The following is a 90,728-nucleotide window of genomic DNA, read 5'->3' on the forward strand; positions in this document are numbered from 1 at the left end:
TTTTACGGGCGGGGGGGCGCCCCAACCGGCGCGGGTGGTCGGGTTCCGCCCGGGGGGGGGGGGGCCGCCCCCCCCCCCGCGCCCGAGGACGGTCAGTCGAAGACCGGGCCCTGCGTCCGGGTCCGCTTGATCTCGTAGAAGCCCGGGATCGACGCGACCAGGAGCGTGCCGTCCCACAGCTTCGCCGCGTCCTCGCCCTTCGGGGCGGGGGTGACGACCGGACCGAAGAAGGCGATCTGCTCGCCGTCCGCGCCGGGCACCGCGATGACCGGGGTGCCGACGTCCTGGCCGACCTTGTCGATGCCCTCCTGGTGGGAGGCGCGCAGCTCGGTGTCGTACGCGTCGGAGTCGGCGTACTCCGCGAGCTCGACCGGCAGGTCGACGTCCTTCAGCGCGCCCACGATCGCCTCGCGGGTGGGGCCCTCGCCCTGGTTGTGGAAACGGGTGCCGAGCGCGGTGTAGAGCGGGCCGACGATGTCGTCGCCGTGCTTCTGCTGGGCGGCGATCACCACACGGACCGGGCCCCAGGCCTTGTGCTCCAGCATGTCGCGGTACTCGTCGGGAAGCTCGTCCAGCCGGTTCTCGTTGAGCACGGCCAGGCTCATCACGTGCCAGCGGACCTCGACGTCGCGGACCTTCTCCACCTCCAGCATCCAGCGGGAGGTCATCCAGGCCCAGGGGCAGAGCGGGTCGAACCAGAAATCGGCGGGGGTCTTGCCGGTCACCGTGCTGTTGTCAGACATCTCTCTCCTCATGAGGGCCGATCGCATGCTGTGACCGAGAACACCGACGGGCGCCCCCGCCATTCCCGAACGCGTGGCCGGAAGGCGGCATGGGAGGATCAAAATATTCGAAGGTGACACAAAGGAGTGTGCTCGTGCCCGGTGAGAACCTGTCCCGCGACGAGGCCCGTGAGCGGGCCGAGCTGCTGACCGTCGACGGTTACGACGTCGTGCTCGACGTCCGTTCCGCGATCGGTGGGCCCGACGGGGAGGGTGAGCAGACCTCCGGTCCGCGGACCTTCCGCTCGGTGACGACCATCCGGTTCCGCTCGGCGCGTGCCGGTGCGACGACGTTCGCCGACCTGATCGCCCCGTCCGTGAACGCGGTGACCCTGGACGGCACCGCGCTGGACCCGGCGGCCGTCTTCGACGGCGTGCGGGTGACCCTGGCGGACCTGCCGGAGGGCGAACACGTCCTGGTGGTCGACGCGCAGTGCGCGTACAGCAGGACCGGCGAGGGCATGCACCGCTTCGTCGACCCCGAGGACGGCGAGGTCTACCTCTACACGCAGTACGAGCCGGCGGACTCGCGGCGCGTCTTCGCCAACTTCGAGCAGCCCGACCTCAAGGCACCCTTCCGCTTCCAGGTGACGGCCCCCGCCAAGTGGACGGTCTGGAGCAACGGCGCCGAGGAGTCCCGCGAGGGCGGGGTGTGGCGGTTCGCCGAGACGAAGCCGATCTCGACGTACATCACGGCGGTCGTCGCCGGTCCGTACCACTACGTGACCGACTCCTACAGCCGTACGTTCGACGACGGCACGACGCTGGACATCCCGCTCGGCGCGATGTGCCGCAAGGGGCTCGCCCGGCACTTCGACGCCGACGACGTCTTCCTGATCACCAAGCAGGGCCTGGACTTCTTCCACGACAACTTCGACTACCCGTACCCGTTCGGCAAGTACGACCAGGCGTTCGTGCCCGAGTACAACCTCGGCGCGATGGAGAACCCTGGCTGTGTCACGTTCCGCGAGGAATACATCTTCCGCGGCAAGGTGACGCGGGCGGCGTACGAGAGCCGGGCCAACGTCATCCTGCACGAGATGGCGCACATGTGGTTCGGCGACCTCGTCACCATGCAGTGGTGGGACGACCTGTGGCTCAAGGAGTCCTTCGCCGACTTCATGGGCGTCTTCGCCATGGTGGAGTCCACGCGGTTCCAGGACGGCTGGATCACCTTCGCCAACAACCGCAAGTCCTGGGCCTACCGCGCCGACCAGCTGCCGTCCACCCACCCGATCACGGCCGACATCCGTGACCTGGAGGACGCCAAGCTGAACTTCGACGGCATCACGTACGCCAAGGGCGCCTCGGTGCTGAAGCAGCTGGTGGCGTACGTGGGACGGGACGCGTTCCTGGAGGGCGCACGGCGCTACTTCAAGAAGCACGCGTACGGCAACACACAGCTGGGCGACCTGCTGTCGGTGCTGGCCGAGACGTCCGGGCGGGACATGACCTCGTGGTCGCGCTCCTGGCTGCAGACCGCCGGTGTCAACTCGCTGACCCCGGTGGCGACCTACGACGCCGCGGACCGGATCACCGAACTGGCGGTCCTCCAGGAGGCCGCCGAGTCCCACCCGGAGCTGCGCCCGCACCGGGTCGCGGTCGGCCTGTACCGGCGCACGCCCGACGGCGCCCTGGTGCGTTACGCCCGGGCCGAGGCGGACGTGGCGGGGCCGCGCACCGTGATCACGGAGCTGGCCGGGGCCGAGCGGCCCGAGCTGGTCCTCGTCAACGACGACGACCTGACGTACTGCAAGGTCCGCTTCGACGAGGTGTCGCTGGCCACGCTCCGGACGCACCTGGGCGACATCACGGACCCGCTCGCGCGGGCGCTGTGCTGGTCCGCGCTGTGGAACCTCACCCGGGACGGACTGATGCCGGCCCGCGACTTCGTCTCGCTGGTCCTGGCCTTCTCCGGCCGGGAGACGGACATCGGTGTGCTCCAGATGCTGCACGCCTGGACCAGGACCGCGCTGGTGCACTACGCGGCGCCCGCGTGGCGCGAGGAGGGCGGCCGGGCACTGGCCGAGGGCGCGCTGCGCGAGCTGCGGCTCGCCGCGCCGGGCAGCGAGCACCAGCTGGCCTGGGCCCGCTTCTTCGCGGCGGTCGCCGCCTCGGACACGGACCTCCAGCTGCTGTCCGGGCTGCTCGCCGGCACGGCCCGGATCGACGGGCTCGACGTCGACCAGGAGCTGCGCTGGGCGTTCCTGGAGCCGCTGGCCTCGCACAGCGCGGCCGACGAGGCGGCCATCGGCGCCGAACTGGCCCGGGACGACACCGCGTCCGGCAAGCGCCACCAGGTCCGGTGCCTGGCCTCGCGGCCGTCGGCAGCGGTCAAGGCACAGGCCTGGGCGGGCGTCGTGGAGTCGGACGCGCTGTCCAACGCGCTGGTGGAGGCGACGATCGCGGGGTTCGAGCAGTCCTCGCAGCGGGAGTTGCTGGCGCCGTACGCGAGCACGTACTTCGAGGTGATCGAGCGGGTGTGGGCGGAGCGGTCCATCCAGATCGGGATGGCCGTGGTGAAGGGCCTGTTCCCGGCCCTTCAGGACGATCCCGCCACGCTGGAGGCGACGGACACGTGGCTGACGGCGCACGCGGACGCGGCGCCCGCGCTGCGGCGGCTGGTGCTGGAGGCCCGGGACGACCTGGCCCGGGGGCTGCGCGCCCAGGCGTGTGACGGCGGAGCCGTCCGAGGGTGATCCGGGCCGTCCGGTGTGACGCCCTCGCCGGGGTGCCGTTTCCTCGGCGAGGGTCGCGTCCTCGAATGCCGGACGGGCCGGATGCCGACGGACGGGCCGGGTCGGAGCCCCCGCGGGGCGTGCGCCTCAGGCGCTCGGCGGGGGTGGCGCGCCCCCCTGCGAGCCGCCCGTAATCCCTGGCGTGTCGGGCCTTTTCGGCTGTCGAACGTCCGTACTTCAGGACGGTGTTGTCCTGGAATGTCGACGAGCCTGTAACAGGGGTCGAGGCCCCGGCCGCCGGCGGGATACACCGGAGCATGACCCAGAACACCCCGCTCTCGCCCTGCCACCTCCGCATCACCTCCGACGTCCGGCAACGCGTCCTGTCCGCCGCCCAGTTGAAGGCCCGCGGGGTCTCCCCCGCGCAGGCCGGCGAGCAGTGCCGGACCGGCGGGCCCTGGCAGCAGCCGCTGCCCGGAGTCTTCGTGCTGCACCCGGGGCCGCTCAGCGGCCGGGAGCGGCTGCGATCGGCCCTGCTGTACGCGGGACGGGCCCCGTCCTCCGGGCGCCGGAGCGGGCCCGCGCGGGCCGGCGGTACGGATGACGGGTACGGCGAGGCGATGGTCACCGGCCTGGCCGCGCTCTCGCTGTACGGCTTCGCCGCCGCCCCGCCCGCCGTTTCCACGGACCGCGTCGACGTGCTGGTGCCTCGCGCCCGCCGGCTGCGGTCGGTCCGGTACGTCCGTCTGGTGCGGACGTCCGAACCGCCGCGGCCCGAGCAGCTGGACGGGATGCCGGTGGCTCCGGTGGCCCGGGCCCTGGCGGACGCCGTCGCGGGCCTCACTGACGGCCATGCCGTACGTCGGCTGCTCACCGAGGCGGTCCGCGGGGGCCACTGCGAACCCGCGGTCCTGGTCGGAGAGTTGAACCGCGCCAAGGTGCTCGGCCGGCCCCAGGTGGTGAACGCCGTGGACTCCCTGCTCGCCGAGGGCCGGGCGCTGGCGGAGGAGCGGCTGTACGACATGGTGCGCACCCACGGGCTCCCGGAGCCGCTGTGGAACGTGGACCTGCGGCTGCCCGGCGGCCCGCACCTGGGTGCCGTCGACGCCTACTGGCCCGAGGAGGCGGTCGCCGTCGAGCTCGACACCAGGGCCCCGCGCCACAGCCGGCTCGACGACGCCCGCCGCCGGCAGGAGCACGAGGCCGAGTGGTCCGCGTACGCCACCCGGCGCGAGCACCTGGAACGGCTCGGCGTCACCGTCGTCAACCTCACGCCGAAGAGGCTTCGTGACGCGAGGGAGCAGCAGGCGGCCGTCGTCCGGACGGCGCTGACGGCGGCGGCCGACCGTGATCCGGCCGCGTACGTGATGATCCTGCCCAGGTGAGGCCCCCGAGCGCCGGGTATGAGCTATTTCGTCCCACGTGACGCTTCGGCCCCAGTGGCGGATTTCCGCCATGCCCACAACTCGCCCCTCACAACTCTCCACAAACCCCTGTCATTTACGAAAGGGTGAGCGGTCATCCGGTACCGATTTCCGGACTCTCTCTTTCACATACAGGGATGCTGATGACCTCCGAATCCCCCAGTTCCATACCCGGGGCGAGACGCGTGGCCCGCGTCGCGGCCGCCGCCGGACTGGTGGCCGCCCTGGCCGCCACCGGCGCCGTTCCCGTCTTCGCGGCCGACGACCCGGCCACCGCCCCCGTCAAGGCTGCCGCCGGCAACGCCTCGGCGGACAAGCTCGGCACGGCCGACGCCGATGTTCTCGCCAAGGCCAAGGCCAAGGGCGAGAAGAACATCACGATGATGGTCGCCACCGCCCCCGGCGCGACCGAGCAGGTCACCAAGCAGCTGGACGCCGTCAAGGGCTCCGTGCTGGGCCGTGCGTACGACAAGCTCGGCTATGTCCGGGCCACCGTGCCCACCGCGGCCGCCGAGGCCACCATCAAGGCGGCCTCGAAGCTGACCTCCGTCCACGGCATCGATCTCAAGCAGGAGATCGTGCTGGACGACCCGACCCCCGCGGCCGACCGGGCGACCGGCAGCCGGACCGCGGTGAAGTCGACCGGGACGTACCCGGCGCCGGACAGGAAGACCCCGGCGAAGAACCCGTACAACCCGTCCTTCGAGACGGGTGCGGTCGACTTCGTCAAGCAGCACCCGAAGGCCGACGGCCGCGGCGTGACCATCGGCATCCTCGACTCGGGTGTCGACCTCGGCCACCCCGCGCTGCAGAAGACCACCACCGGTGAGCGCAAGATCACCGACTGGGTGACGGCCACCGACCCGGTCAGTGACGACGACGGCACCTGGCTGCAGATGACGGACGCCGTGTCCGGCCCGACGTTCACCTACGACGGCCGTACCTACTCGGCCCCGGCGGGCTCGTACAAGATCAGCGTGTTCGAGGAGGCCGCCACCAAGGGTGGCGACATGGCGGGCGACCTCAACCGCGACGGTGACACCACCGACGCGTGGGCCGTCCTGTACGACCCGGTCACCGGCACCACCCGGGTGGACCTGAACAACAACGCGGACTTCTCCGACGACGCCGTCCTGAAGCCGTACAAGGAGAAGCACCAGGTCTCCTACTTCGGTACGGACGACCCGCGGACCGACGTCGTCGAGCGCATCCCGTTCGTCGTGGAGACCCGCAAGGACGTCGTGTACGACGCCGCGGGCAACACCTCCGACTACGTCAGCATCGGTGTCATCGAGTCCGAGCACGGCACGCACGTCGCGGGCATCACCGCGGCGAACGGCCTGTTCGGCGGCAAGATGAACGGTGCCGCGCCCGGCGCGAAGATCGTCTCCTCGCGTGCCTGCACCTGGTCCGGCGGCTGCACCAACATCGCGCTCACCGAGGGCATGATCGACCTCGTGGTGAACCGCGGCGTCGACGTCGTCAACATGTCGATCGGCGGACTGCCGCCGCTCAACGACGGCAACAACGCCCGCTCGGAGCTGTACAAGCGCCTCATCGACATCTACGGCGTCCAGCTGGTCATCTCGGCCGGCAACGACGGCCCCGGTGTCAACACCATCGGTGACCCCGGCCTCGCCGACCACGTCATCTCGGTGGGCGCGTCCATCTCCAAGGAGACCTGGGCCGCGAACTACGGCTCCGGCGTCACCAAGAAGTACGACATGCTGCCCTTCTCCTCGCGCGGTCCGCGTGAGGACGGCGGCTTCACGCCGACCCTGACGGCCCCCGGCGCGTCGATCAACTCGACGCAGACCTGGCTGCCCGGCGGTCCGGTCAAGGAGGCGGGTTACTCCCTCCCGGCCGGCTACTCCATGCTCCAGGGCACGTCGATGGCCTCCCCGCAGGCCGCCGGCGCGACCGCGCTGCTGCTGTCCGCCGCGAAGCAGAAGCACATCGAGCTGCCCCCGGCCGATCTGCGCACCGCGCTGACCAGCACCGCCACCCAGATCAAGGGAGTGCCCGCGCACGCCCAGGGTGCCGGTCTGATCAACATCGTCGGCGCCTGGAAGCAGATCGAGAAGAAGGGCGCCCCGGCGCACGAGTACACGGTGAAGGCCCCGGTCGACACCGCGATCGACTTCGCGCTGAAGACCCCGGGCTTCGGCACCGGCCTGTACGACCGCGAGGGCGGCCTCAAGGCCGGCCAGAAGAAGTCGTACGACGTCACGGTCACCCGCACCACGGGCCCGGACAAGGACGTCAGGCACAAGCTCTCCTGGAAGTACAACGACGGCACCTTCAAGCTGACCGGCCCGAGCACCGTCTCGCTGCCGCTCGGCAAGCCGGTGACGGTCAAGGTCCAGGCGAAGCCGGGCAGCGCGGGCGTGCACAGCGCGATCCTGCAGCTCGACGACGCGAAGACCTCCGGCGTGGACCAGCAGATCCTGACGACGGTCGTCGTCGCCAAGGACCTGGTGAAGCCGGGTTACGCGTACACGGCGTCCGGCTCGGTGCAGCGCAACGGCACCACGTCGTACTTCGTCAACGTGCCGGAGGGCTCCAAGACCCTCGAGGTCGCCATGAGCGCCCTTCGCTCGGGCAGCCAGACCCGCTTCATCTCCATCCACCCGTACGGGGTCGCGGTGGAGGACAGCGGGACGCCGTTCTGCTACCCGAACTACGAGAACCCGGCCAACACCTGCCGCCCCGACGTGCGCTCGTACGCCGACCCGCAGGCCGGCGTCTGGGAGATCGAGGTCGAGGCCCGGCGCACGTCGCCGCTGCTGGACAACCCGTACAAGCTGGATGTCTCGCTGCTCGGCGCGACCTTCGACCCGGCGGTGCAGACCATCGCCGAGGCGAAGATCGGCACCCCGGCCGCGGTGAACTGGACGGTCACCAACAACGCGGGTGACCTGGCGGGCAAGCTCAAGGGCGGCTCGCTGGGCTCGGCCGACGTCGAGCGTCCGTCGATCTCCACGGGCGGCGAGTACGTCAAGCAGGTCACCATCGGTGCGGGTGTCGAGAAGCTCGACGTCGCCATCGGCGGCACCTCGGACGCCAACGCCGACCTGGACCTGTACGTCTTCAAGGGCGCGGCCCAGGTGGGTGCCTCCACCACGGCCGGCTCCGAGGAGACCGTCAGCCTGGTGAAGCCCGCCGCGGGCACGTACACGGTCATCATCGACGGGTACGACGTTCCGGCCGGAACCACCGAGTACGACTACCGCGACGTGTACTACTCGCCGTCGCTCGGCGCGATCAACGTCGACGAGTCGAAGGCCGTCGACCTGGCCTCCGGCGCGTCGGCCCAGGTCGGTGCCGAGGTCGCGGTCGCCGGGGCGGCCCCCGAGGGCCGGCAGTTCTTCGGCGAGGTCCAGCTGGTGAACGCACGCGGCACCGCCGCGGGCACCGGCAGCGTCGTGATCGAGAAGGTCGCACCGTAGCCGCATCGCGGTGACCATGTGATCCGTACGACAGTGGGGCGGGCGCTCAACGGGCGCCCGCCCCACTGCGCTGTCCGCACCCCGTCCGCATCCCGTCCGCAGGTCGGACAATGGATTGGACAAGGAAGCCGTGGACATACGCATCATGGAGCGGCAACCGTGCCCGTTCGTCCGTTTGAAGGAGTCCCCGTGAAGGTCGGAATCGTCGGCGCCACCGGTCAGGTCGGCACAGTCATGCGCAGCATCCTGGCCGAGCGGAAGTTCCCCGTCGCCGAACTGCGGCTCTTCGCCTCCGCACGCTCCGCGGGCTCCACGATCGCCTACGAGGGCACCGACATCACCGTCGAGGACGCCTCCACGGCCGACTACAGCGGCCTGGACATCGTGCTGTTCTCGGCCGGCGGCTCGACGTCGAAGGCGCTCGCCGAGAAGGTCGCCGCTCAGGGCGCCGTCGTGATCGACAACTCCTCCGCCTGGCGCAAGGACCCCGAGGTCCCGCTGGTCGTCTCCGAGGTCAACCCGCACGCGATCGCGAACCGCCCCAAGGGCATCATCGCCAACCCGAACTGCACCACGATGGCCGCCATGCCCGTGCTGCGCCCGCTGCACGACGAGGCCGGCCTGAAGACGCTGACCGTCGCCACGTACCAGGCGGTGTCCGGCTCCGGAGTGGCCGGCGTCGTCGAGCTGCACGGCCAGGCGTCCAAGGTCGTCGCCGACGCCGACAAGCTGACCCACGACGGCGGAGCCGTCGACTTCCCCGAGCCGGCCGTCTACAAGCGCCCCATCGCCTTCAACGTGCTGCCGCTGGCCGGTGCCATCGTCGACGACGGGTCCTTCGAGACGGACGAGGAGCAGAAGCTCCGCAACGAGTCCCGCAAGATCCTGGAGATCCCGGAGCTGAAGGTGTCCGGCACCTGCGTCCGGGTCCCGGTCTTCTCCGGCCACTCCCTCCAGGTCAACGCCCGTTTCGCGCGTCCGATCAGCGTGGAGCGCGCGTACGAGCTGCTGAAGGACGCGCCGGGCGTCGAGCTCTCGGAGATCCCCACCCCGCTCCAGGCGGCCGGCCAGGACGCGTCCTTCGTCGGGCGCATCCGCGTCGACGAGACCGTGGAGCACGGTCTCGCGCTGTTCGTCTCCAACGACAACCTGCGCAAGGGCGCCGCGCTGAACGCGGTGCAGATCGCGGAGCTGGTAGCGGCGGAGCTGAAGGGCTGACCCGCGCCTCAAACCCCTCCGGCGGCTGAGGAGCGGGGCCGGGGCGGAGCCCCGGGGTCAGGCTCGGCGCACCTCGAAGTGCCAGCAGCCGTACTCCACGGCCCTGACGTGCACGAGCGCCACCTCCGGATCGGCGAAGGCCTCCGCGATGGCCTCGTCGTACCCCCGCTCCTCGTCGGCCGGGATCTCCATCAGGCGGCCGCCCACGATCTGCCCGTCCGCGTTGTAGCGGCGGACGGTGCGCAGCGCGCCCGCCCGCGAGAACGGGTAGCCGTGGCGGCCGGCCCCGGGCCCGTCGCATTCCCCGGCGTGGATGAAGACCGGGCCCTGCTCGTCGTACGCCCCCGGGTGGGCCCCGGTCGCCGCCGCCCAGCGCCGCAGCGGCGCGTACGAGACGAGGGCGATCTCCTCCCCCACCTCGTTGCCCCGCAGACAGCAGCGCAGCGGGCTGCCCGCGTCCGTGGCGGTGTACGGGACGCAGGGGCGTCCCGCGTCGTCGGTGTCCCGGAGTTCCTTCAGCGCGGCCGGGTCGATCGCGCGTGCCTCGTAACTGGTCATACGACGAGAATGGCCCGCCCGGCCTTCGAGGTCCGGCGGAAAACGGACATCGCTCTGACAGGGGTCACGTGGAAGGATGGCGGGAAACATCGCATAGCAAGGAGATGACCGCGTGCCTGGCACGAATCTGACCCGCGAAGAGGCACAGGAGCGGGCGCGCCTGCTGACCGTGGACGCGTACGAGATCGATCTCGACCTCTCCGGAGCGCAGGAGGGCGGGACCTACCGGTCCGTCACCGTCGTGCGCTTCGACTCCGCCGAAGCCGGTGCGGAGACCTTCATCGACCTGGTCGCCCCCGCGGTGCACGAGGTCGAGCTGAACGGCAAGGCCCTGGACGTCGCGGCCGTGTTCCGCGATTCGCGCATCACGCTGCCGCACCTGGCGGCGGGTTCCAACGAGCTGAAGGTCGTCGCCGACTGCTCGTACACCAACACGGGTGAGGGTCTGCACCGGTTCGTCGACCCGGTCGACGAGCAGGCCTACCTGTACACCCAGTTCGAGGTCCCGGACGCGCGCCGCGTCTTCGCGAGCTTCGAGCAGCCGGACCTGAAGGCGACCTTCCGGTTCACCGTGAAGGCCCCGACCGGCTGGACCGTGATCTCCAACTCGCCGACGCCGGAGCCCAAGGACGACGTCTGGTCCTTCGAGCCGACGCCGCGCATCTCCTCGTACATCACGGCGCTGATCGTGGGCCCGTACCACTCGGTGCACAGCAGCTACGAGAAGGACGGCCAGTCCGTCCCGCTCGGCATCTACTGCCGTCCGTCGCTCGCCGAGTACCTCGACGCGGACGCGATCTTCGACGTGACGCGGCTGGGCTTCGACTGGTTCCAGGAGAAGTTCGACTACGCGTACCCCTTCGCCAAGTACGACCAGCTCTTCGTCCCCGAGTTCAACGCGGGCGCGATGGAGAACGCGGGCGCGGTCACCATCCGCGACCAGTACGTCTTCCGCTCCAAGGTGACGGACGCGGCGTACGAGACGCGGGCCGAGACGATCCTGCACGAGCTGGCCCACATGTGGTTCGGCGACCTCGTCACCATGGAGTGGTGGAACGACCTGTGGCTGAACGAGTCGTTCGCCACCTACACCTCGATCGCGTGCCTGGCGTACGCCGAGGGCTCGCAGTGGCCTCACTCCTGGACCACGTTCGCCAACTCCATGAAGACGTGGGCGTACCGCCAGGACCAGCTGCCCTCGACGCACCCGATCATGGCGGACATCCGTGACCTGGACGACGTCCTGGTCAACTTCGACGGCATCACGTACGCCAAGGGCGCCTCGGTCCTGAAACAGCTGGTGGCGTACGTCGGCATGGACGCGTTCTTCAAGGGCGTCCAGGCGTACTTCAAGGCGCACGCCTTCGGCAACACCCGGCTCTCCGACCTGCTGGGCGCGCTGGAGGAGACCTCCGGCCGCGATCTGAAGACCTGGTCGAAGGCGTGGCTGGAGACCGCGGGCATCAACATCCTGCGCCCGGAGATCGAGACGGACGAAGACGGTCACGTCACCTCGTTCACCGTCCTCCAGGAGGCACCGGCACTGCCCGCGGGCGCGAAGGGCGAGCCGACGCTGCGGCCCCACCGGATCGCCATCGGCTGCTACAACCTGAACGAGGCGGGCAAGCTGGTCCGTACGGACCGGATCGAGCTGGACGTCGACGGCGAGCGCACCACGGTGCCGTTCCCGGCCGGCACCGCGCGCCCGGCCGTCATCCTCCTCAACGACGACGACCTCTCGTACGCGAAGGTCCGCCTCGACGAGGAGTCGCTGCGGGTCGTCACCGAGCACCTGGGCGACTTCACCGAGTCGCTGCCGCGGGCCCTGTGCTGGGCGTCCGCCTGGGACATGACCCGCGACAGCGAACTGGCCACGCGCGACTACCTCTCGCTCGTCCTGTCCGGGGTCGGCAAGGAGTCGGACATCGGCGTCGTCCAGTCGCTGCACCGTCAGGTGAAGACGGCGCTGGACCTGTACGCGGCGCCGGACTGGCGCGAGGCGGGTCTGACCCAGTGGACCGAGGCGACGCTCGCGCACCTGCGCGCGGCGGAGCCGGGCAGCGACCACCAGCTGGCCTGGGCCCGCGCCTTCGCGGCCACGGCCCGCAACCCGCAGCAGCTCGACCTGCTGCAGGCGCTGCTCGACGGAACCGAGGTGATCGAGGGCCTGGCCGTCGACACCGAGCTGCGCTGGGCGTTCGTGGAGCGGCTTGCCGCCACCGGACTGCTCGACGACGAGGAGATCGACGCCGAGTACGCGCGCGACCGGACGGCGGCGGGTGAGCGCCACGCGGCGGCCGCCCGTGCGGCGCGTCCCTCCGAGGAGGCGAAGGCCGAGGCGTGGGCGTCGGTCGTCGAGTCCGACAAGCTGCCGAACTCCCTCCAGGAGGCGGTCATCGAGGGGTTCGTCCAGACCGACCAGCGCGAACTGCTGGCCCCGTACACGGAGAAGTTCTTCGCCACGGTGAAGGACGTCTGGGACTCGCGGAGCCATGAGATGGCACAGCAGGTCGCCATCGGTCTCTACCCGGCGCTCCATGTCTCGCAGGAGACCCTGGACGCCACGGACGCCTGGCTGGCCTCGGCCGAGCCGGGCGCCGCGCTGCGCCGGCTGATGTCGGAGTCCCGGTCGGGTGTGGAGCGTGCGCTGAAGGCCCGTTCGGCGGACGCGGCGGCGGCGACCGCGTAAGCGCCGCACCACCGCACACGTGAGGGGCGCCTCCTTCGGGGGCGCCCCTTCGCGTTCGAGCCGTGGGTGTGGGCGGCTACCGCATCACTCCGGCTGCGGCGCCAGGATGAGCGGCCGGTCCTCGCCCGACCTGGCCTGCGCCACGACCTGTTCGGCGGGCGTCCCGGCGGGTGCCGTGAGTACGGCGGTGATGTCCGTGGCCCGTGCGTACGTACCGGGGCTGACCTGTGCGCTCACCCGCAGGAGCCGCAACGCCTCCGGGTCGGCCGCCGACCGTTCGGGGAACCGGTCCGCGGCGGCCTCGATGCCCTTGAGGACGGCGGGGTACGCGACGATGTCCACGGTCAGCAGCTCGCCGTCCAGCCGGCGCTCGGCCCAGCCGTCCGTCTGCACGAAGCAGAGGCAGCCGTCGCCCTCGTATCCGTACGTTCCGAGCCCCGCGACGGCGTCCTCGTCCGCGGCCCCTCCCTCGGAGACGATCACGACGGGCATCACGGAGTCCGGTTCGTCCGGGTCCAGTCCGGTGCACAGCACGAGCTCTGCCATCTGTCATCCTCACGGGAGCGAAGCAACGGAACCGACCGTGGGCAGGGTAGTCCGTCCGTCGGGGCCGCTTTCCCGGGTGTCCCCCGGGGCGTGGAGACCGCCCGGCGGGCAGGCGCCGCGGCGCAGCCGTCCGCCGGGCGGGAGCAGGGATTGCGGTACCGCTCTCAGGCGCCCGACTCCTCGTGGCGGCGGGCCAGTTCGGCCGCGCCCGACTCCGTGAGCGAGCCGTGCAGGCGCATCCGGGCCACTCCGCCGTCGGGGAAGGCGTCGAGGCGTACGTGGGTGACGACGGCCTGGGCGCGGAGCGGGAAGCGGTGCGGGGTGTCGGGCTGGAGCCTCGTGCGCGGGATGATCTCGAACCACTCGCCCGTCTCGCCGTTACGGCCCTGGAGGGCGATCCAGCCGGCCGCGTTGCCCTTGAGGCAGGCCGTGTCGATCTCGACCGCGCGGACCGCGCCCTGGGCGGGCAGCCGGAAGCGTACCCAGTCGTTGGTGTCGCGGACGCGGCGGCGGCGGTTCTCCCAGCCGTCGTCCATCCTGCGGGAGGTGCCGGGCAGGATGATCTGGGTCGGCGAGGAGTAGAAGCGGTCGGAGGCGTCCTCGTAACTGCCGCCGTTCAGGACCGAGATCAGGTCGAAGGTGCCGAGCGTGGCGAGCCAGGACGGGTCGGGGAGCACCTCGCCGTGCACGCGGAGCCGGGCGATGCCGCCGTCGGGGTGCTGGCAGAGGCGGAGGTGGGTGTAGCGGCGTCCGCCGGTGATCTCGAAGCCGTTGGCGGCGTGGCCGCGTACGGGGGCCGGCGGGATGATCTCCTCCCACTTCACGTCGTCGGCGAGGAGTTCGGCGGGGCCGGGCGAGCCGTCGACGGACGTCGCCCGGACCGACACGCGCTGCGGGTAGTTGCCGCGGAAGTGGGCCGTGTCGACGACGATCCCGCGGATGATGCCGGGGGCGCCGAGGCGGATCAGGGCCCAGTCGTGCTCGTCCGGGGCGGGGAACGGGTGTGCGGCGTCCGCGCCGCGCCTGCGGCGGGTCTCCCAGCCGTCCATGATCTTGCCCTTGTGGCCGAAGCGCTCGGGGTCGAAGACCGCGCGCTCCCGGACCAGGAGGTTCTCGCGCTGGGCGAAGAACTCGTCGTTGGCGGCGATCACGCCCGCGCCGAGGCGGCGGTCGGCGAGGTCGACGAGGTCGGTGAAGGGGAGGTCGGTGGTGCGGTAGTCGGCGTACGGGTCACCGCCGTCGTACGGGGCGGCGTCGTTGGCGTGGGGGTCGTCGTGGCGGTTCTCATTCTGTTCGAAGGTCATGCGTTCACTGTCGTACGACGGAAGCCATCAGGTCCATCGAAAGTTTTCGCATGAATCGTTAAGGCCGACTGAACGGTTTCGCGGCCTCGCGCAACGCCGTGAGCACCCGGGACACGGCCGGACCCTGCTCGGCGCCCTGCCGGACCGCGGCCACCACATGGCGGCGCGGCCGGTCCTCGTCGAGGATCCGCAGCACCACACCGTCCCGGCCCTGCCGCTCCGCCGACGCCATGCGCGGGATCAGCGCCACCCCCATGTCCGCCTCGACCATGGCGAGGATCGCCGTCCAGCCGGAGGCGCTGTGCGCCTGTTCCGGGACGAAGCCCGCGGCCTCGCACGCGGCCGTGGTGATCTCGGACCAGGGTCCCGATCCGCCGAAGATCCACGGCTCGGCGGACAGGTCCGCCAGCCGCAGCCCGGGCACGGCGGCCAGCCGGTGGCCTGCCGGCAGCGCCACGTCCAGGGGGTCGGCGAGCAGCGGCAGCACGGCGAACCGGGGGTCACGGGCGGTCGGGGCGTGGGCGGCCAGCGAGAGGGCCAGGTCCACCTCGCCTGCGACGAGGAGTTCGTACGCCTGCGCCGCCTCGGCCTCCCGGACCCGCACGTCCGGCCCCGGGCGGTCCTCGCCGCGCAGCGTCCGCACGGCCGGCACGACCAGGGCGGGGACGGCGGTGGCGAACGCCGCGATCCGCACCTCGCCCGCCTCGCCGTGCAGATAGCCGGTCAGTTCGGCGTCGGCGCGCTCCAGTTGGGCGAAGACCGCCTCGGCGTGCCGCAGCACCAGGTGGGCGGCGTCGGTCAGGCGGACGCGCCGCCCCTGCGCCTTCAGCAGCGGTACGCCGAGCTGCCTGGAGAGGTTGGAGAGCTGCTGGGAGACGGCCGAGGGGGTCATCAGCAGCGCCTCGGCCGCAGCGGTGACGGTGCCCCGGTCGTGCAGGGCACGCAGGATGCGGAGCTTCTTGACGTCCCACTCGATCATGGCCGCAACCTACCGGGCGGACCGGGCTCCGCTCCGGGTCCGGACATGCGAATGCGCCGCGCGGTACCTCGGTACCGGCGGCGCACCCGGGGGTGTCCGGGGTGTCCTGAGCAGCCCTCAGGCCTGCTTCTTGGACTTGTCGAGGACCATGACCAGGCCCGCGATGACCGCGAACAGGGCGATGGGCGCCACGACGAACAGACCGATCGTGTCGATCACGCTCAAGCCCGGACCCGGGTCGTCGCCGTCGTCGCGGGTGAGCGCGAGCGCGGGGGACGACATCAGCAGCATCATCAGCGTCGTTCCGGCAGCGACGGCGCCGGCGCGCATAGCGTTCTTCTTGTCCACGGTGCAAACGTAGCGAACGCCTACGCGGGCCGCTCGCCCGGGGGTGCCGTACGGGGCCTCGGGGGATCTTGGTGAGGTCTGAGGACGTCCATCAGCCGGTGCAGCCGGGGTGAGGCTGCGAGTTCCTCCAGGGTGACCGGGTGGCCCTCGGCGTCGGCGATGGGCAGTCGCCAGTTGGGGTACTGGTCCCAGGTGCCCGGCAGGTTCTGCGGGCGGCGGTCGCCGATCGTGTCCGGGAGCCAGACCCCGGCCATGCGCGCGGGGGTGCGCAGCAGGAAGCGGTGGACGGCCCGGACGGCTGCCTCCTCGTCGCCGCCGCCCTCGGGGAGCAGGCCGAGGCGGGAGAGCAGGCCGAGCCACTCCGCGGTGTCGGTGCCGTCCTCGGTGCGCTCCTCGTCCAGCGGGCGGGTGAGCAGGCCGAGGCGGTGGCGCAGCGTCACATGGTCGCCGGTCAGCCTGGCCGCGGTGGACGGCAGGTCGTGGGTGGTGGCGGTGGCCAGGCAGTCCTCGCGCCATTCCTCGGGTGCGAGCGGGCGGCCGGTGCCCGACCAGTCCCGCTCGAACCAGAGCACGGAGGTGCCGAGGACGCCGCGGCGGGCGAGCGCCTCGCGGACGCCCGGTTCCACGGTGCCGAGGTCCTCCCCCATGACGACGGTGCCGGCGCGGTGGGCCTCCAGGACGAGGACGGCGAGCATCGCCTCCGCGTCGTGGCTGACGTAGGTGCCCTCGGTGGGCGGGCGCCCCTCGGGCACCCACCAGAGCCGGAACAGACCCATGACGTGGTCGATGCGCAGGGCACCGGCGTGGGCGAGGAGCCCGCGCAGCAGTCCTCGGTACGGGGCGTAGCCGGACGCGGCGAGCGCGTCGGGTCTCCAGGGCGGCAGCCCCCAGTCCTGGCCGCGGGCGTTGAAGGCGTCCGGGGGGGCGCCGACGGACATGCCGTGCGCGAAGGCGTCCTGCTGGGCCCAGGTGTCGGCGCCGCCGGGGTGCACGCCCACGGCGAGGTCGTGGACGATCCCGACGGCCATCCCGGCGTCCTTCGCGGCGCGCTGGGCGGCGGCGAGCTGAGCGTCGGTCAGCCAGGCCAGCCGGCAGTGGTAATCGACCCGGTCCAGCAGTTCGGCACGGGCTCGGGCGGTCTCCTTGGAGCGGGGGTCGCGCAGGCCGGCCGGCCAGGTGTGCCAGTCGGAGCCGTGCAGCTCGGCGAGGGCGCACCACAGGGCGTGGTCCTCCAGAGCCTGCCCCTGCTCGGCCAGGAAGTCGCAGTAGGCCGCGCGACGGCCGGGCGTCAGGGATACGGCGACGAGGATGTCGAGGGCCTGCCGCTTGAGCTCCCAGACGGCGTCCCGGTCGATCAGGGCGCCCTTGTTCAGCACGGCGTCGCTGAGCTCTCCGGCGCGGCGGCGCAGCTCGTCGAGCGCGGCCGGGTCGGGCGCGTGGCCGTACTCCGGGACGGACTCGATGTGCAGGTGCACGGGGTCGGGGAACCGCCGCGATGACGGGCGGTAGGGCGAGGGGTCGGTGGGGGTGCCGAGGACCGCGGCGTGCAGCGGGTTGACCTGGACGAAGCCCGCGCCGAGGGAGCGCCCCGACCAGGAGGCGAGGTCGGCGAGGTCCCCGAGGTCGCCCATGCCCCAGGAGCGGGCGGAGAGCAGGGAGTAGAGCTGGACGAGGAAGCCGTGACTGCGCCCGGGGGGCTGCGGGACCCGGTCGGGGGCCATCACGAGCGTGCAGGTCTCGGCCGGCGCACCCGGTGCCCGGACGCTCAGCCGGTGCACTCCGAGCGGCGGCTCGGTCCACCAGCCCGGCACGGCGGGGGTACGCGGCGGGGCCGTCCCAGGCGTCGTGGGGGTGCCTGCGCCCGGCGTTCCGGGGTCCGCGGCGGCGGCGCGGACGGCACCCGGGCCGGAAACGGCCGGAACCGTACCCCTGGCGGGGATGTGCATCGAGGGCGGCGGAGCCGGAGCGGGCTCCTCCGGACGGACCGTCAGCACCGTGCCGGGCGGCAGTGAGGTCAGGGCCGGGGGCAGCGGCTCCCCGGTCCACACCACCAGCGTGGCCGGGAGCAGCCGGGTGCCGGCCGCGGACTCGGCGGCGGCGAGCGCCTCCCGTACCGCTTCCGGCGTGGCGGCGTCGACACCGAGCGCGGCGAGAACCGCGACGACCGTGCCCTCGGGGACGGGCACCGTGACGTCGGCGGACGGGGAGAAGGAGGTGGCGACGCCGTGCAGTGCGGCGAGCCGGGACAAGCCCATTCAGACTCCTGGGGACTCCATGCCCCGAGCGCTGCCGGAAGAAGCCGGCTCGCTGGTCAGCGGGGCGAGGACGGCGAGCGGGGGTTCGCTGGTCAGTGGTGTGGCATCGGCGAGCGGGGGCTCGCTGGTCAGGGGTATGGCGTCGGCCAGCGGCGCTTCACTGGTGAGCGGGCCGGGGGCGGTGGCCGGGCATGCGCTGATCAGCGGGGCGGGACCCGGCACCTGTCCGGTGGGGGCATCCGGCACCTCCGGGGTCAGGGCGGAGAGCAGAAGCTGCGCTGCGGCGGGCATGGTGGCCTCCTGGCCGTGGGGAACAGGACACAGCAGGCCTACCCAGCGGACGCGGCCGCAGACGTAGGCGTTATGACAACGAGTTGAACGTGCTCCGGGTCACAATCCGTTCCCGGGAGGCCGGATTTCCGTAAGACGTCCGCCTGTTTCGGCCATTCGGCGCCGTCTTTCGCGCGCACCGACGATCACCGCACCCCCTTCAAGCCAACCGACATACAGGGCATTCACCCCACAACAACCAGGCGCATTGACACCCTCGCGCGCGGGTGGTGGGCTCGGGATCCACCGGTGGGAGCGAGGGAGACAGGCATGCGGCTCAGGCGCAGGAAGCACGCGACGGCCGTCGCCGTGGCCGTGCTCGGCGGGCTGCTCTCCGCCGGGGCCCCCGCCGCCGTCGCGGCCCCCTCGGCACCCGGCACCCCCGCCGTCACCACACCGGACCGCACCGACGACGCCGCTCCGCCCGCCGTGTGGCCGCGGCCGCAGAGCATCAAGGCGTCAGGGTCCTCGGTCCCGCTCTCGGGCGAGGTGACGCTCCTCGCCGACGACCGGGCCGACCCGTACGCGGTCGACGCGCTCCGCCAGGTGCTGCGCGACGCGGGCGTACGGACCGTCCACGAGACGCTGCCCGGCGGCGGGCCCGTCATCAGGCTCGGCGGGAACGGCGCCGTCGACGCACTGCGCACACTGCGCGCGCCCGACCGCGCCGATCTCCCGTCCGGCGGCTACCGGCTCGCGGTCGGCCGGGTCGCGGGCCGGGACACCGTCGCCGTGGACGGCGTCGGTGACGACGGCCTGTTCCACGCGGTGCAGACGCTGCGTCAGCTGACCGGGGGCGGCCGCATCGCCGGCGTCACCGTCCGGGACTGGCCGGCCGGCGCCGTACGAGGGATGACCGAGGGCTTCTACGGACAGCCCTGGTCCCAGGAGGAACGGCTCTCCCAGCTCGGCTTCATGGGGCGCACCAAACAGAACCGCTACCTCTACGCGGCCGGCGACGACCCGTACCGGCAGGACCGCTGGCGCGATCCCTACCCCGCCGGGCAGCGTGCCGAATTCCGCGCACTGGCCGAGCGGGCCGCCGCCGAGCATGTGACGCTCGGCTGGGCCGTGGCTCCCGGCCAGTCCATGTGCCTGTCGTCGGACCGCGACGTGAAGGCGCTGACGAAGAAGATCGACGCGATGTGGGCGCTGGGCGTGCGGGTCTTCCAGGTGCAGTTCCAGGACGTCAGCTACAGCGAATGGCACTGCTCGGCCGACGCCGACACCTTCGGCAGCGGCCCGGAGGCCGCGGCCAGGGCGCAGGCCCGCGTCGTGAGCGAGGTGGCGCAGCACCTCTCGGACCGCCACCCGGGCTCGGAGCCGCTGTCGATGATGCCGACGGAGTTCTACCAGGACGGGGCGACGGACTACCGCACCGCGCTGGCCAAGGAACTCGACGACCGGGTGCAGGTCGCCTGGACCGGGGTCGGGGTCGTGCCGAGGACCATCACCGGCGGAGAACTGGCGGGTGCCCGCACCACGTTCCGCCATCCGCTGGTCACGATGGACAACTACCCCGTCAACGACTACGCACAGGACCGGATCTTCCTGGGCCCCTACACCGGCCGCGACCCGGCGGTCGCCATCGGCTCGGCGGCGCTGCTGGCCAACGCGATGGAGCAGCCGTCCGCTTCCCGGATCCCGCTGTTCACCGCCGCCGACTTCGCCTGGAATCCGAAGGGGTACCAGCCGCAGGAGTCCTGGCAGGCCGCCCTGGACGACCTCGCGGGCGGCGACGCACGCAGCCGGGACGCGCTGCGCGCGCTGGCGGGCAACAGCACGGGCTCGGTGCTGGGCGGCGACGAATCGGCTTACCTCCAGCCGCTGCTCGCCGCGTTCTGGAAGTCCCGTACGGGCGACGACGCCCGGGCGCACGACGAGGCGGCACGCCGGCTGCGGGCCGCGTTCACCGTGATGCGCGAGACCCCTCAGCGCCTGGCCGGGCTGGCCGACGGGCGCCTCGACGGCGAAGTGCAGCCGTGGAGCGAGCAGTTGGCCCGCTACGGCAGGGCGGGCGAGCTGGCCGTCGATCTGCTCCGGGCGCAGGCGCGCGACGACGGAGCGGCCGCCTGGGAGGCCTCGCTGGCCCTGGAACCGGCTCTCGACGCCGTGAAGACGGGCGCCGCGACGGTCGGCAAGGGCGTGCTCGGCCCGTTCCTCGACCGGGCGCGCAAGGAGGCCGACGCCTGGACCGGTTCGGACCGCGACAACGGCACGGTGGCCGAGGCTCCGGGCAGCTACACGGTGCGGTTCGCCCGGGTGCGCCCGCTGGAGGCCGTCACCGCGATGGCGGTGCCGGGCGACGACACGACCGCGACAGGGGCCACGGTCCAGGCCCATGTGCCCGGCGAGGGCTGGCGCAGCCTCGGAACCCTGTCGGCGCGGGGCTGGACCCAGTCGCCGGGCCAGGGCGTGCGGGCCGACGCGGTCCGGATCAGCTGGCCGACCGTCACCCCGTCGATCACCGGCGCACCGCCCCTGATCATCCCCCCTCTCGCGGGCGCCGCCCCGTCCGCCGGAACGGCTCCCCGGGTACGCTCGCTCGTCCCGTGGTTCGGCGACGAACCCGCCGCCCGGCTCGCTCTCGCACGCGGGGAGACGGACGCCGAGATCGGCGGCAAACCGCAGCGGGTCGAGGCGCAGCTGTCCGCGCGCCGCCCGGCCGAGGTGCGCGGCGCACTCACCGCGAAGGCGCCCAGGGGCATCAAGGTGCAGGTACCGAAGCAGACGACCGTGCCACGCGGTTCCCGCACCGGAGTGCCCGTGGAGATCACCGTCGCCGCGGACACGCCCGCGGGTGAGTACGAGGTGCCGTTCTCCTTCGGTACCGAGGAGACCACCCTGACCGTCCGGGCCTTCCCCCGTACGGCGGGCCCCGATCTGCTGCGTACGGCCACCGCCTCCTCGTCCGGCGACGAGACCGCGGACTTCCCGGCGACGGCCGCCTCGGACGGCGACCCGAAGACCCGCTGGTCCTCTCCGGCCGAGGACGGCGCCTGGTGGCAGGCCGAGCTGCCGGCCGCGGCACGGGTCGGCCAGGTCGTGCTGGACTGGCAGGACGCCTACGCCTCCGGCTACCGCGTACAGGTCTCCGCCGACGGCCGCACCTGGCGCACGGCGGCCACCGTCCGCAACGGCGGCGGCGGCCGCGAATCGGTCCGGATGGACGCGAAGGACACCCGTTTCATCAGGATCCAGGGCGACGGGCGTGCCACCGAGTACGGCTACTCGCTCTGGTCGGTCCAGGCATACGCGGTGGCCGGGCAGGACGACTGACGCACCCCGGGACGGCCTGGGCCCGCGCACCTGGGTCCCGGGACCGTCGGAGCCCGGGACGCGCCGAGGCTCAGGACGGCCGGGGCCCGGCGGTTCCGGGCCCCGGCTGCTCAGGCCGAGATGCCGTCGATCCGGGCCATCGCGTCGTCCGCGCCGAACGGCTGCAAGTAGGGCAGCCAGCGCGGGTCGCGGTGTCCCGTGCCGATGATCCGCCAGGCCAGCCCGGTCGGCGGGGCGGGCTGCTGGTGCAGCCGCCAGCCGAGCTCGGGCAGATGGCGGTCCGCCTTGACGTGGTTGCAGCGGCGGCAGGCGGCCACCACGTTGTCCCAGACGTGCTGCCCGCCGCGGCTGCGCGGAATGACATGGTCGACGCTGGTCGCGGCGGCGCCGCAGTACATGCAGCGCCCTCCGTCCCTGGCGAAGAGCGCCCGGCGGGTCAGCGGGACGGGCCCCCGGTACGGGACGCGGACGAACCGCTTCAGGCGGACGACGCTCGGGGCCGGGACGGCGCGGGTGGCACTGTGCATGAAGGCGCCGGACTCCTCGAGACAAATGGCCTTGTTCTCGAGGACGAGGACGAGCGCGCGGCGGAGCGGTACGACGCCGAGTGGCTCGTACGACGCGTTGAGAACCAGGACATGCGGCACGTGGACGCCTCCTTGTACGCCGGCGGCGCGTGGCTCGCGCCGGGACGATCCGATCTCAGTCTCCCCTCCTGCCTGGTCGGAGCGCCACCACGTGCGGGTAACGGGCCGGAGGGATTTTCCCTCCGGGGCCCTGCCATCCGTACGCCGGGACGCGCCGGAACAGGCGCTTCGGAGCCCCTGCCACCGCGATCGCGTCCGGTGTGCGATCGGCCACAGGCCGTCCGCACACCGCGCTGCGCCGCCCATGCCGGACAGGGCCCCTTACTTCTCGCATATCCCCGGGTGAGACGCGTCTCTCCCCTCGATCACGGCAACGGAGCATTCCGGATGCCCCGTTAGTGTGGTTGTTCAGCGTTCGCCCAACCGGAGGTCTCACCGTGTCCCTGTCCGCCCTGTTGGCCGCTGCTCCGTCGCCCGAGCCCGGTGGCTCGCTGGACGAAGCGGCGAAGCAGGCGGGCAACGCCGCGAGCTGGGTCGAGGAGAACTGGTCCACCTGGCTGAACACGGGTCTGCGGATCGTGCTCATCGCCGCCATCGCGATCGCGTTGCGCATCGCCGTCCGCCGCACCCTGACCAAGCTCATCGAGCGCATGAACCGCAGCGCCCAGGCGGTGGAGGGCACCGCGCTCGGCGGTCTGCTGGTCAACGCGGAACGGCGCCGCCAGCGCTCGGAGGCGATCGGTTCGGTACTCCGTTCGGTGGCCTCGTTCCTGATCCTCGGCACGGCCGCCCTGATGATCCTGGGCGCGTTCGAGATCAATCTGGCCCCCCTGCTGGCCTCCGCGGGGGTCGCCGGGGTGGCGCTCGGCTTCGGTGCGCGCAACCTGGTCACCGACTTCCTATCCGGCGTCTTCATGATCCTCGAGGACCAGTACGGCGTCGGCGACACCATCGACGCGGGCGTCGCCTCGGGCGAGGTCATCGAGGTCGGCCTGCGGGTCACCAAGCTGCGCGGCGACAACGGTGAGATCTGGTACGTCCGCAACGGCGAGGTGAAGCGGATCGGCAACCTCAGCCAGGGCTGGTCCACCGCCGGCGTCGACGTACAGGTACGCCCCACGGAGGACCTCGACCAGGTACGTACGGTGATCACCGAGGCCGCCCAGCAGATGGCCAAGGACGACCCGTGGACCGAGCGCCTGTGGGGCCCGGTGGAGATCCTGGGCCTGGATTCGGTGCTGCTCGACTCGATGACGGTCCGGGTGACCGCGAAGACGATGCCGGGCAAGGCCCTGGGCGTGGAGCGCGAGCTGCGCTGGCGCATCAAGCGCGCCTTCGACGAGGCGGGTATCCGCATGGTCGGCGGCATCCCCGCCCAGCCCGACGAGCCCTCCGCCGCCGACCCCACGGCCGCGATGGCCGCCCCCTCGGCCTACGCCTCGGCCACCTCGCCCCAGTCCCTGGCGGCGACGCCGATACCTCCGTCCGCGCCGAACATCTCGAAGTAGGCACGGCCCCCACCCGTCGAGGGGCGCCCCGCGAGGTCTGCGGGGCGCCCCTCGCGCGTGTGGTGCGGTGAGGTCTCCCAGGCCGTCCCCGCCATCCGGCACCCGTTCTCCGGGAGATCAGGAGCCGGCCCGTAGCAGGCCGTGAGGGTCATGACCGCCGCAATGCGCTCTCCGCCACCGGAGCCGCCGCCGGCGCCGTCACAGCGGCCGGAGCAGCCGTAGCGCCCTTCGAGCGAGTCAGTGCACGGGCAACTCGGTTCAGCAGCGCCGGTGTTGGGAATACACACCCCCGTGACACCGCCCGGCGCGGAGCGGCGCCGCACAGGCGCCGCCCGCACCCAGGTAACGCTTTGGTTGCCACCGCGGTGCAGACCATTGACGCCCCGGTGACGTGCGCCCTACGGTCCTCTCACCGAATAGGAAACTTTCCTAACAGAGGGCAGGTGCAGTGGCCATGGCCGGAACCACACCGGGTACCCCCCGCGTTCTTCGCGCCATGAACGACCGCGCCGCCCTCGATCTGCTGCTGGAGCACGGCCCCCTGTCGCGGACGCGGATCGGGAAGCTGACCGGGCTCTCCAAGCCCACCGCCTCCCAGCTGCTGGCCCGGCTGGAGGCGGCCGGGCTGGTCGTCGCCACCGGGACCGCGGCCGGGCGACCCGGGCCCAATGCGCAGCTGTACGCCGTCAACGCCTCGTCCGCCCATGTGGCGGGGCTCGATGTGAACGCCCAGCGGATCGTCGCCGCCGTCGCCGATGTGACGGGTGAGACGGTGGGTGAGTTCGAGCTGCGGACGCCGGGCCGGCGCGCCGACAGTGTGGTGCGCCAGGTGGCGGACGCGCTGGACGGGGCGGTCAAGGAGGCCGGGCTGACGCGGTCCGATGTGCACCGGGTCGTCATCGGTACGCCGGGCGCGTTCGACCCGGGCACGGGCAGGCTGCGGTACGCCTCGCACCTGCCCGGCTGGCACTCCCCCACCCTGCTGGACGAGCTGGCGGCCTTCCTGCCGATGCCGGTGGAGTACGAGAACGACGTGAACCTCGTCGCGGTGGCCGAACAACGGCTCGGCGCGGCGCGGGGACACGACGACTTCGTGCTGCTGTGGAACGAGGAGGGGCTCGGTGCCGCCCTCGTCATCAACGGCCGGCTGCACCGCGGCTTCACCGGCGGCGCCGGCGAGGTCGGCTTCCTGCCGGTGCCTGGCGCCCCACTGGTCCGCCAGGTCACCAAGGCGAACGCGGGCGGCTTCCAGGAGCTGGCGGGCGCCCAGGTGCTCGCCCGGCTGGCCCGAGAGCTCGGCATCGACGACGAGGCCGTGCGCGGTCCCGGCACCCATCACGAGGTCGCGGCGGAGCTGGTGGGCCGGGCGGCAGCGGCCGCGGCGCAGGACGAGGGCGGGCCGTACGGCCGGCTGCTCGATCTGTTCGCCACCGGTCTGGCCACCGGTCTCGCCTCCATGGTCGCCGTCCTGGACCCCGAGGTCGTCGTGCTGTCCGGTGAGCTGATCGCGCGCGGCGGGGAGCCGCTGCGCGGCCGGGTGGCGGCCGAGCTCGCCGAGCTCGCGGCGTCCCGGCCCCGGCTGATCACCGGCGAGGTGACCCACCGCCCCGTACTGCGCGGCGCACTGGAGAGCGCGCTCGCCACCACCCGCGACGAAGTGTTCGACACCTCGCGCTGACCCCGCGCGTCCCCGCCTTCCGTACACCCCCATACCTTCCGTACACCCCCTTTCCCCGTCCCAACCCTTCATCGGGAGACACCACCATGTCCGGAAACCGCCGGAAGCCGGCCGTCGCGCTCGCCGCGACCGCCGCGATAGCCCTGTTCGCCTCCGCCTGTACCGGGCAGAGCGACTCCGGTGCCAGTGATGACGCGTCCAAGGAGACGACCATCAACTTCTGGCACGGCTGGAGCGCCCCGAACGAGGTCAAGGGAATTCAGGACACGGTCGACGCCTTCGAGAAGGCGCACCCCAACATCCACGTGAAGGTCGTCGGCAACATGACCGACGACAAGATCAACCAGGCACTCCGCGCGGGCGGTTCGAAGGCTCCGGACGTCGTCTCGTCGTTCACCACGAACAACGTGGGCAAGTTCTGTTCGTCGAAGGCCTTCGTCGACCTCAACCCGTTCCTGAAGAAGGACGGGATCGACCCGGACTCGACCTTCCCGAAGGCGATGAACGAGTACACGCAGTTCGACGGCGTGCGCTGCACCGTGCCGCTGCTGGGCGACGCGTACGGCCTCTACTACAACAAGGACGCGTTCAAGGACGCCGGGATCACGAGCCCGCCGAAGACCTGGACCGAGTTCGCCGCCGACGCCAAGAAGCTGACGAAGACCAAGGGCGACTCGTACGAGCAGCTCGGCTTCATGCCGAACTACCACGGCTACGAGTCGACGACCGAGCACTACCTCGGCAGCTGGAACCCGTCGTACTTCGATGCGGACGGCAAGTCGAACATCGCCGAGGACCCCGCATTCGCCGCGATGCTCACCAACCAGAAGAGACTGGTCGACTCGCTCGGCGGCTACCAGAAGCTGGAGAAGTTCCGTACGGGCTTCGGTGACGAGTGGGGCGCCAAGCACCCGTTCCACACCGGCCAGGTGGCCATGCAGCTGGACGGCGAGTGGCGCCTCGGCATGGCCGAGGACACCAAGCCGGGGTTCGAGATCGGTGTGGCCCCGATGCCCGTCGCCGACGACGAGGCCGACACGTACGGCAAGGGCTATCTGACGGGCACCATCGCCGGTATCGCCGCCACCTCCGGCAAGCAGAACGCCGCCTGGGAGCTGGTGAAGTTCATGACGACCGACACCGACGCGGTGGTGAACTTCGCCAACGCCATCCACAACGTGCCCTCCACGCTCGCCGCGCTGAAGTCGCCGAAGCTGAAGTACGACCCGCGCTTCAAGACCTTCCTGGACATCGCGGCCAACCCGAAGTCCACCACCACCCCGCCCTCGGTGAACGGCGGCGCGTACCTGACGTCCCTGCAGAACCTCGCCTTCGAGGTCGAGAAGGGCACCCAGAAGGACGTCGAGGCAGGTCTGGAGAAGACCGCCAAGGAGATCGACGCCGCGATCGACCAGGCGAAGTAGAGCCGGCGCGATGAGCACGTACACACTCCGTTCGAAGCGCCGCCGCTCGGCGCTCCGGACGGCGGCCTTCATGTCGCCGTGGCTGATCGGGTTCTGCGTCTTCTTCGCCTACCCGCTGATCTCCACGCTCTACTTCTCCTTCACCAGCTACGACGGATTCTCGGCCCCCGAGTTCAGCGGGCTGCAGAACTGGTCGTTCGTCTTCAACGACTACCCGCTGTTCTGGCCCGCGCTGCGCAACACGCTGTGGCTGGTCGTGGTCATGGTGGCCTGCCGGGTGGTCTTCGGACTCGGCATCGGCATGCTGATCACCAAGATCAAGACGGGGACCGGCGTCTTCCGGACGCTGTTCTACCTGCCGTACCTGGCACCGCCGGTCGCCGCCACGCTGGGGTTCGTCTTCCTGCTCAACCCGGGTACGGGGCCGGTCAATTCGATCCTCGGGGAGCTCGGTCTCGGCACCCCCGGCTGGTTCACCGACCCCACCTGGTCCAAGCCGGCTCTGACCGCCCTCGCGGTGTGGGGGGTGGGCGACCTGATGGTGATCTTCATGGCCGCACTCCTCGACGTGCCGAAGGAGCAGTACGAGGCGGCGGAGCTGGACGGGGCGGGCCCCTACCAGCGGTTCCGCTTCGTCACGCTGCCGAACATCTCGCCGATCATCATGTTCGCCGTGGTCACCGGCATCATCCAGACGATGCAGTACTACACCCAGCCGTTGGTGGCCGGGAAGGTCGCGTCCGGTGTCATGGGCGGCTCCGGGCAGCAGTTCGAACCGGGCTATCCCGACAAGTCGACACTCACGCTCCCGCAGCTGGTCTACAACCTCGGTTTCCAGCGCTTCGACTACGGCTCCGCCTGTGTGGTCGCGCTCGTTCTCTTCGTCCTCGCCATGGCGTTCACCGCACTCCTGATGCGGCGCCGCAGCGGACTGATCCAGGCAGGTGAGTGACGTGGCGCAGGTTCTCGACACACCGAAGGCCGCCGGCCCGGTGAGTGACCCCGTCACTCCGGCCGAGCGCGTCGCGCGCCGCAAGGCGCTGCTGCACTGGATCGGTGTGCACTCGCTCGGCGTCGCGGCCGCGCTCTTCTTCGTGCTGCCGTTCGTCTTCCTCTTCCTCACCTCGCTGATGAGCGACGAGCAGGCACTGACCCGTGACCTGTGGCCGCACCCCTTCGAGTGGAGCAACTACAAGCAGGTGTTCGACACCCCGGGCTTCCTGACCTGGTGGAAGAACACCCTGCTGTACGCGGGCCTGGGCACCGTCCTCACGGTCGTGTCCTCGCTGCCCGTGGCGTACGCGCTCGCCAAGTTCCGTTTCCGCGGCCGGCACCTGTCGCTGATGCTCGTCATCTCGATGATGATGCTGCCGCCGCAGGTCGTCGTGATCCCGATGTACCTGTTCTGGGCCAAGCAGCTCGACATGTCCGGCACGCTCTGGCCGCTGATCATCCCGATGGCGTTCGGCGACGCGTTCTCCATCTTCCTGCTGCGGCAGTTCCTGCTGACCATTCCCGACGAGTACCTCGACGCGGCGAAGGTCGACGGCTGCGGTGAATTCCGCACCCTGCTGCGCGTCGTGATCCCGATGGCCAAGCCGGGCATCGCCGCCGTCGCCCTCTTCCAGTTCTTCTACGCCTGGAACGACTACTTCGGCCCGCAGATCTACGCCTCCGAGAACCCGGCGGCCTGGACCCTGAGTTACGGACTGGAGTCCTTCAAGGGCGCACACCACACCGACTGGAACCTGACCATGGCCGCGACCGTTCTGGTCATGGCCCCTGTGATCGTCGTCTTCTTCTTCGCACAGAAGGCATTTGTCGAGGGCGTCACACTGACCGGAGTAAAGGGCTGATTCATGAAGCTCGCAGTAGTGGGTGGCGGGTCCACCTACACACCTGAACTGATCGACGGATTCGCCCGGCTGCGGGACACCCTGCCGGTCGAGGAGCTCGTGCTCGTCGACCCGGACGCCCACCGGCTCGAACTCGTCGGCGGCCTCGCCCGGCGGATCTTCGCCAAGCAGGGCCACCCGGGGAGGATCGTCACCACCTCGGACATCGACGCGGGCGTCGCCGACGCCGACGCGGTCCTGCTCCAGCTGCGCGTGGGCGGCCAGGCCGCCCGCAACCAGGACGAGACGTGGCCTCTGGAGTGCGGCTGCATCGGCCAGGAGACCACCGGGGCCGGCGGCCTCGCCAAGGCCCTGCGCACCGTCCCGGTCGTCCTGGACATCGCCGAACGCGTCCGGCGCACCAACCCGAACGCCTGGATCATCGACTTCACCAACCCGGTCGGCATCGTCACCCGGGCGCTGCTCCAGGCCGGCCACAAGGCCGTGGGCCTGTGCAACGTGGCGATCGGCTTCCAGCGCAAGTTCGCGCGGCTGCTCGATGTGGCGCCCGGTGAGGTGCACCTCGACCACGTCGGGCTGAACCACCTGAGCTGGGAGCTCGGGGTGCGTCTCGGCGGCCCCGAGGGCGAGAACGTACTGCCGCGGCTGATCGCCGAGCACGGCGACGCGATCGCGGACGACCTGCACATGCCGCGGGCGATCGTGGACCGCCTCGGCGTGGTCCCCTCGTACTACCTGCGCTACTTCTACGCGCACGACGAGGTCGTGCGGGAGCTCGGCACCAAGCCCTCCCGGGCTGCCGAGGTCGCCCTGATGGAGAAGGAACTCCTCGCCATGTACGGGGACCCGGCGCTGGACGAGAAGCCCGCGCTGCTCGCCAAGCGGGGCGGGGCCTTCTACTCGGAGGCGGCCGTGGACCTGGCGGCCTCGCTCCTCGGCGGCGGCGGCTCCGCGGTGCAGGTGGTCAACACGTACAACAAGGGGACGCTGCCGTTCCTGCCGGACGACGCGGTCATCGAGGTCCAGGCCCGGGTCGACGGGACGGGTGCCACACCCCTCGCCGTGCCGGAGCTGGACCCGCTGTACGCCGGTCTGATCGCCAATGTGACGGCGTACGAGGACCTGGCGCTGGAGGCCGCCCTGCGCGGTGGCCGCGACCGGGTTTTCAAGGCACTGCTCGCGCACCCCCTGATCGGCCAGTTCGAGTACGCCGAGGCGCTCACCGACAAGCTGGTCGCGCACAACCGGGAGCACCTCGCGTGGGCGTGAACGGTTCGGTCCTCGCGATCGACGCGGGGAACAGCAAGACCGATGTGGCACTCATCGGTGAGGACGGCACCGTGCTGTCCACGGCCCGGGGCGGCGGCTTCCAGCCGCCGGTGGTCGGTGTCGGTACGGCCGTGGACGTGCTCGGCGCCGCGGTGGAGGAGGCGCTGGCCTCGGCCGGTGCGGACGCCGGGTCCGTCGCCCATGTGTCCGCCTGCCTCGCCAACGCCGATCTGCCGGTCGAGGAGGCGCAGTTGACCGATGCGCTGCGCGCCCGTGGCTGGGGTCGCACGGTGGAGGTGCGCAACGACACCTTCGCGATCCTGCGGGCCGGGGCCGACGAGCCGCGCGGAGTGGCCGTCGTGTGCGGTGCGGGGATCAACTGCGTCGGCATGGTGCCGGACGGGCGGACCGCGCGATTCCCCGCGATCGGCCGGATCTCCGGTGACTGGGGCGGCGGTTCGGGGCTCTCCGAGGAAGCGATGTGGTTCGCCTCGCGTGCCGAGGACGGCCGCGGTGAACCCACCGAACTGGCCCGCGCGCTGCCCGCGCACTTCGGGCTCGACTCGATGTACGCGCTGATCGAGGCGATGCATCTGGGCCGGATCGAGTCCGGGCGGCGGCATGAGCTGTCGCCGGTGCTGTTCGCGACCGCCGCCGCCGGCGACGCGGTGGCGCGCGGGCTCGTGGACCGGCTGGCCGACGAGGTCGTGGCGCTGTCCTCGGTGGCGCTCTCCCGCCTCGGGCTGCTCGGGGAGGAGGCTCCGGTGGTCCTGGGCGGCAGCGTGCTGGCCGCCCGCCACCCCCAGTTGGACGGACGGATCGCCGAACTCCTCGCCGTGCGGGCCCCCAAGGCGGTGGTGCGGGTGATGAAGGAGTCCCCGGTGCTGGGCGCCGGGCTGCTCGGCCTGGACCACACGGGTGCGGCGCCCCGGGTGCACGCCAGGCTGCGGGAGCAGTACGTCTGACGGACCGCCGCGCCGGAACGTGTCGGAGGCGTCCCGTAACCTTCGGGCTACGGGACGTCTTCTGCGTACGGGAACCGATCAGTTGCCCCGGACGTGTTCATGGGTGGGGAGATCGATCCGCTTCGGGGATTGATTCGGGGACTTCGGGGATTGCTTCGGGGATTGCTCCGCCGATCGTCTTGATCGGCGGCGTCGACCTTGATCGAATGCTGTGTGACCGCGGCTGATCACAGTTGGCTGCTTGATGGACCGGTGCAGGATCCTGGCGTTCACCATGTGGACACCGTTCCCTGCGGCCATACTTCTGGCCGGGTACCAGTCCCCCGATCGGCCGGGGGGCGGGCCACCGTCAGTGACCGAGGGGGAGGTCAAGTGACATACCCGCCGAGTGTGCGACCGGCGCCGCAGCACGCGCCGGAGCAGCAGCATGCGCCGGCGACGGCCGCACCCGCGCCGCCGCCGCACAGCGTCCGGGCCGTGGTGACCGAGCGGCTGCGTGCCGCGGCGACCACCGAGCCCGGCCGGCTCCAGATCATCGGAGCCGTGCTGGCTCTGCTCGTCGTCGCGTTCGGGGCGGTGACGGCGTTCGAGATCAGTGACCGCGCGGCAGCTGCCAACGACGTGGTGGAACGCAGCCAGCCGCTCAGCGCGGACGCGGCGGGCATCTACCGCTCGCTGGCCGATGCGGACGCGGCGGCCGCGAGCGGCTTCCTGGCCGGACCGCAGGAGCCGAAGGCGGTCCACGACCAGTACGTGAAGGACATCGACGACGCCTCGCGGCTGCTGGTGAAGGCCGCGGCCAACACGGACTCGTCGACGGAGTCCGGCCATGAGATCACCACGCTCAACAAGGAACTCCCGCGCTACACCGGACTGATCGAGCGCGCCCGCGCCAACAACCGGCAGGGGCTGCCGCTGGGCGGAGCCTACCTCCGGTACGCCAACCAGAAGATGTCGAACGAGCTGCTGCCGGCCGCCGAGCGGCTCTACACCGCGGAGACGGACCGGCTCGACCAGGACTACCACTCCGCCCGGACGTGGCCGTTCTTCTCCCTCGGCATCGGGGTCATCGCGCTGGGCGTACTGTTCTGGGCCCAGCGTCGCAACTACCGCAGGACGAACCGGGTGTTCAACCACGGTCTGCTCGCGGCGACCGCGGCGGCGACCGTGGTGCTGCTGTGGCTGGCGGTGGGGCACACGGTGGCCCGGTCCGATCTGGCCGAGGCCAACACACACGGCCAGCAGTCCCTGGACGTGCTGAACCGGGCGCGCATCGACTCGCTGAAGGCGCGCTCCAGCGAGAACCTCACGGTGGTCGCGCGTGGCGCGGTGCTCACCGCGGACGGCAAGAAGGACAAGTACGAGACCGACTACGGCACGGGCATGAAGGCACTCGGCGAAGAGCTGAGCCGGGCCGCGAAGCTCGCCGACGACACCGGTGACACCGAGGGCGGCAAGCCCGTGGCGGATGCCATCAAGGCTGTCACCGAGTGGCAGAGCCGTCACCGGACCGCCCGCAAGACCGACGACGGCGGCGACTACGACACCGCGCTGGAGCAGATCATCGGGTCGGAGGACTCGACGGGTCAGTCCTTCAGCCGGGTGGACGAAGCGCTGCGGAAGGCGCTCGCCCACGAGCAGAGCGAGTTCACCCAGGCCGCCGAGGACGGGCGCGGGGCCCTGGGCGGGCTGCCGATCGGGGCCGCGGCCCTCGCCGTGCTGGGCGCGGTGGCGGCGATCGTCGGGGTCAACCGCAGGCTCTCGGAGTTCCGGTGACAGGGGAAGCGATGACAGCGAAGGACCCGATGACGGGCCCGGGGACGGCCCGCGGGGGCCGGCTGCACCGGCTGCGTGGCTGGGGCGGGGTGACCGCCATGGCCGCGGCCTGCGCGGTGACGGCCTCGCTGACCCTGCTCCCGCTCTCCCACGGCGGCGAGGACCCCTTCGACGCGAAGGTCGCGGGGCCCGGGACGACCCACGCCGTCCAGGCGCGGGCCGACGACTGCACGGACCCGGAGGCCAGCCTGGCGCCGGGCCGGCCGGAGGGCGACGCGATCCAGCGGATCAGGGAGCGCGGCAAGCTGATCGCCGGCGTCGACCAGAACAGCTTCCAGTGGGGCTTTCGCAACCCGGAGTCCGGGAATCTCGAAGGCTTCGACATCGACCTGGTGCGGGCCATCGCCGAGGACATCCTGGGCAGCCCGGACAAGGTGATCTTCCGGGCGATCCCCACCAACCAGCGCATCGCCGCGCTGGAGAACGACAAGGTCGACGTCGTCGTCCGGACGATGACCATCAACTGCGCCCGGCTGGACCAGGTGTCGTTCTCCACGGCCTACTTCCAGGCCGGCCAGCAGGTCCTCGCGCCGAAGGCCGACCCGAAGGCGGACCCGAAGAAGGGTGCGGAGATCACCGGCTTCAACTCCTCGCTGGCCGGCAAGCGGGTCTGCACCGCCGAGGGCTCCACCGCGTACGAGGCGCTGCAGAAGGAGTCGTTCGGCTCCGTGTTCAAGGACAAGCACGACGGCACCGAGGCCGACGAGGACATGCTCACCGTCCCCAACCAGCTGGACTGCCTCGTGCGGCTCCAGATGGGTGAGGTCGACGCGGTCGTCACGGACAACGCCCTCGCGGCCGGCCAGGCCGCACAGGACCCTGCCGTGGAGCTCAAGGGCGACCCCTTCACCACCGAGTACTACGGCGTGGCCACGAAGAAGGGCGCGGACGACCTGGTGTCCCGGGTCAACAAGGTGCTCGTCGGCTACCGCGCCGGTGGCGCGAACAGCCCCTGGATGATCTCGTACCGTCACTGGCTGGCCGACGGCCTGCCCGGAATAGAGGAGCCACCGGCGCCCAAGTACCGGAACGACTAGGGCGTTTCGTTCGGATCAGGCCGGATCAGGGGGGCACACGCACCCGGACGGCGGGTTGGCAGCACTGATCCTGCCGGGCCCCCGCCCGGCAGGAAGAGCGGAGAGGTGATCGATGGGCGTCGCGGGCCCCTTCCCCAGCTACGCGTCCCGGCCTCCCGGCCCGGTCATGGACCGGGACGAGGCCGACCGTGCGCTGGCCCGGCTCGGCGCGGAGCACGAGGCGATCGAGACCTCGCTCCTCGCCCTGCAGGACCACGCCGGGCGCCGGCTGCTGGAGGGCGCCGACCTCACCGGTGTCACCAAGGAGCGCTGGAGCACCACCGAACAGTCGATCACGCTGCTGTGGACCTATTTCGACGCGTACGCGGGGGCACTGAACCGGGCGCGCGAGGTGCGGTCCCGGCGTCGTCAGCCCAACCGCGAGGACCTGGTGGCGCTCACCGAGCTGCTGCGTGGCCAGGGGGTGACGGTGGCGCATGCCGCCGCCGCCCACAACCCGTCGATCACCGGCCCGGCCCGGCTCTCGGAGCGCTTCACGCTGGAGGAACTGGTCCAGCGGATGAACGAGCTGTACGCACGCTCGCTCGACATGGTCGTCGCCTCCGACTCCGTGTGGTCCGCGATGCCCGCCCGGATAGATCTCCTCGCCGCCGAGCTGCGCCGCACCCACTCGCTGGCGCACTCGGTCGGCGTACGGCCCGGGGAACACCCGTCGGGCGACGACCTGGAGTCGATCGTCCAGGAGCTGACCACGCTGCGGGTGCAGGTGATCTCCGACCCGCTGGCGTTCTGGCTGCCGGGGCCCGGCAGTTCGGCGCCGGGTGGCGGCCGCCCGGACACGACGCGCTATGACCGGGCGGCACGGGCGCTGGACGAGGTACGGCGTGAGGTCGAGGCGGTGCTCGCGGTCCGGCAGGACGCCGAGCAGCGCCTCGTCCAGCTGCGCGATGTCCTGTCCCGGGCCGACCGCACCCTGGCAGAGGCCAGGGCGGCGCGCGGTGAGGTGCTGGCGAAGATCGCCGCCTCCGAGGTGCCCGCGGTCAACGGCCCGCCGACAGCGCTCCAGGAGCGGCTGGCCGCGGCGTCGGAGTACCGCAGGCACGCACAGTGGCATCGGCTCTCACCACTCCTGGAGTCCCTGGAGCAGCAGGCCGGCGAGGAGTTGCTGCGGGCCCGGGAGCAGCTGACAGCGGTCACGGCGCCGCTGGCCGTCCGGGCGGAGCTGCGCGGCCGGCTCGACGCGTACAAGGCGAAGGTGGCCCGGCACGGCCTGGCGGAGGACCCGGTCCTCATCGAGCGTTACGACGCGGCGCGCCGGATGCTGTGGAGCGCGCCGTGCGATCTGCGGGTCGCGGCGCTGGCGGTACAGCGCTTTCAGGACGCGGCGCTGGACATGCTGGCCGGACGCGGGCCGTCCGGCCCCGAGGACCGGCGGGGGCGCCTGTGAAACGGCCGGGTTTCCCATGGCACATGGCGTGCATGACGGGTAGTGACGGAGCATCGTGGCCGCTGCGGCGGCGGGGCGAACAGGGGGAATGACCATGAGTACGCAGTGCCAGCGCCCCGCGTGCGAGGGCAACTACGAGGACATGGGCGGCGGTGAGCTGTACTGCGACACCTGCGGTCTGGCACCGGTCGTCTCGCCGAACGGCATGGTGAGTTCGCCGCCGACCGGGATCGCGGGCGGCGGCGTGGGCAGCAGGGGCAGCAACAGCGCTTCGGCCCGCAGCAGTTCGCAGTCCTCGTCGAGGGCGTCCTCGCGGTCCTCCTCACGCTCGTCGACCTCGCGGCGTTCGGTTTCGGGGCGGCTCTCGCGCGCGCTGTCCGGAAGCACCACGTCGCGTTCGGTCTCGGTGCGTTCCTCCGCCAAGTCGACCGGTTCCTCGAGCCGCAACCGGCTGGGCGCCGGGCTGGTGCTCGTACCGGACGTGCCGCGCCCCGATCCGCGCACCGCTGTGATGAAGAACCCGGAGGTGCCCGAGCGCAAGCGTTTCTGCTCGCGTTCGGACTGCGGGGCGCCGGTGGGCCGGGCCCGGGGTGAGCGGCCGGGGCGTACGGAGGGGTTCTGCACCAAGTGCGGCCACCCGTACTCCTTCACGCCCAAGCTCCAAGGTGGCGACATCGTCCACGGGCAGTACGAGGTCTCGGGCTGTCTGGCGCACGGCGGCCTCGGCTGGGTGTACCTCGCGGTGGACCGGGCGGTCTCCGACCGGTGGGTGGTGCTCAAGGGTCTGCTCGACACCGGTGACCAGGACGCCATGGCGGCGGCCATCTCGGAGCGACGGTTCCTCGCCGAGATCGAGCACTCCAACATCGTCCGGATCTACAACTTCGTCGAGCACCTCGACCAGCGGACCGGTTCCCTCGACGGCTACATCGTCATGGAGTACGTCGGCGGCAAGGCGCTCAAGGAGATCGCCAACGAGCGCCGCACCCCGGCCGGGAAGCGGGATCCGCTGCCGGTCGAGCAGGCGTGCGCGTTCGGCATCGAGGCGCTGGAGGCGCTGGGCCACCTGCACAGCCGCAACCTCCTGTACTGCGACTTCAAGGTCGACAACGCGATCCAGACCGAGGACCAGCTGAAGCTGATCGACATGGGCGCGGTCCGCAGGATGGACGACGAGGAGTCGGCCATCTACGGCACGGTGGGGTACCAGGCGCCGGAGGTCGGGGAGGCGGGCCCTTCGGTGGCCTCGGACCTGTACACGGTCGCGCGGACGCTCGCGGTGCTCACCTTCGACTTCCAGGGGTACACGAACGTCTTCGTGGACTCGCTGCCGGACCCGGACAACATCGAGGTGTTCCGGACCTACGAGTCGTTCTACCGGCTGCTGGTGCGGGCGACCGATCCCGATCCGGCACGGCGGTTCGCCTCCGCCTCCGAGATGGCGGAGCAGCTGACGGGCGTGCTGCGCGAGGTGGTGTCGCTGCAGAGCGGGCGCCCGCGTCCGGCTCTTTCGACGCTGTTCGGTGCGGAGTTGCGCGTCACCGACACGGAGCTCTTCACCATCCGGACCGGTGATGTCTCCCGTCTGGGCGCCAGGTCGCCGGAGCCCGGCAGGCCCGGGATCTTCGGGCGGCGGCGGGGCGGCCGAGCGGCGGTGGCGCATCCCGCATCCCCGCCGGCCCCGGTGGCGCCGCCGGGCGGTGTCCCGGGCGCCCTGCCCGCCGGTCCGCCTCCCGGGTTCACCGCGGGGGCCGGACCACTGCCCTCCACCACCACACACATCCGCGGCGGCGCTCCGGCCGGCGCGGGCAACGGTGCCCCGCCCCCGTACGCGCAGACCCAGGCGGCCATCCCGCCCCCACGGGTCCCGGTCGCGGTGCCGGGCACGGTGCCGGGGCCGGACAGTGCGACCGGTCCCCGGCTCGCCGGGCTCGACGTGCGCGGGACCTCGCTCGCGCTGCCGGTCCCCCGCGTCGACGCGAGTGACCCCAACGCGGGTTTCCTGGCCGGGGTGATGGCTTCGGCACCCGCCGAACTGATCGCCGCGCTGCAGGCCGTGCCGGCCGCCTCGCTGGAGACGCGGCTGCGCGAGCTGCGGGCCCTGCTGGAGATGAACGACCTCGGCGGCGCGAAGGAGACCCTGGCCTCGCTGGAGGCGCAGCACGCGGACGACTGGCGGGTGGTCTGGTACCGCGGACTCACCTCCCTGGTGTCCGGTGACAAGGAGAACGCGGCGCTGTCCTTCGACGCGGTCTACGACGCGTTTCCCGGGGAGCCCGCGCCGAAGCTGGCCCTCGGCATCTGCGCGGAGGTCCTGGGCCAGCTGGACAACGCCGCCGAGTACTACCGGCTGGTGTGGATGACCGACCCGAGCTTCGTGAGCGCGGCGTTCGGCCTGGCCCGGGTGCAGCTCGCGGCCGGGGACCGGATCGGCTCCGTCAGGACCCTGGAGTCGGTGCCGGAGGCGTCGATCCACTTCACGGCGGCCCGGGTCGCCGCGGTGCGGGCCCGGCTGCGGGAGCGGGCCCCGGACGAGCCGTTGATCACCGATCTGATGGCGGCGTCGGCCCAGGTCTCGGGGCTGGCCGGTCTCGGCCTGGACGCGGTGCGCCGCGAGCAGTTGTCGACCGAGGTGCTGGGGACGGCCCTCGACTGGGTACTCTCCGGTAGTCCCACGGCTCGGCCCTCGGACCCGAAGCCGGTCCCGTACGCCGGGGCGCAGGGGAAGACGCTGCTCGGCAGTGAACTGGACGAGCGCGGCCTGCGTTTCGGACTGGAGAGGTCGTACCGGATGCTCGCCCGGCTTGCGGAGCCCGGTGACGAGAGGATCGAACTGGTGGAGCGGGCCAACCGTTTCCGCCCCCGAACGTGGGTGTGAACATGTCGCAGAAGCACCAGGAGACTGCCTTGTCGAGGTGTCCCGGCTGCCAGGAGCCGCTGGAGCCGGGGGACCTGTTCTGCGGTGCGTGCGGGTACGACCTTTCGGCCGTGCCCGAGCCGCCGCAGGACCACCCGACGATCGCCATCGCCGTCCCGGCGGGGAAGACCGCGCCGGGTGGCGGCTTCGGGCCGGCCCCCGGGACGACGGCGCCCGGAGCCGGGCACGTGCCCGGCTCCGCCCCGGGCGCGGAGCGTTCGGCGCCGCCGCCCGCCGACGGCGCGCAGGGCGTCCGCTTCGACGGGCCCGACGCGTCGGGGGACTTCGAGCTGGCCGCTCCCGCGGCCCCGGCGGAGGCGGCGCCCGATCCCCGTACCTCCCCCGACCCCACGCTGACCCCGTCGGCCGGCACCAAGGTGTGTGTGGCCTGCCGGGCCGGTCGTGTCGACAACGACGGCTACTGCGAGAACTGCGGCCACGCCCAGCCTCGCGAGCGCGACCACATGGAGCAGGAGCTCGAGTCGGTCGCCGCCGTCAGCGACCGCGGACTGCGTCATCACCGCAACGAGGACTCCTTCGCGGTGTCGACCACCGCGTTGCCCGACGGCTCCCCGGCCGTCGTCGCGATCGTCTGCGACGGGGTGTCGTCGGCCAGCAGGCCCGACGAGGCCTCGGCCGCCGCCGCGCACACCGCCAACGAGGCGCTGCTGGAGTCGCTGCCGCGCGGCACGCATCCGCAGCAGGCGATGCACGAGGCGATCGTCGCCGCCGCCGAGTCGGTCAACCGGCTTGCGCAGGACCCCGGTCAGGCCCAGGAGCACGATCCGCACCGCCACCAGAACGCCCCGGCCTGCACCCTGGTCGGCGCGATCATGGCGAGCGGCCTGCTGGTCGTCGGCTGGGTCGGCGACAGCCGCGTGTACTGGGTGCCCGCGGACCGGAGCAGTCCGCCGGCCCGGCTCACCGAGGACGATTCCTGGGCCGCGCAGATGGTCGCGGCCGGCCTGATGAACGAGGCGGAGGCGTACGCCGACGAGCGCGCCCACGCCATCACGGGCTGGCTCGGCGCGGACGCCTACGAACTGGAGCCGCACACCGCGTCGTTCAAACCGGACCGGCCGGGACTCGTGGTGGTCTGCACGGACGGCCTGTGGAACTACGCGGAGTCCGCGGCCGAGATGGCCGCCGCAGTGCCCGAGGACGCGTACGAACGGCCGCTGCGCGGCGCCCAGGTGCTGGTGGGGCACGCTCTGGACGGCGGGGGCCACGACAACGTAACAGTGGCCCTGGTGCCGTTCGCCGTGGCGCCGCAAGGGGCAGGATCCGCCTGAAACAGTGGGTCCCTCCAAATCCCTTTCCGTCCGGACCTGTTCCGTCCGGTCCCGTTCCGTCCAGATCCGTTCCGTCCAGACCTGTTCCGTCCGGTCCCGCACCCCCCGATGACTTTGTCCGCGCATCTGTCTTCATCTGACATGTGGAGCCTCAAGGAGCCGATCAGATGGCCAACTTCTCCAAGTCGAACGTGCCGCAGTTCTCCGTCGAGGTGTATCAGAACGAATATCTGCCCGAAGGCGGCCGTGAGGTCAACGGCATCATCACGGTCACCTCGACCGGGGGCGGCACCACCGGCGGTGTTCCGCTGACGGGTACGGCGAACTCGCAGCTGCCGGGCGGCGCGGCGAACGCGGCCGTGGTGATCATGGTGGACTGCTCGGGTTCGATGGACTACCCGCCCACGAAGATGCGCAATGCCCGCGACGCGACGGCGGCGGCGATCGACACCCTGCGCGACGGCACCTCCTTCGCCGTGGTCGGCGGAACGCACGTGGCCAAGGAGGTCTACCCGGGCAACGGTCGGCTCGCCGTCGCCGATGCTCGGACCAAGGCCCAGGCCAAGGAGGCCCTGCGCCGGCTCAGTGCGGGCGGCGGTACGGCGATCGGGACCTGGCTGCGGCTGACGGACCGGCTGCTCGGCGCCGCCGACGTGGAGATCCGGCACGGGATCCTGCTGACGGACGGGCGCAACGAGCACGAGGCCCCGGAGGATCTGCGGGCCGCGCTCGACGCGTGCGCGGGCCGGTTCACCTGCGACGCCCGCGGCGTGGGCACCGACTGGGAGGTGAAAGAGGTCACAGCGATCGCCTCGGCGCTGCTCGGCACGGCCGACATCGTCGCCGACCCGGCGGGGCTGGCCGCGGACTTCACGCAGATGATGGAGAACGCGATGGGCAAGGAGGTCGCGGACGTCGCGCTGCGGCTCTGGACCCCGGTCGGCGTGGAGATCAAGTTCGTGAAGCAGGTCGCGCCGACCGTGGCCGAACTGACCGACCGGCGCACGGAGGCCGGTCCCCGCGCAGGCGACTACCCCACCGGTTCCTGGGGCGACGAGTCCCGCGATTACCACGTGTGCGTGCAGGTGCCGGAAGCCGGCATCGGGCAGGAGATGCTGGCTGCCCGCGTCTCGCTGATCCTTCCCGCCCCCGCGGGCGGTACGCCCCAGACGCTCTCGCAGGGGCTGGTACGGGCGGTGTGGACGGACGACATGGTGGCGTCGACCTCGATCAATCCGCAGGTCGCGCACTACACGGGCCAGGCGGAACTGGCACAAGCCATCCAGCAGGGTCTCGATGCACGCAAGTCGGGAGACTTCGACGGCGCGACGGCCAAACTCGGCCGGGCGGTGCAGTTGGCATCGGCGTCCGGGAACGAGGACACTGCGAAACTGCTTTCGAAGGTGGTAGATGTCGTCGACGCGGCGACCGGTACTGTGCGACTGAAGGCGAAGGTCGCGGAAGCGGACGAGATGACACTCGAAACGCGCTCCACGAAGACGGTTCGCGTCAAGAAATAACCACACATCCGCACTGCCGAGCCGCCCGACCGGCCAGGTCCGCCGGGCGGCTGCGCAAGGAAAATGACGGCCCCCGGGGCCGGACGAGGAGAGGGGGAAGCGCCGACATGCCGACCTGCCCGAACGGACACCAGTCGGGTTCCGAGGACTGGTGCGAGGTCTGCGGCCACCGCATGGCCGCGGCGGGTGCGCCTGCGGGCGCCGTTCCCCCGCCACCTCCCCCGCCACCCGCGCCCGGCTACGGATACCCGCAGGGTCACGGCCCCGATGCGACCCAGCAGGCCGAACTCTGCCCCCAGTGCCGCACCCCGCGGGAGCCCATGGCGCCCTTCTGCGAGGAGTGCCGCTGGAACTTCCTCACGAACACCGCGACGTCGTACACGCCGCTGGCGCCGCAGCACGGCGTTCCTGGTGGCCCGGGCGGTCCCGGCGGTCCGGTTCCCGGTCTCAATCTGCCGCCGGGCTTCCAGGCCCAGCAGCCGCCCGGCCCGCCGCAGCCGCGCGAGCCCCGCGATCCGTTCGAGTACCAGAGTTCGCGCCCTTCGCAGGTGAACCGGTCGGCCGAGCCGCTCTCCTCCGGCCCGGGCCGGCCCGGGCCCCCGGCACCGGGGCAGCATGCCCCTCACCCGTTCCAGCAGCAGGGACAGCAGGGGCCGCCCCCGCCGCCGTTCCAGCAGCAGGGGCCCCAGGGGGGACCGCAGGGTTTCCCCCAGGGCCAGCAGCACGCTCAGCAGCAGAACTCTCCGCAGGGCTCGCCTCCCCCGCCGTTCCAGCAGCAGGGGCAACAGGGCCCGCCGCCCCCGCCCCAGTTCCAGCAGCAGGGACAGCAGGGCCCCCCGTCGCCGTTCCAGCAGGGACAGCAGGTGCAGCAGGGTCCTCCGCCGCCGTTCCAGCAGCAGAGCGCTTCGCCCACGTTCCAGCAGACGGCTCCCCCGGTCTTCGAGCAGCCCGGGCCGCCTGCCCCGCCGCAGCCGCAGGCACCCCAGACCGGTGGTGACGACTGGCTGCTGTCGCCGCCCTCGCAGGCCCAGGGCCCGCAGAGCCCGGTGCAGCAGCCCTACCCGGGCCAGAACCAGGGCCCGGGCCCTCAGGGCCCCGGGCAGGACCAAGGCCAGGGTCATGGGCCGAACCAGGGTCAGGCACCGCAGTCCATGAACTGGACCGCGGTCATCGCGCCCGACCGCGAGTACTTCCTGGCGATGATGCAGCGCAGCGGCCCCGAGGCCACCGGGCTCAACCTCCCGGCGTACTCCCCCGAGCAGCAACTCCCGCTCATCGGCAACCAGATCACCATCGGCCGCCGTCGGCACAGCACGGGCGAGTCCCCCGACATCGACCTGTCCGTGCCGCCGGAGGACCCGGGCGTCTCGCACCAGCACGCGGTGCTGGTGCAGCAGCCGGACAGCAGCTGGGCCGTCGTCGACCAGAACTCGACGAACGGCACCACGCTCAACGGCGCCGAGGACCCGATCCAGCCCTATGTCCCCGTACCCCTCCAGGACGGCGACCAGGTGCACGTCGGGGCGTGGACGACGATCACGATCCGCCGGGACTGACCGGCTCGGACGCATACGCGGCCGGCGAGGGGGTGACCACCCCGTCGCCGGCCGCCTTGCTGTCGGAGGAGCCCGCATCATCCCCTCCGCACATAGTTCGCACCACGAATGTCAGCAGGCAGGCGCGAATGCTCCACCCACGCCGAGGCCGAACCGTCACGGCCTGCCGTATTCTGGGCGAATGCGAAAGGCCGAGTGCGGACAGATGGGGGTCGTCACCGCATTGGTGCGCTCCTCGTTCCTGGTGAATGCCGTGTATGCCGATTCCGGCCGCGAGCACGGAATCACCGCGCAGCAGGGGCAGCTGCTCTGCGTGCTGATGGTGCAGCCGTACGGGATGAGCGAGCTCGGCGCGATGCTGGGGCTGGCGAAGTCGAGCCTCACCGGCCTGGTGGACCGCAGCGTCCAGCGCGGCCTGGTGCGCCGCGAACCCGACCCCGAGGACGGCCGCGCGGTCCGGGTCGCCCTGACGCCGGCGGGCGACGCCCTGGCGGACGCGTTCTACGCCGGGACCTGCCGTCGGGTGGACGCCCTGTCGGCGGACCTCGACGAGTCGGACCGCGAGCAGCTCGCGACGCTGCTCGGCCGGCTGGTACTGAGCAACAAGGTTCCGGTGGTCTTCATGGAGCCCGAGGAGGGCGCCCCGCCCGCGCCCGTCCGCTGAGCACCACGGGCCCTACCCGCGCGCCACTCCGAACAGCGCGGCGAACCGGCCGGTGAACAGGTCCAAGCCCTTGTACTCGCTGACCGCCGACGCCGGCAGGAGAGCGGGCCCGTCGGGCGTGGGCACCTGCCCCACCCCGCCGCCGGGGCCGAGCGGCAGCAGCACCGAGGGCACGGGGGACGGCCGGTAGGTGGCCGTGGGCCGCCCTCCACGCACCTGGGCGAGGATGTTCTCCACCACCACCTCGGCGTGCTTCATGGCGTAGCCGGCCATCTTGGCCTCGGCCAGGTCCGTGATGTCCCCGAGAGCGTAGATGTGGTCGTGACCCTCGACGTTGAGCGTCTCGGTGACCCGGACCCGGCCCTGCGGGGTGCGTACGGCGACCCGGCCGTCGGCGAGGTAGTCGCTGTTGGTGCGCCCGCCGTAGCAGCGGAACCAGATGTCGGCGGAGATCTCTTCGCCATCGGTGGTGGCCACGGTGAAGGACTTGCCCCGGCCCGGCCCGGTGGGCGGCTGCCCGGCCAGGGCGGTGCCCAGTCGCAGCTCCACACCGAGCGCGTCCAGCTGCCTGCGCAGTTCCTCGCGGAACTCCGGCAGGAAGCCCGGGACCAGCCGGCCCGCGGGGTCGGTGATGATCACGTGCTTGCCCGGCCACACCGCCTTGATCTCGCCGGCGAGCTCCAGCCCGACCGGTCCGGCGCCGGCGATCAGTACGCGCTCGGCCGCGGCCAGTTCGGCATGGGCCTCATGGATGTGCTCCAGAGCCTCTCCGGAGAGGTCGGTGTCCATCTTGGCCGGGAACGGGTAGTCCGAACCGGTGGCGAGGACCAGATGTGCGGCCCCGATCCGCTCCCCCGAGGCCAGGGTGACGCCGCCCGGATCCACCGAGGCGGCACGCTCACGGCGGACGGTGCCGCGCCGCAGCAGGGTGTCGTACGGAAAGAAGATGTGCCCCGCCCAGTCGGGCCGGACCAGCGCCCGCAGCGCCCCCGCCGCATGAACGAACGCGTCCTTGGGGTCTATGAGTACGACGTCCGTCTCCTCGTCGAGCGCTTTCGCGACCGCGGCGCCGCCGTACCCCCCACCGATGACCACAACCGTACGATCCACGTTTTCGCCCCGCCCGATTCCACTCGCCACGTTTCCCACTCCCACTCCCACCACGATCGGAACCAATCATTCGCGACACGAACCGACACTCATTCGCAACACGAACCATACTAGTTCGCATCACGAATTACAGCGGGAGCCGGAAAGGGACCGGAGAGAAGCCGGGCAGGACCAAGGACGGCCCCAGGACGGAACGTCGGCCGGCCCCGCCACCGGCACGCGGCAAGGGGCACGCGGCAAGGGGGGATGGCGCGATCCGCGCCCCGGGCCGCCGTGCCCGGCGGGCGCGTCTGCGACCATGGACGGGTGACTGAGAATCCGCACGACACGCTGCAGGAGCTGACCTTCTACGAGCTGGTCGGCGGCGAGGAGACCTTCCGGCGCCTGGTCCACCGCTTCTACCAGGGCGTGGCCGGGGACCCGCTGCTGCGGCCGATGTACCCGGAGGAGGATCTGGGCCCGGCCGAGGAGCGGTTCACGCTGTTCCTGATGCAGTACTGGGGCGGCCCCCGCACCTACAGCGAGGAGCGCGGACACCCCCGGCTGCGGATGCGGCACGCGCCGTTCCGGGTGGACCGCGCAGCGCACGACGCCTGGCTGAGCCACATGCGGGTGGCGCTGGACGAACTCGGGCTGGCCCCGGAGCACGAGCGGCAGCTGTGGGACTACCTCACCTATGCGGCCGCCTCGATGGTGAACACCGAGGGCTGAGCCGCGATCGAACGAGTCGGGAATCCGGTACTCCACCCCCGGATATCGTCCCGGGCCGGAGTGAGCAGGCCTGCGGGAAGGGGCCCGAGGGCCTGCTGCAGGATCCCGGACAGGACTGCGGGGGAAGGGCCCCGGGGCCCGTCTCCTGCCCCGGGGCAGGACTGCCGGGGCACGAGACGGGGCCCGCTATAGGATCCGCGCATGACGACGTCCGAACGCGAGATCACCGAGCCGGTCGACCTCTGTCTGCCCGACGGCAGTCTGAATCCGGCTGCGGTCGGCTGGTCCCGGGTCCCGCTTCACCGCGCCAATCTGCGCGGCTGGGGCCGCACGAAGCGCTGGGAGTACTGGTGCGTGACGACGCCCACCCATCTGGTGGCGCTGACCGTCAGTGACCTGGACTTCCTCGCTCTGAACACCGTCTACCTGCTCGAATACGCACCGGGCGGGCTGGAGTCGGAGCGCACCGCGATCATCCCCGGCGGCTTCGGCGTCGAGCTCCCCGACACCGTCGCGGGCGCCCCCGGCTCCCGGGACGTGGTGGTCGGACCCGAGCGGCCGTCCAGCGGCAAGGTGCGCGTCGAGATCCGCGACGAGAACGCCGGCACCCGGCTGAGGGCCCGCTGCCTGACCCCGGACCGGCTTCCGCTGGAGGTCGACATCCTGGTCGCCCGGCCTCCGGAGCACGAGTCGCTCTCCGTCGTCGTCCCGTGGAGCGAACGCCGGTTCCAGTACACCTCCAAGCACACCGCGCTCCCCGCGTCCGGCCGGGTCAGGATCGGCACCGAGTTCCTGGACTTCGACGGGGACGACACCTGGGCCGTCCTGGACCACGGCCGCGGCCGCTGGCCGCGCACGGTCGACTGGAACTGGGGCGCCGCGTCCGGACGCACCGACGGGCACACGGTGGGCCTCCAGTTCGGCGGGCGCTGGACGACGGGCACCGGCTCCACGGAGAACGGGCTCTGTGTGGACGGACGCCTGACCAAGATCGGCGAGGAACTGGACTGGCGGTGGTCCACGACCGACTTCCTCGCGCCCTGGACCATCCGTACGCCGTCGTCCGACCAGGTCGACCTGACATTCACCCCGTTCCACAACCGGTCGACACGCACGGAGACCGGCCTGATCGACAACCGCACCGACCAGTGCTTCGGCTACTACGACGGGCGTGTCCGCACCGACGACGGTACGGAGATCGCGGTGGAACGGCTGCTGGGCTGGGCCGAGGACGTCCACATGCGCTGGTGACCGCGGCCGGTGGGCGTTTGCCCGCCCCGGCCGGTGGGGCGTCTACCCGCCCACGGAGACGGCGAGCGTCCCCAGGCCCCCCGCCGCGCCGGCCCGCCGCAGGGCGATGGACCCGTAGGGGGTACGCAGCCGCAGCCACGCGCCGGTGGCCAGCAGGGCCACGGGAAAATCGTCGGCTGCACGCAGAAAACCGAGCGCCTGGGCCGCATGCACAGCACGCAGCGGAAGCTCCGTACTGCCGACGGTCCGGGACCAGATGTCGCGCCCGATGAGATCCCGCTCCGCGCGCGTACGCCGGTCCTCGGGCAGGGCCTCGTCACGGGTACGGAACTCCGCGACGGCGTCGGTCAGCGCCGCACGCAGGGAGAGGGCGTCGGGCAGCCCCGGCTGTTCCTCCCAGCCGCCGCGCGGAGGCAGCACACCCGTCCACGGCGGGCCCGTGACCGGCGCGGGGACCGCACCGGAGCCGGTCGACTCCTCCAGCGACTCCAGGAACTCACCGGCGGACACGGTCACGTCGAATTCGTGCGTACCGTCGAACCGCACCGCCCGGATCGCCAGAACCTCGAACGACGGTGGCCGGCCGAACACGGCCAGCGCACCGCCGCCCGCCTGCAGCCGCACGGCCGCGGCACGGTCGTAGTGGAGCAGCCGGCCGAGGAAGGCCGCGAGATCCGCGGCCTCCCTCGCGTCGGCGAACTGCAGGGACTGCACAGGCGCGGTCATACTGCCGCGGGCTCCTCGGCCAGATACGCCTGGAGGAAGAGCTTCTCCTCCGCCGAGATCCTCCGGGGGCGCTCCTCGGCCAGGTTGTACGGGACGACAACGGTCGACGCCCGTACGTACACCTGCTCCGGATCCTTGATCTCGTACGCGATCGTGAGCGAAGCGGCGCCTATCTTCGTGACCCATGACTCGACGGTCACCGGCGCGTGCCGGTGGACCAGCGGGCGCACGTAGTCGATCTCGTGCCGGGCCACTACGGAACCGCCCGCGAAGGACGGCGAGCCGTCCCCCGGCGCCAGCCGGAACATGAAGTCGATGCGCGCCTCCTCCAGGTAGCGGAGGAAGACCACGTTGTTGACGTGGCCGAAGGCATCCATGTCCGACCAGCGCAGCGGGCAGCTGTAGATGTGACGTGCCAAGACGATCAGCCTCGCGTGAGCTTCTTGTACGTGGCACGGTGCGGGCGGGCCGCGTCCGCACCGAGACGCTCGACCTTGTTCTTCTCGTACGACTCGAAGTTGCCCTCGAACCAGTACCACTTGGAGTCACCCTCGTAGGCGAGGATGTGGGTGGCGACGCGGTCCAGGAACCAACGGTCGTGGGAGATGACCACGGCCGCACCGGGGAACTCCAGCAGCGCGTTCTCGAGCGAGGACAGAGTCTCGACGTCGAGGTCGTTGGTGGGCTCGTCGAGGAGCAGCAGGTTGCCGCCCTCCTTGAGCGTCAGTGCCAGGTTGAGGCGGTTGCGCTCACCACCGGAGAGCACACCGGCCGGCTTCTGCTGGTCCGGGCCCTTGAAGCCGAACGCGGAGACGTACGCCCGCGACGGCATCTCGACCTGGCCGACGTTGATGTAGTCCAGCTCGTCCGAGACGACCGCCCACAGCGTCTTCTTCGGGTCGATGTTGGCGCGGCTCTGGTCGACGTACGAGATCTTGACCGTGTCGCCGACCTTGATGGAGCCGCTGTCCGGCGTCTCCAGGCCCTGGATCATCTTGAACAGCGTGGTCTTGCCCGCACCGTTCGGACCGATGATGCCGACGATGCCGTTACGCGGCAGCGTGAACGACAGGTCGTCGATGAGGACCTTGTCGCCGAAGGCCTTCGAGAGGTTCTCGACCTCGACGACGATGGAACCGAGCCGCGGGCCCGGCGGAATCTGGATCTCCTCGAAGTCCAGCTTCCGCATCTTGTCCGCCTCGGCCGCCATCTCCTCGTACCGGGCGAGACGCGCCTTGGACTTGGTCTGGCGCCCCTTGGCGTTCGACCGCACCCACTCCAGCTCTTCCTTGAGCCGCTTCTGCCGCTTCTCGTCCTTGCGGCCCTCGACCTTGAGGCGGGTGGACTTCTTCTCCAGGTACGTGGAGTAGTTGCCCTCGTACGGGATGGCGCGGCCGCGGTCGAGCTCGAGGATCCACTCGGCGACGTTGTTCAGGAAGTACCGGTCGTGGGTGACGGCGACCACGGCGCCCGCGTACTTCGAGAGGTGCTGCTCCAGCCAGTTCACCGACTCGGCGTCCAGGTGGTTGGTGGGCTCGTCGAGCAGCAGCAGGTCGGGCGCCTCGATGAGGAGCTTGCAGAGCGCGACGCGGCGCTTCTCACCACCGGAGAGGTTGGTGACGGGCCAGTCGCCGGGCGGGCAGCCCAGAGCGTCCATGGCCTGCTCCAGCTGAGCGTCCAGGTCCCACGCGTTGGCGTGGTCCAGGTCCTCCTGGAGCTTGCCCATCTCGTCCATGAGCGCGTCGGAGTAGTCGGTCGCCATGAGCTCGGCGACCTCGTTGAAGCGCTTGAGCTTGCCCATGATCTCGGCGGCGCCGTCCTGGACGTTCTCCAGAACGGTCTTCGACTCGTCGAGGTGGGGCTCCTGCATGAGGATGCCGACGCTGAACCCGGGCGAAAGGAAGGCGTCACCGTTGGACGGCTGCTCCAGGCCCGCCATGATCTTCAGCACCGTGGACTTACCGGCACCGTTGGGACCCACCACACCGATCTTCGCGCCGGGCAGGAAGCTCAGCGTCACGTCGTCAAGGATGACCTTGTCGCCGTGCGCCTTGCGTGTCTTGCGCATCGTGTAGATGTACTCAGCCAAGAGAAACCGTCCGGCAATCGATGAGTGGGCAGATACACCCCATCTTGCCTGACTGCTACCTCTTGACGGAAACCCGTATCGGCTGGTGGCTGTGACCTGGCCGTACGCGTGTCTGCGGTTGTAGGTGATCTGTCACTGACTGTCGCGCCCGGTCACTGAGCGCCCTCGTGCGGCCCAGGGACGACCCAGGAACGATCATTGGGCGAATGTGGTCCGCTCGGGCTGAATGCGGGCAGCGCCGGTTGCGGGCCCGGGTGCCGCGGCCGGAACACCGCCGAGGAGCGTCAAGACCGCCCGGAGCGGAAAGGCTCAAGAGCGTCTTCGCCGGACAACTTCTCGGCCGGCCAGGGCCAGTCGGCTCCCTACCTGGCATCCTGCGTCCGTGAGAATCACGCAGGCCGACTTCTGGGCACTTATAGACACCTTGAACGGTGAGGCCAGCGAGCTGAACTGCCAGCGGCTCGCTGAAGAGCTGGGCCGTCGCCCGGTCGCAGACATCGTGGGCTTCGCTGAACGCCATGCCGAGGCTCTCTACCGTCTGGACCAGGAGAAATTCGGTGTCCTGCCGGTCGTCGACCTGACGGATCGCGACGGGAGTCCGTTCCCCATGTCGGCCGACCAGTTCCTTTACACACGTTGCGCCGTGGTCGCCGCCGGTCGAGCCGTCTGGGAAAGCGTCTTCTTCGACGTCGACAAGTTCGCCCCGTACACCTCCACCAAGTACGACGCCGAGTGGCTGCTCTACGTACCGGACACGGCATACGAACTGGCCACCGGCCAGGAGTGGGACAGCTCAACCCGGTACTGCTTCGAGACCTTCTCCAACAAGGACGGCTGGCCGGACCTGCAGGACTGAGGTCGGCACAGCCTCAGCCACCCCGCTATCGCCCGGTGGGAATCTCGTAAACGATCTCGCGCAGGGTGGCAGGCACGACGCTGTCCGCGGTCTCTACGGGCCTTTCCTGGCCGCTGTTGTACGTACGCCTGATGTGGGTGACAAGAGCGGACTTCTGGATGCCGAGGAGAGACGCCTCCTCGGCAGTTGCCTGTCCGGACACACGGATCTGAACGGGAGCCACTGCATCGGTGAGTTTGGGAGCCACTTTGCTCCATCTGTGACGAGGACGGGCCAGACACAGGTCCATGATCGTCAACGGTTTCGGGAGCCAGCCCCGCCGGGTGACACCACGCCTGTGGATGTGGAGTGTCCGCCGTGGTCCGGAGGTGTTCGGCGATCGTTGGGTTGCCCAAGGCCCCTGCCGGTCCGTGTCCCTGACAGGCAGGTTCGGCAGGGACACGGCCCCGCGTTCGGCAGGGCCCGGCCCCGCTTCGGCCGGCTGTCGGTCGGCGGTGTGCTCAAGGACGTGCGCTCAGCCGTCCACGAGGATCGGCCGGTGCGGCGGGCCGTCGGTCAGCAGGGACGCCAATAGTTTCGGCAGCTCAGCCGGCCGCAGCACATCCGAGGTCGCGGCCAGTTCCGCTGTGGTCCACCAGCGGTGCCCGGTGATCGCGGCCTTCTCGATCTCCTCGAACGCCGAGGTATCGACCTGGAACGCAGGCGTCCGGGCCATGTAGTAGCGCTGGCGAACCTCATAGGCGACGCCGCCCCGGACCGCTGTCCACGGACGCCCTCGCCAAATCTCCGGACCCAGCGAGAGGTTCGTCAGCCCGGTTTCTTCTCGCAACTCCCTCAGGGCTGCCTGCTCGTGGCTTTCGCCCGGCTGGAGTCCGCCTCCAGGGGTGAACCACCGAACGGAACCGTCCTCCTTGTTCAGGGCAGAGAACAGCAGTAGCCGACTGGCGTCGTCCAGCAACACCACGCGTGCACTCGGGCGCGGCACCAGGCTTCCCTCCAGTTTCATCACCTCGTCAGACTAGAACCGCGGTCCCTGGGTGACCAACGGTGTTGGTCACCGGCCCCAAGTTCCACCGTCGACTCGCCTTCACGATCAGCGTCGGCACTGCACCATGGAGCAAGCAATGGCATCAACGACGAGCGGTGGAAGTCCGCATTTGCCTCCCCTGGCATCATCCCGGTGCCGGAGAAGGGGCAGCGATACGCGGCAGTCCGTGAACGCGGCATGCACGCCTTGCGGCACTTCCACGCGTCGGTACTTCCGGACGCCGGTGAGAACGTCGAGGCGCTGAGTCTCCACCTCGGCCACAGCGGACCCGGGTTCACGCTCCGCGTGTACACGCACCTGATGCCGAGCAGCAAGACCCGCACCCGAAAGGCCATAGCGCGATGTACGGGGCGATGCAGGCACCAAGACCCCGAAAGACGTCTGCGGCCACGACATCGCGGGAAGGATGCCGGCGACGTGGTTCTCTCAGCCAGCCGGGGGGTCAAATGGGAAACGCTCTCATCGGATTGGCTGCTGCGGTGATTGGCGTCACAGGCACGCTCATTGCCTCTGTCCTGTCGCAACGCCTTCTGGCCCGCGTGCAATCGGAACAGTTCGATCGTCAGCAGCAGTTGGTCGAAGCGCAGTGGCGCCGCGAGCAGCAGGCAGCTGAGCTGAGCCGCCGACGCGACGGCTACATGCAGGTCAGCGCCTCGTTCCGGCGTTACCGAACGCACCTCATGGACTTCCTGTGGACCATAAACAGGGAGGCTGTGACGCCGGAAGCACGGGAAGCGGTCGAGGAGGCCCGCCGCGATCACCACGCAGCCTTCACCGAGGCTCAGTTGATCGCGTCCGCAGCTGTTCTGGCCGAACTGGACGGGATGACTTCGGCACTGGCAGAGGTGTACCGACGGGTCATGTCCCTGGAAGAAGGGACTCCCGACCCGGATGGGTCATTCGAAGGCCTACGAACAGACTTCGATCGTATTTGGGAGCGCTGGAAGAGGATGCGCGACGTGATGCGCGCCGATATCGGCGCTGGGAACGATCCCGGTGGGCTGCAGCTGATCGGCCCCCGGCAGCGTCCCTCTCTCCCACCTGACGGCCCAGAGACGGCCCAAGTCGCCTGACACGGGGCCCCCGAAGAAGCGGCTGTGGCCGGCGCAGTACCCATACTCGGCCCATCCGGCCAGGTCGGAGCACTTGGCGGTCGCGCGGGAGCATCCGCACTCCACCGGCGTGGAGTCCACGAACCACATGCCATCACTCCGTACGGAGGTGTCGGTTGCCGGCACCCGGGTCACCCGCCGCGGCAGCTCGGTGGCCTTGCGCAGGCGCTTGTCGTAGTCGGGCTGCTTGGACAGGCAGGGGAGGCGAGGGAATCCAACTCTGTCTGCACACAATGACGTTGGACTCCCTCCTTCCAACCCTGCGGGCGATTCCCTGGAATGGATCAGCATGTGGAGATCGATGGCTCCTGCGGACTCATGCGCCCACGGTCCCGTCGACACCTTCACGCAGGAAGTCCGCGTGCCCGTTGTGGCGGCCGTACTCCAGAAGCACGTGCATCATCACCATCCGCAGCGACACCTCCTCGCCCCATCGTGGCTGATACCCGGCCTGGTCCAGGGACTCGGCCTCACGCTCTATACGGCGCGAGTTCTCCACCTCGGCATCCCAGGCCGCGAACGCCTCGTCCCTGGTCGACGCACTCGCGTCGTACGCTGCCTGAAAGTCGATCTTTTCGGACCAGACCATGGGCGCGTCGTTGTCCTCGAACACTCGACGGAACCAGGCACGCTCCACCTCCGCCATGTGCCGCACCAGGCCGAGCAGCGAAAGCGTGGATGGCGGCATCGACTGCTGCCGCAGTTCTTCGTCGGTGAGCCCTTCGCACTTCAGGGCAAGTGTTGCGCGGTGGTAGTCGAGGAAAGCCCGCAGCATGTCGCGTTCGCTGCCAAATATGGGCGGTCCTATGCGATTGTCGCTGGTCATTGGCCATGCTCCTCATCCGTGCCTGCGTTGAGGGCCAGTATCCAGTCCCGTCGGCTGTGCCCCTACGAGGCCGTCGACCGGTGCCTGACTGTTCCCACAGAGGTCGCCGACCACAGGAATTGGAAGGGACTCATTGGAATCCGTGGTGGATCAGCGCGCGGCGTCAGATGTGGTGCATCGCAAGGCGGAGGAGCGTCCGCATACTGGATGCATTCGGACGTTCCGACAACGCGGCGAGGTGCCGTAGCTGTCGTCGCGCGCCCGCCAGGGATTACGGGACAGCCCTTAGGATGGCGGATGGGCGGAGCCGTAGCGCAGAGGTCGTCGCGCGCGGTCTCCAAAACCGCGAGGACGCCGGTTCGAATCCGGTCGGTTCTGCCTTCTCTCCGTATCCGGCGTGGCTCTACAGCGTTTCGTCTCGGGCCAGGATCAGACTGACCGATCCCTCTTCGAGATTGATGCCACCCTCGAGATGCTCGTGGTAGCCGTCTCGGAGTTCGGGACCGGAAAGACTGACGAGCCGCTCGGCCAGGTCCCGCAGACCGGCGGCGTTCGCTGCAACGGTGATCTCGGTGCCCGAGCCGTACACCTTGATCCTTGGCTCATCCTTGCGGTCACGCTACACAGAGCCCGCACCGTTCGTCAGCACGCACACACCTGATGCCGGGCAGCTGCCGGCCGGTCGGAGCCCGAGGACCACGCACTCCTGCGCCCGGCGTCGGCTTGAGCACGAAGGCCCGCCTGGCCGGCGACGGCCGGGCACGGCCTCCGGCCATCCACGTCACTGCAAGCCGGGCCGGTGACGCGCCGGCCTTCGAAGCGGTCGTGGCCGCAATCCGGATCCCGCGATGCGGACTCGGCAGGCCAGGAACCCCCCACGCGGTAGCAGGAAGACGATCTGGGCCGCCCTACCGGAGGTCTGTACTCGGCCGGCGACGCCAGTCCCAGCCGGGATGACGGTCCACCAGTGCGAGGAACTCGCTCGCCGGCAAGATCTCGAAGTGGTTGGTGTCGACAAGACCGTCGACACCGGGAAGGACCTCGCGGAGGAATGCCCGGGCCGCGTCCATCGACTGGCACGACACATGGACCGCGTACGGTTCGCCGATCGCGGCCGTCACTTGCTCGAGCTCGTCCGGCTCATAGTCCGCCAGGATCCCGCCTGAGACGTCGAGTCGATACGAATGTCCGTGCCAGTGCAGCCTTTCGTCGCCCGTCACAGGATCCGGCACGAGACCAAAGGCGCGGAATCGCCCTTCGATCGACGGGCGTCGCTGCTCGGGGACAAGGATGATCAACGATGGCCAGGACACGTTCTGCCTCCACGGCGACTCTGAATCCCGCCTTCTCACAGCTCGTGAACATGTCGGGAAAGGCGTAGATCGCGGTGCTCGCGCCCGCGTACTGCTCGCGTCCGCGTACTGCTCCCGGCGGACCCATCTCGGTTCGGGCTGCTCGAGGTCGAACGAGACACGTTGGACAAAGGCAAATCCGGGGCCGTGGAGACCCGCCACGCGATGGCGCGTGTTCAGTGCCTCCGGATGCACCACGGCCCCGACCGGCCGAAGCCGTACCGGGGCCGTGATCAGCGCACCGTGACAGTGCGCCTGCAGCTCATCACTCGGCTGCGGACTGGCCGTTGCGACGGCGGAGGAAGAAGACCGCGCCGCCGCCGATGACGACCAGGGCGATCGCGACACCCGCGATGATCGGGGTGGCGTTGGAGCCACCGGTCTCGGCGAGGTTGCCCTCGGCGCCGGCCGTGCTGCCGCCGGCTGTGGCGGTGGTCGTGGCGGGCTTGTCGGCCGTCTGCGTGGTGACGTCGTTGCCGCTGCCGGTGGTCAGGCAGTCCAGCACGCCCTTGAAGGTGCGGGTGAAGCCGTCGGGGCCGGTGACCGTGACGTCGTACGCCTGGTCCTCGGCGACCGGCACGGTCACCGTCTCGGACTTGCCGGGCTCGACCGTGTGCTGCGCGCCGGCCAGTTCGTAGGTGAACGCCTCGTCACCCTCGTTGCTCGCGGTGACGTCCACGCCGCCCTTGGCGCAGTTCTTCTTGGCGGTGACCGCCGGGATCGCGCCCTTGCCCGCCCACGTCGCGGTGGCGCCGGCGGAGACCGTGGACTCGCTGGAGCCGGCCAGGATCTGGGTCTGGCTCTTGGTGGCACCGGCGAAGGCCCGGCCGACGGGGACGGAGGTGGTCGCCTGGACGGTCAGGGAGGCGGAGCCGTCAGCGGCGCCTGCCGGGATGTCGAAGTAGAGCTCGGCACCGTCGGTGGCCGTGGTGACGGCCTTGCCGTTCTTGTCGGTGACCCGGACGCCGCTGGCGGAGTCGGCGGGCGGGGTCACCGAGACCTGGCCGGCGTTGGTGTGGACGGTGACCGGGCCGACGCGCTGGCCGGAGCGACCGGACACCGCGGCGGGGTCCAGGGCGAGGGACGCCTTGGGCTCGGCGGTGTCGGTGGCGGACTTCTCCAGCCAGTCGGCGAGCTTCTCCGCCTGGTCGTCGGACGCGTTGACGTCGGCGTCGTCCGAGTAGCGCCAGATGGCGACCTGGGTGCCTGCCGCCGCGGTCCGCTCGGTGAGCGGGCCCGTACCGGCCTCCTCGGCAAGTGCCTGGAGGTCGTTGACCTTCGGGTAGGAGTGCTCCAGGATCCAGCGGATCTTGCCGGCGTTCTTGTTCGTGCCGAGCGAGGTCTGGCTCCAGGGAGTCTCCAGGTACTTCGCCTTGTCCTGGGTGGGGTTGTGGATGTCGATGCAGTACGTCTTGAAGTTGCCGCCACCGTCGACAGTCATCTCGAAGAGCCCGGCGGGCAGCTTCTGGTCCTTGCCGTTCGTGTGGAGGACCGCGGTGTCGAAGGTCTTCAGCCCGTCCAGGGTCGCGGTCGCGCCGCCCTGGTGCTGGAGTGCCTCGTCGGCGGTCGCGACGCCCGCGCCGGTGAGGACGCCTGCCACGACCAGGCCCGATGCCACCACCGTGGCAGCCAGTCGGGCTATGCCCCGGGTTCGTCGGGGTTCGGCCGTCGTCGTGGATGACGAGGCGGTCGCTGAAGAAACAGAAAACACAGAATTCCCCTCCGGGCGAGACCCTCGCGTCCGGTACGCGTGTGGGGATTGTCCCGCCAGCCTACTCAAGTGCCCTGTGAGTACTGAGGAATCCTAAGGACCGAGCGAAGCACAGTCCCCCCTCATACCGTCCGACAACCATTCCGAATCGGAATCGTTACCCCGGATAACGTCCCGACGGGGGAGGGGACTCGGCCGCAATGCTGTCGTCGCCCTCCTCCAACGGGTGGCCGGTCAGGGCGCCGACACCAGCTCCGCTTTCTCTTCCTGACGTACCGTCCGGCGCCTCGCGGCAGGGCGTTTCGCCCGGCCGGCCGCCGCCGGCTCACGCTCCGCATCCCGTGGCTCCGCCCGGTCCGCGGGCTGTTCCAGGTCCGCCGGACGGTCCCGTACGGCCCACTGGTCCGGCTCACCGGCCTCCCGGCCGCCGGTCCGCGCCGTCAGCCCCGGATCGCCCCTGACCACGCGCCGGAACGCCGACGCCCCCCGGGTCAGATCGTGTCCCACCGCCACCGCCTCGATGTCCACGAACGTCCGGCGCTGCCCCTCCCGTTCCTCCTCGCGCACCTTCAGCCTGCCGTGCACCACCAGGGGCTCCCCCACGGCCACGGAACCCGAGAGGTTCGACGCCAGGGTGCGCCAGGCCCACACGGTGTAGAAGCTGGTGTGCCCGTCCGTCCAGTGCTGTTTCTCCCGGTCCCACCGCCGCGGCGTCACCGCGAACCGGAATCGCGCCATTCCCCCGCTCGCGGTCTCCCGGAACTCCACGCCGGTCGCCGCGTTCCCCACCAGCGTCACCAAGGTCTCGTTCATGACTCCGCCTCCCCTTCGGTCCGGATATCGGTGACCACGTTCCTGCGTGCGGTCGCTGATCCCATGCTGAAGGGGAGGCGGAATTCGTGCTGAGGCCTGTGGACTAACGGCCCGTTGTGGAAAACTCCGTCACCGCCACGAAGCGCTCGCGCACCTCCCGGTAGCGCACCAGTTCCGCCGCCACCGGATCGAGGACCCGGGCCCGCCCGCAGGCCGCTGCCGCTTCGCGCAGCCTGCGCTCGGCCTCCTGGCCGTACCGTCGCGCAGGCCCCCGGGCCGCCGCCGCGCACGACCACTCCACCAGCGGGCCGCCGATGATGCCCGCCAGCATCACCAGAGCAGGCGTCAGCAGCCCCGGTTCCAGTACACCGATGATCTGGCCGGCCAGCCACAGGCCGCCGAAGATCTGCAGCAGCGTCATCGCCACCTGAGCCAGTACGGCCGCAGGCCACCAGGCCGGACGTGGGGGCTTCGCACCGCGACCCGCATGCGCCTGACCCGACTGGCCCGCACCACCCCGAACAGCGGCCCCCGCACCGCCCCGGACGCCGGACCCGGCCCCGGCGCCGAGGCCCGTGTCCGTGTCCCGGCCCTCCGCACCCGCCCCCGTGGCCCGCCCGGCCAGTTCGTCGAGCGCTTCGGGCAGCCCCTGCGCCCCGTGCACCGCGGCCTCGCGCACCGCCTGCGCCCAGGGTCCGGGCAGTCCGTCGGCGGCGTCGTCGGCCACCGTGCGGACCGCCTGCTCGATCCGCTGGCGTGCGGTGAGGTGCTCCTCGGGCGGTGCGGTGAGCGCACCGCGGTCCAGGCCGCCCGGCTGCCGGGTGGACTCGTACCAGCGCCACAGCCGCAGCCACGGCGTCCCGCACGCCCGTCCTGCGTTGCGGCGCCATTCGCGTTCGGCCGCCTGCCCTGCGGCGGCGGCGCCCACGGCCTCCGCGAGCCGGTCGGTGAACTCCTCCCGGGCCCCCTCCCCCAGCCCCGGCCGCCCCTCGGCGACGTACACCGGGCGGAGCCTGGCCGCGGCGGCGTCCACGTCGGCGGAGAGCCGGCGGGTGGCCGCCGTGCGGTCCTGGACGAACCGGCCGAGCAGTTCGCGCAGTTCACCCACCCCGTCGCCGGTGAGGGCGGACAGGGACAGGACGGTGGCGCCGGGTTCGCCGTGTTCGCCCAGCGCCATGCCGTCCTCGTCGAGGAGTCGGCGCAGGTCGTCCAGGACCTGGTCGGCGGCTTCTCCCGGCAGCCGGTCGATCTGGTTGAGGACCACGAAGGTGACCTCCGCGTGTCCGGCCAGCGGCCGCAGATAGCGCTCGTGCAGGGCGGCGTCCGCGTACTTCTCCGGGTCCACCACCCAGATCACCGCGTCGACGAGCGCCAGCACCCGGTCCACCTGGTCGCGGTGGCCTCGCGCCGCCGAGTCGTGGTCGGGCAGGTCGACCAGGACGAGGCCCTGGAGCGCCTCGTCGGCGGCCGCGCTGCCGGGCTGCGGCCTGCGCCTGAGCCGCCCCGGGATCGCGAGGCGGTCCAGCAGCCCCGCGGCACCGTCCGTCCAGGAGCAGGCGAGGGGCGCGGCGGTGGTGGGCCTGCGGAGTCCGGACTCGGAGATCTGGGCGCCCGCGAGGGAGTTGAAAAGGGTCGATTTGCCGCTGCCGCTCGCTCCGGCGATGGCGACGACGGTGTGGCGGGAGGAGAGCCGCTGCCGGGCCGCGGCCTCGTCGAGCACCCGGCCCGCCTCGGCGAGGGCGGTCCGGTCGAGCCGGGCCCTGGAGAGGCCGACGAGTTCACGCAGCGCGTCCAGGCGCGGGCCGAGCGGGCTGCCGGAGGGGACGTACGCCTCGACCTGGGGCCGTACGTCGTCCTCCGGGACGGCCTGCGGGGCCTGGCCGGGCGCGGTCCCGTCGGTGGCGGTGGCGGCCCTTCGGGCGATGAGTCCGTCGTCCCAGCCGCCCGGCGGCCTGTCCGGGCCGTGACCGGGGTTCTCGCCGGAGGCGGCTCCGCCGTCCGGGCTCCGCCCGGGTGCCGGCTCCTCGGCCCGGGTACGTCCCCTGCCCTGTCCCGGACCCTCGTCAGTGACGGCAGTCATCGCTGCCACCTCTCCTTCTGCAGTACGGACAGCGCGGCAATCAGTTCGGCCTGCGGTTCGGGGGCCACGTCGAGCGCGTCCAACGGGGCGAGCCGGCGGTCGCGTTCGCCGCCGAGCACCTGGTCGAGGTACGTGGTGAGCAGCGCGCCCCCCTTGTCGCGCAGTCGCAGGGCGCCCTGGACGCCGATGCGTTCGGCCAGTTGCTCTCCGGCGGTCCGGGCCCGGCGTCCGCCGAGAAGCGCGGCGGCGAGGAGGGTGGCGACGGTTTCGGTGTCGGGCGCGGTGTTGCGTTCCATGAGGCGCACCTCCTCCTCGGCCAGTTCCTCCAGGACCCGGCGCCACCGCCGTACGGTCATGGCGATCCGGCCACGGATGTCCTCGGCGGGCCCCCAGCCGCCGGCTTCCCGGCCTGCCGTCTCGAAGCCGAGGACGGCGGCTGCGGGCTCGCGCCGCCAGGTCGTGCGGATCTGTTCGTCGGCGGCGGCCACCGCGCATTCCAGAAGTGCGGCGAGGGAGTCCACGAGCGCGTCGAGCACCTCCTCCGAGGTGCTGTAGAGCGGGTAGCCGCGCCACCGTGTCCGGGCGTCCCCCGCAAGCGCCCCGCCGTTCTGGAGCCGCTTCCGGACGCGTGCGCCCTCCTTGCCGTAGGCGTCCTCCACCACACCGGTCAGCCGGACGGCGGCCGCGTACTGCGCCGCGACGGCTCCGGCGAGCGCCGGCATCCGGACGTCGAGGGAATCGATGACCCCGGCCGCCGTCCGCCCGACCGCCTGCTGGCGGGCGGCCGGGTCCTGCGCGCGGTGGGTGAGCCAGGCGCGCAGCGGGGCGACGGCGGTGGTGGGCAGCAGCCTGCTGCCTCCGCCGGCCGATTCGGGCAGTTCGGGGATGGTGAAGCGGGGCACCTCGCCGAGTCCGGCCTTGGTGAGCAGTGCGCCGTACTGCCGTGACACTTCGGCGATCACCTGGTGCGGTACCCGGTCGAGGACGGTGACGAGGGAGGCGTCGTACTCCTTTGCCGTACGCAGCAGATGCCACGGCACGGCGTCGGCGTAGCGGGAGGCGGTGGTCACCATGACCCAGACGTCCGCCGCGCAGATGAGTTCGGCGGCCAGGACGCGATTGCGGACGACGAGCGAGTCGATGTCGGGGGCGTCCAGCAGGGCGAGGCCGCGCGGCAGTCCGGCGGCGGTCTCGACGCGGAGTGCGGTTCCCTCCTCGGCCGCGCTCCCGTCGAGTCCGTCGAGGTCGTCGCACTGGCCGGGGTCGGCAGACTCCTCGGGTGGCAGCCAGACCCGGGTGAGCTGTGGCAGCACCCGGATCCCGGCGAACCAGTGATGATCATCCGGATGGCAGACGAGCACGGGTGTCCGCGTGGTCGGCCGCAGTACACCGGCCTCGCTGACCCGGCGCCCGACGAGGGAGTTGACGAGCGTCGACTTGCCCGCGCCGGTGGATCCGCCGATGACCGCGAGCAGGGGTGCTTCGGGGTCCTTGAGCCTGGGCAGCAGGTAGTCGTCGAGCTGCGCGAGCAGTTCGATCCTGGTCTGCCGGGCGCGTGGAGCTCCTGGGAGCGGGAGTGGAAGACGCACGGCAGCGACACGGTCGCGCAGGGCGGAAAGTGCGTCGATGAGCTGAGGCCGTACGTCCAAGGTCACCACATGCGAAGAATGCCCAATTTTGGCGCCTTTTTGAAGCGTATAGCCACCTCTGCGCGCCGGTTCCCCCGTCCGGACAGAGGGGATGAGTGGGGCGCAGGCATAACGAGTGCACAACACCCGGGGCGTGAGGCGCCAAAAGCGGTGCATGAATCGCACCTACCTGCGATTATCGTCTCGCTTCACTGAACCTCCACATCGTGCCACGCAGGTGAAGCAACCGGGCCGAGACAATCGGAGCCCTATCCTTGTCCCGGCAAGGTCACGGACCGCCCGGGTCCCAGGGCTCCAGGTCACCGAGGCCCACACCCGGCCCCCGTAGCTCAGTGGATAGAGCAGGCGCCTTCTAAGCGCTTGGCCGCAGGTTCGAGTCCTGCCGGGGGCGCACAGCCGTACAACCGTGGGGCCCTCCGACCGGAGGGCCTTTTTCGTGGCCGGAGGCACGCTAGCGAGCGGAGCGTAGTGGCGACGTAAGAGCCACCACGCACCCACCCCGGCCCCGCCCGCCGCACACCCCCGGCCCCGCCGGCCGCACATCCGCCGTCCGCCCCGGCGCCCCATTGACCGCGCACGCAAGATCCGTCTAGCTTTCGACGAGCCCGATTGAAACCTTTCAGTCGGCCTCTCAGCCGATCCTTCAGTCCGTGCGCCCTGCGGCCTCGCACCGGCGCGCCCACCGTCCGGGAGTCCCGATCATGCAGCGCGTCTGTTTTCTGCTGAACGTACGCAAGGACCGCGTCGACGAGTACCGCGAGCGTCATGCCGCCGTCTGGCCGGAGATGCTCTCCGCGCTCTCCGATGCGGGCTGGCACAACTACTCGCTCTTCCTGCGCGAGGACGGGCTGCTCGTCGGCTATCTGGAGACTGAGGACTTCGACGCGGCACGCAAGGCGATGGCCACCACCGAGGTGAACGAGCGGTGGCAGCGGGACATGGCGGGCTTCTTCGAGCAGTCGGAGGCGGCGGACGACGCCATGGTGCCGCTCACCGAGGTGTTCCACCTGGCATGAGGTGTGCGGCATGACGGCCGGTCCGGATTCCCCTGGAATCAGGACCGGCCTTTTTGCGTGGCACACCGCTTCACCTGCGGTGGGAGGGCACGGGTATCGAACGGATAAGCAACGGTTAAGGGCCCACCCCAGGATCGCCGCATCGGGGCCGCGCGGTGCGGTCCCGCGAGATCGATCGGGTGGACCATGCAGACGAATGTGATGAAGTCGGTTCGACGTGCCGCGCTTGCGGCGGCAGGTGCGACCGGGCTGCTGATGACCCTGGCGGTCTCCCCCGCCTCCGCCGCGACGGACTACGGCTACTTCGCGGTCGTCAACACCAACAGCGGCAAGTGCCTGGAGATCCCGGGCGGTCAGGACTACAACGGCGCCACTGCCCAGCAGTGGGACTGCAACGGCGGCCTGAACCAGCGCTGGTACCTCGACGACCTGAACAAGAGCGCCGGCACCACCCTGGTGAACGCCGAGAGCGGCAAGTGCCTGGAGGTCGCCGACTGGCGCACCGACCCGGGGGCGCCGATCCGGGTCTGGGACTGCCACGGGGGCGCCAACCAGAAATGGTCCTTCGGCCAGAACGACAAGGTCGCGAACGAGGGCGCCCTCTGGAACAACGCCAGCTGGCTCGTCCTGGACATCCCGTACTCGGACGTGAACAACGGCACCGACGTCGTCCAGTGGAACCACAAGAGCGCCGACGACGACAACGGAAACCAGGTCTGGGCCCTGTACCGCTGGTAGCCGGCCCGCAGTTCCTGCCGCAGTCACCTTCCTCGACAAGGAGAGACCGACCACCATGCACCAGCAGCGAAGAAGAGCATTTCGGGTCAGGGCGGGAGTCGTCCTCGCCACTCTCTGCGCCGCCGTCGGCACCCTGCTCAGCGCCCCCGCGCCCGCCTGGGCCGCGTCCTGTTCCGGCTTCGGATGCGACGGGCACGATCCGAGCATCCAGACCTGGCAGTACGGGCCCCGTAGCCAGGCCGCGCGCGAATTCGCCAACGGGTACTCCATCGAGATGCGCAGCGGCACCACCGACGGGGACTTCTACGTCTGGGCCCGTACCCGCTACCCCAGCGGCTCCGACCCGTACAACCACTCGATGTACATCGAGCGCTGCCACAACGACTACACCGTGTGCGAGATCCTCGGCGAGACGCAGCCTGGTGCGGACGGCAAGACCGTGTCCGATCCCGAATCGTCCAACTACTCGATCACCCGGTCCCCCATGTACTACGACGTGGGCCGGGTCTCCCGCGCCTGCCTCTACAGGTCCGGCGACTGGGCGAGGCGCACATGCACCACCTGGTACTGAGAGGCGGACGGGCCCCGGTGGTCGCGGCCGCCGTCCTGATGCTGGGCACCGCGCTCAGCGGGACGGCGGCCGCCGCACCGCCCGGCACCGGGCGGAGCGCCCCGGCCGCCGCGGCGCCGGGGCCCGTCGCGCAACAGGACGGCGGCCGTTCGGCCGTACCGTCGAAGGACCGCACGGCCCGGCTGGGTGCCGGATGGAAGTCCTCCCGGGACCGGGCGTGGACGACTTCGGGTGACGCCGACGGATTCCATGTTCTGGTCGCCGATGCCTCGTCGGGGTACGGCTGGCGTACGGCGGCGACGCTGAGCGAGCCGGGTTTCGACACCGACGCGTGGATCGGCAACGCGTGCGTGACCGGTTCGGGGCGGCGGGCGGTGGTGGTCTACGCACCGCGCACCTTCACCAACCGTGCGGAACTCTTCGAGCGCGGCGGTTTCACCGCTGTCGTGGACCTGGAGACGGGTGCCGTGCGCAAGCTCCCGTTGCAGACCTCGCTGGCGTACTACAACCCGGGCTGCGGGGTGGGCGAGACAGCGGCGCTCACCCAGGGCGGGACCGAGGACAAGGGGAGCACCCGGCTCGTCGCGGTGGACACCGTGAAGGCGCGGCTGGGGAAGCGGACCGCGGTCCGCGGGCAGGTGACGTCGGCCATCGCGCTCAAGGGCGGCGGTTTCGCGGCCGCCTCCGGAGCGCGCGTGATCAAGGTGGGCGCCGACGGCACCAGGAGCACCCTGGCCAGGACCGGGCAGATACCGCTGCACCTGGCGCAGAACGCGGACGGCGCGCTGGTCTTCGTCGACCGTGCCGAGGACGGTTCGGCCAGGGCCCGGCGCCTCGCCCCGGGTGCACGGACCCCGCAGACGCTGGCTCGTGGCCCGTGGGGAGGGCTGGGGCTCGTCCGTGGGACGCGGGGACTGGCCTACCTGACCGGCAGCGCGAAGGCGACGGATGCTCTGCGGGGCTCCGGGGTCCGTCAACTGACGGGTGTTCCCAAGGACTCCGAGGTGTCCACCCTCGCCGAGAGCGTGGTGACCCGGTCCGCCCCGGCGGACGACAAGGACGCCCACGCGCTCCCGCCCGACGGGAACGGCGGGCGGTCCGTCGAGATCGACCTGCTGGTGCGCGGGACCGGGCAGAAGGTTCCCTTCGCCGTCGATCCGGGTGCCGTCCCGGCGGACGACGAGGCCGCGGGCCGCACCGTGTCACCCGCCCTGGGAGCCGGGCCCGCGGACCCGGCGTCCTCCGCTGCGACGGCCGGTGCCCGCGCCGGGGCGGCCGCCGCCGAGGCGGAGGCCGGATCACCGCAGCAGCCGGCCGAGGACGAACGCTTCTGTTCCGTCCCGCGCAACGACCCGGGCAGTCAGGCGCTGCAGCCCAAGCCGCGCCAGGTGGAGTGGGCGGTGGACCAGGCCGTCATGGGCAATCTCGACAAGCACGTCTCGCGGCCGGCGAACTGGAAGAACCAGTCCATGCCCGCCTATCAGCCGCAGACGCTCTTCCCGCCGCTCGCGCTGGAGGGCGGCGGTCGGGTGCCCGCCCAGGTCATGCTGGGCATCACGGCCCAGGAGTCCAACATGTGGCAGGCGTCCCAGGTCGCGGTCCCCGGTGTCACGGCGAACCCGCTGATCGGGAACTACTACGGCCGACGGCTCTACAACCGGGAGGACCGGGACGACTGGGACATCCACTGGGACGAGGCCGACTGCGGATACGGGGTCACCCAGCTGACCGACGGTATGCGCCTGGCCGGGCACGCCAAGCCGGGCGAGACGCTGCTCCCGTACAACACCCAGCGGGCCGTTGCCCTGGACTACACGGCCAACATCTCGGCAGGGCTGCGAAATCTGCAGGAGAAGTGGAACGAGACCACCCGGGCCGGGCTGAAGGTGAACAACGGGGACGCAGCGAAGCCGGAGAACTGGTTCTTCGCCATCTGGGCCTACAACTCGGGCTTCCACGGGAACACGGGCTGCTGCGAGCCGTGGGGGGTCGGCTGGGCCAACAATCCGGCCAATCCCAACTACCCCAGCGACAGGCCCTCGTTCATGGATCTCACCGCGGCGGACGCGGCGCACCCGCAGGACTGGCCGTATCAGGAGAAGGTGCTCGGCTTCGCCGCGAAACCGCCCACGCTGCTGGAGTCACCCAGCACCATGGTGCCCGCGTTCCGGGCCGCGTGGTGGAGCGACGCGGGCAGCGCCGTGGAGAACCGCAGGACCGTGAAGCCTCCCGTGGCCGCGTTCTGCACCGAGGCCAACTGGTGCGACCCGATGCGTATCCCGGACGACCGGGGCACCAACGACGAGTACGGTCCCTGCCGGCACCAGGACGTGAACAACGTCTGGGACTTCAAGTGCTGGTGGAACCAGCCGGTGACGTGGAAGACCGACTGCAGCCTCACGTGCGGCAACGAACTCATGCGGTTCAACGACACCTACGCGGAGGAGGCGGACGGCACCGCCTACGCCCCGGCCTGCGACTACGGCGCACTGGCGCCGGGAACCGTGGTGGTCGACGACCTCGCCGGGGTGCCGTCGGCCCGGCCGAACTGCCCGCAGCCACCCCGAGGGGGCACCTTCTCGCTGAACTTCACCCCGGATTCCCTGGGCACCTATCGCTCGAAGGTCGACTTCCATCAGATCGGGGGCGGATTCGGCGGCCACTTCTGGTTCGCGCACGGCAGCACGGACCCGGAGTTCGGTGTCACCGGCACGTGGCGTCCGTCCGCGGCGATCCACGGCTGGACCAGGATCAAGGTGCACGTCCCGGACCACGGGGCGTGGAACAGACAGGCCGACTACGTCATCGATCTGGGCAACGGCAAGACCCGCCACCGGGTCGTCGGGCAGGCCTGGAAGGCCAACACCTGGGTCGACCTGGGCGCCTTCCCCCTCGACGGGGACGCAGCCGTCAGCCTGAGCAATCTGACCCTGGACGGGCAGTACGAGGACATCGCCTACGACGCCGTCCAGTTCATCCCCACCACCGAGCCGGAGGCCTCGTACGTGGCACTCGGCGACTCGTACTCCGCGGGTGAGGGCGTGGAGTCGTACGACGCCAACAGCGACTGGAAGAACGGCGGGGCGAAGGACGCCTGCCACCGTTCGGCCAAGGGTGCCTACCCACGGCTCATCAGGCAGCCGGGGCACTCGCGGACGATCGAGCAGGAGGCGAAGGACGGGGCGGGGACGGCGAACTTCGCCTTCATCGCCTGCTCCGGCGCCATCACCACAAGCATCGCGAAGGAGGCTGCCGACACCCCGCCGACCGCGGACGACGTGGCCAGGCACACCGACTGGGGTTCGGTGGACCACCACTTCGGTGAGATTCCGCAGGTCGACCAGGGCTGGCTGGACGAGGACACCTCGCTCGTCACGCTCTCGATCGGCGGCAACGACTCACGCTTCACCGACATCCTCCGGGGCTGCGTGGTGACCGTGTACGACTGCGAGAGCAGCGGATACAGGCTCACCCGTCTCAACGGCTCGGTGGACCCCGAGGACCTGACGGTGTACGAGCCCAAGGTCATCAGCGAGATGCTGCCGGGCCATCTGGCGGCCGTCTACCGGGCCGTCCACGACAGGGCCCCGAACGCCCGGATCGTCGTGATCGGCTATCCGCAGCTGTTCAACCCCGACCCGGTCGGATCGTGCGCCACGATCGGCACGGGCAACCAGCGGTTCATGAACGGCCTGGCCACGAAGCTCACCACGGCCATCCAGGGGGCCGTCGACACGGTGCACGCGGAGGGCGCCGACATCTCCCTGGTGGATCCGGACTGGACGGGCCACTGGGCGTGTGAGCCGAGCGCCATGGAGTGGACCAACGCCGCGATCACCTGGTCGCAGTCGGGGAGCTCGGGCTCGGACAAGGAGATGCCCGGCGCGGGCAGCTTCCATCCGAAGGCCGCCGGGCACACGGAGTTCGCCCGGCTGATCAATCAGCGGATCGGCGGCTGAGCAGGCGGGGCGGGACCAGGGGACCTTCGTGCGGATCGCTCCGGCGCCGGACGAAGGTCCCTGCCGGTCCCGCCCGTCATGCCTTTTCCGCCAGCATCGCGAGGCCCCGCCGGGCCTGCTCGACCCCGTGGGCCAGCCCCAGGGTGCGGCTGATCAGCAGGGACTGCTCCCAGTGGGCGCGGGCCTGCTGCCGGTCACCGAACGCGAAGTGAGCCTCCGCCACCGCTTCCAGGCAGTCGACGGCGCCACCCTGGTCGTCGAGCCGGCGCCGGATGGCCAACGCCTCGTACAGCTTCTCGAACGCCTCCTCACGGCGGCCCAGGGCGGTGAGCGTCCTGCCGAAGTTGGTCTGCGCGGTGGCGATCTGAGTCGGATGCCTGTGCTCCGATTCCAGCAGAGCGAGCAGCCTGCGGAACTGACGCTCGGCCTCCTCGAACTCGCCGCCGAGAGCCAGCGCGTCCGTCATCCTGGTCAGGGCGATCACCGTGCTCGCCGTGTTCCCGGCCCGCCCGAACAGCTCCTGGGACCGGCGGGCGTACCGCAGCGCCTCAGGGGGCCTGTTCATCTGCGTGTAGCACATGGAGATGTTGCCCGTGATCGACGCCAGCGCCGCCACGTCGCCCATCGCTTCGTACAGTGCCAGCGCCTCCAGGAGGCTCTCCAGCGCGGCCTCGTTGCGGTAGGCCATGCCGTGGGCCACCCCGATCCGCCGGTGCAGCCACGCCTGTCCGAAGGTGTCGTCCGCACGAAGCGCGATGGTCATGGCCTCGTCCAGGAGGGCGTCCCATTCACCGGTCCACCAGTACGTCTCCGCGTATCCGAACATCTCCACCGCGAGACGCCAGGCGACGTCGGAGCGGCGGAGCTCGCCCGCAAGGCCGATCGCCTCCGTGATCGCCGGCAGTTCCTGTATGCACCAGTGCAGGGCGGACTCGGCGTCGGCGAAGACAGGCATCGGTGCCGCGGCCGGCTCGTCCAACGGAGGCGGCGCCTGACTCGTGAAGGAGACGGTCCGGCAGGATTCCGCCGCCGCTGCCGCGTACCAGACCAGCAGCCGGGACCGTGCGCCGTGCCGGTCCAGAGGGGTCTCCTCGGCCGCGACGCACTCCTGCGCGTACTCGCCGAGCAGGTCGTGGAAGGTGTACCTGCCAGGCTGCGGGCTCTCCAGCAGATGAGCGTCGACCAGCACCTCGATGGCGTCCTCCGCGTCGTCCACGGCAAGTCCCAGGAGGGCGGCGGCACACTCCAGGGAGAGGACATGGCACGGCCACAGGCCCAGAAGCCGGAACGCCCGTGCCGCGGCCCGCTCGATGGGCAGCTCGCTGTCGCGGAGCGCGACGTAGCTCATGCCCAGGGTCGTACGCACCGCCGCACCGCCGACGGAGAGGGTCCTGAGCCGGCCGCTCGGGCCTCTCAGCCGCTCCGCCAGCGCGGTCAGCGGCCAGGACGGCCGGGCCGCCAGCCGAGCCCCGGCGATGCGCAGGGCGAGCGGCAGCCCGCCGCAGGCCGTCAGGATGTCGGCGGCAGCGGCCGGCTCGTGCCGCAGCCGGGAGGCACCGCACAGTTCGGCCAGCAGATCCCGCTGCTCGGCGGGACCGAGCGGCTTCAGGGGCAGCAGGTCGGCTCCCGGCAGCGGGGCAAGGGTCTGCCGGCTGGTCACGATCGCGGCACTCGCCCCGCTGCCCGGCAGCAGCGGGGCGACCTGACGGGCGTCCCGGGCGTTGTCCAGCACCAGCAGGACCCGGCGCTCGGCCAGGGCGGCCCGGAACATCGCGGCCCGGTCCTCGGTCTCCTCCGGCAGCGGCCCGTGGACCGCGCCGAGGTCCGAGAGGAAGCGGGCCAGCAGGTCCCCGGCGCTGCGTGCCTCGCCCGCCCCGAAGCCGCGCAGGTCGGCGTAGAGGATCCCGTCGGGGAAATGGTGCCGCAGCCGGTGTGCGGCATGGACGGCGAGTGCGGTCTTGCCGATCCCGCCCATGCCGGTGACGACGACGGGAGCGGTGGTGGCGGGCGTGCCGTCCGACGGGTCCGGGGTCAGCAAGGTGACCAGGCTCTCCAGTTCGGCGGAACGCCCGACGAAGTGGCGTACGTCCATGGGGAGCTGGCTGGTGAAGGCCGGCTGTTCCGGGACCGGGCCGGTGTGCGTCGCGCGAGCGGGCTCGGCCTCCGGCGCCCCGGGCGGCGGCGGGCCCCCGTCGGGTGCGCCCGGCGCGGGTCCGGCCGGGTCTTCGCCGTCCGGGGACGGCCGGCCCGGGGGCCGGGTCAGGATCTCCTGGTACGCCTCCTGCACGGCGGGGCCGGGTGCGACACCCAGCTCATCGGCCAGGGTCAGGCGCAGCCGCCGGAACACCTCAAGTGCCTCGGCCTGACGGTCGGTTCGGTGCAGGGCGAGCATGAGCTGGCGGTGGAACACCTCGCGCAACGGATGCTCATCGGCCACCGAGGCGAGTTCGGCCATCACCTCGTGATGGCTGTCCAGGCCGAGCGCGGCGTCGAAGCGCCACTCCAGCACCTCCAGCCGGGCCTCCACGAGCCTGCGGATCAGCGGTAGTTGGGCGTGGGCCTCGGCGAAGTCCGGAAGGTCGGCCAGCGGATTCCCGCGCCACAGTTCGAGTGCGGCCGCGGTGGCCCGTGCGGCCCCGGTCCAGTCGGCGTCCGCGTGGGCGCGGCGGGCCAGGGTCCGTCGCTCCTCGAAGACATCGAGGTCGAGTTCGCCGTTGTGGACCTCCAGCAGGTAACCCGGCGGAACCGCCCGGAGCCTCGACGCTCCGCCATCGGCCAGAGCGAGGAGCCGCCGCAGCCGGGTCACGTGATTGGGCAGGGCCGCTTGGGCGCCTGCCGGCGGGTGCTCGCCCCAGAGTGCGTTCCTGAGGTGTTCCAGAGCGACCGGCCGATTGGCCTGGAGCAGCAGGGCGGCGAGCAGCACTCGGCCCTTGGGACTGCTCACTCCGGCGGCGCGTGCGCCGTCATGGAGGAGTACCGGTCCGAGCAGACCGAACCGCATAGTCATGCCGCCCCCCACAGGCAGTGATCGCAGTCGATGTCCCCTGCGCAGTGACTAATTCAGCGGAATGGTAATCGCCGGATCACCCGGCGTGCGCCAGGTGTCCAGCAGCGCGGCCCGGGGAGAGGTTGCAGGCCCGAAGGGCTCAGTGCGCGGCGGCGGCCAGCAGGACGAAGGCGGCGAGCGAGAGGGCGGTCCGGAAGCGGTGGAAGCCGTTCCAGAGGGCCTCGAACGCCGAGCGGGCCGCGCTGTCGTCGCCGCCCTCGGCCGCGGCGAGCGCCTTGTTCAGCGGAATGTTGCCGCCGATCGTGACCAGGTGGGACACGACGGCGCAGGCCAGCCCCACGACCACCAGAGGCCACCGCTTCTCGCCGAGCTCCGTGAACACCCCGACGGCCGGAAACGCGATCACGCCGAGGAAGAGCAGGAGGAAGGCGGGCCCGGGGACCTTTTCGTTGAACCGGCGCATCGCCGCCGTGAACCGCTCGTCCGGCAGCGCGGCCAGACCGGGCATCACCGCGAGGAGGAAGGTCAGCATGAAGCCGGCGTAGAGGCCGGTCGTGATCACGGCAAGGGTCAGGAACAGGGAGGCCACGCACCCATCATGGCTCGACGGAGCGGCTCGCACAGCCCAGTTCCGCAAGGATGTGCGAGCTTCTCCCTCAGTGCGGCGGCCAGGGCCGTCAGTCCATCTCGCCCTCTTCCGCCCGCGTTCCGGTGTCCTTGTGGCCGCCCTTGAGCAGGACCGCCCGGCCGATGGCCGCGGCCAGCTTCTCCACCGAGTCGTCCTCCGTGACGGCGGCCAGCTCCTTCGCCCTGGAGGCGAGTGCAGCGAGCGAGGGCGCACCGGGGAGCGCCCCGCCACGCAGGTTGTCGGCGAAGTAGGCTGCCACGGCCGTCACTTGGAGCCTGGCACTGCTGCCGCCCCACAGCCTTCCGTCGATCGCGCCGGTCCCGACCGATCCTGTCCGCTCCCGCGCCGCCCGGGTCCTGGGGTCCAGCCAGCGCACGGTCGCGGTGGCGACGTGGCCCGAGGCCCCGTCCCGCAGGCGTACGGCGTAGAGCGCCGTCACCGTGTGGCCGGGTCCGACCTCGCCGCCGTCCACACGGTCGTCGCGGAAGTCGTCGTCGGCGACCTTGCGGTCCTCGTACCCGATCAGTTTGAACTTCTCCACGGTCTTCGGATCGAAGGCGACCTGCGCCTTCGCGTCGCGCGCCGTCAGTTCGATGTGTGCGGGCAACTGGTCGACGAAGACCTTGCGGGCCTGCTCCTCGTCGGCGATGTAGGTGGTGTGGCCGTCGCCCTTGTTGGTGAGCCGTTCCATCAGGGCGTCGCCGTAGTCGCTGCCGACCCCGACTCCGAAGAGGGTGATGCCGTACTCGCTGCGGGCCGAGCCGATCCGTTCGAGGATCGCGTCGGCGTCCGTCTCGCCGGTGTTGGCGAGGGCGTCGGAGAGCAGGACGACGCGGTTGCTGGCGCCCTTGCGGTGGCCGTCGACGGCTTCCTCGTAGCCGCGCCGGACGCCTGCCGCCACGTTGGTGGAGTCGGCGGATTCCATGGAGTCGACGGCGTCGTGGATCTTCCCCCGGTGGTCCCGCAGCCGGGTCATCGGCAGTACGGTCCTCGCCTCGTCGCTGAAGGTGACCAGGGAGACCGAGTCGTCGTCGCGGAGCTCGTCGGTGAGGGTGCCGAGTGACGTCTTCACCAGGCCGAGGCGGTCGGGCGAGGCCATCGAGCCGGAGATGTCGACGACGAAGGTGAGGGCGGCGGGCGGCCGTTCGGCGCTGCTGGGAGCGGCCCTGGTGGCCAGGCCGACCCGTACCAGCGACCAGTCGCCGTCCTCACCGCCCGCCCGCGCCCCGTCCATGGAGACCGTGAAGCCGTTGCCTTCGGGGCGGTGGTAGCCCTGCCGGAAGCTGTTGACGAACTCCTCGGGCCGTACGGTCTCCGGGCCCGGCAGCCTGCCGTCGGCGAGGGTGCGGCGCGCGTAGCCGTACGAGGCGGTGTCCACGTCCAGCGCGAAGGTGGAGAGGTAGTCGGGCGGGGCGGCCTCCCTCAGCTCGTCCGACTTCTCCGCGCCGTCCGCCGGCTTCGCCGCGTCCTCGGCCGCCCCGCCGGTGGCGGCAGGTGCGGGCACCGGCGCCCGTTTGCCGCTGTCCGCCGTACTCGTGTCGTGGGTCGTCCCGCCCGAGCAGCCCGTGAGCAGTACGCCCCCCGCGAGGAGCAGACCCACCGCGCCTCGGTACATCCGTGTCCGGCGTTCCATCTTTCGGCCCCCAGTGTCGTCGTGTCACCACTTGCGAATGTGACGTGCGAGCGGGGGTGCCGGAGCCGTCGAAGAAGTTGCGGAACCATCTCGATGCGGCAACGGCGGACGGCGATCCGGCGGAATGTCAAGGTCAGGACACGATGTCCTTACGGCTGAACCCCCGGAAGGCGAAGGCGAACAGGATCAGGGCATACGTCACGGAGATGGCCGCGCCCTTCGCCATGCCGGCCCACTCCAGGTCGGGCTGGAGCGCGTCGGCCCACGCGAACTGCCAGTGGGCGGGCAGGAAGTCGCGCCAGGAGCCGAGCGCGGTGACCGCGTCCAGCACGTTGCCCACGATCGTCAGTCCGACCGCGCCGCCGACCGCGCCGAGCGGGGCGTCCGTCTTCGTCGACAGCCAGAACGCCAGTCCCGCGGTGACGAGTTGCGAGACGAAGATGAAGGCGACGACGAGCGCGATCCTGGGCACGGTGTCCCCGGTCGCGAGCGCACCGCCGGTGGGCAGTTCGAGCGGCCCCCAGCCGTACGCGGCGGCTCCCGCGGCCAGTGCGACGAGCGGCAGCAGCACCATCGCGGCGAGGCTGAAGCCGAGCGCCACGACGAGCTTGCTCCACAGCAGCCTGGCCCGGGGCACCGGCGCCGCCAGCAGATAGCGCAGCGAGGACCAGCCGGCCTCCGAGGCCACGGTGTCACCGCAGAACAGCGCGACCGGGACCACCAGCAGGAATCCGGCCGAGACGAACAGGCAGGTCGCCGCGAAGTTCGCGGCGGACGCGGTCGCCGTGTCCATCAGGGTGAGCCGGTCGCCGCCCCCGGGTCCGCCGTCCGGGGTGCCGCCGATCGCGAACGCGATGATCAGGATGAACGGCAGCGCGACCAGCACCCCGCCCATGAGCAGGGTGCGCCGCCTGCGGAGCTGGCGTACGGCCTCGACGCGCAGCGGAAGGGTGTGCCGGGCGCGGTATCCGGGCGCCTCGGGCGCTTCGGTGACTTCGGCTGCGGTACTCGCTGCGGTACTCATGCGGAGCCTCCGGAGATCAGGGTGAGGAACGCGTCCTCCAGGCGGCGGTGCGGTCCGACACCGGTCAACGGCACGTCCAGGCGCACCAGTTCGGTGACCAGCTGTGGCGAGGTGGCGCCGTCGAGCCGGACGAGCAGCCCGTGCGCGTCGTCCGTACGGACGGCGGAGCCGATCCCCGCGAGCGCGGCGATCTTCTCGACGAGCGGTTCGGTGATCTCCTCCGCGGAGGTGACCAGCACCATGTCGCCGGAGCCGGTGATCTCGGCGACGGGCCCGGCCTGGACGAGCCGGCCGCGGTCCATGACCACCAGGTGGGTGCAGGACTGCTCGACCTCGGACAGGAGGTGGCTGGAGACGATGACGGTACGGCCGCCGGCCGCGTACCGGATCATCACGTCCCGCATCTCGCGGATCTGGGGCGGGTCGAGTCCGTTGGTCGGCTCGTCCAGGATGAGGAGGTCCGGCATGCCGAGCATGGCCTGGGCGATGGCGAGGCGTTGCCGCATGCCCTGCGAGTACGTACGGACGGCCCTGGCCAGCGCGTCGCCGAGCCCGGCGATCTCCAGGGCCTCCTCCATGTGCGAGTCCACGGCGGGCCGCCCGGTGGCCTGCCAGTACAGCTCCAGGTTGGCGCGGCCTGACAGGTGCGGCAGGAAGCCGGCGCCTTCGACGAAGGATCCGACGCGGGACAGTACGGGCGCACCGGGCCGGATGGCCCGTCCGAAGACACGGATCTCGCCGTCGTCGGGCGTGATGAGGCCCATGAGCATGCGCAGGGTGGTGGTCTTGCCCGCGCCGTTCGGCCCGAGGAGCCCGAGCACCTGCCCCTTCTCGACGCGGAACGACAGCTCCTTGACCGCGTACCGGTCGGCGGACTTCGCGTACTTCTTCGACAGGCCGGTGATCTGCAGCGGTACGTCGGCGAGTGCGGGGTCGGGGGCGGGGGTGGCGGTACGGCGCCGGGCGGTGAGCAGGAGGGCCCCGGCGATCACGACGGCGGCGGCCGGCAGCCCCCAGGTCCACCAGGGCAGTGCGGCGGACCCGGTCGTCAGTCCCGGTGCGGTGGGCAGGGTGAGCGGGCCGTCGAGGGAGACGGTGTACGTGGTCGGCTCGGCCGGGGACGCGTAGCCGAGGTCGGTGGCGGCCAGCACGAGCCGGAGCCGGTGCCCGGAGTCGAGTTCGTGGTCGACGGCGGGCAGCGTCAGGCCGAGCGGCTTGCCCTGCTGCTCGGGGGTGATCCGGTAGGGGGCGACGAGCTGGGAGGGGAGCACCTGCTGCTTCCCGTCCGGCGACACGTCGTACACCTTGGCGAACAGCACCGCGTCGCCCTGCCCCGCCTTCACGTTGACACGGACGGTCGGTGAGCCGGTGATGCGGCGCGAGGCGGTGAGCGGGGCGGACTCGAACGTGGCGTGCTGCCCGGGGAAGTCGACGGAGAGCCCGACGCCGAGCGTGGACAGCTGGGCGAGGCCGCCGCCGACTCCGGGGACGGCGGAGATGGCGGGCGGACCGGCTCCGGCCGGGTTGCCGAACTTCTGCGTGCCGCCCCTCAGTTCCACGTTCTCGCCGCCGCTGTTCAGCCCGGGGTAGGTGTCACTGCTCGCGCCGCGGGTGAGGGCTGCCCCGTCGGTGGAGTCGATGCCGCCGGTCCGGGTGACGCGGAAGGCGGGTCCGGTGTCGGCACCCTTGTCGTCCTTCAGATAGCGGTCGAACCAGGCGCCGACCCGCTTCTGCACCCGGCCGGTCTCCATGTCTCCGCCGTCGTGCCCGCCGGCGATCCAGTCGACGGCGACGGGTGCTCCGTTGGCCTTGATGGCCTTGGCCATGGCGTCGGCCTGGCCGAGCGGGAAGAGGGAGTCGGTCTGGCCCTGCACGATGAGCGCGGGGACCTTGATGCGGTCGGCGACGGCGCTCGGGGACCGTTCGGTGAGCAGGGCGCGGGCGGCGGCGTCCGGCTTCCCGCTGACGGCGACCCGTTCGTACATCGAGCAGAGCTGCTTCTCGAAGTTCCCGCAGCCGCCACCGGTGGTGACGAAGATTCCTGCCCAGAGCTTCTTGAAAACCCCGTCGGGAAAGAGCGAGTCGGCGAGGTTCCAGTAGGTGATCTCCGGGGCGATGGCGTCGACGCGCCGGTCGTACCCGGCGGCGAGGAGCGAGACGGCTCCGCCGTAGGAGGCGCCGGTGATGCCGACGCGGGGGTCACCCTTGCCGTCGAGCTGCACCTCGGGCCGGCCGGCGAGCCAGTCGATCAGCCGGGAGACGTCCTTGACCTCGCGGTCGGGTGCGTTGAGCCCGATCTCTCCCCCGGACTTCCCGAAGCCGCGCGCGGACCACGTCATGACGGCATACCCGTCGGCGGCCAACTCCTCTGCCTGCGCCTGCGTTTCGGCCTTGCTGCCGCCGAAGCCGTGGCCGATGAGCACGGCGGGCCGGCGCTGTGTGCCGCCGGTGGTGAAGTACGAGGTGTCGACGGACACCCCGTCGACGCGCATCATCCGGTCCTGCCGGTGCACCGCCGGCGCGCTGTCGTCGGCCACGGCGGTCCAGGTGCCCGCCCCGGCCAGCACGACGAGCGCGGCGACGCCCGCCGCCCACCGGCCGCGACTGCGGGGCAGTAGCCGCCGCCACCTGGACGTACGCGCAATAGGGGTCTCCATGTGTCGAGCCTAAGCGGGCGTCCGCCGCGCCGACGCTGCCACCAGGGGGAAGTGTCCGGCCTCCTCAAGGCGTACGGTGCCCTCCCCGCGTACTCCACTCGCGGTATGCCCCGACGCGGCCCGGCCCGGACTCCGAAAGGCCCTCCATGGACAACCCGGTGGAAATCCGGCACGCCACGACCGTCGCCGAGCTGCAAGCCGCCCAGCACCTCTACCGCTCGGCGGGGGCTGCGGACGACGGGCGCTTCGCGACGCCGACGCGGGGGGCCGGCGCGATGGAGTGAGCGGGGCTTCAGCTCTTGAGGGCCGACATGAGGTCACGCATGTCGCTGATCATGGCGGCCTTGTGGGGGGCCAGATCCGGCAGTTCCTCGCCGTCGCCGGGCGCCGGCCCCTTGTCACCCTCCCAATTGAGGGAGGCCGCGATACCCAGGGAGAGGACCGCCCCGCCCTCCAGTACCCGCAGCTCCTGTTCCCCGCTCGGCGAGGAGAGCAGGTACGCCTTGTCGCCGAGCTCCTGCACCTCCTCCACCTCGGTCTCCGGGTCGACACCGAGATCGGTCGCGGTCCGCTCCGCCTCGAACTCGGCGCGCGGGTCGGTCTTCTTGTGCAGGGCGACCCCGACCGTGACGGTGTAGTCGACGAACCAGCCCTCGTCCGGCCGCCGCTTTCCGTTCCCCACGAGGAGGGGGATGTAGCACTGGGCCCGGTCGAGGGCGTCATGCCGCAGCGGCCCCGCTTCGAACCGGCTCTCGGGATCTCTCGGCGCTATCGCCGCGCCGATCGACTTCAGCCGCACGGCCGCGCAGGGGTCCTGACCCAACCGGTACCCGTGCAGGTCGGGCGCCCCGTCACGCGGTCCGTCCATGAACAGCACCGTCCCCCACACGGCCGACGCCACCACAGCCCCGCCTAGCGCCCACAGCCACCGGGCTCCCGGCCTCGGAGGCCGCGGCGGGCGGTCTCCTTCCGGCTGCGGGCCGGAATGCTCCAGCACTTCACGCCCGGCGGACGCGCCGAACTCCCCGGCCATCTCCGGCTCGGAAATCATCCCGCTCCCCCACCAGTCGGAAGGCCCGCCTCGATATGACGCCGGACCGGCTGCCCCGGTCAGCCGTCAGTTCTTCTTCAGCTCCTGCGCGAGCATCACCAGAATGCCACTGGGACCGCGGAGGTACGTGAGCTTGTAGACGTCCTCGTAGGTCGCCACACCGCGAAGCGGAAGGCATCCGTGCTTCGCGGCTGTCTCCAGGGCTTCGTCGATGTCGTCGACCGAGAAGGCGACGCGATGCATGCCGATCTCGTTGGGGAGGGTGGGCTCCGTCTCGATCGCTTCGGGATGGATGTACTCGAAGAGCTCAAGCCGACCGTGACCATCCGGCGTCTGGAGCATCGCGATCCTGGCGTGATTGCCGTCGAGGCCGACGGCGGTGTCGGTCCATTCACCACTGACCGTGTCACGGCCGACGACCGTGAGGCCGAGGTCGGTGAAGAAGGAGATCGTTGCTTCGAGGTCACGCACGGCGATGGCGACGTTCTCAAGTTTGATGGCCATGCTTCGCATGCTACCGAGCCGGGCCGATCGGTCAGGTGCGCAATTCGTCCCGATTCCCGGGTGCTCGATTCATCCTGTCTCCCGGGGTCACCGCCGGTGCCGGGTAGGGCCGTTCGTCCGGCAGGAGCCGGGCCGCCTCATCCGCCCGGCCCGCTCCCGCCAGTTCGTGGATCTCCCGGGCGAGCGGGGTGACGTCCCGGATCGACACCGTCCACTCGTCCGCGTACCGCCGCGACGCCTCCCCCGCGAGGCCGAGCTGGAGGGAGCGGTACGGGAGCCGGTTCAGGTGCAGGTCGCGCTCGGGATCCCACTGGACACGCGCCGGGGCGCGGCGGAGGATGCGCTGCCAAGTGGCGCGGTCGGGGCGCACGCCGCGCTCGTAGTGCGAGAGTTCGGCGTGGGACAGCGCCCAGTCGAAACCCTCCCGGCTGATCTCGACGGCCAGGACCGTCTCCTGGCCCTCCTTGGCCGCCCAGCCGCAGCGGTACATCATCCACAGGAAGCTCGGCTTGATCCATGTCAAGCCGTGTTCATAGCCTTTAAGGCACTCCAGGAGACCAGCGGCCCGGAGCACGTTTCACACCGGGGCCACTCATCAGGTTCAAACTGCGGTCCGGTTGCCGCCTCCACTTACGCCAGCCACGAAGGCCGCCCATGTGTCGACGCCAAAGATCAGGACCGGGCCACCTACAGCCTTGCTGTCCCGCACGGGCACCGCGCCCTGGGCGTCGGCAACCTCGACGCACTGACCGTTACCACTGCTGTAGCTACTCGTCCGCCACACCAGCTCGGTGGGGTCGTACTGCACTCCAAGCACCTTCTCTCACTCATCCCGATCGGCAAACACTGGCCAGCAGATCAGCACTTTCACCCGGGCCGAGCGCTACGGCTTGCAGGTGCTCAAACATCGACTTGTACCGCCGGATCTCCGTCTCCGACTCCAGGAACAGGTCCCCTGCCGGGGTATCCACGTAGACCAATTCTGGATCTTGCGCGTCCGGAAAGTCCATGTGCACGAAGCTCCCCGTCATACCGGCATGAGCCCCCGTCCCGAACGGGATCAGCTGCAAAGTGACATGCGGCTCGTCCGCGAGTTGAAGCAGGTGCTGGGTCTGCTCACGCATCACTTCACGCCCACCGACCAGCCGGCGCACGGCCGCCTCATCCATGATCGCCCACAGCTGGAGAGGGCTGACCTTGGCGAGCACCGCCTGTCGCTCAATCCTCGCCTGTACGCGCTGATCTACTTCTATCTGACTGGCAGTGGGTAGTACGCCCTTGATCACGGCGCGTGCGTAGCGCTCCGTCTGCGCGAGCCCCGGAACGAACAGCGATTCGTAGTTACGCACCGTGCGAGCCTCGGCCTCAAAGCCGATGTAGGCAGTGTATTCCTCAGGCAACTCCGAGTGATACGGCCGCAACCAGCCTTGGTCATGAGAGCCGCTCTGCACGGCCAGCAAGTCAGCCCGCTGCGCGCAGGGGCCGACAGCCCAGTACTTCAGGACCTTCGGGCTCGCGTCCGCGACGAGAACGACCGGCGGCGCTTCGGGAGGTCGGGGTGAACGGCCGAGAAACCAACGCGACCGCCGTGCTGACTGCGCAACCGGATCGCAACCGCGCGCCTGAAGTGCCGCAGCCCTCCCATATCTTCACCTGCTGGCGGCAGTTGAAGGCAGGGCAGGTGGTGTTCGACCGGGTCAAGGAACTGCCTTGCATGGTGATCCGAGCCCTCGGCGCCCATGCCGTCGTCGTGAGGCCGGGCGGCCAACCCTGGGAAGCACAACTGCAACGGCTCTCACCGGGCACCGAGTACCACTGTCGACAGCTCGATGCCCTGGCCCGACATGTTGCCTACCAGCGGCGCGGCGAGAAGCGCCCGCACTGAATCAGGCGCCTGGTCGCCGAGTTCAACCCGTGGCCCTGCCTGCCCCGTAGACGCTACGGCGGGCAGGGGCACCACCAAGAACTTCCCGCTTGGCTTCGTCACGCGGGTCGGTGAGTGCAGTGCACCACTCACCAGAGAGAGGAATGCAGCATGACCACATTCGTCGAACGACCTACCCGTGAGGTGGTTGACGGCCTCCAGTCACTGAAACTGGAGATCATGGGGAAGTGCCAACTGGCTCGCACTCACTGCCTGTCGAAGTCCGGCCCACAGGCAGCCCACGGGGCCATGTCCCTCGACGACTGGCGCACGGTCATCTTCGATGCCGCCGCGTTGGGTATCCGCACGATTCAGATCATCGGCGGAGGCCGTGCGTGGGTCGGGCACCGGCTGTCACACCTCCGAGACTCCGACTCCCGCGCCGCACTCAGCTCAACTGCCGCTGGAGCAGCAGAATGGCCCTGCCGCTCACGGGGCAGGGCCAGAACCCAAGATCTTCACCAGCCTTCTATAGCTGGCCGATGCTCTGCCGATTATCGCGCTTGCGCCAGCTCAGCATCATCAAAAAGAGGCCAGCCAGTAGCAGCGCGCTACCAGCCAGAGTCCCCCACTGCCGGGCACCGATGTCAGTGATCACCAGCGCGAAGACAGCCTCCCAGCACAGGCCGAACGAAACCACCAACTGGCCCCAGCCGTAGAGGCGGATACTGCGGATGGGCTTCCGGTTCGTGGGGAGCACCCAGCCACGGGTAATCGCCGCCACGCCGGAGGCAGCAATGAGCAAGGCCAGCAGAACGACAGATGTCACGAGGTACGGCTTCATGGTTCCTTCCTACGCGCCGGACTCGTGCCGGACGCCACGCCAGTCATGACGGCCTCTGTACCCAGCATCCACGCGCTCCAAGGCTTCGGCGTCGTTGTGTGACGTCCGACTCGTACCGTTCTGGCGACCGGATGATGAGGGTGCGAGACGAGAACAGGCACGGCTTCCAAGATCATGGAGTTCTCGACGCCCCGTGATCCGGCTGAAAGACCGTACCTGCGTATCATCACCGATCCCGGCTGCCCTTGACCAACTTCGTGATCGTCCCAGGCCGGGGAAGGGGAGTTCGCCGGCTTGCTGGAGCGCTGGCCGAGGTGCCCGGTCTGATCGTCACCGGCTGGAAGCACGCCAACGGTGACGTGGTCGGCCGACTGGAACATGACATGGCCGGTTTCGTGGTCACTCGCTCCGGGGACGACTACCCGCCCGAACTCACCGAACCGTTCACCACCGCGCGGAACACGGACGGGGAAGAAGTCAGCACGGGCCGCTATCCCGTGGTGGACGTAGCGAACTCCTGCGAACTGCGGTCCATGCTGGAACTCACCGCGCCCGGCGTGGAACTCACCTGCGAAGAACTCGACGACCGGACTCGGACCGCCTGCCTCGTCCATCCCGACGGGTCATGGGCCCGCGCATCCGCCGAGTGGACCGACCCGCCGGAAGTGCACCAGAGCGGGCCGCGGAAGCTGTGGACCGCCGTGGAACGTATCCGCAACCGCCTCAACGCCGAGGGCTCGTTGCCCCTGCGCGGCGCACTAGTTCACATCACGCCTGATGGCGTATGCCGCTTCTCCCGCGGTGGATGGAGCGCATCTCTCGGGGGTGACGAGTGGCGCTCGGCTACTCGTCCGATTCTGACCAACCTCCCGGTGCCCACCTACGCACTTTGGACCGGCGGGCGCCTCACTCCTGTGCCAGGGTGCGCGAACTGATCGACGGCATCCCGCACTCCGCGGGCGGTACGGGTGCGTTCGATTCAGCCCGTCCCCGGGGTCGCCGCCGGTGCTGGGTAGACCCGTTCGTCCGGCAGGAGCCGGGCCGCCTCGTTGTCCCGGCCGCATCGGGCCAGTTCATGGATCTCCCGGGCGAGCGGGGTGACGTCGCGGATCGTCACCGTCCACTCGTCCGCGTACCGCCGCGCCGCCTCCCCCGCGAGGCCGAGCTGGAGCGAGCGGTACGGGAGCCGGTTCAGGTGCAGGTCGCGTTCGGGATCCCACTGGACGCGGGCCGGGGCCTGACGGAGGTCGCGCTTCCAGGTGGCGAGGTCGGGGTGCACACCACGCTCGTAGTGTGAGAGTTCGGCATTCGCCAGCGCCCAGTCGAAGCCCTCACGCGTGATCTCGACAGCCAGGACCGTCTCCTGGCCCTCCTTGGCCGCCCAGCCGCAGCGATACATCATCCACAGGAAGCTCGGCTTGATCCATGTCATGCGGTCACGCTTCCAGGCCGGCGGGAAGCGGCCGTCGCGGGCGGCGGGGAGACCGAGGGCCGGGGAGTACGCCTGGTAGACGGTGACGGTCGTGGCGGTGTGGAGCGCGCGGATCTCGTGCTGCGGTGGCTGTGGTGCGGTCATGGTGCCATCCCAGCACCGCGGGTCCCCGGTCGGCGAGCGAGTTTTACGAACGCCGTGCCTGTGGCGTTCCGTCAGGAAGCTGCTGCGTGGGCATGCGGGACGTGCCTCCCGCCGGAACGGCGGAGTCGTGGTCGAGCTCTGCCGTTCCGGATCAGGAGGCACTTCACTCTTCCGCTCAGGGGCGTCCTAGTGTCCTACGCGGGCGAAGGGTGCCCGGAAGACGTCCCAGTCGTCCTTCTCGTGGGAGGTGGAACTGTCCGGGCCGTACGGCTCCGTGGCCGTGTCCAGCACGGTCGGGTCCTGGGGCAGGGAGCCGATGGCCGACTGGCCGAAGGTGGAGACGAGCATGAGGCCCAGCCCCCGGCTCTCAAGCGTCGCCCGGTCGATCCCCAGCGCCGCCAGCGGGATGTTCATCTCGTAGGTGGTGTCCTGTGCCTTGCTGTGCCCGGCGGCGAGCAGGTCTTCGTACCGGTCCGCGTCGGCCAGGTCGGCGGGCACGTATCCGGCGTTGCCGGTGGCCTTGATTCCCGTGACCTCGCTCGAGTTCAGGCCGTCGGCGTATTTGTACGTGATGCCCGCGGGTCCGAACTTCTGGACGTTGGCCGGTTCGTAGTCGAAGGTGCCGGACGCGTTCACGCTGAAGAGGGCGGGCTGGCCCACTCCGGGCTTGCTGGAGAAGTTGGCGATGTGGTCGACCTCCCCGCGGGCGAACGAGGTGCGCAGGTCCCAGGGGCCCGCGGGGCCGGCCCCGAGCAGACCTTCGCCGCCCCGGTCCGGGTCGACGTCCAGCGCGAGGGACTGGGGGATGTCGCCCTGGTAGGGCTTGCCGTTGTCACTGGTGGGGTAGCCCTGCGCGGGGTCGGTCACGTCCGTGACGTTGGTGAACTGCCACATCAGGTACAGGTTGGCGTCGTCCCAGGCCGCGGAGAGGGAGTACAGGTCGTAGACCGGTCCCTCGTGACTGCCGCGGAAGATGCGCGGGTCGTCGTTGGCGACCCCCTGGGCGACGATCATGTCCTTGGTCCACTCGGAAGCCTTGCCGTCCACCGTCACGGCCGCCGCCTGCCCGACGCGCCCGCCGGGATTGGTGGCGTAGTTCGGCCCCCCGGGATCGGGGCCCGGGTCGGGGGTGGTGGTCGGGTCGGGAGTCGTCGTCGGGTCCGGGGTGGTGGTCGGGTCGGGAGTGGTCGTCGGGTCCGGGGTGGGGGTGGTGGCGCAGGGGTCGGTGGTGCCGATCTGCCCGTTCCTGACCGTCGTGGTGCCGGTCCCCAGGGCGTAGTTGCGGCCGCTGTTGTTGTCCCAGGTACCCGAGCCGTTGTTGAACGTCGCCTGCAGGCCGGTGGCGCCGCCCAGATCGACCGTCTTCTTGTACCAGCCCTCGCAGGCCTCGGCCATGCCGACACCGGGCGCGGTCGTCCATGCCCCGCCCGTCGGGGCGTAGTGCAGGTTCGCCGTCGGCCAGCCCGCATCCGCGGCGTAGTAGACGGTGGCCGTCGCGAGGGGATCGCTGGTGCAGGGGTCGCCGGTCCCCACCACACCGTCCTTGACCGTGACCGTGCCGGTCCCCAGGGCGTAGTTGCGGCCGCTGTTGCTGTCCCAGGTACCCGAGCCGTTGTTGAACGTCGCCTGCAGGCCGGTGGCGCTGCCCAGATCGACGGTGGACTTCACCCAGTCCGTGCAGGCCGCCTCCATCGTCACACCGGGCAGAGCGGTCCAGGCTCCGCCGTTGGGCTGGTAGTGCAGGTCGTACGTCGTCCAGTTGTGGTTCTTGGTCGAGTAGTACACCGTCGCGGAGTTTCCGGAAGCGGCTGAGGCGGTGAAGGCGACGGATGCCGCGGCAAGGAGCGTCATCACTCCTGTCGCCGCTGCCGCGGCGAGGGGGCGTCTCATCCGCCGGCGTATGGGGTGTCTCACGAGGATCCTCCTGGGGGGATGTGCCGCGGCCCTGACCACGGCAGCCAACAGAGCAGGTGCCGGTTCAGCGCCTGCGGGGAGTTCCCGTTGCGTTCGCCCGGACATCACCTCCTGAATAATCTTGCTGAAAGTTTCAGCAAGGCGATGCGAATGTAGGGCTGCCCTGACTGGAGGTCAATACATCGCGCAAAGAAGCGAGTTGGCCGTGATCGCCCGTCACTCGGTGATCCCGCTGACGCTTGCTTCGCGGACTGCGAAGCGATGGACGGCACACCCCACTCCCATGCGGCCGGTCCGGGGCGGGCGGCCCTCCGGAGCTCTGACGCCTCGTCCGCTCGTGGGGTGCGTGACGGCGGAGCGTGTCATCCGTCGACGCTGACATTCGTCATACGGAGCTCGGTACACCCGGCCCTGCCGTGGCCCGGGGGCCGGCGGCCAGTCTGTACGTATCGAGAGCGGGAGCCGCGAGGGCGCCGCCGATACGGGAGGAACCCGTCATGAGCAGCCCGGTCGCCACAGTCACCGCACCTGCCGCCGGCGCTCCGGTCGGCGTCGTTCCGTTCTCCCCGCGCAGGGCCCTGCTGGACAGCATGATGCCGCTGCTCGTGGATGTGGCGGTGCCGCTCGCCTCGTACTACCTGCTGAAGGCGGCGGGGACGGGGACGTTCGGTGCGCTGGCCTGGAGCAGTGTGGTGCCGGGCGTGCGGACGGTGTGGGGTGTGGTGCGCGACCGGCGGCTCAACGGGCTCGCGGCGCTCATGGTGACGGTCAACGCGGTGGGGCTGCTGCTGAGCCTGGTGGCCGGTGACCCGCGGTTGATGCTGCTGAAGGACAGCGGGGTGAGCAGCACCATCGGCCTGGTGTTCCTGGTGTCCGCGCTGCGCGGGCGGCCGATGCTGTCGACGGGGCTGCGGCCGTGGCTGACGCGGGGCGAGGCCGCCAAGTCCGCTGCGTACCAGCGTCTTTCGACGGGTTCGGACGCGTTCCGGCGGGCCGAGGTGCGGTTCTCCGCGGTGTGGGGTGCGGCGCTGCTGGGCGAGTGCGCGGTGCGGGCCGTGGGAGCGTACACCGTGCCGGTCGAGACGATGGTGTGGGCCGGGACGGTGGTCCTGGTGGCGGCGATGGTGCTGGCGTTCGTCGTCTCGGGGCGGGTCGCTGTCGTTCCGATGGAGCAGATGATCGAGGAGGCGGCCGGTACGGGTCGCTGACCTCCCAGGAACCGCTGCAGGGCCGCCCCGGGGGAGCGGCCCTGCAGTGCTGTGCGGTTCAGGTCAGGTCGGGTCGGGTCGGGTCGGGGTCAGTGGTTGCTGGGGAAGCCCAGGTCGACGCCGGCGGGGGCGTCGGCCGGGTCCGGCCAGCGCGTGGTGGTGACCTTGCCGCGGGTGTAGAAGTGCACGCCGTCGTTGCCGTAGATGTGGTGGTCGCCGAAGAGCGAGTCCTTCCAGCCACCGAAGGAGTGGTAGCCCACCGGCACCGGGATCGGGACGTTGATGCCGACCATGCCGGCCTCGATCTCCAGCTGGAAGCGGCGGGCGGCGCCGCCGTCGCGGGTGAAGATCGCGGTGCCGTTGCCGTACGGCGAGGCGTTCATCAGCGCCACGCCCTCCTCGTACGTGTCGACGCGCAGCACACACAGGACCGGGCCGAAGATCTCGTCCTTGTACGCGTCCGAGTCGGTGGAGACGTTGTCGAGGAGGGAGAGGCCGATCCAGTGGCCCTCCTCGAAGCCCTCGACCGTGTGCCCCGTGCCGTCGAGGACGACGTCGGCGCCCTGGGCGGCCGCGCCGGTGACGTACGAGGCGACCTTGTCGCGGTGGGCGGCGGTGATCAGCGGGCCCATCTCGGACGTCGGGTCGTTGCCGGGGCCGATCTTGATCTTCTCGGCGCGGTCCTTGATCCGGGCGACCAGGTCGTCGGCGACGGAGCCGACCGCGACGACCGCGGAGATCGCCATGCAGCGCTCACCGGCGGAGCCGTACGCGGCGGAGACGGCGGCGTCGGCGGCGGCGTCGAGGTCCGCGTCCGGCAGGACCAGCATGTGGTTCTTCGCACCGCCGAGCGCCTGGACGCGCTTGCCGTTCGCGGACGCGGTGGCGTGGATGTAGCGGGCGATCGGGGTCGAGCCCACGAAGGAGACGACGGAGACGTCCGGGTGGTTCAGCAGGCCGTCGACGGCGACCTTGTCACCGTGCAGGACGTTCAGTACACCGTCCGGCAGGCCGGCCTCGGAGGCCAGCTCGGCAAGGAGATTGGCAGCCGACGGGTCCTTCTCGCTCGGCTTGAGGACGAAGGTGTTGCCGCAGGCGATGGCGAGCGGGAACATCCACATCGGCACCATGGCCGGGAAGTTGAACGGCGTGATACCGGCGACGACACCGATCGACTGACGGATCGAGGAGACGTCGACCCGATTGGACACCTGGGTGGACAGCTCACCCTTGAGCTGCGTGGTGATGCCGCACGCCAGCTCGACGATCTCCAGACCGCGGGCGACCTCGCCGAGCGCGTCGGAGTGCACCTTGCCGTGCTCGGCGGTGATCAGGGCGGCGATCTCGTCGCGGTGGGCGTCCAGCAGCGCGCGGTAGCGGAACAGGACCGCGGTGCGGGCGGACAGCGACGAGGTGCCCCACGTCGTGTACGCGTCCTTCGCCGCGGCCACCGCGGCGTCGACCTCTTCCAGGGAGGCGAGCGCGACCTGGGTGGTGACGGCTCCGGTGGCCGGGTCGGTGACCGGGCCGTAGTTGCCCGACGCGCCCTCGACGGTCTTGCCACCGATCCAGTGGTTGACGGTCTTCATACTGTGTCTCCTTCAGAGGTGGCGGCGTCGGTGGTGAGGCGTCGGTCGGCGAGGCGTCGGTCGTGCTCTTCCCGTGCTGGGACCTCCGACGGGCGAGTGGGCCTTTCCGGCTACGTCAACATCCCACCACGCCCGCGCCGGAGGGGGCCCCGACACTGTGTCTGCCGTTTCGGTCCCGGCGTAGACACAAGGAGGACGGCCGGGGAAGGCCCTGGGCGGGGTCACCGGGGCGCCTCACTCCCGTGGAACGGAAGTCTCGGGTCCACCGGCTGTGCGGGCCAGGTGTCCCGGATCCAGCGGTGGTCGGGGTGGTCGCGGATCAGCCACTCCCGTTGCTCCCCCGGGCCCGCCATGACGTTGAGGTAGTAGAGCGTGCGGCCGGGCGGGGCGATGGACGGGCCGTGCCAGCCGTCGGGGATGAGGACGGCGTCACCGCTGCGGATTTCGGCGAGGACGTCCGTACCGCCGGGACGGGACGGGGAGACCCGGTGGTAGCCGACACCGCCGTCCGCCACCTCGAAGTAGTAGATCTCCTCCAGGACGGACTCCTCGCCCGGGTGGTGCTCGTCGTGCTTGTGCGGCGGGTAGGACGACCAGTTGCCGCCCGGGGTGAGGACCTCGACGGCGATCAGCCGGTCGCAGTCGAAGGTGTCGGCCGCGGCGAAGTTGTTGACCTGGCGCGAGCAGTTGCCCGAGCCTCGCAGCTCGACTGGTACCTCCGGCGCGGGGCCGTAGCGAGCGGGGAGTCTTCGCTCGCACTTCGCTCCTGCCAGGGCGAAGCGGCCGCCTGCGCCGGAGGCGATCTGTGCATGGGCGTCACGCGGTACGTACGCGAAGTCGGATACCCCGCTGAACACGCTTTTCCGGCCCAGCAGTTCAAAGATCTCATCTGAGATGTGCACCGTACAGCCACCGGTCAACGGCAGTACGATCCATTCGCACTCTCCGGTGACAAGTGTGTGAACACCGCCCGGCTCCAGCTCCACCACCCGCAGGCTCGACCGCTCCCAGCCTGCCCGCTCCGGACCGATGTCCAGGGCGTAGGGACCGCTCGCCGTACTGCCCGCGGGCAGGTGGTGTCGTCCCGGCTCTCCTCGCATCGTCATGTCTCCTTCCCTACCCGCCTTCCCCACCCGCCTCCCTACCCGTCTTCCCCACCCGTCTTCCCCACCCGCCCTTCCTACCCGCCGCGCCCGGGTCAAGGGCGGCAATGACGGCGCCGGGCGGCGGGCGCGTCCTCGGCCGGCCGCGCGCCCCGACGGCCGTCCCGGGAGTGACGTGACGGCGGTACGCGGTGTTGTCCTCGACGAGAGGACGGGGCCCACCGGTCACCGTCACCGCATCGTCCGAGGAGTACCCCACCGTGATCCGCATGATTCCGCCGTTCCGCCGCGCCTCCCGGAGCCCGGCCCTGGCCGCGCTCGTCCTGGCCGCCGCCCTCGCTTCGGCGCCCGGCGCCGCAGCCGACGAGAACAACGCACCCCCGGCCGGCTCCAGCCCCGTCTGCGCCTTCTACGACGGGGACGGGCTGACCACGTTCGGCGAACAGGGCGAGCGCGTCTCCCAGGTGCAGTGCATGCTCGCCAACCGGCGCTACCTGCCGTGGGAGGCGGTCGACGGCGTGTTCGGCGCGCGGACCCTCGCCGCGGTCCAGCGGTTCCAGGCCGACCACCCGCCGCTCGTCCCTGACGGTCTCGTCGGCCCGCGCACCTGGTCGGCGCTCTGGCACGCCTGACGACCGGGGTGCGCCCGGGGCTCAGGGCCAGGGCGCACCCGCCGGACGGGCGCCGTCGCCCCGGCCCTCCGCGTTCCTCCCGCCTCGGACGTGTCCCGCTCGTCACACATGTCTCCGTTACGCGGGTTTTCCGTCACAGACGGTCGACAGCCCCACCCCGCCTCCTGTCGCCCTCGTTCACCGGCCAGAGGCTGAGTGATCGACAGCGTCCCGTACCGCGGCTCCCCCCGACGGCCCCCAGGCCACCGCTGCGGCACAGAGAGGTGGCACGTATGACGGACAGCAGGCTCTGGTCCTACAAGGACATCGCCGCACACATCCGAGTGCAGCCGGACACCGTCCGCTCCTACCGCAAACACGGCCTTCTTCCGGCTCCGGACCATGTGGAGAGCGGTAAGCCCTACTGGTACGCGGACACCATCCGCACCTGGGTCGCCGCCCGTCCGGGCAACCGGGGCCGCCGGGCATGACCACCCCCCTCACCTGGTCACCCGGTTGGCCCACTGGCCCGGGGACCACTCGCATTCATACCCCCTAGGGGTATATAGTCGAGAGTGTGGAGGCGCACCGGCCTTCCCGGAGTCCCCCTGGGCCCCCGCCGCCACATCCATTTGTGCTCGTCGAAGAGGAGAACACGATGACCGCCGAGACCCAGCTCCCCCAGGCGACCGGCTCCTGCTGCTCGCCCAGCGGTTCCTGCCACGACAGCGCGGGTACGGACGCCGCGCAGGGCGGCGTGACCACGGTCTACGAGGTGACCGGCATGACCTGCGGGCACTGCGAGGGCGCGGTCTCCGAGGAGATCTCCGGCATCGAGGGTGTCACCTCGGTGAAGGCCGTGGCTTCCACCGGACAGGTGACGGTCGTGTCGCAGGCCCCCCTGGACGAGGAGGCCGTGCGCGCAGCCGTCGACGAGGCGGGCTACGAGCTCGCAGGCCGGGCCGCCTGACCGCTTCGGGATCCACTACGACCGCATCACCCCTTTGCCGCCGGGCCGGGCCGACCAGCAGATACTGGTGGGGCACGGCCCGGTCGGCGTTTCAGGAGTTCGGACATGCACAGCGCAACAGATGTCGAGGTCCCGGTGGCGGAGAGCTCGGAGGCCGAGCTCGCGATCGGCGGGATGACCTGCGCGTCCTGCGCGGCCCGCGTCGAGAAGAAGCTGAACCGGATGGACGGGGTCACCGCCACCGTCAACTACGCAACCGAGAAGGCCCGCGTCGCCTTCGGCCCCGGAACCGGCCTCGCGGACCTGATCGCCACGGTCGAGAAGACCGGCTACACGGCACAGCCGGTGCACCGCCCGGAACCGACGCCGCCCGCCCGGACGCCGGCGCCCGCGACCCCGGACACCGAAGCCGTCGCACCCGCGCCGGCGCCCGGCACCGAGGACGACGCCGAGGCCGGTGAAGACACCGCCGGTACCGGCACCGCCCCCGGCCCCGCGGCCGACGACGCCCCCACCCCCGCTCTCGCCGCACTGCGGCAACGGCTCATCGTCTCGGCCGTCCTCGCCGCCCCCGTCGTGGCGCTCTCGATGATCCCGGCGCTCCAGTTCGACAACTGGCAGTGGCTCTCCCTCACGCTCGCCGCCCCTGTCGTCGTCTGGGGCGGGCTGCCCTTCCACCGCGCCACGTGGACCAACCTCCGGCACGGTGCGGCCACGATGGACACGCTGGTGTCGGTCGGGACCCTCGCCGCATTCGGCTGGTCCCTCTGGGCGCTGTTCCTCGGCGACGCCGGCATGCCCGGCATGCGGCACGGCTTCGACTTCACGGTCTCCCGTGCCGATGGCGCCTCCACGATCTATCTGGAGGTCGCGGCCGGGGTCGTCACCTTCATCCTGCTGGGCCGCTATCTGGAGGCGAGGTCCAAGCGGAAGGCCGGCTCCGCCCTCCGGGCGCTGATGCACCTGGGCGCCAAGGACGTCGCGGTCCTGCGGGGCGGCGTGGAGGTACGCGTCCCCGTGGACCGGCTCGCCGTCGGCGACCGCTTCGTCGTCCGCCCCGGCGAGAAGGTCGCCACCGACGGCACCGTCGTCGAGGGCGCGTCGGCGGTGGACGCGTCCATGCTCACCGGTGAGTCCGTCCCCGTCGACGTGCGGGCAGGCGACTCCGTCACCGGCGCCACCGTGAACGTCTCCGGGCGGCTCGTCGTCGACGCCACCCGCGTCGGCGCCGACACCCGGCTGGCCCGGATGGCCCGGCTCGTCGAGGACGCGCAGAACGGAAAGGCAGAGGTGCAGCGGCTGGCCGACCGGATCTCCGCGGTGTTCGTCCCCGTGGTCCTGGTGCTCGCCCTGGCCACCCTGGTCGCCTGGCTGCTGGTGACGGACGACGTGACGGCCGCGTTCACGGCCGCCGTCGCCGTACTGATCATCGCCTGTCCGTGCGCCCTGGGCCTCGCCACCCCGACCGCCCTCATGGTCGGAACCGGACGCGGCGCCCAGCTCGGCATCCTGATCAAGGGCCCCGAAGTCCT

The 90,728-nt window shown here is 70.9% G+C and carries 73 protein-coding genes, 2 tRNA genes and 5 pseudogenes; 40 read left to right on the forward strand and 40 right to left on the reverse strand.

Annotated elements, in window-relative coordinates:
• Window positions 1-92 precede the first annotated feature (92 nt).
• Window positions 93-743, reverse strand: a complete 651-nt coding sequence (locus ABT025_RS19010; RefSeq protein WP_350995427.1) for a mycothiol-dependent nitroreductase Rv2466c family protein — start codon at window positions 741-743, stop codon at window positions 93-95.
• 134 nt (window positions 744-877) lie between these two features.
• Here ABT025_RS19010 and pepN (ABT025_RS19015) point away from each other — a divergent pair, with 134 nt between their 5' ends.
• The 4 genes from pepN (ABT025_RS19015) to ABT025_RS19030 all read left to right on the forward strand — a co-directional run bounded on the left by pepN (ABT025_RS19015) (window position 878) and on the right by ABT025_RS19030 (window position 9,551).
• Window positions 878-3,481, forward strand: coding sequence for an aminopeptidase N (pepN, locus tag ABT025_RS19015; protein WP_350995429.1), 2,604 nt, complete (start codon window positions 878-880; stop codon window positions 3,479-3,481).
• A gap of 296 nt (window positions 3,482-3,777) precedes the next feature.
• Window positions 3,778-4,845 (forward strand): hypothetical protein, encoded by a 1,068-nt coding sequence (locus tag ABT025_RS19020; protein ID WP_350995431.1) that lies wholly within the window; start codon window positions 3,778-3,780, stop codon window positions 4,843-4,845.
• Between the two features lie 176 nt (window positions 4,846-5,021).
• Window positions 5,022-8,333, forward strand: a complete 3,312-nt coding sequence (locus ABT025_RS19025; RefSeq protein ID WP_350995432.1) for a S8 family serine peptidase — start codon at window positions 5,022-5,024, stop codon at window positions 8,331-8,333.
• A gap of 189 nt (window positions 8,334-8,522) precedes the next feature.
• Window positions 8,523-9,551: an aspartate-semialdehyde dehydrogenase gene (locus ABT025_RS19030; RefSeq protein WP_350995433.1), complete on the forward strand. Its 1,029-nt coding sequence runs from the start codon at window positions 8,523-8,525 to the stop codon at window positions 9,549-9,551.
• 57 nt (window positions 9,552-9,608) lie between these two features.
• Here ABT025_RS19030 and ABT025_RS19035 read toward each other — a convergent pair whose 3' ends face one another.
• On the reverse strand, window positions 9,609-10,109 hold the full coding sequence (locus ABT025_RS19035; protein ID WP_350995434.1) for a DUF1203 domain-containing protein: 501 nt from the start codon (window positions 10,107-10,109) through the stop codon (window positions 9,609-9,611).
• Between the two features lie 112 nt (window positions 10,110-10,221).
• On the opposite strand from ABT025_RS19035, the gene pepN (ABT025_RS19040) reads away from it, so the two are divergent.
• Entirely contained in the window at window positions 10,222-12,798 is a 2,577-nt protein-coding gene (gene pepN, locus ABT025_RS19040) for an aminopeptidase N (protein WP_350995436.1), read from the forward strand.
• Window positions 12,799-12,882: 84 nt separating this feature from the next.
• Here the strand turns inward: pepN (ABT025_RS19040) and ABT025_RS19045 are convergent, their stop codons facing one another.
• From ABT025_RS19045 to ABT025_RS19070, 6 genes are all read right to left on the reverse strand, one after another.
• A complete protein-coding gene (locus ABT025_RS19045; RefSeq protein ID WP_350995438.1) occupies window positions 12,883-13,344 on the reverse strand; it encodes a hypothetical protein in 462 nt (153 codons plus the stop codon).
• 164 nt (window positions 13,345-13,508) lie between these two features.
• Window positions 13,509-14,648 carry an allantoicase gene (alc, locus tag ABT025_RS19050; protein ID WP_350995440.1) on the reverse strand — a complete coding sequence of 380 codons (1,140 nt, stop codon included), beginning with the start codon at window positions 14,646-14,648 and terminating at the stop codon, window positions 13,509-13,511.
• 58 nt (window positions 14,649-14,706) lie between these two features.
• Window positions 14,707-15,627 (reverse strand): LysR family transcriptional regulator, encoded by a 921-nt coding sequence (locus tag ABT025_RS19055; protein WP_350995442.1) that lies wholly within the window; start codon window positions 15,625-15,627, stop codon window positions 14,707-14,709.
• A 117-nt stretch (window positions 15,628-15,744) separates the two neighbouring features.
• A complete protein-coding gene (locus tag ABT025_RS19060) occupies window positions 15,745-15,975 on the reverse strand; it encodes a hypothetical protein (RefSeq protein ID WP_326736202.1) in 231 nt (76 codons plus the stop codon).
• A gap of 20 nt (window positions 15,976-15,995) precedes the next feature.
• Window positions 15,996-18,230 (reverse strand): 4-alpha-glucanotransferase, encoded by a 2,235-nt coding sequence (gene malQ / locus ABT025_RS19065; RefSeq protein ID WP_350995445.1) that lies wholly within the window; start codon window positions 18,228-18,230, stop codon window positions 15,996-15,998.
• Window positions 18,231-18,521, reverse strand: a complete 291-nt coding sequence (locus tag ABT025_RS19070) for a hypothetical protein (RefSeq protein WP_350995447.1) — start codon at window positions 18,519-18,521, stop codon at window positions 18,231-18,233.
• A 309-nt stretch (window positions 18,522-18,830) separates the two neighbouring features.
• Here ABT025_RS19070 and ABT025_RS19075 point away from each other — a divergent pair, with 309 nt between their 5' ends.
• Entirely contained in the window at window positions 18,831-21,839 is a 3,009-nt protein-coding gene (locus ABT025_RS19075) for a glycoside hydrolase family 84 protein (RefSeq protein ID WP_350995449.1), read from the forward strand.
• 110 nt (window positions 21,840-21,949) lie between these two features.
• On the opposite strand, the gene ABT025_RS19080 is transcribed toward ABT025_RS19075, so the two are convergent.
• Entirely contained in the window at window positions 21,950-22,486 is a 537-nt protein-coding gene (locus ABT025_RS19080) for an HNH endonuclease (protein ID WP_350995451.1), read from the reverse strand.
• Window positions 22,487-22,863: 377 nt separating this feature from the next.
• Between ABT025_RS19080 and ABT025_RS19085 the strand changes: the two genes are divergently transcribed.
• The 10 genes from ABT025_RS19085 (at window position 22,864) to ABT025_RS19130 (ending at window position 35,446) form a co-directional block, all read left to right on the forward strand.
• Window positions 22,864-23,934: a mechanosensitive ion channel family protein gene (locus tag ABT025_RS19085; RefSeq protein ID WP_350995453.1), complete on the forward strand. Its 1,071-nt coding sequence runs from the start codon at window positions 22,864-22,866 to the stop codon at window positions 23,932-23,934.
• A gap of 454 nt (window positions 23,935-24,388) precedes the next feature.
• Window positions 24,389-25,612 carry an ROK family transcriptional regulator gene (locus ABT025_RS19090; RefSeq protein ID WP_350995455.1) on the forward strand — a complete coding sequence of 408 codons (1,224 nt, stop codon included), beginning with the start codon at window positions 24,389-24,391 and terminating at the stop codon, window positions 25,610-25,612.
• Between the two features lie 86 nt (window positions 25,613-25,698).
• Window positions 25,699-27,036 carry an ABC transporter substrate-binding protein gene (locus ABT025_RS19095; RefSeq protein WP_350995457.1) on the forward strand — a complete coding sequence of 446 codons (1,338 nt, stop codon included), beginning with the start codon at window positions 25,699-25,701 and terminating at the stop codon, window positions 27,034-27,036.
• Between the two features lie 10 nt (window positions 27,037-27,046).
• The gene (locus ABT025_RS19100; protein WP_350995459.1) at window positions 27,047-27,988 is read left to right on the forward strand and encodes a carbohydrate ABC transporter permease; all 942 of its coding nucleotides are present in this window, start codon (window positions 27,047-27,049) and stop codon (window positions 27,986-27,988) included.
• 1 nt (window position 27,989) lies between these two features.
• Window positions 27,990-28,892 carry a carbohydrate ABC transporter permease gene (locus ABT025_RS19105; RefSeq protein ID WP_350995461.1) on the forward strand — a complete coding sequence of 301 codons (903 nt, stop codon included), beginning with the start codon at window positions 27,990-27,992 and terminating at the stop codon, window positions 28,890-28,892.
• 3 nt (window positions 28,893-28,895) lie between these two features.
• On the forward strand, window positions 28,896-30,161 hold the full coding sequence (locus ABT025_RS19110) for a 6-phospho-beta-glucosidase (RefSeq protein ID WP_350995463.1): 1,266 nt from the start codon (window positions 28,896-28,898) through the stop codon (window positions 30,159-30,161).
• On the forward strand, window positions 30,152-31,126 hold the full coding sequence (locus tag ABT025_RS19115; RefSeq protein WP_350995465.1) for an N-acetylglucosamine kinase: 975 nt from the start codon (window positions 30,152-30,154) through the stop codon (window positions 31,124-31,126). Before ABT025_RS19110 ends, ABT025_RS19115 begins: the two co-directional genes overlap by 10 nt.
• Before the next feature lie 372 nt (window positions 31,127-31,498).
• The gene (locus ABT025_RS19120; RefSeq protein ID WP_502971980.1) at window positions 31,499-32,902 is read left to right on the forward strand and encodes a GlnX family signal transduction membrane protein; all 1,404 of its coding nucleotides are present in this window, start codon (window positions 31,499-31,501) and stop codon (window positions 32,900-32,902) included.
• Window positions 32,903-32,913: 11 nt separating this feature from the next.
• Window positions 32,914-33,999 (forward strand): glutamate ABC transporter substrate-binding protein, encoded by a 1,086-nt coding sequence (locus ABT025_RS19125; RefSeq protein ID WP_502971981.1) that lies wholly within the window; start codon window positions 32,914-32,916, stop codon window positions 33,997-33,999.
• Window positions 34,000-34,111: 112 nt separating this feature from the next.
• Window positions 34,112-35,446, forward strand: a complete 1,335-nt coding sequence (locus ABT025_RS19130; RefSeq protein ID WP_350995467.1) for a hypothetical protein — start codon at window positions 34,112-34,114, stop codon at window positions 35,444-35,446.
• Between the two features lie 132 nt (window positions 35,447-35,578).
• Here the strand turns inward: ABT025_RS19130 and ABT025_RS39535 are convergent, their stop codons facing one another.
• A complete protein-coding gene (locus tag ABT025_RS39535; RefSeq protein ID WP_502971982.1) occupies window positions 35,579-35,869 on the reverse strand; it encodes a hypothetical protein in 291 nt (96 codons plus the stop codon).
• Between ABT025_RS39535 and ABT025_RS19135 the strand changes: the two genes are divergently transcribed.
• The 5 genes from ABT025_RS19135 to ABT025_RS19155 all read left to right on the forward strand — a co-directional run bounded on the left by ABT025_RS19135 (window position 35,853) and on the right by ABT025_RS19155 (window position 43,395).
• Window positions 35,853-38,324, forward strand: coding sequence for a serine/threonine-protein kinase (locus ABT025_RS19135; RefSeq protein WP_502971983.1), 2,472 nt, complete (start codon window positions 35,853-35,855; stop codon window positions 38,322-38,324). The genes ABT025_RS39535 and ABT025_RS19135 overlap by 17 nt on opposite strands.
• Window positions 38,321-39,655 carry a PP2C family protein-serine/threonine phosphatase gene (locus ABT025_RS19140; RefSeq protein WP_350995471.1) on the forward strand — a complete coding sequence of 445 codons (1,335 nt, stop codon included), beginning with the start codon at window positions 38,321-38,323 and terminating at the stop codon, window positions 39,653-39,655. The genes ABT025_RS19135 and ABT025_RS19140 overlap by 4 nt, the downstream gene beginning before the upstream one ends.
• 167 nt (window positions 39,656-39,822) lie before the next feature.
• Window positions 39,823-41,175 carry a vWA domain-containing protein gene (locus ABT025_RS19145; RefSeq protein ID WP_350995473.1) on the forward strand — a complete coding sequence of 451 codons (1,353 nt, stop codon included), beginning with the start codon at window positions 39,823-39,825 and terminating at the stop codon, window positions 41,173-41,175.
• Between the two features lie 107 nt (window positions 41,176-41,282).
• Entirely contained in the window at window positions 41,283-42,731 is a 1,449-nt protein-coding gene (locus tag ABT025_RS19150; RefSeq protein WP_350995475.1) for an FHA domain-containing protein, read from the forward strand.
• 205 nt (window positions 42,732-42,936) lie between these two features.
• Window positions 42,937-43,395 carry a MarR family winged helix-turn-helix transcriptional regulator gene (locus tag ABT025_RS19155; RefSeq protein ID WP_350995558.1) on the forward strand — a complete coding sequence of 153 codons (459 nt, stop codon included), beginning with the start codon at window positions 42,937-42,939 and terminating at the stop codon, window positions 43,393-43,395.
• 12 nt (window positions 43,396-43,407) lie between these two features.
• On the opposite strand, the gene ABT025_RS19160 is transcribed toward ABT025_RS19155, so the two are convergent.
• Complete coding sequence (locus tag ABT025_RS19160; RefSeq protein WP_350995477.1) at window positions 43,408-44,505, reverse strand: FAD-dependent oxidoreductase; 1,098 nt, start codon at window positions 44,503-44,505, stop codon at window positions 43,408-43,410.
• A 306-nt stretch (window positions 44,506-44,811) separates the two neighbouring features.
• Here ABT025_RS19160 and ABT025_RS19165 point away from each other — a divergent pair, with 306 nt between their 5' ends.
• Together ABT025_RS19165 and ABT025_RS19170 are read left to right on the forward strand one after the other, a co-directional pair.
• A complete protein-coding gene (locus ABT025_RS19165) occupies window positions 44,812-45,216 on the forward strand; it encodes a globin (RefSeq protein ID WP_350995479.1) in 405 nt (134 codons plus the stop codon).
• A 201-nt stretch (window positions 45,217-45,417) separates the two neighbouring features.
• Complete coding sequence (locus tag ABT025_RS19170) at window positions 45,418-46,467, forward strand: DUF2804 domain-containing protein (protein ID WP_350995481.1); 1,050 nt, start codon at window positions 45,418-45,420, stop codon at window positions 46,465-46,467.
• A gap of 42 nt (window positions 46,468-46,509) precedes the next feature.
• On the opposite strand, the gene ABT025_RS19175 is transcribed toward ABT025_RS19170, so the two are convergent.
• From ABT025_RS19175 to ettA, 3 genes are read right to left on the reverse strand one after another with little or no spacing between them, the layout of a single operon-like run.
• Window positions 46,510-47,193: a DUF8010 domain-containing protein gene (locus tag ABT025_RS19175; RefSeq protein ID WP_350995483.1), complete on the reverse strand. Its 684-nt coding sequence runs from the start codon at window positions 47,191-47,193 to the stop codon at window positions 46,510-46,512.
• On the reverse strand, window positions 47,190-47,612 hold the full coding sequence (locus ABT025_RS19180) for an acyl-CoA thioesterase (RefSeq protein ID WP_350995485.1): 423 nt from the start codon (window positions 47,610-47,612) through the stop codon (window positions 47,190-47,192). Before ABT025_RS19180 ends, ABT025_RS19175 begins: the two co-directional genes overlap by 4 nt.
• 5 nt (window positions 47,613-47,617) lie before the next feature.
• Complete coding sequence (gene ettA / locus ABT025_RS19185) at window positions 47,618-49,282, reverse strand: energy-dependent translational throttle protein EttA (RefSeq protein WP_350995489.1); 1,665 nt, start codon at window positions 49,280-49,282, stop codon at window positions 47,618-47,620.
• A gap of 382 nt (window positions 49,283-49,664) precedes the next feature.
• On the opposite strand from ettA, the gene ABT025_RS19190 reads away from it, so the two are divergent.
• Entirely contained in the window at window positions 49,665-50,138 is a 474-nt protein-coding gene (locus ABT025_RS19190; protein ID WP_350995492.1) for a DUF4240 domain-containing protein, read from the forward strand.
• Between the two features lie 25 nt (window positions 50,139-50,163).
• Here the strand turns inward: ABT025_RS19190 and ABT025_RS19195 are convergent.
• Together ABT025_RS19195 and ABT025_RS19200 are read right to left on the reverse strand one after the other, a co-directional pair.
• Window positions 50,164-50,331 (reverse strand): annotated as a pseudogene (locus tag ABT025_RS19195) (GntR family transcriptional regulator); the annotation flags it as partial.
• Window positions 50,332-50,652: 321 nt separating this feature from the next.
• Window positions 50,653-51,144, reverse strand: a complete 492-nt coding sequence (locus ABT025_RS19200; protein ID WP_350995562.1) for an NUDIX hydrolase — start codon at window positions 51,142-51,144, stop codon at window positions 50,653-50,655.
• 488 nt (window positions 51,145-51,632) lie between these two features.
• Between ABT025_RS19200 and ABT025_RS19210 the strand changes: the two genes are divergently transcribed.
• Window positions 51,633-52,259, forward strand: coding sequence for a hypothetical protein (locus ABT025_RS19210; protein ID WP_350995568.1), 627 nt, complete (start codon window positions 51,633-51,635; stop codon window positions 52,257-52,259).
• Window positions 52,260-52,265: 6 nt separating this feature from the next.
• On the opposite strand, the pseudogene ABT025_RS19215 reads toward ABT025_RS19210, so the two are convergent.
• Window positions 52,266-52,499: pseudogene (locus ABT025_RS19215) on the reverse strand (IS982 family transposase); the annotation flags it as partial.
• A gap of 115 nt (window positions 52,500-52,614) precedes the next feature.
• Window positions 52,615-53,124 (reverse strand): DinB family protein, encoded by a 510-nt coding sequence (locus ABT025_RS19220; protein WP_350995494.1) that lies wholly within the window; start codon window positions 53,122-53,124, stop codon window positions 52,615-52,617.
• A gap of 303 nt (window positions 53,125-53,427) precedes the next feature.
• Here ABT025_RS19220 and ABT025_RS19225 point away from each other — a divergent pair.
• Window positions 53,428-53,502, forward strand: a tRNA-Trp gene (locus ABT025_RS19225).
• Between the two features lie 25 nt (window positions 53,503-53,527).
• Here ABT025_RS19225 and ABT025_RS19230 read toward each other — a convergent pair.
• Window positions 53,528-53,713, reverse strand: coding sequence for an Imm32 family immunity protein (locus ABT025_RS19230; protein ID WP_350995496.1), 186 nt, complete (start codon window positions 53,711-53,713; stop codon window positions 53,528-53,530).
• A gap of 96 nt (window positions 53,714-53,809) precedes the next feature.
• Here ABT025_RS19230 and ABT025_RS19235 point away from each other — a divergent pair.
• A pseudogene (locus ABT025_RS19235) lies at window positions 53,810-54,024 on the forward strand (IS5/IS1182 family transposase); the annotation flags it as partial.
• A gap of 8 nt (window positions 54,025-54,032) precedes the next feature.
• Here ABT025_RS19235 and ABT025_RS19240 read toward each other — a convergent pair.
• The 5 genes from ABT025_RS19240 to ABT025_RS19260 form a co-directional block, all read right to left on the reverse strand.
• Window positions 54,033-54,437, reverse strand: a complete 405-nt coding sequence (locus tag ABT025_RS19240) for a hypothetical protein (protein WP_350995498.1) — start codon at window positions 54,435-54,437, stop codon at window positions 54,033-54,035.
• Between the two features lie 304 nt (window positions 54,438-54,741).
• Window positions 54,742-56,187 (reverse strand): LAETG motif-containing sortase-dependent surface protein, encoded by a 1,446-nt coding sequence (locus ABT025_RS19245; protein ID WP_350995500.1) that lies wholly within the window; start codon window positions 56,185-56,187, stop codon window positions 54,742-54,744.
• Between the two features lie 234 nt (window positions 56,188-56,421).
• A complete protein-coding gene (locus ABT025_RS19250) occupies window positions 56,422-57,000 on the reverse strand; it encodes a single-stranded DNA-binding protein (RefSeq protein WP_350995502.1) in 579 nt (192 codons plus the stop codon).
• 103 nt (window positions 57,001-57,103) lie between these two features.
• Window positions 57,104-59,080, reverse strand: a complete 1,977-nt coding sequence (locus ABT025_RS19255; RefSeq protein WP_350995504.1) for a YfjP family GTPase — start codon at window positions 59,078-59,080, stop codon at window positions 57,104-57,106.
• Window positions 59,077-60,729: a dynamin family protein gene (locus ABT025_RS19260; protein WP_350995564.1), complete on the reverse strand. Its 1,653-nt coding sequence runs from the start codon at window positions 60,727-60,729 to the stop codon at window positions 59,077-59,079. The genes ABT025_RS19255 and ABT025_RS19260 overlap by 4 nt, the downstream gene beginning before the upstream one ends.
• A 318-nt stretch (window positions 60,730-61,047) precedes the next feature.
• On the opposite strand from ABT025_RS19260, the gene ABT025_RS19265 reads away from it, so the two are divergent.
• The 5 genes from ABT025_RS19265 to ABT025_RS19285 all read left to right on the forward strand — a co-directional run bounded on the left by ABT025_RS19265 (window position 61,048) and on the right by ABT025_RS19285 (window position 67,013).
• A tRNA-Arg gene (locus ABT025_RS19265) sits at window positions 61,048-61,120 on the forward strand.
• Between the two features lie 310 nt (window positions 61,121-61,430).
• Window positions 61,431-61,745, forward strand: coding sequence for an L-rhamnose mutarotase (locus tag ABT025_RS19270; protein ID WP_350995506.1), 315 nt, complete (start codon window positions 61,431-61,433; stop codon window positions 61,743-61,745).
• Between the two features lie 186 nt (window positions 61,746-61,931).
• Window positions 61,932-62,483, forward strand: a complete 552-nt coding sequence (locus ABT025_RS19275; protein WP_350995508.1) for an RICIN domain-containing protein — start codon at window positions 61,932-61,934, stop codon at window positions 62,481-62,483.
• 55 nt (window positions 62,484-62,538) lie between these two features.
• The gene (locus ABT025_RS19280) at window positions 62,539-63,054 is read left to right on the forward strand and encodes a hypothetical protein (RefSeq protein ID WP_350995510.1); all 516 of its coding nucleotides are present in this window, start codon (window positions 62,539-62,541) and stop codon (window positions 63,052-63,054) included.
• A complete protein-coding gene (locus ABT025_RS19285; protein WP_350995512.1) occupies window positions 63,036-67,013 on the forward strand; it encodes a GDSL-type esterase/lipase family protein in 3,978 nt (1,325 codons plus the stop codon). The genes ABT025_RS19280 and ABT025_RS19285 overlap by 19 nt, the downstream gene beginning before the upstream one ends.
• Window positions 67,014-67,089: 76 nt before the next feature.
• Here the strand turns inward: ABT025_RS19285 and ABT025_RS19290 are convergent, their stop codons facing one another.
• From ABT025_RS19290 to ABT025_RS19310, 5 genes are all read right to left on the reverse strand, one after another.
• Window positions 67,090-70,020 carry an AfsR/SARP family transcriptional regulator gene (locus ABT025_RS19290; RefSeq protein WP_350995514.1) on the reverse strand — a complete coding sequence of 977 codons (2,931 nt, stop codon included), beginning with the start codon at window positions 70,018-70,020 and terminating at the stop codon, window positions 67,090-67,092.
• A 139-nt stretch (window positions 70,021-70,159) separates the two neighbouring features.
• On the reverse strand, window positions 70,160-70,609 hold the full coding sequence (locus tag ABT025_RS19295) for an anthrone oxygenase family protein (protein WP_350995516.1): 450 nt from the start codon (window positions 70,607-70,609) through the stop codon (window positions 70,160-70,162).
• Between the two features lie 88 nt (window positions 70,610-70,697).
• Window positions 70,698-72,281, reverse strand: coding sequence for a vWA domain-containing protein (locus ABT025_RS19300; RefSeq protein WP_350995518.1), 1,584 nt, complete (start codon window positions 72,279-72,281; stop codon window positions 70,698-70,700).
• A gap of 133 nt (window positions 72,282-72,414) precedes the next feature.
• Window positions 72,415-73,305 carry an ABC transporter permease gene (locus ABT025_RS19305; protein ID WP_350995520.1) on the reverse strand — a complete coding sequence of 297 codons (891 nt, stop codon included), beginning with the start codon at window positions 73,303-73,305 and terminating at the stop codon, window positions 72,415-72,417.
• Complete coding sequence (locus ABT025_RS19310) at window positions 73,302-75,962, reverse strand: alpha/beta fold hydrolase (RefSeq protein WP_350995522.1); 2,661 nt, start codon at window positions 75,960-75,962, stop codon at window positions 73,302-73,304. The genes ABT025_RS19305 and ABT025_RS19310 overlap by 4 nt, the downstream gene beginning before the upstream one ends.
• Window positions 75,963-76,120: 158 nt before the next feature.
• On the opposite strand from ABT025_RS19310, the gene ABT025_RS19315 reads away from it, so the two are divergent.
• Window positions 76,121-76,246, forward strand: a complete 126-nt coding sequence (locus ABT025_RS19315) for a hypothetical protein (RefSeq protein WP_350995523.1) — start codon at window positions 76,121-76,123, stop codon at window positions 76,244-76,246.
• An 8-nt stretch (window positions 76,247-76,254) separates the two neighbouring features.
• On the opposite strand, the gene ABT025_RS19320 is transcribed toward ABT025_RS19315, so the two are convergent.
• From ABT025_RS19320 to ABT025_RS19340, 5 genes are all read right to left on the reverse strand, one after another.
• Window positions 76,255-76,830, reverse strand: a complete 576-nt coding sequence (locus tag ABT025_RS19320) for a hypothetical protein (RefSeq protein WP_350995524.1) — start codon at window positions 76,828-76,830, stop codon at window positions 76,255-76,257.
• Window positions 76,831-77,079: 249 nt separating this feature from the next.
• Window positions 77,080-77,517: a VOC family protein gene (locus ABT025_RS19325; RefSeq protein ID WP_350995525.1), complete on the reverse strand. Its 438-nt coding sequence runs from the start codon at window positions 77,515-77,517 to the stop codon at window positions 77,080-77,082.
• A gap of 31 nt (window positions 77,518-77,548) precedes the next feature.
• The gene (locus ABT025_RS19330; RefSeq protein ID WP_350995527.1) at window positions 77,549-78,091 is read right to left on the reverse strand and encodes a DUF4291 domain-containing protein; all 543 of its coding nucleotides are present in this window, start codon (window positions 78,089-78,091) and stop codon (window positions 77,549-77,551) included.
• Window positions 78,092-78,118: 27 nt separating this feature from the next.
• Window positions 78,119-78,334 carry a DUF397 domain-containing protein gene (locus ABT025_RS19335; protein WP_502971984.1) on the reverse strand — a complete coding sequence of 72 codons (216 nt, stop codon included), beginning with the start codon at window positions 78,332-78,334 and terminating at the stop codon, window positions 78,119-78,121.
• A gap of 10 nt (window positions 78,335-78,344) precedes the next feature.
• Complete coding sequence (locus tag ABT025_RS19340) at window positions 78,345-78,917, reverse strand: DUF5753 domain-containing protein (RefSeq protein WP_350995531.1); 573 nt, start codon at window positions 78,915-78,917, stop codon at window positions 78,345-78,347.
• A 158-nt stretch (window positions 78,918-79,075) separates the two neighbouring features.
• Here ABT025_RS19340 and ABT025_RS19345 point away from each other — a divergent pair, with 158 nt between their 5' ends.
• Window positions 79,076-79,402 carry a hypothetical protein gene (locus ABT025_RS19345; protein ID WP_350995533.1) on the forward strand — a complete coding sequence of 109 codons (327 nt, stop codon included), beginning with the start codon at window positions 79,076-79,078 and terminating at the stop codon, window positions 79,400-79,402.
• A gap of 508 nt (window positions 79,403-79,910) precedes the next feature.
• Here ABT025_RS19345 and ABT025_RS19350 read toward each other — a convergent pair.
• Window positions 79,911-80,225: a hypothetical protein gene (locus tag ABT025_RS19350; protein ID WP_350995535.1), complete on the reverse strand. Its 315-nt coding sequence runs from the start codon at window positions 80,223-80,225 to the stop codon at window positions 79,911-79,913.
• Between the two features lie 314 nt (window positions 80,226-80,539).
• Between ABT025_RS19350 and ABT025_RS19355 the strand changes: the two genes are divergently transcribed.
• Window positions 80,540-81,160 (forward strand): hypothetical protein, encoded by a 621-nt coding sequence (locus ABT025_RS19355; RefSeq protein ID WP_350995537.1) that lies wholly within the window; start codon window positions 80,540-80,542, stop codon window positions 81,158-81,160.
• 44 nt (window positions 81,161-81,204) lie between these two features.
• Here ABT025_RS19355 and ABT025_RS19360 read toward each other — a convergent pair whose 3' ends face one another.
• Window positions 81,205-81,801 (reverse strand): DUF4291 domain-containing protein, encoded by a 597-nt coding sequence (locus ABT025_RS19360; protein WP_350995539.1) that lies wholly within the window; start codon window positions 81,799-81,801, stop codon window positions 81,205-81,207.
• Between the two features lie 1,170 nt (window positions 81,802-82,971).
• Window positions 82,972-83,691, reverse strand: a pseudogene (locus ABT025_RS19365) (carbohydrate binding domain-containing protein); the annotation flags it as partial.
• A 521-nt stretch (window positions 83,692-84,212) separates the two neighbouring features.
• On the opposite strand from ABT025_RS19365, the gene ABT025_RS19370 reads away from it, so the two are divergent.
• Window positions 84,213-84,923 carry a VC0807 family protein gene (locus ABT025_RS19370; RefSeq protein ID WP_350995540.1) on the forward strand — a complete coding sequence of 237 codons (711 nt, stop codon included), beginning with the start codon at window positions 84,213-84,215 and terminating at the stop codon, window positions 84,921-84,923.
• Window positions 84,924-85,012: 89 nt separating this feature from the next.
• Here ABT025_RS19370 and ABT025_RS19375 read toward each other — a convergent pair whose 3' ends face one another.
• The 3 genes and pseudogenes from ABT025_RS19375 to iolB form a co-directional block, all read right to left on the reverse strand.
• Window positions 85,013-86,512 (reverse strand): CoA-acylating methylmalonate-semialdehyde dehydrogenase, encoded by a 1,500-nt coding sequence (locus ABT025_RS19375; protein WP_350995542.1) that lies wholly within the window; start codon window positions 86,510-86,512, stop codon window positions 85,013-85,015.
• Window positions 86,509-86,707, reverse strand: a pseudogene (locus tag ABT025_RS19380) (hypothetical protein); the annotation flags it as partial. The gene ABT025_RS19375 and the pseudogene ABT025_RS19380, both read right to left, overlap by 4 nt.
• A 26-nt stretch (window positions 86,708-86,733) precedes the next feature.
• Window positions 86,734-87,618, reverse strand: coding sequence for a 5-deoxy-glucuronate isomerase (gene iolB, locus ABT025_RS19385; protein WP_350995544.1), 885 nt, complete (start codon window positions 87,616-87,618; stop codon window positions 86,734-86,736).
• Between the two features lie 266 nt (window positions 87,619-87,884).
• Between iolB and ABT025_RS19390 the strand changes: the two genes are divergently transcribed.
• From ABT025_RS19390 to ABT025_RS19405, 4 genes are all read left to right on the forward strand, one after another.
• A complete protein-coding gene (locus ABT025_RS19390) occupies window positions 87,885-88,247 on the forward strand; it encodes a peptidoglycan-binding domain-containing protein (RefSeq protein ID WP_350995566.1) in 363 nt (120 codons plus the stop codon).
• Window positions 88,248-88,519: 272 nt separating this feature from the next.
• Window positions 88,520-88,717: a helix-turn-helix transcriptional regulator gene (locus ABT025_RS19395; RefSeq protein WP_350995546.1), complete on the forward strand. Its 198-nt coding sequence runs from the start codon at window positions 88,520-88,522 to the stop codon at window positions 88,715-88,717.
• Between the two features lie 167 nt (window positions 88,718-88,884).
• Complete coding sequence (locus ABT025_RS19400; protein WP_350995548.1) at window positions 88,885-89,196, forward strand: heavy-metal-associated domain-containing protein; 312 nt, start codon at window positions 88,885-88,887, stop codon at window positions 89,194-89,196.
• A gap of 105 nt (window positions 89,197-89,301) precedes the next feature.
• A partial coding sequence (locus ABT025_RS19405; protein ID WP_350995550.1) for a heavy metal translocating P-type ATPase occupies window positions 89,302-90,728 on the forward strand: 1,427 nt, incomplete at its 3' end.

The sequence above is a fragment of the Streptomyces sp. NPDC002809 genome, assembly GCF_040295435.1.
Taxonomy (GTDB): Bacteria; Actinomycetota; Actinomycetes; order Streptomycetales; family Streptomycetaceae; genus Streptomyces.

Excerpts from the sequence above, each read along its gene's own strand:
- ABT025_RS19010 (WP_350995427.1), bottom strand. The coding sequence starts at position 743 with ATGTCTGACAACAGCACGGTGACCGGCAAGACCCCCGCCGATTTCTGG.
- ABT025_RS19020 (WP_350995431.1), top strand. The coding sequence starts at position 3,778 with ATGACCCAGAACACCCCGCTCTCGCCCTGCCACCTCCGCATCACCTCC.
- ABT025_RS19025 (WP_350995432.1), top strand. The coding sequence starts at position 5,022 with ATGCTGATGACCTCCGAATCCCCCAGTTCCATACCCGGGGCGAGACGC.
- ABT025_RS19035 (WP_350995434.1), bottom strand. The coding sequence starts at position 10,109 with ATGACCAGTTACGAGGCACGCGCGATCGACCCGGCCGCGCTGAAGGAA.
- ABT025_RS19045 (WP_350995438.1), bottom strand. The coding sequence starts at position 13,344 with ATGGCAGAGCTCGTGCTGTGCACCGGACTGGACCCGGACGAACCGGAC.
- alc (WP_350995440.1), bottom strand. The coding sequence starts at position 14,648 with ATGACCTTCGAACAGAATGAGAACCGCCACGACGACCCCCACGCCAAC.
- ABT025_RS19055 (WP_350995442.1), bottom strand. The coding sequence starts at position 15,627 with ATGATCGAGTGGGACGTCAAGAAGCTCCGCATCCTGCGTGCCCTGCAC.
- malQ (WP_350995445.1), bottom strand. The coding sequence starts at position 18,230 with ATGGGCTTGTCCCGGCTCGCCGCACTGCACGGCGTCGCCACCTCCTTC.
- ABT025_RS19070 (WP_350995447.1), bottom strand. The coding sequence starts at position 18,521 with ATGCCCGCCGCAGCGCAGCTTCTGCTCTCCGCCCTGACCCCGGAGGTG.
- ABT025_RS19075 (WP_350995449.1), top strand. The coding sequence starts at position 18,831 with ATGCGGCTCAGGCGCAGGAAGCACGCGACGGCCGTCGCCGTGGCCGTG.
- ABT025_RS19090 (WP_350995455.1), top strand. The coding sequence starts at position 24,389 with ATGGCCGGAACCACACCGGGTACCCCCCGCGTTCTTCGCGCCATGAAC.
- ABT025_RS19095 (WP_350995457.1), top strand. The coding sequence starts at position 25,699 with ATGTCCGGAAACCGCCGGAAGCCGGCCGTCGCGCTCGCCGCGACCGCC.
- ABT025_RS19100 (WP_350995459.1), top strand. The coding sequence starts at position 27,047 with ATGAGCACGTACACACTCCGTTCGAAGCGCCGCCGCTCGGCGCTCCGG.
- ABT025_RS19110 (WP_350995463.1), top strand. The coding sequence starts at position 28,896 with ATGAAGCTCGCAGTAGTGGGTGGCGGGTCCACCTACACACCTGAACTG.
- ABT025_RS19125 (WP_502971981.1), top strand. The coding sequence starts at position 32,914 with ATGACAGCGAAGGACCCGATGACGGGCCCGGGGACGGCCCGCGGGGGC.
- ABT025_RS19130 (WP_350995467.1), top strand. The coding sequence starts at position 34,112 with ATGGGCGTCGCGGGCCCCTTCCCCAGCTACGCGTCCCGGCCTCCCGGC.
- ABT025_RS19145 (WP_350995473.1), top strand. The coding sequence starts at position 39,823 with ATGGCCAACTTCTCCAAGTCGAACGTGCCGCAGTTCTCCGTCGAGGTG.
- ABT025_RS19150 (WP_350995475.1), top strand. The coding sequence starts at position 41,283 with ATGCCGACCTGCCCGAACGGACACCAGTCGGGTTCCGAGGACTGGTGC.
- ABT025_RS19155 (WP_350995558.1), top strand. The coding sequence starts at position 42,937 with ATGGGGGTCGTCACCGCATTGGTGCGCTCCTCGTTCCTGGTGAATGCC.
- ABT025_RS19170 (WP_350995481.1), top strand. The coding sequence starts at position 45,418 with ATGACGACGTCCGAACGCGAGATCACCGAGCCGGTCGACCTCTGTCTG.
- ABT025_RS19175 (WP_350995483.1), bottom strand. The coding sequence starts at position 47,193 with ATGACCGCGCCTGTGCAGTCCCTGCAGTTCGCCGACGCGAGGGAGGCC.
- ABT025_RS19200 (WP_350995562.1), bottom strand. The coding sequence starts at position 51,144 with ATGAAACTGGAGGGAAGCCTGGTGCCGCGCCCGAGTGCACGCGTGGTG.
- ABT025_RS19210 (WP_350995568.1), top strand. The coding sequence starts at position 51,633 with ATGGGAAACGCTCTCATCGGATTGGCTGCTGCGGTGATTGGCGTCACA.
- ABT025_RS19220 (WP_350995494.1), bottom strand. The coding sequence starts at position 53,124 with ATGACCAGCGACAATCGCATAGGACCGCCCATATTTGGCAGCGAACGC.
- ABT025_RS19250 (WP_350995502.1), bottom strand. The coding sequence starts at position 57,000 with ATGAACGAGACCTTGGTGACGCTGGTGGGGAACGCGGCGACCGGCGTG.
- ABT025_RS19255 (WP_350995504.1), bottom strand. The coding sequence starts at position 59,080 with ATGACTGCCGTCACTGACGAGGGTCCGGGACAGGGCAGGGGACGTACC.
- ABT025_RS19270 (WP_350995506.1), top strand. The coding sequence starts at position 61,431 with ATGCAGCGCGTCTGTTTTCTGCTGAACGTACGCAAGGACCGCGTCGAC.
- ABT025_RS19275 (WP_350995508.1), top strand. The coding sequence starts at position 61,932 with ATGCAGACGAATGTGATGAAGTCGGTTCGACGTGCCGCGCTTGCGGCG.
- ABT025_RS19280 (WP_350995510.1), top strand. The coding sequence starts at position 62,539 with ATGCACCAGCAGCGAAGAAGAGCATTTCGGGTCAGGGCGGGAGTCGTC.
- ABT025_RS19285 (WP_350995512.1), top strand. The coding sequence starts at position 63,036 with ATGCACCACCTGGTACTGAGAGGCGGACGGGCCCCGGTGGTCGCGGCC.
- ABT025_RS19290 (WP_350995514.1), bottom strand. The coding sequence starts at position 70,020 with ATGACTATGCGGTTCGGTCTGCTCGGACCGGTACTCCTCCATGACGGC.
- ABT025_RS19300 (WP_350995518.1), bottom strand. The coding sequence starts at position 72,281 with ATGGAACGCCGGACACGGATGTACCGAGGCGCGGTGGGTCTGCTCCTC.
- ABT025_RS19305 (WP_350995520.1), bottom strand. The coding sequence starts at position 73,305 with ATGAGTACCGCAGCGAGTACCGCAGCCGAAGTCACCGAAGCGCCCGAG.
- ABT025_RS19310 (WP_350995522.1), bottom strand. The coding sequence starts at position 75,962 with ATGGAGACCCCTATTGCGCGTACGTCCAGGTGGCGGCGGCTACTGCCC.
- ABT025_RS19320 (WP_350995524.1), bottom strand. The coding sequence starts at position 76,830 with ATGGACGGACCGCGTGACGGGGCGCCCGACCTGCACGGGTACCGGTTG.
- ABT025_RS19325 (WP_350995525.1), bottom strand. The coding sequence starts at position 77,517 with ATGGCCATCAAACTTGAGAACGTCGCCATCGCCGTGCGTGACCTCGAA.
- ABT025_RS19350 (WP_350995535.1), bottom strand. The coding sequence starts at position 80,225 with ATGAAGCCGTACCTCGTGACATCTGTCGTTCTGCTGGCCTTGCTCATT.
- ABT025_RS19360 (WP_350995539.1), bottom strand. The coding sequence starts at position 81,801 with ATGACCGCACCACAGCCACCGCAGCACGAGATCCGCGCGCTCCACACC.
- ABT025_RS19370 (WP_350995540.1), top strand. The coding sequence starts at position 84,213 with ATGAGCAGCCCGGTCGCCACAGTCACCGCACCTGCCGCCGGCGCTCCG.
- ABT025_RS19375 (WP_350995542.1), bottom strand. The coding sequence starts at position 86,512 with ATGAAGACCGTCAACCACTGGATCGGTGGCAAGACCGTCGAGGGCGCG.
- iolB (WP_350995544.1), bottom strand. The coding sequence starts at position 87,618 with ATGACGATGCGAGGAGAGCCGGGACGACACCACCTGCCCGCGGGCAGT.
- ABT025_RS19390 (WP_350995566.1), top strand. The coding sequence starts at position 87,885 with ATGATTCCGCCGTTCCGCCGCGCCTCCCGGAGCCCGGCCCTGGCCGCG.
- ABT025_RS19395 (WP_350995546.1), top strand. The coding sequence starts at position 88,520 with ATGACGGACAGCAGGCTCTGGTCCTACAAGGACATCGCCGCACACATC.
- ABT025_RS19400 (WP_350995548.1), top strand. The coding sequence starts at position 88,885 with ATGACCGCCGAGACCCAGCTCCCCCAGGCGACCGGCTCCTGCTGCTCG.